This is a genomic window from Mycolicibacterium monacense, from assembly GCF_010731575.1.
GTDB lineage: Bacteria > Actinomycetota > Actinomycetes > Mycobacteriales > Mycobacteriaceae > Mycobacterium > Mycobacterium monacense.
In genome coordinates this window covers 4,573,316-4,688,658 of the sequence record NZ_AP022617.1, presented here as the reverse complement: position 1 = coordinate 4,688,658, position 115,343 = coordinate 4,573,316, and the positions used below count along the sequence as shown (strand labels likewise).

At 69.1% G+C, this 115,343-nt stretch carries 95 protein-coding genes and 1 pseudogene (2 of these 96 running past the window's edge); 42 read left to right on the top strand and 54 right to left on the bottom strand.

What is annotated here, in order from left to right; genetic code table 11:
* Nucleotides 1-211, bottom strand: the 5' portion of a protein-coding gene (locus G6N49_RS22385; protein ID WP_011854267.1) for an alpha/beta hydrolase. 695 nt of this gene lie to the left of the window's left edge; the window shows 211 of its 906 coding nt (coding positions 1-211); it begins with the start codon at nucleotides 209-211; the stop codon falls past the left edge of the window.
* Nucleotides 212-316: 105 nt separating this feature from the next.
* Nucleotides 317-2,485: an acyl-CoA dehydrogenase family protein gene (locus tag G6N49_RS22380; protein ID WP_064915815.1), complete on the bottom strand. Its 2,169-nt coding sequence runs from the start codon at nucleotides 2,483-2,485 to the stop codon at nucleotides 317-319.
* A 160-nt stretch (nucleotides 2,486-2,645) separates the two neighbouring features.
* Here G6N49_RS22380 and G6N49_RS22375 point away from each other — a divergent pair, with 160 nt between their 5' ends.
* Entirely contained in the window at nucleotides 2,646-3,869 is a 1,224-nt protein-coding gene (locus G6N49_RS22375) for an alpha/beta hydrolase (RefSeq protein ID WP_011854269.1), read from the top strand.
* 26 nt (nucleotides 3,870-3,895) lie between these two features.
* A complete protein-coding gene (locus G6N49_RS22370) occupies nucleotides 3,896-5,314 on the top strand; it encodes a WS/DGAT/MGAT family O-acyltransferase (RefSeq protein WP_011854270.1) in 1,419 nt (472 codons plus the stop codon).
* A 4-nt stretch (nucleotides 5,315-5,318) separates the two neighbouring features.
* On the opposite strand, the gene G6N49_RS22365 is transcribed toward G6N49_RS22370, so the two are convergent.
* The gene (locus tag G6N49_RS22365) at nucleotides 5,319-6,563 is read right to left on the bottom strand and encodes an alpha/beta hydrolase (protein WP_011854271.1); all 1,245 of its coding nucleotides are present in this window, start codon (nucleotides 6,561-6,563) and stop codon (nucleotides 5,319-5,321) included.
* Nucleotides 6,564-6,735: 172 nt separating this feature from the next.
* Nucleotides 6,736-7,572: a lysophospholipid acyltransferase family protein gene (locus tag G6N49_RS22360; protein WP_049771729.1), complete on the bottom strand. Its 837-nt coding sequence runs from the start codon at nucleotides 7,570-7,572 to the stop codon at nucleotides 6,736-6,738.
* A gap of 72 nt (nucleotides 7,573-7,644) precedes the next feature.
* On the opposite strand from G6N49_RS22360, the gene G6N49_RS29290 reads away from it, so the two are divergent.
* From G6N49_RS29290 to G6N49_RS22340, 4 genes are all read left to right on the top strand, one after another.
* Entirely contained in the window at nucleotides 7,645-7,980 is a 336-nt protein-coding gene (locus tag G6N49_RS29290) for a DUF8129 domain-containing protein (protein ID WP_011854272.1), read from the top strand.
* A gap of 106 nt (nucleotides 7,981-8,086) precedes the next feature.
* On the top strand, nucleotides 8,087-9,034 hold the full coding sequence (locus G6N49_RS22350) for a pentapeptide repeat-containing protein (protein ID WP_011854273.1): 948 nt from the start codon (nucleotides 8,087-8,089) through the stop codon (nucleotides 9,032-9,034).
* A gap of 30 nt (nucleotides 9,035-9,064) precedes the next feature.
* Nucleotides 9,065-9,667, top strand: a complete 603-nt coding sequence (locus tag G6N49_RS22345; RefSeq protein ID WP_064875561.1) for a hypothetical protein — start codon at nucleotides 9,065-9,067, stop codon at nucleotides 9,665-9,667.
* Between the two features lie 38 nt (nucleotides 9,668-9,705).
* Nucleotides 9,706-9,951 (top strand): hypothetical protein, encoded by a 246-nt coding sequence (locus G6N49_RS22340; RefSeq protein ID WP_011557636.1) that lies wholly within the window; start codon nucleotides 9,706-9,708, stop codon nucleotides 9,949-9,951.
* A gap of 3 nt (nucleotides 9,952-9,954) precedes the next feature.
* Here the strand turns inward: G6N49_RS22340 and G6N49_RS22335 are convergent, their stop codons facing one another.
* Both G6N49_RS22335 and G6N49_RS22330 read right to left on the bottom strand, forming a co-directional pair.
* Entirely contained in the window at nucleotides 9,955-10,785 is an 831-nt protein-coding gene (locus G6N49_RS22335; RefSeq protein ID WP_011854275.1) for a DUF1206 domain-containing protein, read from the bottom strand.
* A gap of 15 nt (nucleotides 10,786-10,800) precedes the next feature.
* Nucleotides 10,801-10,965, bottom strand: coding sequence for a CsbD family protein (locus tag G6N49_RS22330; protein WP_225891798.1), 165 nt, complete (start codon nucleotides 10,963-10,965; stop codon nucleotides 10,801-10,803).
* A 155-nt stretch (nucleotides 10,966-11,120) separates the two neighbouring features.
* Here G6N49_RS22330 and G6N49_RS22325 point away from each other — a divergent pair, with 155 nt between their 5' ends.
* Nucleotides 11,121-11,966, top strand: coding sequence for an arylamine N-acetyltransferase family protein (locus tag G6N49_RS22325; protein WP_011854276.1), 846 nt, complete (start codon nucleotides 11,121-11,123; stop codon nucleotides 11,964-11,966).
* A 17-nt stretch (nucleotides 11,967-11,983) separates the two neighbouring features.
* On the opposite strand, the gene G6N49_RS22320 is transcribed toward G6N49_RS22325, so the two are convergent.
* Both G6N49_RS22320 and G6N49_RS22315 read right to left on the bottom strand, forming a co-directional pair.
* Entirely contained in the window at nucleotides 11,984-12,994 is a 1,011-nt protein-coding gene (locus G6N49_RS22320) for an acyl-CoA dehydrogenase family protein (protein ID WP_011854277.1), read from the bottom strand.
* A 60-nt stretch (nucleotides 12,995-13,054) separates the two neighbouring features.
* Nucleotides 13,055-14,212 (bottom strand): acyl-CoA dehydrogenase family protein, encoded by a 1,158-nt coding sequence (locus G6N49_RS22315; RefSeq protein ID WP_083044528.1) that lies wholly within the window; start codon nucleotides 14,210-14,212, stop codon nucleotides 13,055-13,057.
* Between the two features lie 79 nt (nucleotides 14,213-14,291).
* Between G6N49_RS22315 and G6N49_RS22310 the strand changes: the two genes are divergently transcribed.
* Both G6N49_RS22310 and G6N49_RS22305 read left to right on the top strand, forming a co-directional pair.
* Nucleotides 14,292-15,206, top strand: a complete 915-nt coding sequence (locus tag G6N49_RS22310; protein ID WP_083044529.1) for a helix-turn-helix domain-containing protein — start codon at nucleotides 14,292-14,294, stop codon at nucleotides 15,204-15,206.
* Between the two features lies 1 nt (nucleotide 15,207).
* The gene (locus tag G6N49_RS22305) at nucleotides 15,208-15,741 is read left to right on the top strand and encodes a dihydrofolate reductase family protein (protein WP_083044530.1); all 534 of its coding nucleotides are present in this window, start codon (nucleotides 15,208-15,210) and stop codon (nucleotides 15,739-15,741) included.
* On the opposite strand, the gene G6N49_RS22300 is transcribed toward G6N49_RS22305, so the two are convergent.
* From G6N49_RS22300 to G6N49_RS22290, 3 genes are all read right to left on the bottom strand, one after another.
* On the bottom strand, nucleotides 15,731-16,348 hold the full coding sequence (locus G6N49_RS22300) for a TetR/AcrR family transcriptional regulator (RefSeq protein WP_011854281.1): 618 nt from the start codon (nucleotides 16,346-16,348) through the stop codon (nucleotides 15,731-15,733). The genes G6N49_RS22305 and G6N49_RS22300 overlap by 11 nt on opposite strands.
* A gap of 354 nt (nucleotides 16,349-16,702) precedes the next feature.
* Nucleotides 16,703-18,178, bottom strand: coding sequence for an aldehyde dehydrogenase (locus G6N49_RS22295; RefSeq protein ID WP_011854282.1), 1,476 nt, complete (start codon nucleotides 18,176-18,178; stop codon nucleotides 16,703-16,705).
* 46 nt (nucleotides 18,179-18,224) lie between these two features.
* A complete protein-coding gene (locus G6N49_RS22290; protein WP_083044531.1) occupies nucleotides 18,225-18,983 on the bottom strand; it encodes a class I SAM-dependent methyltransferase in 759 nt (252 codons plus the stop codon).
* Nucleotides 18,984-19,019: 36 nt separating this feature from the next.
* On the opposite strand from G6N49_RS22290, the gene G6N49_RS22285 reads away from it, so the two are divergent.
* Nucleotides 19,020-20,180 carry a glycosyltransferase family 4 protein gene (locus G6N49_RS22285; protein ID WP_083044532.1) on the top strand — a complete coding sequence of 387 codons (1,161 nt, stop codon included), beginning with the start codon at nucleotides 19,020-19,022 and terminating at the stop codon, nucleotides 20,178-20,180.
* Between the two features lie 81 nt (nucleotides 20,181-20,261).
* Here the strand turns inward: G6N49_RS22285 and G6N49_RS22280 are convergent, their stop codons facing one another.
* On the bottom strand, nucleotides 20,262-21,857 hold the full coding sequence (locus G6N49_RS22280) for an MmpA family trehalose lipid delivery protein (protein ID WP_011854285.1): 1,596 nt from the start codon (nucleotides 21,855-21,857) through the stop codon (nucleotides 20,262-20,264).
* Nucleotides 21,858-21,904: 47 nt separating this feature from the next.
* Nucleotides 21,905-23,107: a cell envelope lipid trafficking protein PgfA gene (locus G6N49_RS22275; RefSeq protein WP_011854286.1), complete on the bottom strand. Its 1,203-nt coding sequence runs from the start codon at nucleotides 23,105-23,107 to the stop codon at nucleotides 21,905-21,907.
* A 127-nt stretch (nucleotides 23,108-23,234) separates the two neighbouring features.
* Here G6N49_RS22275 and G6N49_RS22270 point away from each other — a divergent pair, with 127 nt between their 5' ends.
* Nucleotides 23,235-24,413, top strand: coding sequence for an acyltransferase family protein (locus G6N49_RS22270; RefSeq protein ID WP_011854287.1), 1,179 nt, complete (start codon nucleotides 23,235-23,237; stop codon nucleotides 24,411-24,413).
* Here G6N49_RS22270 and G6N49_RS22265 read toward each other — a convergent pair.
* Entirely contained in the window at nucleotides 24,382-25,857 is a 1,476-nt protein-coding gene (locus G6N49_RS22265) for an AMP-binding protein (protein ID WP_011854288.1), read from the bottom strand. The two genes, G6N49_RS22270 and G6N49_RS22265, sit on opposite strands and share 32 nt — an antisense overlap.
* Before the next feature lies 1 nt (nucleotide 25,858).
* A complete protein-coding gene (locus tag G6N49_RS22260; RefSeq protein ID WP_083044533.1) occupies nucleotides 25,859-26,836 on the bottom strand; it encodes a phosphotriesterase family protein in 978 nt (325 codons plus the stop codon).
* A gap of 96 nt (nucleotides 26,837-26,932) precedes the next feature.
* Here G6N49_RS22260 and G6N49_RS22255 point away from each other — a divergent pair, with 96 nt between their 5' ends.
* Entirely contained in the window at nucleotides 26,933-28,534 is a 1,602-nt protein-coding gene (locus G6N49_RS22255) for an MFS transporter (RefSeq protein ID WP_011854290.1), read from the top strand.
* Here the strand turns inward: G6N49_RS22255 and G6N49_RS22250 are convergent.
* The 3 genes from G6N49_RS22250 to G6N49_RS22240 all read right to left on the bottom strand — a co-directional run bounded on the left by G6N49_RS22250 (nucleotide 28,509) and on the right by G6N49_RS22240 (nucleotide 33,469).
* Nucleotides 28,509-32,678, bottom strand: a complete 4,170-nt coding sequence (locus tag G6N49_RS22250) for an alpha-(1->3)-arabinofuranosyltransferase (RefSeq protein ID WP_179967780.1) — start codon at nucleotides 32,676-32,678, stop codon at nucleotides 28,509-28,511. The two genes, G6N49_RS22255 and G6N49_RS22250, sit on opposite strands and share 26 nt — an antisense overlap.
* Nucleotides 32,679-32,754: 76 nt before the next feature.
* Entirely contained in the window at nucleotides 32,755-32,928 is a 174-nt protein-coding gene (locus tag G6N49_RS22245; protein WP_011557654.1) for a DUF2613 domain-containing protein, read from the bottom strand.
* A 25-nt stretch (nucleotides 32,929-32,953) separates the two neighbouring features.
* Entirely contained in the window at nucleotides 32,954-33,469 is a 516-nt protein-coding gene (locus G6N49_RS22240) for a universal stress protein (protein WP_011854292.1), read from the bottom strand.
* A 72-nt stretch (nucleotides 33,470-33,541) separates the two neighbouring features.
* Between G6N49_RS22240 and G6N49_RS22235 the strand changes: the two genes are divergently transcribed.
* On the top strand, nucleotides 33,542-34,735 hold the full coding sequence (locus G6N49_RS22235; protein WP_165607519.1) for a glycoside hydrolase family 3 N-terminal domain-containing protein: 1,194 nt from the start codon (nucleotides 33,542-33,544) through the stop codon (nucleotides 34,733-34,735).
* 7 nt (nucleotides 34,736-34,742) lie between these two features.
* Here the strand turns inward: G6N49_RS22235 and G6N49_RS22230 are convergent, their stop codons facing one another.
* From G6N49_RS22230 to G6N49_RS22215, 4 genes and pseudogenes are all read right to left on the bottom strand, one after another.
* Complete coding sequence (locus tag G6N49_RS22230) at nucleotides 34,743-36,179, bottom strand: aminotransferase class I/II-fold pyridoxal phosphate-dependent enzyme (protein WP_235679567.1); 1,437 nt, start codon at nucleotides 36,177-36,179, stop codon at nucleotides 34,743-34,745.
* A 7-nt stretch (nucleotides 36,180-36,186) separates the two neighbouring features.
* Nucleotides 36,187-37,362, bottom strand: a complete 1,176-nt coding sequence (locus tag G6N49_RS22225; protein ID WP_083044535.1) for an amidohydrolase family protein — start codon at nucleotides 37,360-37,362, stop codon at nucleotides 36,187-36,189.
* 70 nt (nucleotides 37,363-37,432) lie between these two features.
* Complete coding sequence (locus tag G6N49_RS22220) at nucleotides 37,433-38,941, bottom strand: APC family permease (protein WP_011768015.1); 1,509 nt, start codon at nucleotides 38,939-38,941, stop codon at nucleotides 37,433-37,435.
* A gap of 23 nt (nucleotides 38,942-38,964) precedes the next feature.
* A pseudogene (locus tag G6N49_RS22215) lies at nucleotides 38,965-40,279 on the bottom strand (glutamine synthetase family protein).
* Between the two features lie 115 nt (nucleotides 40,280-40,394).
* Between G6N49_RS22215 and G6N49_RS22210 the strand changes: the two are divergent.
* From G6N49_RS22210 to G6N49_RS22200, 3 genes are read left to right on the top strand one after another with little or no spacing between them, the layout of a single operon-like run.
* The gene (locus tag G6N49_RS22210) at nucleotides 40,395-41,189 is read left to right on the top strand and encodes a class II glutamine amidotransferase (protein WP_011557661.1); all 795 of its coding nucleotides are present in this window, start codon (nucleotides 40,395-40,397) and stop codon (nucleotides 41,187-41,189) included.
* Nucleotides 41,190-41,201: 12 nt separating this feature from the next.
* On the top strand, nucleotides 41,202-42,065 hold the full coding sequence (locus G6N49_RS22205) for a MurR/RpiR family transcriptional regulator (protein WP_011557662.1): 864 nt from the start codon (nucleotides 41,202-41,204) through the stop codon (nucleotides 42,063-42,065).
* 43 nt (nucleotides 42,066-42,108) lie between these two features.
* A complete protein-coding gene (locus tag G6N49_RS22200; RefSeq protein ID WP_011557663.1) occupies nucleotides 42,109-42,765 on the top strand; it encodes a TetR/AcrR family transcriptional regulator in 657 nt (218 codons plus the stop codon).
* A gap of 3 nt (nucleotides 42,766-42,768) precedes the next feature.
* On the opposite strand, the gene G6N49_RS22195 is transcribed toward G6N49_RS22200, so the two are convergent.
* The 4 genes from G6N49_RS22195 to G6N49_RS22180 form a co-directional block, all read right to left on the bottom strand.
* Complete coding sequence (locus tag G6N49_RS22195) at nucleotides 42,769-43,857, bottom strand: methyltransferase (protein WP_083044536.1); 1,089 nt, start codon at nucleotides 43,855-43,857, stop codon at nucleotides 42,769-42,771.
* A 5-nt stretch (nucleotides 43,858-43,862) separates the two neighbouring features.
* Nucleotides 43,863-44,261, bottom strand: a complete 399-nt coding sequence (locus G6N49_RS22190) for a hypothetical protein (RefSeq protein WP_011557665.1) — start codon at nucleotides 44,259-44,261, stop codon at nucleotides 43,863-43,865.
* A 114-nt stretch (nucleotides 44,262-44,375) separates the two neighbouring features.
* Complete coding sequence (locus tag G6N49_RS22185) at nucleotides 44,376-45,221, bottom strand: MaoC/PaaZ C-terminal domain-containing protein (protein WP_011557666.1); 846 nt, start codon at nucleotides 45,219-45,221, stop codon at nucleotides 44,376-44,378.
* A gap of 1 nt (nucleotide 45,222) precedes the next feature.
* Nucleotides 45,223-46,584 carry a 3-oxoacyl-ACP reductase gene (locus G6N49_RS22180; RefSeq protein ID WP_011854301.1) on the bottom strand — a complete coding sequence of 454 codons (1,362 nt, stop codon included), beginning with the start codon at nucleotides 46,582-46,584 and terminating at the stop codon, nucleotides 45,223-45,225.
* Between the two features lie 110 nt (nucleotides 46,585-46,694).
* Between G6N49_RS22180 and G6N49_RS22175 the strand changes: the two genes are divergently transcribed.
* Nucleotides 46,695-47,996: an acetyl-CoA C-acetyltransferase gene (locus tag G6N49_RS22175; RefSeq protein ID WP_064872347.1), complete on the top strand. Its 1,302-nt coding sequence runs from the start codon at nucleotides 46,695-46,697 to the stop codon at nucleotides 47,994-47,996.
* Nucleotides 47,997-48,415: 419 nt separating this feature from the next.
* Here the strand turns inward: G6N49_RS22175 and G6N49_RS22170 are convergent, their stop codons facing one another.
* The 3 genes from G6N49_RS22170 to G6N49_RS22160 all read right to left on the bottom strand — a co-directional run bounded on the left by G6N49_RS22170 (nucleotide 48,416) and on the right by G6N49_RS22160 (nucleotide 65,809).
* Nucleotides 48,416-50,251: an acyl-CoA dehydrogenase gene (locus G6N49_RS22170; protein ID WP_011854302.1), complete on the bottom strand. Its 1,836-nt coding sequence runs from the start codon at nucleotides 50,249-50,251 to the stop codon at nucleotides 48,416-48,418.
* A gap of 276 nt (nucleotides 50,252-50,527) precedes the next feature.
* Nucleotides 50,528-54,604: a serine/threonine-protein kinase gene (locus tag G6N49_RS22165; RefSeq protein WP_064872346.1), complete on the bottom strand. Its 4,077-nt coding sequence runs from the start codon at nucleotides 54,602-54,604 to the stop codon at nucleotides 50,528-50,530.
* A gap of 150 nt (nucleotides 54,605-54,754) precedes the next feature.
* Nucleotides 54,755-65,809, bottom strand: a complete 11,055-nt coding sequence (locus G6N49_RS22160) for a type I polyketide synthase (protein WP_083044537.1) — start codon at nucleotides 65,807-65,809, stop codon at nucleotides 54,755-54,757.
* Nucleotides 65,810-66,056: 247 nt separating this feature from the next.
* Here G6N49_RS22160 and G6N49_RS22155 point away from each other — a divergent pair, with 247 nt between their 5' ends.
* Genes G6N49_RS22155 through pe form a run of 4 tightly spaced genes read left to right on the top strand, consistent with a single transcriptional unit; the run spans nucleotide 66,057 to nucleotide 73,456 of the window.
* Nucleotides 66,057-67,478, top strand: coding sequence for a condensation domain-containing protein (locus G6N49_RS22155; RefSeq protein WP_064916453.1), 1,422 nt, complete (start codon nucleotides 66,057-66,059; stop codon nucleotides 67,476-67,478).
* Nucleotides 67,479-67,504: 26 nt separating this feature from the next.
* Nucleotides 67,505-70,501 (top strand): MMPL/RND family transporter, encoded by a 2,997-nt coding sequence (locus G6N49_RS22150; RefSeq protein ID WP_064916452.1) that lies wholly within the window; start codon nucleotides 67,505-67,507, stop codon nucleotides 70,499-70,501.
* Nucleotides 70,501-72,273 carry an AMP-binding protein gene (locus tag G6N49_RS22145; RefSeq protein WP_011854306.1) on the top strand — a complete coding sequence of 591 codons (1,773 nt, stop codon included), beginning with the start codon at nucleotides 70,501-70,503 and terminating at the stop codon, nucleotides 72,271-72,273. The genes G6N49_RS22150 and G6N49_RS22145 overlap by 1 nt, the downstream gene beginning before the upstream one ends.
* A gap of 49 nt (nucleotides 72,274-72,322) precedes the next feature.
* Nucleotides 72,323-73,456 (top strand): acyltransferase PE, encoded by a 1,134-nt coding sequence (gene pe, locus G6N49_RS22140; protein ID WP_064916455.1) that lies wholly within the window; start codon nucleotides 72,323-72,325, stop codon nucleotides 73,454-73,456.
* Between the two features lie 48 nt (nucleotides 73,457-73,504).
* On the opposite strand, the gene G6N49_RS22135 is transcribed toward pe, so the two are convergent.
* Nucleotides 73,505-74,173, bottom strand: coding sequence for a GAP family protein (locus G6N49_RS22135; protein ID WP_011557676.1), 669 nt, complete (start codon nucleotides 74,171-74,173; stop codon nucleotides 73,505-73,507).
* Nucleotides 74,174-74,274: 101 nt separating this feature from the next.
* On the opposite strand from G6N49_RS22135, the gene G6N49_RS22130 reads away from it, so the two are divergent.
* Nucleotides 74,275-74,760 (top strand): flavin reductase family protein, encoded by a 486-nt coding sequence (locus G6N49_RS22130; protein ID WP_011854308.1) that lies wholly within the window; start codon nucleotides 74,275-74,277, stop codon nucleotides 74,758-74,760.
* A gap of 11 nt (nucleotides 74,761-74,771) precedes the next feature.
* On the opposite strand, the gene G6N49_RS29230 is transcribed toward G6N49_RS22130, so the two are convergent.
* The 5 genes from G6N49_RS29230 to G6N49_RS22110 form a co-directional block, all read right to left on the bottom strand.
* The gene (locus tag G6N49_RS29230; protein WP_011854309.1) at nucleotides 74,772-74,933 is read right to left on the bottom strand and encodes a hypothetical protein; all 162 of its coding nucleotides are present in this window, start codon (nucleotides 74,931-74,933) and stop codon (nucleotides 74,772-74,774) included.
* 61 nt (nucleotides 74,934-74,994) lie between these two features.
* Nucleotides 74,995-75,747 (bottom strand): succinate dehydrogenase/fumarate reductase iron-sulfur subunit, encoded by a 753-nt coding sequence (locus G6N49_RS22125; RefSeq protein WP_011557679.1) that lies wholly within the window; start codon nucleotides 75,745-75,747, stop codon nucleotides 74,995-74,997.
* The gene (locus G6N49_RS22120; RefSeq protein WP_011854310.1) at nucleotides 75,744-77,690 is read right to left on the bottom strand and encodes a fumarate reductase/succinate dehydrogenase flavoprotein subunit; all 1,947 of its coding nucleotides are present in this window, start codon (nucleotides 77,688-77,690) and stop codon (nucleotides 75,744-75,746) included. The genes G6N49_RS22125 and G6N49_RS22120 overlap by 4 nt, the downstream gene beginning before the upstream one ends.
* A gap of 41 nt (nucleotides 77,691-77,731) precedes the next feature.
* Nucleotides 77,732-78,550 carry a succinate dehydrogenase subunit SdhC gene (locus tag G6N49_RS22115; RefSeq protein ID WP_011557681.1) on the bottom strand — a complete coding sequence of 273 codons (819 nt, stop codon included), beginning with the start codon at nucleotides 78,548-78,550 and terminating at the stop codon, nucleotides 77,732-77,734.
* A gap of 97 nt (nucleotides 78,551-78,647) precedes the next feature.
* The gene (locus tag G6N49_RS22110) at nucleotides 78,648-78,944 is read right to left on the bottom strand and encodes an Rv0250c family protein (protein ID WP_083044538.1); all 297 of its coding nucleotides are present in this window, start codon (nucleotides 78,942-78,944) and stop codon (nucleotides 78,648-78,650) included.
* 110 nt (nucleotides 78,945-79,054) lie between these two features.
* On the opposite strand from G6N49_RS22110, the gene G6N49_RS22105 reads away from it, so the two are divergent.
* Nucleotides 79,055-79,813 carry an isocitrate lyase/PEP mutase family protein gene (locus G6N49_RS22105; protein WP_011557683.1) on the top strand — a complete coding sequence of 253 codons (759 nt, stop codon included), beginning with the start codon at nucleotides 79,055-79,057 and terminating at the stop codon, nucleotides 79,811-79,813.
* Nucleotides 79,814-79,909: 96 nt separating this feature from the next.
* Here the strand turns inward: G6N49_RS22105 and G6N49_RS22100 are convergent, their stop codons facing one another.
* The gene (locus G6N49_RS22100; RefSeq protein WP_011854311.1) at nucleotides 79,910-80,356 is read right to left on the bottom strand and encodes an Hsp20/alpha crystallin family protein; all 447 of its coding nucleotides are present in this window, start codon (nucleotides 80,354-80,356) and stop codon (nucleotides 79,910-79,912) included.
* A gap of 215 nt (nucleotides 80,357-80,571) precedes the next feature.
* Between G6N49_RS22100 and nirB the strand changes: the two genes are divergently transcribed.
* Complete coding sequence (nirB, locus tag G6N49_RS22095) at nucleotides 80,572-83,157, top strand: nitrite reductase large subunit NirB (RefSeq protein WP_083044539.1); 2,586 nt, start codon at nucleotides 80,572-80,574, stop codon at nucleotides 83,155-83,157.
* Nucleotides 83,154-83,525 carry a nitrite reductase small subunit NirD gene (gene nirD / locus G6N49_RS22090; RefSeq protein WP_011854313.1) on the top strand — a complete coding sequence of 124 codons (372 nt, stop codon included), beginning with the start codon at nucleotides 83,154-83,156 and terminating at the stop codon, nucleotides 83,523-83,525. The genes nirB and nirD overlap by 4 nt, the downstream gene beginning before the upstream one ends.
* A gap of 3 nt (nucleotides 83,526-83,528) precedes the next feature.
* Here the strand turns inward: nirD and G6N49_RS22085 are convergent, their stop codons facing one another.
* On the bottom strand, nucleotides 83,529-84,098 hold the full coding sequence (locus G6N49_RS22085) for a DUF2231 domain-containing protein (protein ID WP_011854314.1): 570 nt from the start codon (nucleotides 84,096-84,098) through the stop codon (nucleotides 83,529-83,531).
* 72 nt (nucleotides 84,099-84,170) lie between these two features.
* On the opposite strand from G6N49_RS22085, the gene G6N49_RS22080 reads away from it, so the two are divergent.
* Nucleotides 84,171-84,872 carry a GAF and ANTAR domain-containing protein gene (locus G6N49_RS22080; protein ID WP_083044540.1) on the top strand — a complete coding sequence of 234 codons (702 nt, stop codon included), beginning with the start codon at nucleotides 84,171-84,173 and terminating at the stop codon, nucleotides 84,870-84,872.
* Nucleotides 84,873-84,875: 3 nt separating this feature from the next.
* Here G6N49_RS22080 and G6N49_RS22075 read toward each other — a convergent pair whose 3' ends face one another.
* From G6N49_RS22075 to lysE, 12 genes are all read right to left on the bottom strand, one after another.
* Nucleotides 84,876-85,571 (bottom strand): sirohydrochlorin chelatase, encoded by a 696-nt coding sequence (locus tag G6N49_RS22075; protein ID WP_011557689.1) that lies wholly within the window; start codon nucleotides 85,569-85,571, stop codon nucleotides 84,876-84,878.
* Nucleotides 85,568-86,716, bottom strand: a complete 1,149-nt coding sequence (locus G6N49_RS22070) for a uroporphyrinogen-III synthase (protein WP_011854317.1) — start codon at nucleotides 86,714-86,716, stop codon at nucleotides 85,568-85,570. Before G6N49_RS22070 ends, G6N49_RS22075 begins: the two co-directional genes overlap by 4 nt.
* Before the next feature lie 132 nt (nucleotides 86,717-86,848).
* Nucleotides 86,849-88,243, bottom strand: a complete 1,395-nt coding sequence (locus G6N49_RS22065; RefSeq protein WP_011557691.1) for a nitrate/nitrite transporter — start codon at nucleotides 88,241-88,243, stop codon at nucleotides 86,849-86,851.
* Between the two features lie 95 nt (nucleotides 88,244-88,338).
* Entirely contained in the window at nucleotides 88,339-88,929 is a 591-nt protein-coding gene (locus G6N49_RS22060) for a GNAT family N-acetyltransferase (RefSeq protein ID WP_049771873.1), read from the bottom strand.
* Nucleotides 88,930-88,976: 47 nt separating this feature from the next.
* Nucleotides 88,977-89,903: an alpha/beta fold hydrolase gene (locus G6N49_RS22055; RefSeq protein ID WP_235679564.1), complete on the bottom strand. Its 927-nt coding sequence runs from the start codon at nucleotides 89,901-89,903 to the stop codon at nucleotides 88,977-88,979.
* Nucleotides 89,904-89,925: 22 nt separating this feature from the next.
* Nucleotides 89,926-90,804: a 5-oxoprolinase/urea amidolyase family protein gene (locus tag G6N49_RS22050; RefSeq protein WP_011557694.1), complete on the bottom strand. Its 879-nt coding sequence runs from the start codon at nucleotides 90,802-90,804 to the stop codon at nucleotides 89,926-89,928.
* A 38-nt stretch (nucleotides 90,805-90,842) separates the two neighbouring features.
* On the bottom strand, nucleotides 90,843-91,508 hold the full coding sequence (locus G6N49_RS22045; RefSeq protein ID WP_011557695.1) for a 5-oxoprolinase subunit B family protein: 666 nt from the start codon (nucleotides 91,506-91,508) through the stop codon (nucleotides 90,843-90,845).
* Nucleotides 91,509-91,582: 74 nt separating this feature from the next.
* The gene (locus G6N49_RS22040) at nucleotides 91,583-92,263 is read right to left on the bottom strand and encodes a queuosine precursor transporter (protein ID WP_011557696.1); all 681 of its coding nucleotides are present in this window, start codon (nucleotides 92,261-92,263) and stop codon (nucleotides 91,583-91,585) included.
* A 12-nt stretch (nucleotides 92,264-92,275) separates the two neighbouring features.
* Complete coding sequence (locus G6N49_RS22035) at nucleotides 92,276-93,241, bottom strand: ABC transporter substrate-binding protein (protein ID WP_011557697.1); 966 nt, start codon at nucleotides 93,239-93,241, stop codon at nucleotides 92,276-92,278.
* 16 nt (nucleotides 93,242-93,257) lie between these two features.
* Complete coding sequence (locus G6N49_RS22030; protein WP_083044542.1) at nucleotides 93,258-94,385, bottom strand: YeiH family protein; 1,128 nt, start codon at nucleotides 94,383-94,385, stop codon at nucleotides 93,258-93,260.
* Nucleotides 94,386-94,534: 149 nt separating this feature from the next.
* Nucleotides 94,535-95,332 (bottom strand): SDR family oxidoreductase, encoded by a 798-nt coding sequence (locus tag G6N49_RS22020; RefSeq protein ID WP_011557698.1) that lies wholly within the window; start codon nucleotides 95,330-95,332, stop codon nucleotides 94,535-94,537.
* Nucleotides 95,333-95,643: 311 nt separating this feature from the next.
* Nucleotides 95,644-96,243 carry an L-lysine exporter gene (lysE, locus tag G6N49_RS22015; protein WP_011557699.1) on the bottom strand — a complete coding sequence of 200 codons (600 nt, stop codon included), beginning with the start codon at nucleotides 96,241-96,243 and terminating at the stop codon, nucleotides 95,644-95,646.
* 318 nt (nucleotides 96,244-96,561) lie between these two features.
* On the opposite strand from lysE, the gene G6N49_RS22010 reads away from it, so the two are divergent.
* From G6N49_RS22010 to G6N49_RS21975, 8 genes are read left to right on the top strand one after another with little or no spacing between them, the layout of a single operon-like run.
* Nucleotides 96,562-97,278 carry an MlaE family ABC transporter permease gene (locus tag G6N49_RS22010; RefSeq protein WP_225891845.1) on the top strand — a complete coding sequence of 239 codons (717 nt, stop codon included), beginning with the start codon at nucleotides 96,562-96,564 and terminating at the stop codon, nucleotides 97,276-97,278.
* 3 nt (nucleotides 97,279-97,281) lie between these two features.
* Nucleotides 97,282-98,139: an MlaE family ABC transporter permease gene (locus tag G6N49_RS22005; RefSeq protein WP_011557701.1), complete on the top strand. Its 858-nt coding sequence runs from the start codon at nucleotides 97,282-97,284 to the stop codon at nucleotides 98,137-98,139.
* Nucleotides 98,140-98,152: 13 nt separating this feature from the next.
* Entirely contained in the window at nucleotides 98,153-99,340 is a 1,188-nt protein-coding gene (locus tag G6N49_RS22000) for an MCE family protein (RefSeq protein WP_064874539.1), read from the top strand.
* Nucleotides 99,337-100,362, top strand: coding sequence for an MCE family protein (locus G6N49_RS21995; protein WP_064874500.1), 1,026 nt, complete (start codon nucleotides 99,337-99,339; stop codon nucleotides 100,360-100,362). The genes G6N49_RS22000 and G6N49_RS21995 overlap by 4 nt, the downstream gene beginning before the upstream one ends.
* Complete coding sequence (locus G6N49_RS21990) at nucleotides 100,362-101,444, top strand: MCE family protein (RefSeq protein ID WP_083044543.1); 1,083 nt, start codon at nucleotides 100,362-100,364, stop codon at nucleotides 101,442-101,444. The genes G6N49_RS21995 and G6N49_RS21990 overlap by 1 nt, the downstream gene beginning before the upstream one ends.
* A complete protein-coding gene (locus G6N49_RS21985) occupies nucleotides 101,441-102,877 on the top strand; it encodes an MCE family protein (RefSeq protein ID WP_083044544.1) in 1,437 nt (478 codons plus the stop codon). Before G6N49_RS21990 ends, G6N49_RS21985 begins: the two co-directional genes overlap by 4 nt.
* Entirely contained in the window at nucleotides 102,874-104,073 is a 1,200-nt protein-coding gene (locus G6N49_RS21980) for an MCE family protein (RefSeq protein ID WP_064916389.1), read from the top strand. The genes G6N49_RS21985 and G6N49_RS21980 overlap by 4 nt, the downstream gene beginning before the upstream one ends.
* The gene (locus G6N49_RS21975) at nucleotides 104,073-105,611 is read left to right on the top strand and encodes an MCE family protein (protein WP_083044545.1); all 1,539 of its coding nucleotides are present in this window, start codon (nucleotides 104,073-104,075) and stop codon (nucleotides 105,609-105,611) included. Before G6N49_RS21980 ends, G6N49_RS21975 begins: the two co-directional genes overlap by 1 nt.
* 4 nt (nucleotides 105,612-105,615) lie before the next feature.
* On the opposite strand, the gene G6N49_RS21970 is transcribed toward G6N49_RS21975, so the two are convergent.
* Nucleotides 105,616-106,110, bottom strand: coding sequence for an Rv2253/PknI dimerization domain-containing protein (locus G6N49_RS21970; RefSeq protein ID WP_011557708.1), 495 nt, complete (start codon nucleotides 106,108-106,110; stop codon nucleotides 105,616-105,618).
* 139 nt (nucleotides 106,111-106,249) lie between these two features.
* Between G6N49_RS21970 and G6N49_RS21965 the strand changes: the two genes are divergently transcribed.
* The 4 genes from G6N49_RS21965 to G6N49_RS21950 all read left to right on the top strand — a co-directional run bounded on the left by G6N49_RS21965 (nucleotide 106,250) and on the right by G6N49_RS21950 (nucleotide 108,225).
* Nucleotides 106,250-106,630, top strand: a complete 381-nt coding sequence (locus G6N49_RS21965; RefSeq protein ID WP_011557709.1) for a hypothetical protein — start codon at nucleotides 106,250-106,252, stop codon at nucleotides 106,628-106,630.
* On the top strand, nucleotides 106,627-107,031 hold the full coding sequence (locus G6N49_RS21960) for an Rv2576c family protein (protein WP_083044546.1): 405 nt from the start codon (nucleotides 106,627-106,629) through the stop codon (nucleotides 107,029-107,031). Before G6N49_RS21965 ends, G6N49_RS21960 begins: the two co-directional genes overlap by 4 nt.
* An 82-nt stretch (nucleotides 107,032-107,113) precedes the next feature.
* Nucleotides 107,114-107,722, top strand: a complete 609-nt coding sequence (locus G6N49_RS21955; protein ID WP_083044547.1) for an Rv1363c family protein — start codon at nucleotides 107,114-107,116, stop codon at nucleotides 107,720-107,722.
* Entirely contained in the window at nucleotides 107,719-108,225 is a 507-nt protein-coding gene (locus G6N49_RS21950; protein WP_234789224.1) for a twin-arginine translocation pathway signal, read from the top strand. Before G6N49_RS21955 ends, G6N49_RS21950 begins: the two co-directional genes overlap by 4 nt.
* On the opposite strand, the gene G6N49_RS21945 is transcribed toward G6N49_RS21950, so the two are convergent.
* Nucleotides 108,222-108,803 (bottom strand): PaaI family thioesterase, encoded by a 582-nt coding sequence (locus G6N49_RS21945; protein ID WP_011557713.1) that lies wholly within the window; start codon nucleotides 108,801-108,803, stop codon nucleotides 108,222-108,224. The genes G6N49_RS21950 and G6N49_RS21945 overlap by 4 nt on opposite strands.
* Entirely contained in the window at nucleotides 108,800-110,344 is a 1,545-nt protein-coding gene (locus G6N49_RS21940; RefSeq protein ID WP_083044580.1) for an FAD-binding protein, read from the bottom strand. Before G6N49_RS21940 ends, G6N49_RS21945 begins: the two co-directional genes overlap by 4 nt.
* 20 nt (nucleotides 110,345-110,364) lie before the next feature.
* On the opposite strand from G6N49_RS21940, the gene G6N49_RS21935 reads away from it, so the two are divergent.
* The 4 genes from G6N49_RS21935 to G6N49_RS21920 all read left to right on the top strand — a co-directional run bounded on the left by G6N49_RS21935 (nucleotide 110,365) and on the right by G6N49_RS21920 (nucleotide 113,700).
* Nucleotides 110,365-111,111, top strand: coding sequence for a PadR family transcriptional regulator (locus tag G6N49_RS21935; protein ID WP_011557715.1), 747 nt, complete (start codon nucleotides 110,365-110,367; stop codon nucleotides 111,109-111,111).
* 69 nt (nucleotides 111,112-111,180) lie between these two features.
* Complete coding sequence (locus tag G6N49_RS21930) at nucleotides 111,181-112,407, top strand: NADH:flavin oxidoreductase (RefSeq protein WP_064916385.1); 1,227 nt, start codon at nucleotides 111,181-111,183, stop codon at nucleotides 112,405-112,407.
* Between the two features lie 8 nt (nucleotides 112,408-112,415).
* Complete coding sequence (locus G6N49_RS21925; RefSeq protein WP_083044548.1) at nucleotides 112,416-112,838, top strand: hypothetical protein; 423 nt, start codon at nucleotides 112,416-112,418, stop codon at nucleotides 112,836-112,838.
* A 10-nt stretch (nucleotides 112,839-112,848) separates the two neighbouring features.
* The gene (locus G6N49_RS21920; protein WP_083044549.1) at nucleotides 112,849-113,700 is read left to right on the top strand and encodes an LLM class F420-dependent oxidoreductase; all 852 of its coding nucleotides are present in this window, start codon (nucleotides 112,849-112,851) and stop codon (nucleotides 113,698-113,700) included.
* Between the two features lie 10 nt (nucleotides 113,701-113,710).
* On the opposite strand, the gene G6N49_RS21915 is transcribed toward G6N49_RS21920, so the two are convergent.
* Complete coding sequence (locus G6N49_RS21915; protein WP_083044550.1) at nucleotides 113,711-114,508, bottom strand: SDR family NAD(P)-dependent oxidoreductase; 798 nt, start codon at nucleotides 114,506-114,508, stop codon at nucleotides 113,711-113,713.
* A 19-nt stretch (nucleotides 114,509-114,527) separates the two neighbouring features.
* On the bottom strand, nucleotides 114,528-115,343 hold the 3' portion of the coding sequence (locus tag G6N49_RS21910; protein ID WP_083044551.1) for a 3-ketosteroid-delta-1-dehydrogenase. The gene runs 891 nt beyond the window's last position; 816 of the gene's 1,707 nt are visible here — the last part of the coding sequence; the start codon falls outside the window, past its right edge; its stop codon occupies nucleotides 114,528-114,530.

The window sequence follows — 115,343 nt, the reverse complement described above, 5'->3', positions numbered from 1 at the left end:
CCGGGACCGGCACCCCGGTCGGGCGGAACAGCCGGACCCGCACGCCCGAGGACAGCGTGAGCTCCTCGATGTCCTTCGGGGTGCGCTTGCCCTGCAGCCTCGTCACCATCCGCACCACCGGCAGCGTCACCGGGGTGATCACCTGTCGCGGGATGTAGCGGGCGACGCTGCGCAGGTCGGGGTGGAACGCGTGGATGTGCGTGTTCGGCATCTGACCAGTAATACCGCACGCAAGCAGACGCGCCGAGACTGCGGGGAGATCGCATCCGGCGCGCGAATCGTGATCTCCCCGCAGTCTCGGCGGAAAGCGGGCGGGTTACTTCAGCAGCGGATCGCGGGGCAGGCCGAGGATGCGTTCGGCGATGGTGTTGCGGGTGATCTCCGAGGTGCCGCCGGCGATCGTCATCGCCCGGTTGCCGAGATACGCGCGGGTCAAGGTCGGAGCACCCCCGACCACGGCGGCCGTACCCGCCAGGTCCATCCCCAGTTCGGTCTGCCGCTGGCACTGTTCGGCGACCAGGAGTTTGGTGACGTTGCCCTCGGGTCCCGGTTCGGCACCGGCGATGGCCCGGCTGGCCCGGCGCAGGTTGAGCAGCCGCAGCGTATGGGCCTCGGCGATCACCGCACCGGCGCGCCGCACGTGCGCGGCGGCGACGTCGGCGGGTGCGCTGTCGAGCAGTGCCACCAGGTCGTCGGCCGAGAACCCGGTCGGCGCACCGGAGCCGCCGCCGATCGAGATTCGCTCGTTGCCCAGCGTCGCGCGGGCCACCAGCCAGCCCTTGTTCACGTCACCGACCACGTCGGCGTCGGGCACGAACACGTCGTCGAAGAACACCTCGTTGAAGTGGGAGTCGCCGGTGAGGCCGCGCAGCGGGTTGACCGTCACACCGTCGGCGGACATGTCGATGGCCATCATCGTCACCCCGGCGTGTTTGGGCGCGTCCGGATCGGTGCGCACCGTGGCCAGACCCCACTGGCACAGGTGGGCCAGGCTCGTCCACACCTTCTGCCCGGTCACCCGCCAGCCGCCGTCGACGCGTTTGGCGGCGGTCCGCACCGCCGCCGCATCCGATCCGGCGCCGGGTTCGGAGAACAGCTGGCACCACATCACCTCACCGCGCAGTACCGGTTCCACCCAGCGCTCACGCTGATCGTCCGTGCCGGCCTGGGCGATCGTCAGCGTCACCCATCCGGTGATTCCCATATCGGGGATGTCGACATCGCGGAACTCCTCCTCGATGACGAGCTGTTCGAGCGTCCCGGCGGCCCGGCCCCACGGTTTCGGCCAGTGCGGCACCAGATATCCCGAGTCGACGAGGAAGTCGCGCCGGCGGTCCGGCGGCAGCGCGGCCCATTCTGCGGCGGCCGCACGCGCGGCCGCCCGGTACTCGTCGGCCTCGGCGGGCAGCGCGAAGGAGGCGCCGCGCGCCCGACCGCTGCGCTGCGCTTCGACGATGTCGACCAGCGGATCGGTGCCGTCGGCCAGCAGCGCGGCCAGTGAGCGTGCCCGCCGCAGATACAGGTGGGCGTCGTGCTCCCAGGTGAAGGCGATGCCGCCGTGCAGCTGAATGTTGTTCTGCGCCAGGAACACCGACGCCCGGATGGCATGCGATGCGGCGACCGCGGCGGGAAACCACGCGCTGTCGAGGTCGTCGGCCCGCGCGGCGTCCCACACCGCCGCGGTGGTCTGCTCGGCGTCGACGAGCATGTTCGCCGCGTGGTGCTTGACGGCCTGGAAGGTGCCGATGGTGCGGCCGAACTGTTCACGCACCTTCGCGTACTCGACGGCCATGTCCAGGCACGCCCACCCGACACCCGCCGCCTCGGCCGCGCCGAGGATGCGGAACACCGTCTGAGCCCGCCGCGCCGCCCCGGTCAGTACCCGTCCGGCAGGCACATGGACGTCACGCACGGCGACGGTGCCGATGCTGCGGGTGGTGTCGATCCCGTCCAGCGCGGTGACGGTGACGCCGGCGTCCTTCGCGTCGAGCACCACCACGTCCTCGCCTGCCACGAGAACCAGCAGGTCGGCGTCGGGTGCGCCGAGCACCGCGGGGCATTTGCCGGTCACCGATCCGTCGGCACCCACCGTCAGCGTGCCGGTCAGGCCAAGCGCCGCGACGGTGGCGCCGCTCGACAGCCCGGGCAGCAGCTCGGCCCGCACGTCGTCGCCCGCGCACCGGTCGAGCACCACCGAAGCCGCCACCGACGGCAGGAACGGTCCCGGTGTGAGGTCGCGGCCCTGCATCTCCAGCACGACCGCCAACTCCGAGAGGCCGAAACCGGCTCCGCCGAACTGTTCGGCGACCGCCAGACCGTGCCATCCCAGGTCGGCGGCGGCCCGCCACAGGTCGGCCGGGTGCGCCGGGCCGTCCTCGAGTGTGGCCCTGGCGGCGGCCCGTGACCCCGATCGGTCCAGCCGGCCTTGCGCGGATTCGGCGAGCGCGATGTGGTCGTCGGTGATCGCCAGAGCGGATTTGCGCACGGTGCGTCCTTCGAGTTTTTTTGGCCTTTCGGCTGACGCTAACCCATAACCGCCGGTCAGCGAAGGTGTGAGCGACGTTACAAAATCGCTGTCGAAATGATGGGTAGACAAGTTCGAGATCTTGTCGTTTGGGGATTCGCCACGGGGGTACAGTCGCGCCATGACGGTACGACCGGACACCCGGTACCCCGGTCCGACATTGTGGTCCCGCGCAAGGTGGTTACTCAACGCCAAACCAGCTGACCACATGCTCGCGATGAGCGTGGCCTCGGCTTCGCTGCCGGTCATCGGCAAACACCTCGAACCCCTCGGCGCGCTCGCCGCGATGGGCGTGTGGGGTTACCGGCAGATGCCGGAGTTGCTCTCGGCGTCGGCGAAGTCGTGGTTCGACCCCGGAAATGCCGAAGTTCGCCAGCGTGAGCGCGATATGACCCACGAGGTCTCGCATCAGGCGCTGCGCGGGGTCGTCCCCGCGTCCGACCTCGCGATCGACTGGCCGGCGCCCGAGAAGGTGCCGCCGCTGTGGAAGACATTCGAACACCGCCGCAACGTGCACAAGTCCTCGGTGCGCTATGGGCCGCTGCCCTCGCAGCTGCTCGATGTGTGGCGCCCGAAGGAGCTGCCGGCCGAACCCGCCCCGGTGCTGGTCTTCGTCCCCGGCGGCGCGTGGGTGCACGGCAGCCGCCTGCTGCAGGGGTACGCGATGATGTCGCACCTGGCCGAGATGGGATGGGTCTGCCTGTCCATCGACTACCGGGTGGCACCGCACAATCCGTGGCCGGCCCACCTGCACGACGTCAAGACCGCGATCGCGTGGGCGCGCGCCAACGTGGACAAGTTCGGCGGTGACCGCAACTTCGTGGCGATCGCCGGCGCATCGGCCGGTGGCCACCTCGCCGCGCTGGCCGGCCTGACGATCAACGACCCGGAGATGCAGTGTGAGCTGCCGGAGGGGTCGGACACCTCGGTGGACGCGGTGGTCGGCATCTACGGCCGCTACGACTGGGAGGACCGGTCCACCGCCGAGCGGGCCCGCTTCGTCGACTTCCTCGAACGGGTCGTGGTGAGGCGCAAGATCTCTCGGCATCCCGAACTGTTCCGCAAGGCATCGCCGATGGCGCAGGTGCACTCCGAGGCGCCGCCGTTCCTGGTGATCCACGGCAGCGGTGACAGCGTGATCCCGGTGTGGCAGGCCCGCAGCTTCGTCGACAAACTCAAGGCCAAGTCGAGGTCGGTGGTCAGCTATATGGAACTGCCGGGTGCCGGGCACGGGTTCGACATGATCGACGGCGCCCGCACGGGGTCGATGGCCACCGCAATCGGGTTGTTCCTCAACCAGATTCACAAGAACCGTACCCTGGTCGGCGCGCGAGAGGTTATATAGACGCCTCGAGCAGGAGGAGGCGATACGTGAAACGGCTCAGTGGGTGGGACGCGTTCTTGCTGTACAGCGAGACACCCACGGTGCACATGCACACCCTCAAGCTGGCGGTGATCCAGCTCGACGATCTGGGCGGCCGCAACTTCGGCGTCGAGGAGTTCCGGCAGGTCATCCACAGCCGGCTCTACAAACTCGACCCGTTCCGGTACGAGCTCGTCGACATCCCGTTCAAGTTCCACCACCCGATGTGGCGGGAGAACTGCGAGGTCGACCTCGAATACCACATCCGCCCGTACCGCGTCGAAAGTCCAGGCGGCCGCAGGCAACTCGACGAAGCGGTGGGCCGCATCGCGAGCACCCCGTTGGACCGCAGCCGACCGCTGTGGGAGATGTACTTCATCGAGGGGCTGGCCGACGGCAGGATCGCCGTGCTCGGCAAGATCCACCACGCGCTCGCCGACGGCATCGCCTCGGCCAACCTCATGGCGCGCGGGATGGATCTGCAATCCGGTCCGCAGCGCGACCGCGACTCCTACGCCACCGATCCGCCTCCGGGCCGTGGTGAGCTGGTCCGCAGCGCGTTCCGCGACCACCTGCGCCAGATCGGCAAGCTGCCGGCCACCTGGCGCTACACCGCCGAGGGTCTGCAACGCGTCCGGCGCAGCAACCGTAAACTCTCACCCGAGTTGACCCGGCCGTTCACCCCACCCCCGTCGTTCATGAACCACAAGGTCGACGGGGTGCGCAAATTCGCCACGGCCACACTGGCTCTCGCCGACATCAAGCAGACCGCCAAACACCTCGGCGTCACGCTCAACGATCTGGTGCTGGCGCTGTCGGCCGGAGCGCTGCGGCAGCTCTCGCTGCGCTACGACGGCCACGCCGACCACCCGCTGCTGGCGTCGGTGCCGGTCAGCTTCGACTTCAACCCAGACCGGATCTCGGGCAACTACTTCACCGGTGTGCTGGTGTGCATCCCGGTTCAGGTCGAGGATCCACTGCAGCGGGTGCAGGAGTGCCACAAGGCCGCGGCGTCGGCCAAGGAGGGACATCACCTGATCGGTCCCGAACTGGTCAGCCGGTGGTCGTCGTACTTCCCGCCGGCGCCGGCCGAGGCGCTGTTCCGTTGGCTGGCCAACAAAGACGGTCAGAACAAGGTGCTCAACCTGCCGATCTCCAATGTGCCCGGCCCACGGGAACGGGGCCGGGTCGGGGGCGCACTGGTGACCGAGATCTATTCGGTCGGCCCGTTGACCACCGGCAGCGGACTGAACATCACCGTCTGGAGCTACGTCGACCAGCTGAACATCTCGGTGCTCTCCGACGGTGCGACGCTGGAGGACCCCCACGAGCTGACCGACGCCATGGTCGAGGCATTCGTCGAGATCCGCACGGCCGCAGGACTTTCCGACGAGTTGACGGTGGTCGAGACGGCGATGGCGCCGTAGCCGGCTAGGCGACCGCCCGGGCGCGGGTGGCGTTCACCCACGACAGGAACTGATCCACCGCGTTGGCGGTGTAGTGCGCCCGGGGAGATCCGAAGAAGTCGAATGCGTGCTGGGCATGCGGGATCTCGGCGTAGGCGACCACCGATCTGGACACCGCGCGCAGGGCATCGACGAACTCGCGTCCCTCGCCCACGGGGATGATCGAGTCGTCCTGGCCGTGAAGCACGAAGAACGGCGGGGCATCCGGACGTACGCGGGTGATGGGGGATGCGTCGAGGTACTCCTGGCGATGCTCCAGAATTCGCTTCTTCACCACGAATTTCTGCAGGAACGCGATGAACTCCCGGCGGCCGGGGCCTTCGACGCTGAACCAGTCGTAGCGGCCGTAGATCGGCACGGCGGCGACCACCGACGTGTCGGCGTCCTCGAAACCGGGTTGGTACTGGGGATCGTTCGGCGTCAGCGCGACCAGGGAGGCCAGATGTCCGCCTGCCGAACCGCCGGTGATCGCGACGAAGTCCGGATCGCCGCCGTACTCGGCGATGTGTTCCTTGATCCAGGCCAACGCCCGCTTGACGTCGACGATGTGATCGGGCCACGTGTGTCGCGGACTCACGCGATAGTCGATCGAGACACCGATCCACCCTTGTTCGGCCATGTGGCTCAACATCGGATAGGCCTGGGGGCGGCGCATGCCGATCGCCCACGCACCGCCGGGCACCTGCAGCAGCACCGGGGCGCGCCCGTCTCTGGGGAGGTCCGCACGCCGCCAGATATCGGCGAAGTTCACCTTCGGGTGCGGGCCGTACTGCACGGTGCCCGCCTTCTCGACGTAGCGCCGCCGGGTCAACTCGTTGGGCGGGACCCCGATCAGGTTGCGCGGGCGGGCCGGCTGCGCCCGCGCGGCGACCATCTCGTAGTCGTCGCCGAGCGTCTCGCGCAGCGGTTCGTCGAAGTAGCGCTTCGAGGTGACATTGCGGCGGATGATCACGCCCAGCAACGCCCACGCGACGGCGGTGACCAGCAACGCGATCCGACCGCGGCCGCCGCGGAAGTCGCCCCGCAGTCCTCGGCGCCCGGCGTCGAGCATCGAACCGGCGAGGTACAGCGGCGCCGCCTCGGTGGTGGGCCAGCCGAACGCGAACACCGGCAGGGTGATGTACCCGTCCCGGCCCAACGGGCGGACGCCGTTCGCGGCGTTGACCAGTTCGGCGACCGCCCGCAGAAGGGGGAAGCGCCGCCTAGCCACCGGACACCTCGGTGCCAACGTCGTTGCGGGGTGTTTCGTCGGGCACTGTGATGTTTCGGAGCACTTGTGTGTCGCCAGATTCTCTCGAACGTGCTGTGTCAGATTCCTGGGGTATCCGATGCGCTACCGATCAAACCCGCGACGCCGCCGGTCGGTCAACTCGATCGCGTCGTCAGCCCAGCACCGGGAAGCGGCGTTCGGCGGCGAGTTCGTCGAGCGCCCGCTGCATGACGTGGCGGACGTGGGCGTCGACCTCGTCGACGTCCGGGTCCTCACCGAACTCCGCCACGATGTCGATGGGCGGGAGCACCCGGGTGACGATCTTCGTGGGCAGCGGCAGGTTGACCGGCAGCACGGCCGACAGCCCGAACGGGAATCCGAACGAGATCGGCAGGATCTTGGCCCGCAGCAGCTTGTCCAGGCGGATGGTCTTGGCCAGCCACTCACCGCGGGTGAGGTAGAACTGGCTCTCCTGACCGCCGATCGACACCGTCGGCACCAGCGGAACGCCCGCGTTCAACGCGGCCCGGACGTATCCGGTGCGCCCGCCGAAGTCGATCTTGGACTCGGCCAGCGTCGGCCGGTACACGTCGTAGTCGCCGCCCGGGAAGACGATCACCACACCACCGGCACGCAGCGCCTCGTCGGCGTTCTCGTGGTTGGCGCGGATGAAGCCGGTCTTGGTGAAGAACTCGGCAGTCGGCCCGGTCATCAACAGGTCGTGCGACAGCGTGAAGACGGGCCGGTCGTAGCCGAACTCCTCGTAGAAGCCGGCGGCGAAGACCGGCACGTCCATCGCGAACAGGCCACCGGAGTGGTTCGACACCACCAGCGCCCCGCCCGCGGAGGGGAAGGATTCGAGGCCGCGCATCTCGGCGCGGTGATAGGTCTTGAGCAGCGGTCGCAGCACGCTCATCACCCGCTCGGTGAAGCCCGGGTCCCATTTCGCGATGTCCGACGACGGCACGGCTCCCCCTGGGATCGAATTGAAACGTGTTCTAATTTTCATGCTACCCAGGGGACGCGGCTTTCCCAACCGCCGACCGGGTTACCGGGCGTCCGTCACGGGCACCCCTACCGCATGGCTACCCGCGACGAGCTTCCGCTGAAGGACTACGACCAACTGGCGCTGCCCGATCTGCGACATCGCATCCGGTCGCTGGACGAACCCCATCTGCGGTTGCTGTTCGACCACGAGACCGAGCACGGCAACCGCATCCCGGTGCTGGAGGTGCTCCACGCCCGGCTCAAGGAACTGCACGGCGGGGCCGAGCCCTCGGGCGGTGACCAGTCCAACGCGCCCGGCGTGAGTGGGACCCCCGGTGGTTCGCGGGTCCAGGAATCCACTGCCGCCGAGGCGAACACCCCGCTGCGACACGGCGTCGCCAACCAGACCCCGTCCCGCGGGAAACCCTGAGACCCACGTAAGACTCTCGTCAGCACTCCTTGCGTTTGTGACTACATCAGGCGGTGAACCTCACGGTCACCATCCGCCTGTTCCAGCACATCACCAGGAGTGACACATGAAGGTCTCAGCTCGTTCGTATCTCATCGCCGGCGTTTCCCTCGCGAGCGCGGGCCTGATCGTCGGCGGGTCCAACACACCCGTCCTCGACACCACCCGGGCCGACATCACCGTCGCTCCGATGGCGGCCACCACCACCGCCCCACAGCTGGACGGGCCCGGGGTGGGCGGCGCCGCGTCGGCATTCGGGTCGGTCGGGGCGGCGTTCGTGGCGCCGGCGCCCGCACCGGACGTGACCGCGCGGATCGCGTTGCCCGAGGTCGACGGACTGGACCCGGAGGCAGGCCGGCCGGGCGTCCAGCTCAGCCTGCTCACCGGCACCCCCAACCTCGGTTACGGCAACGAGGGGCTGTTCAACGCCGGGGTGAACAACGACGGTGACTTCAACATCGGCGGCGACAACGACGGCGACTTCAACATCGGCACCGGCAACGTCGGCGATTTCAACATCGGTTACGACAACGACGGTGACTTCAACATCGGCGGCGACAACGAGGGCAACTTCAACGTCGGATTCGACAACCGCGGCGGTGAGCGCAACTTCGGTGCGGGCAACACCGGTTCCTACAACGTCGGGTTCTTCAACACCGGAGAGTTCAACTTCGGGGTCGGCAACACCGGCGTCGGCAACGTCGGCTTCTTCAACACCGGCGACTACACCGTCGGCGCCTTCAACGTCGGGATCCGGTACGCAGGCAATCCGGGGATCAGCACCGGGCGCACCGTCGCGGACACCGAGGACGAGGATCCGGGCACCAGCGCACTGCGGACCCGTGCCGCCCAGAGCGAGGACGACAACGACGACGACGCGGCGGTCACGCGGTCGGAGAAGAACGACGACGCTTCGACTTCCGACAGCACCTCGACCGACAAGGCGGGTGACACACGCGCTGCCAAGGCGTCCGACGACAAAGGTGACGGCAACGAGGGCGGCGACGACGAATAGCGGGTCCGCACCAGGGCGGGGCGGTGGCCGGTGAGACACGTATTCACCGGCCACATCGCCGGATTCGGAACCGACGCGGGGGTCCGCGTCGTCGTCGGCTGCTGGCAGACGTCGCCCTTCGGGGCGTTCACCGACGTCATGGTGCAGCAACCCGACGAACGGCGCGTGCTGCTGGCCCCCGACCGCGCGGTCGCCGACTTCGTCGCCGCTACCTACCACTTCGACCGCGTCGAGGTCGGGCCGGTGGCCGCGACGCTCGAGCCCGACCGACTGACCGTGCACAGTGCGGTACTCGACGTGGAGGTGTCGATCGGCGGGCCCGCACCGCTGGACCGGCTGTTGCGGCTGGTCCCCGCCCGGCTGGCGACGGCACCGTGGTGGCTGCGGGCCGTCGACCCGGTGGCGTCGCGCCTCGTGCGCGGCGTCCACACCGCGGGCACGGCGGGCCACGGCCGCAGGGAGTTCTACGGGGTTCGGCGCTCCCGCCGCATCACCGCGCTGGCAGGCCGCTACCGGGACGTGGATCTGGTTGGCCTGCAACCACTTCGGCCTCCGGTGAGCTTCGGATTCGCCTCCGCGCCTGCCGCGCCACAGCTGGTCGCGGTCACCACGACCATCATTGACGCCGGCTGACGTGTTTTTGGAAGGCCGGTCGCGGGCACAGTGACGGCATGGACACGGTGACTCGACTACGGCATGCCCAGCAGCGACTCCTCAAGGCGCAGCGCCGGCTGTGGCTGGCGCAACTGGCGATGTGGCCGACCCTCATCGTCACCGGGGTGGCCGTCGCCGCCGGTGCGGTCTGGCTGCTGCGCAGGCGCTCGGCCGGCGGACGCCACGAACTGCCCGAGTCACCCGGTGCGCACCGCGTCGAAACCGTCGCCGAACACGACGGTCAGGGCGTGATACCGAACTGACGCTCACATCCGCGCGTAGCGGGTGAGCGCGAAGCTGTACAGACCGTAGGCGGCGAAACCCGCCGCGGCCACCCCGATCAGCACCGAACCGAACGGCATCTGCCCGAGCGCCTTGACCGCGCCGTCGAGTCCGGTGGCCTTCGACGGATCGGCCCGCACCGATGCGACGACAACCAGCACCCCGGCGACCGCGAGGACCAGGCCCTCCGCGACGTGTCCCGACGCCCCGAGGACCGTGAGCACACGCCCGCCGGAGATGTTGAGGTCGTCGCGGAACCGCCGCGAGGCCCCCTTGAACGCGAAGTAACAGCCCACCGCCGTGACGCCGAGGCCGATGACCGCGAGCACCGCCTTACCCTCCGGAGTGCGCATCAACCAGATGCTCAGCCCCACCGACCGCTCCGCGCTGGAATGGCGGCTGCCGAGGGCGAACTGGACGGCCATCGCCGCCACCGCGGCGTAGACCACCGCAAGCCCGAGCGCCTTGAGCCGGTTGACCATCAGGAAGTCGTCGGGATCCGGATCTGGATCGTGGTGCTCGCTGGGATGCAGGCCGAGGATCGTCTCGGCCAGCCGCCACAGCGTCAACGGCACCAGCGCTATCGCCACTCCCCACAGCGCGAGGAATCCGCCCTTGGTCTGGGCGAGCGCGGCCAGCGCACCCGACTGGTCCGCGTCGTTGTGTCCGGAGCCGATCGCGATACGGAAGATGATGTAGGCGATCAGCAGGTGCAGGATGCCGTTGATCAGATAGCCGACGCGTGCCGCAACCTGTGCCCCCCGGTGGTTCGTGGCGGTGCGAACCGCACCGGCGGCGCCGGTCTCATCTGTCACCGAGGGAGGATCCGCTCAGTAGCCGCGCGGCCGGCGACGGGACCGGAAGGCGTCCTTCAGCTTCTCCCCGGCGCCCTTGAGGTGAGCCATCCGCTCGTCGCCGCGGCCCCGCGCCCGCATGCCGGGGTCGTTGATCGCGCTGCCCGTCGTCGCACGCATCCGGCCCTGGATTTGCTGCATCTTGTTCCTCGCCTTGTCGCCGACGCCCATGATGTTGCCCCTCGTTTCTCGGCGTCCCGGTAGTCGAGACGCTCACGGAGGGATTACCCGTTCCGCCGGGATGACACCGCCGAAAGTGGACCGAGGTTGACCTCAACGGCCCTTGAGGTCACTCCATGGGGCACATGACCGAGACCGCTGTCGACACCCGGGCGTACCTCACCAGGATCGGCTATCGGGGTGCGGGCGATCCCACGCTCGCCACGCTGCGGGCGCTGATCGCCGCGCACAACCGGTCGATCCCGTTCGAGAACCTCGACCCGCTGCTGGGCACGCCGGTCGCCGACCTCAGCGCGACCGCCCTGACCGACAAGCTCGTGTACCGGCGACGCGGCGGCTACTGCTACGAACACAACGGGCTGATGGGATATGTGCTCGAGGATCTGGGCTTCGGCGTCGAGCGGATCGCCGGGCGGGTGGTGTGGATGCGCCGCGATGACACGCTGCCCGCCCAGACCCATCAACTCCTGACGGTGACGGTGCCGGAGGTCTCCGGCCGCTACCTGGTCGACGTCGGCTTCGGCGGGCAGACGCTGTCCTCGCCGCTCCGCTTCGAGACCGGTGTCGAACAGCCCACCAGACACGAGCCGTACCGGATCCGCGACCACGGCGAGGGCTACGTACTGGAATCCCTCATCCGGGGTGAGTGGCGTCCGCTGTACCTGTTCGCCGACCGGCCGCAGCCGCTGATCGACCTCGAGGTCGGCAGCTGGTACGTCTCGACCCATCCCGCGTCGGTGTTCGTGGTCGGCCTGACCGCCGCGCTGGTGACCGACGAGGCCCGGGTCAACATGCGGGGCCGCCACCTCACGGTGCATCGCGCCGAGGGCAGTGAGCAGATCCGATTCGACACCGCGGCACAGGTACTCGACGCACTCGACGAACGGTTCGGCATCGACCTGACAGACCTCGGCGACCGGGCCGCCGTGGAGCAGCGCATCCACGAGGTGCTCGACAGTTAGCGTGCGGCTCGGCGAAGCTACGGTCCGACGAGCACATCCCACGGGTCGGCGGCGGACAACGCCAACCGACCCAGCACCCGGGCGTGCTGCTCGGTGGTGCCGAACTCGTCGACCCAGCTGCGTGCGCGCATGGTCGACAACCACAACGGGTGCTCCACCGTCACCCCGATCGCGCCGTGCAGCTGGTGGGCGATGGTGGTGACCGGCTCGACGGCGCGCCCGACCGTGACCTTGGCGACGGTCACCGCGTAATGCGTTGCGGCGGAGTCGAAGCCGTACTGCGCGGCCGCAGCCACGGCGAGGTCGACGGTGGCGCGTGCCCGTTCGATCTCGCCCGCCATCCCCGCGAGTGCGTGCTGGACGGCCTGGAATCTGCTCAGCGCCCGGCCGAACTGCACCCGCTCCCGGGTGTGGGCGGCGGTCAGTTCGGCGGCCGCGTCGAACGCGCCGATCGTCTGGACGCACCGCGCCCAGGCGCCCCGCCGCAGCAGCTCCTCGGCCAGCTCCGGTTCTGTTCGCGCACAGGCGCTTTCGGGTACGTCGATCGTGACCACACCGCGCGGCTGGCCGGCCAGATCCACCCCGTCGGCGATGTCGGGAGCGTCGAGCACCGTGGCGTGAAGCCCGTCCTCCGTCCGCACCGCGGCCACGATCGTCGCATCACGCGGCCACGGCACCTGCCGTGCGGTCCCGGTGATCCTTCCGCCCCGGCGAGCACCGGTGCAGACCGCCACGGTCAATGGGCCCGAGTCGGGCACCTCGAGACCGGCCCGGCCGGCCAACCACGCTGCCAGAAGGTCGGTTTCGGCCGCCGGGACCGCCGCGCTGCGGCGTGCCAGACCGGCCAGCACGATCGCCGACTCGGCGGGGCCGGCGTCCTCGGCGGTGGTCAGCCGGCTCAGGCCGGTCTCCTCGAGGTGCTGCCACAGCTCGCTGTCGAAGGATTCCGGGCGGGTGTGCCTGCCCATCCGCGCGTCATAGGACCGTCGCGCGAGATCGTCGACCAGTTGCCGTAATTCGTCGCTCATCGCACCCCTCGGCTCTTCGCGCAAGCGCTCATCGCAGTCCTCGGCTCTTCGCGCAAGCGCTCATCGCACCCCCAGCCCGCGGGCGACCACGCCCCGCAACACCTCATTCGTCCCGCCCCGCAACGTGAACAGCGGTGCATGCAGGCGACCCGTCGCCAGCAGCCTGCGCAGCCGTTCGGCCTCCGGCGCGTCCTCGTCGAGGGAGGTGAGAAGGCCGGCGACGATCTCCACCGACTCCTGTTCGAAGCGCGTGCCGAGATCCTTCACCAGCGCCGCCCTGGTGTTCGCGTCGCGCCCGGCGGTGAGTTCGCGTGCCACGGAGATGGACAGCTGACGCAGCGACACCATCCGGGCCATCAGGTCGCCCACCTCGGCGGCGGTGCGGTCGTCGACGCCCGCGCGGCCGAGGGCGGCCACCGCCTCGAACACCAGCGTCGCCGTCGACAGGATCCGTTCCGGGCCGCTGCGTTCGAACCCGAGTTCCGCCGTCACCTGATGCCATCCGTTCCCGATCTCGCCGAGCACGTCGGCGTGCGGGACGAACACGCCGTCGAACAGCACCTCGTTGAAGTGGTGTTCGCCGTTCATCAGCACGATCGGGCTGATCGTCACCCCGGGTGCGTCGGTGGGGACGATGAACTGGCTGAACCCCGCGTGCCGGTGGTCGGGGTCGACGGGGGCGCTGCGCGCCAGCACCACGACCTGGTCGGCGACGTGGGCTCCGCTGGTCCACACTTTCGTACCGTCGAGCCGCCAGCCGCCGTCGACCTCGGTGGCGCGGGTGGCGACCGCCGCGAGGTCCGAACCGGCGCCGTGTTCGCTCATCCCGATCGCCGAGGACAGCCGGCCGGCGGCGATGCGGGGCAGCAGCCGTCGGCGCTGCTCCTCGGTGCCGTACGCGAGCAGGCCGGGCGCGACCTGGCGGTCGGCGATCCAGTGCGCGGCGACGGGTGCGCCGTGGGCGAGCAGCTCCTCGGTCACGACGTAGCGGTGTAGATGTCCGAGCCCGTGCCCGCCGTACTCGGTCGGGATCGTCAGCCCGAGAAATCCGGCCGCGGCCAGCCGCACGCTGAACTCGGGGTCCCACGCCGCCAGCCAGCAGTCGACCGCCGGCTGCCAGCCGTGGGCCGCGCGATCGGCGGCCAGGAACTCCCGGATCGACGTCCGCAGCGCCGCCAGGTCATCGTCGTTGGCGCACAGCGCCTCTAATTCGCCCACTGGCGGTGGAGTGTAGTGAGCGCGGACGCAGCAGGAATTGTCATGTCCCTGTGGGTGGGCGGCGGCCATACTCGGATCCGTGAGTGAGCACGCCACCAACCCGGCGCGGCGGGACCGACTGCGGGAGCTGCTCGACGCCGTCGTCGACGTCTCCAACGCCGAGGTCGGCGACATGGCGCGCAGCAGCTACGCCTCGGCGTTCCACTTCTCCCGCGAGGTGCGCCGGCTCACCGGGGAGCCACCGGCCGCGCTGCGCCGACGGATCATGCTCGAACGCGCGGCCTGGCGGTTACGCCGCGGCGAACCCGTCGCCGCCGTCGCCGCCGACGAGGGCTGGTCGTCACCGGAGGTGTTCTCCCGGGCGTTCCGCCGGACGTTCGGCGTACCTCCGTCGCGCGCCGCCGACGTCGGATTCCGGGTGCCCGCACCCAACGGGCTGCACTTCCACCCGCCGCAGTCGCTGTGGCTCGACGGTGACGGCACGACCAAGGAGCCCGACCCGAGTCGGCTCATGGTCGCCCATGACGTCGCCGACACCGCCTACCTCATCGACCGCGCCCGGGAACTGAGCGAGGACCAGTGGTGGCGGGAGGTCGCACCCGGGCAGGTGGTGCTGCACTGGGACGGTCCCGAACCCAGCGTCGGTGCGGTGCTGGGCGCGCTGGTGTGGACCAAGGAGGTCTGGCTGGCCACCATCGAGGGCCGGGACTTCCCCGACCGCTCTCGGTCGACGGTGGATCAGCTCGCCGTCCGGCACGCGGACATCGGAAAGCGTTGGTCGGCAATGGTTTCGGAGTACTCGGCCGCCGGGCGGATGGGCGACACCGTGATCGACGCGCTGTGCGATCCGCCCGAGTCGTTCCAGCTGTACGGGATCGTGGCGCATGTGTTGACGTTCTCGGCGCACCGGCGCGGCCTGGCTCGAACCATGCTGGCCGCATTGGGTGTGCCGACGGAGCAGGGTGACCCGCTGGACTGGATGAGGAGGCACTGAGATGGCGACCGTGTACTACACCGCGTCGAGCCTGGACGGTTACATCGTCGACGCCGACGACAGCCTGGACTGGCTGATCTCCCGCGACATCGACCCCGACGGACCGTTCCACTACGAAGCGTTCGTCGACCAGGTGGGCGCGCTGGTGATGGGCGCGGCCACCTACGAGTGGATCGTGAAAAACCAACCGGGAGAATGGATGTACTCCCAGCCGACCTGGGTGGTGACACACCGGCCGGACATCGTCGCCGCCGGCCACCCCGTGCACACCTTCGCAGGCGACGTGACCGAACTGCATCCGGAGCTGGTGGCCGCGGCCGGCGGCAAGGATGTGTGGGTGGTCGGCGGAGGGGAGCTGGCCGCGCAGTTCGTGGCCGCGGGTCTGGTCGACGAGATGATCGTGAGCTACGCCCCGTGCACGCTCGGCGCTGGTTCGCCCGTTCTGCCGATCCGCTCGGAGTGGGAGCTGGTCGAGTCGGCCGTCAACCGCGAATTCGTCTGTGCGCGTTGGCGCGTGGCCGCGCTCACTGGGTGACGGTGGGGACTCCGTTGCGGCGGATGAACTCCCGCGACTTCAACAGGAATTCGAGTTGGGTGTGCACCTGCCGCAGCGGGTCGAGGTCCCGGGTGGCCCGGCACAGCACCACGGCGCCCTCCAGTGCGGCGATGGACGTGATCGCCAGCGAGGCGGCCTCGCTCGGCTCGCACCCGTCGACCTCGAAGGCGCGCGTGAGCGCCTCACGCCAGTGCCCGAAGATCGCCCCGGCCACCGAGGTGAGTTGGGGTCCGTCCTCGGCGGAGCCGATCGCCGCGGCGACCACCGGACAGCCCGCGGTGAAGTCGCTCTCTGCCAGCACGCGGTCCCAGAAGTCGACGAAGTGCTCCACCAGGTAGCGACCGCCGTTGGCGGCGGCCTCGTCGATCAGCGAGGTGATCGACTCCCCGGCGTACTCCAGCGCCTCGGCGACGATCTGACTGCGACCCTCGGGGAAGTGGTAGTAGACGCTGCCGCGCGGTGCGCCGCTGCGCTGGAGCACTTCGTCGATGGTGACCCCGGCGGCGCCGCGCTCGCGGAGCACCTCGGCCGCGCCGATGAGCATGTTGGTGCGCGTCGACCCGCGCTTCGTGGAAGTCCTGGTCATCACTGGTTCAGGCGACACGGGATGGGCGCTGCGGCATCGCTCGCCAGACGGGGCCGCGCGGGGAGAACACGAGGCGGCGCCGGTGCGGAAGTCGAGCGACGAACCGCAAACCGACGATGTTGAGCTCGACCACCCACATGACCTGCCTCTTTCTCTATGACGAAAAGCATAGAACAGGGCGGAAAATGGCACAAGCTGCCATTAGAAACCCCGGGATTGGCATCCGAATATGTGCATGTGCATAATGATTCCCGGCGCCCGCCCCGGCGGCCCCGGGGCGAGCGTCACACCAACTTTCACAGCCGCGAAAAGGGCTCCCACCCGCAGGTGGGAGCCCTCTTTCGTTCTCGGGACCTACTCCGGGGTGTAGCCGAACGGCAGCAGCGTGCTCTTGGCCTGGCAGTACTGCTCGATACCCTCGGGACCGTTCTCCCGGCCGATGCCGGAGTTCTTGTACCCGCCGAACGGCGCACCCGGGTCGAAGGCGTACATGTTCACCGCGTAGGTGCCGGTGCGGATCTTGCTCGCCACCTCGAGCGCCTTCTTGTTGTCCGTCGTCCACACACTGCCCGCGAGCCCGTAGACCGAGTCGTTGGCGATGCGGATCGCGTCGTCCTCGGTCTCGTAGGGGATCACCGCCAGCACCGGCCCGAAGATCTCCTCCTGGGCGATGGTCATCGAGTTGTCGACGTCGGCGAACACCGTCGGCTGCACGAACCAGCCGCTGTCGAGCCCTTCTGGACGGCTGCCACCGGTGACGATGCGTGCACCCTCCTCCGTGCCCTTCTTGATGTAGCTCTCCACCCGTTCGCGCTGCTTCTCGCTGATCAGCGGGCCGATCGCGGCGTTCGGATCGTCGGGCAGCCCGACGGGCATCGCGGAGACGAAGTTGGCGAGCTTCTCGACCACCTCGTCGTAGCGGGACCGCGGCGCCAGGATGCGGGTCTGCGCGACACACGCCTGACCGGAGTTCATCACCCCGGAGAACGCCAGCATCGGCAGCGTCGAGTCCAGGTCGGCGTCCTCGAGGACGATCGCCGCCGACTTACCGCCGAGCTCGAGCGTGCAGGGCTTGAGCTTCTCGGCGGCGAGCTTGCCGATCTCCTTGCCGACCGCGGAGCTGCCGGTGAACGTGTACTTGTCGATCTCCGGGTTGGCGGTCAGCGCGCGCCCGGTCTCCGCACCGCCGGGCACCACCGACAGCACGCCCTCGGGCAGGCCGGCCTCGGCGAACATCTGCGCCATCGCGAAAACCGACAGCGGGGTCTCGGCGGCGGGTTTGAGCACCACCGTGCAGCCGGCCAGCAGGGCGGGGCCGAGCTTGTTGGCGGCCAGGAAGAACGGCACGTTCCACGCGGTGATCGCGCCGACCACACCGATCGGTTCCCGGGTCACCAGCGTCTGCCCGTAGATGCCGTCGCGGATCTCGGACCACTGGAACTTGTCGGCGGCGCCGGCGAAGTACGTGAACGACGACATCGCCGCCCCGTACTGCATCATGTCGACGATCGTCTGCGGCTGACCGGTCTCGGCGGCGAGCAGGTACTTCAGCTCGGCACCGCGCTCCTCCATGAGTTTGACGGCGGCGCCGAGCACCGCGGCACGCTCGTCGGGCGACATCCGGGGCCACGGACCCTCGTCGAACGCCTTACGCGCGGCCGCGCACGCGGCGTTCACGTCTGCCTCGGCCGCCAGCGGAACCTGGCCCACCTTCTGGCCGGTCGCCGGGGAGAAGACCTCGATGACGTCGGAGGTCGACGGTGCAACCCACTGGCCGCCGATGAAGAGCTTGTCCCACGTTGTCTTGTGCTCCTGCACGGTCTGTGTCATGGAGGTCACACTACCGATTGGACGCGGAAACGAGAACCTGTTGCAGTCAGGGCTGCAGGACCAGCACCTGGTTGCTCACCACGAACTCGCGGAGGCCGGGTACCGCGTTGGTCCACCACGCCCATCGCGGGTGGTAGCGGGGGAATGCGGCGATCAGGGCGCCGGTGCTGGCCGCCCACTCGAGGCCGTCGTGCGCCGATACCGCGAACAGTGACGAACCGTAGTCGTTCTTCGGCCGGTGCCCGTGTTTGCGGGTGTATCGGTCGGCGGCCCGGGCACCGCCGAGGTAGTGCGTCAGACCCATCTCGTGCCCGCCGAACGGGCCCAGCCAGACCGTGTAGGACAGCACGGCGAGGCCGCCGGGCCGGGTGACGCGCACCATCTCGTTGCCCAGCCGCCAAGGATCGTGGACGTGCTCGGCGACGTTGGAGGACAGGCAGACGTCGACGCTGCCATCGGCGAATGGCAACGACGTACCGGAGGCTCGGACGTACCGGCCGCCTGCCTGTGCCGCGGGGCCGGCGTGCATCTCCCGGGGGTCGGGCTCGACGCCCACATACTCCATGCCGCGACGGGCGAACGCGGCGGCGAAGAATCCAGGCCCGCCGCCGACGTCGAGCACCGTGCGGCCGCCCGGGGTCGTTTCCGTCGCGGCCTGCCACAGGTCGGCCACCATCGCGGCGGTGTCGTCGGCCAGCGCGCCGTAGAAGCGGGCCGGGTCGGACTGCTCGAAGCGGAACTCACTGAGCAACCGGACCGATCGCGCCAGCGTCGCGCGTCGGGCGAACAGCTCGGTAGCGGACACGCGACCGACCCTACGCAGCCATTAGGCTGGCCGACGATGTCCGCGCGCCCGCTTCGTTCCGTCCTGCTCTTGTGCTGGCGGGACACCGGTCACCCCCAGGGTGGCGGAAGCGAGATGTATCTGCAGCGCATCGGTGAACAGCTGGCCGCCTCGGGGGTGCGGGTCACACTGCGCACCGCGTCCTATCCGGGTGCGGCCCGCCGCGAGGTGGTCGACGGGGTGCACGTCAGCCGTGGGGGCGGCCGGTACTCGGTCTATCCGTGGGCGCTGCTGGTGATGGCGCTGGCCCGTATCGGCCTCGGGCCGCTGCGCGGGGTGCGCCCCGACGTCGTGGTCGACACCCAGAACGGGGTGCCGTTTATGGCCCGGCTGGTCTACGGCCGCCGCACCGCCGTGCTCGTCCACCACTGCCACCGCGAACAGTGGCCGGTCGCCGGACCGGTGCTGGGCCGGCTCGGGTGGTTCGTCGAATCGGTCGTGTCGCCGCGGGTGCACCGGCGGGCGCAGTATCTGACGGTGTCGCTGCCGTCGTCCCGTGATCTGACCGACCTCGGGGTCGACGGTTCCCGGATCGCGGTGGTGCGCAACGGGCTCGACGAGGCGCCGGCGTCGACGCTCACCTTGCCGCGGTCGGTGACGCCGCGGATCGCGGTGTTGTCGCGGCTGGTTCCGCACAAGCAGATCGAAGACGCGCTCGACGCCGTCGCCGCGCTGCGGCCGCACATCCCCGATCTGCACCTCGACGTGCTCGGCGGCGGATGGTGGCAGCAGAAGCTGGTCGACCACGCCCGGCTGTCGGGGATCTCCGATGCGGTCACGTTCCACGGGCATGTCGACGACGTCACCAAACACGAAGTGCTGCAACGTAGCTGGGTGCATGTGCTGCCGTCGCGCAAGGAGGGCTGGGGGCTCGCGGTGACCGAGGCGGGTCAGCACGCGGTCCCGACCATCGGTTACCGGTCGTCCGGCGGGCTGACGGATTCGATCGTCGACGGTGTGACCGGCCTGCTGGTCGACGACCGCGACGAACTCGTCGAGGCGCTGAGGCAGTTGCTCGGTGACCATGTGCTGCGCGAGCAGCTGGGCGCGAAGGCCCAGGCGCGCAGTGTCGAGTTCTCCTGGCGGCAAAGCGCTTCGGCGATGCGTGAGGTGTTCGACGCGATGCTGAGCGGCCGGTACGTCAGCGGCGTCGTCTAGGAGGCTGCTTCACGGTCCCGGGGCCGTCGCCTCGTTTGCGTTACGTCACGGCGGAAATCGGCCCGGATTACCGCCACAGCGTTACGCAACCGGCCAGCGTCGCAGGCCGACCACGCCCGCCACCAACGACCCGACGAGCACCGCCAACCACGCGACGTGCGCCCCGATCAACAACCCGCGGTCCGCCGACCTCGGCCGATCCCCTCCGACGCGGTACACCGCCAAGTCGTCGTCGCGGTAGGCGACCGGCAGATCGAGTGCAGCGGAACCGGATTCGACGACCACCCAGCCCACCCCGGCATCCGCCAACTCCGAGACCGGCGCACCCCGCATGACGAGGTCCTGCACCGCGCGCGCCCGCACCCCCTCGCCGGGCACCGTCGTCCCGCCGATCACCAGATCACCCGTACTCAACACCTCCGCACGCACCCAGCGCGGCAGCGGGTCGAGCACCGGCGCCTCACCCGCCCAGGCGAACTGCCGCATACTGTCCGGCGGCAGCACCGCGACCGGCCGGGGATCGGCGTTGATCACCGCCGCGGCAGCCGCCCACCCGGGCGGGTACTGCACCGCGCGCATCTGCCCACCCACCCCGAACGCCAGATCCGGGAGCACCGCGATCAAGGCGGCGCAGCACACCGCGCCCAGTGCCGCCGGGGACACCCGCCGCACCGCCAGCACCGCACCGGCACCGGCGACGGCGTAACCGGGAACTGCCAGCGCCACCCACTTCTGCCCGTCCCGCAACACGCCCAACCCCGGCAGCGCCCGAACGGTGTGCTCCAGCACCGCCAACCCCGGACCCGTGGCCATCACCGCCGGAAAAAGCACCGCCGCAGCGGCGAGGATCAGCAGGGGGCGGGCAGCGGGCCGATGCCGCACCACCCACGCTCCCGCCAGCACCACCGCGAGCAGCACGACCGTCGCGACGACCGCGAACAGCGTTGTGCGCGAACCCGGCACCGCATCGGCGTTCCAGATGCCGCCGAGCCCGGCGAGGCTGCCGAGCGTCCCCAGCCCGGGTTCGGCCCGCGCCGCGAACGCCGGCAGGCCGGCGGCCGGTGACACGGCCAGCGACCCAGACACCGCGGCCGCGACCAGCCACGGCAAGGCGCTCACCACTGCCGCCCCGAGCGCCGCCCCCAGCACGGCAATCCGACGGCGGCCCGCACCCGGCGCGCACACCGAGACCACCGCCACCACGGCCGCCAACAGCAGACCCGTCGGCGTCAAACCGGCCACGGCGATCCAGAACGGCAGCGGCCACCACGGGCCGGACCCGTCGCGCAGCCGCAGCACCGCGGCCGCCACCCAGGGCAGGCAGCCGTACCCGACCAGAAGGCTCCAATGTCCCTGCAGCAGCCGTTCGGCGACGTAGGGATTCCACACCGCGACGGTGACCGCCACACACTGTCCTGCCACGCCCGCGTCGGGCACCACCGTCGACGCCAGGCGCGCGGCACCCCACCCGGCCGCCCACAACCCGGCCACCAACAGCACCTTGACCACCACGCCGCCGTCGAGCACGTGTGATGCCAGCGCGATGGCGAAGTCCTGCGGCAGTGCTCGGGGGGCCGCCTCCGACAGTCCCAGCGCCGCGTCGGTCAGGTAGGACCGCGGCGTCGACACCGCATCGCGCAGCAGCAGGTAACCAGGCGGCAGCAGCGGCGCGGTCACGATCAGCGACAGCGCCAGCGCGTAGACCGGCGGGAGGTGGCGGGAGATCAGACCGGTCTGTCGGGCGGTAGATCGGTCGGCCGCTGGGCCGGCAGCTTCTCGGTCTTGGCCTCGGCGCCCGGCACCGGTTCGCCGGCGTCGTCGCGCTGGAAGAACCCGTGGTCGGCCTCGTCGAGTCCCGGATCGATCAGTGCCGACTCCGCGCGCAGGCTGAACGAGCCGAGCAGCGCACCGCCCACGAGCAACACCAGCCCGACCGCCGTGAAGGTGATCGGCAGGATGCGGCCCCAGAGCGCGACGCGGTCGCGTTCGCTGCGGGCGCTGGCCACCTGCGACTCCACCGACTCCTCGTTCGTCGTGACCTTGTAGTCGGCGAAGGTCACCTCGGGCCGCAAGGCGTCCCGGGCGTAGTAGTGGTAGCCGTGCTCGTCGGATTTGACGATGGTGCCCGACACCGGATCGACCCACAGGGTGCGCTCGGCGGCGTAGAACCGGCTCATCGTGATCGGCTCTTCGGGATCGCCCTCGACTCCCCAGAGCGCGGCGCGGGCGGTGACCTGAGCGTCGGCGTCGTCTTCGTACAGTGAGGCGTACTTCACCGGTTCGACCAGCTTGCCCTCGGCGTCGTAGCCGACGTTCTGGGTGAACTTGTAGGTGGTCAACCCGTTGACGTCTTCTTCGCCGTCGTAGTTGGCGTCGTAGGCCTTCTGGGCGATCGGGTCGAACAGCGGGTAGGTCTTCTTCTCCGTGTCGAACGGGAACCGGTAGGTCAACCCGTCGTGCGGCAGCGCGATGTTGGTCGGCGGCTGATCGTCCTCGATGGCCCGCGGCTTCTGCACCGCGCCACCCGGATTGCTCTCACTGGTCACCGCCATCGCCGAGGACCGGTCCATGGTCACGGTGTCGACCATCGCCAGCAGCAGACCGTTGTCCTGCTGCTTGTCGGTGCGGCGCAGCGTGCTGCCGACCTGCAGGGTCACCACGTCGGCGTTCGACGGTGATTCCACGGTGATCTGCTGCTGGAAGGCCATCGGGATGTCCCGGTCGACGACGAATCGTTCGCCCAGCAGCGACGCCGGATCGAAGGCGGTACCCGTTCCGTCGCTGATCAACGTCGTGTCGATGTCCAGCGGAACCTTCGAGATCTTGCCCTTGGTATAGGTGGACAGCAACAGCGCGGCGATCAGCAGGGCAGCACCGAGCCCCATGAGTCCGCACGCCGCGATCCGCAGCGCCACTGCGCGGTTCAAACCGTGCCTCCTTCGGCTCGGGACGGCAAAACCCGTTTGACCCTAACAGCAGACATTAAGGCGGGAACTTACTACGAGACCTCCACCGCGCCCGGCTCAGCCCTGTCGCGCTGGCACACTGGTCGCCGTGACGAGCAGCGCGGAGATCGGCGGGACGCGGTCGTTCCTGCCCGCCGTCGAGGGCATGCGCGCCTGCGCGGCCATCGGCGTCGTCGTCACCCACGTGGCCTTCCAGACCGGGCACACCAGCGGTGCCGACGGCCGGTTCTTCGGACGGTTCGACCTGGCGGTCGCGGTGTTCTTCGCGCTCTCGGGGTTCCTGCTGTGGCGCGGGCACGCCGCCGCGGCGCGGGGACTGCGAACCGCCCCGCCGACCGCCCACTACCTCCGCTCACGCATCGTCCGCATCATGCCTGGTTATCTGGTCGCGGTCGTGATCATCCTGTCGCTGTTCCCGGACACCAAACCGGACCTCACGGTGTGGCTGGCCAACCTGAGCCTCACCCAGATCTACGTCCCGCTCACCCTGACCGCGGGGCTGACCCAGATGTGGAGCCTGTCGGTCGAGGTCAGTTTCTATCTCGTGTTGCCGCTGCTGGCGCTGTTGGTGCGACGGGTGCCGGTCCGGGCTCGGATCCCGGTCATCGTCGGCGCCGCGGTGGCGAGCCTGTTCTGGGTCTACATCCCGTCGGACCCCGACTCCGGCCACAACCTCTGGAACTGGCCGCCGGCCTTCTTCTCCTGGTTCGCCGCGGGCATGGTGCTGGCAGAACTGACCGTCACGCAGGTCGGGTGGGCCCACCGGCTGGCGCGCCGACGCATCCTGATGGCCGCGATCGTGGTGGCGGCCTTCTCGGTCGCCGCCTCACCGCTGGCCGGCCGTGAGGGCCTGCAGCCGGGCACCATCGGCCAGGTCATCCTCAAGACGGCGATGGGCGCGGTGGTGGCCGGGGCGCTGCTGGCGCCGCTGGTGCTCGACCGGCCGGACACCCCGCACCGGATCCTGGGCAGCCGGGTGATGGTGACGCTGGGGCGCTGGTCCTACGGGCTGTTCATCTGGCACCTCGCGGCGCTGGCGATGGTGTTCCCGATGGTGGGGGAGTTCGCGTTCAACGGGCACATGCCGTCGGTGCTGGCGCTGACCCTGCTGTTCGGCTTCGCGCTCGCTGCGGTGAGCTACGCGCTCGTGGAGAGCCCGGCCCGGGAGGCGCTGCGGCGCTGGGAGTTCCGACGGGCCACGCCGACGCACAGGGCGCCGCCGCTGGACAGTTCGGTCAGCGACGTGCCCGAGCCGATCTCGCGATGACCTCGGCGCGGACGGCGGAGCGACGGGCCTTACCCGCGTCGTCGCGCAGCGGATGCTCGCTGAACTCGACGGTGCGCGGCACCTTGTAGCCGGCCAGGCGCTCGGCCACGAACGCCGTCACCGCCGCCTCGTCGAGCGCCGATCCGGGTGCCCGCTGCACGAGTGCGTGGGGCACTTGACCGAGGTCGTCGTCCGGGACGCCGACGACGAGGCACGACAGGACGTCCGGATGCGCCGAGAGCGCCGACTCGATCTCGGCCGGATAGACGTTGCGGCCGCCGACGGTGAACATGTCGACGCGCCTGTCGTTGAGGTAGAGGAAGCCGTCCTCGTCGAAGTAGCCCAGATCGCCGAGTGAATCCCACCCGTCGCGGCTCTTGGCGGTGCTGCCGATGTAGCGGTAGGTGGGGGCGGCGCCCGGGGAGCGGCGCATGTAGATCTCGCCGACGACGCCGGGCGGGCAGGTGTTGCCGTCGTCGTCGAGCACTGTCATCTCCCCGGCCACCACCGTGCCGACCGACCCGCGATGGGTCAGCCACTGGTCGCCGGAGATGAACGTCAGCGCCTGTAACTCGGTGCCGCCGTACAGTTCCCAGAGCGCCTGCGGTCCCAGCAGCCCGATCCACGCCTCCTTGACCGCGGGCGGGCAGGGCGCGCCGACATGCCAGAACCGCCGGATCGACGACAGGTCGTAGGCATCGGGGTCGGCCCGGTACACGGGCAGCAGTCGCTGCATGATCGTCGGCACGGTGGTCAGGAAGGTCACCCGGTGTTCGCTCACCAGGCGCAGGAACTCGTGTGGTTCGAACCGCGGCATCAGCACCAGGTGATGGCCCATCAGCAGCCCGATCGCGAACGTGGTGAACCCCGTGTTGTGGCTCAGCGGCACCGACACCATGTTGACGTCACCGTCCTCGGCGCCCAGGGGCAGACCGATCGCCGACGGCACCCGGCTGTCACCGCCGGCCTCGATGAGCTTCGGTCTGCCGGTGCTGCCGCCGGAGGCCATCGATTTCCACGCCGGTGAGACGGCCTCCGGAAGCGGGTCGGCCGGCAACGCCGGGTCCGGCGTGAAATCCGCCGGGACAGAGGGAGATACGTCGTTGGGGTCGACACGCCCGACGAGCAGGGCGGGTGGGCGCAGCGCCAGCAGTGCGGACAGTTCGGCATCCGGGAGCCGGGCAGACAGCGGCTGCGGCACCGCGCCCAGTTTCCACGTCGCCAGCACCGCCTCCACCCAGGCGATCGAGTTGGGCAGCAGTATGGTGACGTAATCACCTTGGCGCACACCGAGTTCGGCGTACGCGCGGGCCAGCCGGTTGGTCGTCGCGTCGAGTTCACCGCGGGTGACGGTGCGCCCGGCGCACGTCAGCGCCGGTGCGTCGGGATTTCGGGCGGCCAGGGCCGAGAACTGCGTCCCGATCGGGGGTACGCCGTCGACCATCTCAGTACCCGCCCGAATGCTCGAAGATCCGTCGGGGATTGTCGACGAGCATCGTGGTGAGCTGTTCGTCGGTGACGCCACGGGCGCGCAGCGCGGGCAGCACGTCGTTGTGGATGTGCAGATAGTGCCAGTTCGGCATCGTCTGCGCGACGGTCTCCTCCGGCAGTGCGTCGAAGTAGCACGAGGCGTCGTGGGACAGGACCATCTGACCGGCGTGGCCGCGTTGGCACAGTGCCGCCACGGTCGCCACCCGGTCCGCGAACCCGAGGAACGCATCGACCCCGAAGCGGTCCATGCCGATGTAGGAGCCTGCCGCCATCAGCGCTTCGAGGTAGTCCAGGTCGGTGGTGTCGCCGGAGTGCCCGATCACCACCCGCGACAGGTCGACGCCCTCCTCGGCGAAGATGCGCTGCTGGTCCAGCCCCCGCCGGGTGGCGGCATGGGTGTGGGTCGAGATCGGCACGCCGGTCCGGCGGTGCGCCTGCGCGACCGCGCGCAGCACCCGCTCCACACCGGGGGTGAGCCCGGGTTCGTCGGTGGCGCACTTGAGGATCGCGGCCTTGACCCCGGTGTCGGCGATACCGTGCTCGATGTCGCGCACGAACATGTCGACCATCACCTCCGGCCCGCCCAGCGCGGTGCCGGGGCCGGTGAAGTGGAAGAAGAACGGGACGTCGTTGTAGGTGTACAGCCCGGTGGCCACGACGATGTTGAGGTCGGTGGCCGCGGCGATACGCGCGATGCGCGGGATGTAGCGGCCCAGTCCGACCACGGTCAGGTCGACGATGGTGTCGACCCCGCGTGCCTTCAGCTCGTCGAGCCGGGCGATCGCGTCGGCCTCGCGCTTGGCCTCGTCACCCCACGCGTCCGGGTAGTTGAGCAGGATCTCCGTGGTCATGATGAACACATGCTCATGCATGAGCGTGACGCCGAGGCCGGCGGTGTCGATGGTTCCCGCCGCGGTATTCAACTGTGGCACAGGCCCGATGCTAGGGGGCGGTGTGCTGCGGGGGCGTGGTTTGCGGGGATCGGCGCCGCAGTGGGTACCCGCTAGCGGACCCGAGGAGGAAGCCGCATGGCCACACCGCAAACACGACCCGTGGTGTCCTCGTGGGCGCCGTTCTCCTCTCCTGTCTACCGCGCGCTGTGGATCGCGCAGTTCGTCTCGAACCTCGGCACGTGGATGCAGACGGTGGGTGCACAGTGGATGCTGGTCGGCGACCCCGGTGCCGCGGTACTCGTGCCGCTGGTGCAGACCGCGACGACGCTGCCGATCATGCTGCTGGCGTTGCCGTCGGGTGTGCTCGCCGATCTGATCGACCGGCGCCGGCTGCTGATCGCCACCCAGGCCGCGATGGCGTCGGGGGTGGCGGCGCTGGCGATGTTGACCGGCTTCGGCCTCGCGACACCCACCGTGCTGCTGCTTCTGCTCTTCCTGATCGGGTGTGGGCAGGCCCTGACGACGCCGGCGTGGCAGGCCATTCAACCGGAACTCGTCCCGCGCGAACAGATTCCGGCCGCGGCGGCGTTGGCCAGCATGAGCGTGAACGGCGCCCGGGCGATCGGCCCGGCGGTCGCCGGCGTCCTGGTGTCGCTGTCGGGGCCCACCACGGTGTTCGCGCTCAATGCGTTCTCGTTCATCGGCATCGTCATGGTGCTGCTCTGGTGGCGGCGGCCCGTGGAGGAGGCGACGATGCCTCTCGAGCGGCCGATATCCGCGCTGAGTGCGGGCCGGCGGTACATCCGCAGCTCACCGGTGATCCGGCGGATCCTGTTGCGGACCGTGCTGTTCACCGCACCCGCCAGCGCGCTGTGGGGTCTGCTCGCGGTGATCGCCGCCAACCAGCTGAACCTGTCGTCGTCGGGGTACGGGCTGCTGCTCGGCGCGCTGGGTGTCGGGGCGGTGCTGGGTGCGGTGGTGTTGTCGCGGCTGCATGCCCGCTTCGGCCAGAACCAGCTGATGGTGATGGGTGCGGTCGGTTTCGCCGGTGCCACCGTGGTACTCGCGACGGTGCACGTGCTGGCCGCGGTGCTCGCCGCGCTGGTGGTGGGCGGGGTGGCGTGGCTGCTCACGATGTCGACCCTCAACGCCTCGATGCAGCTGAGCCTGCCCGCCTGGGTGCGGGCGCGCGGACTGTCGGTCTACCAGTTGGTCTTCACCGGAAGTCAGGCGATCGGCTCGTTGGTCTGGGGTGTGGTCGCGGGCGCGACGAGCGGGGTGACGGCGTTGCTGATCAGCGCTGCCCTGCTGATCGTGTGCGGGGTGTCGGTCGCATGGTGGCCGCTGCACCCGGCCACCGGCACGCTCGACGTGACGCCGTCGGCGCACTGGGGTGAGCCGGCGCTGGTGTTCGAGCCCGATCCGCAGGACGGACCGGTGGTGGTGCTGCAGTCCTACGTCGTGGCGCCGGAGGACGAGGCGGGTTTCCTGGCGCTCATGCAGCGGGTCCGGCGGTCTCGGCAGCGGACCGGCGCGATGGAGTGGGGGATCTTCCGCAGCGGCGAGTCCGCCGACACCTTCGTGGAACTCTTCCTCGTCCGGTCATGGGACGAACATCTGCGCCAGCATCTGGTGCGCCAGACCGCCCTCGATCTGGCCCTCGAGCGTGAGATCGAGGGCTACGTCCACGGCGAGTCGACGCTGCGGCATTTCATCGCGGTGCGGAACGGGCGTTGACCGGCACCGCCGAGGCGGCCAGCGCCGCCACCGACACCAGCGCCAGCAACTGCACTCCCGGTTCGAAACCGACGTAGCCGTCCACTGAGCGCCAGGGATGCTGCGAGAGCACGGCGCCGGCGAGGGTCAGCCCGCCCGCCGTCACGCCGAGCGTGAACCGGTCGAGCAGCCGTTCCCGGTTGCGCAGCAGGTAGCGCACCCCGAGGACACCGCCGACGACGACCACCCCGGCCCACCCGGAGATCACTGCCCCGACCGCCAAAACGCCTCCCGCGGCCGCCACCGCGGGCACCCGCCATGGGTGCGCGGGTTCGTCGTCCCGGCGGCGCCGCGCGGGCAGCCAGACCAGCAGCGCGAGCAGCGGAAGCAACGCCAGACCGCCGATCAGCCCGGCGCGGTAGAGCGTGTTCGAGCGGAAGGACAGCGTGACGGCGCCCTCGGTGTCCGCGGGCACCACCCAGCCCTGTTGCCAGCCGTTGACGACGACGGGGGTCAGCAGGTCGCCGCCGGGGCCGCGCGCCTGCCAGCCCGGGTTCACGCTCTCCGGGACCACCAGCACGCGGTCGCGTTGGCCGGGAACGACCCGCACCTCGCGGCGGTCCGGACCCCACGCGCCGGTGTCGGCGGGCGTCGTGGGCGCGGGCGTGATGTCGCGAGCCGCCGGCGCAGCCAACTGGACGCCGTCGATCACGAACGTGGCGCCCGGGCTGACGAGGAGTTCCTGCTGTCCGGCGGGTAGCGCGATCGGCTCGGTGCGGCAGGGTCGCGCGAGCACCGGTTCCCCGTCCAGCAGCGCACCGACGGTGGCGGTGACCCTGGTCGGCACGAACTGTCCGGCGACACCGATGATCGGACCCGCACCGCACGGCACGTCGACGGTCCGGCCGCGGTTCTCGCCGGCGTCGGCGGCGCCGATCGGGTCGCCGCGCCGGTCCAGCGCGGTCACCTCGGCCAGGCCGGGCGGTTTGAGCTGGTCGAACCCGAGCGAGGTGCGGTCGATGATGTCGTTCCAGTCGAGCAGCGAGACCGCGATCGTGTCGGTGCGGTGGGGTGTCAGTCGGATCGTCTCCGTGTCGCCGTCGCCGGAGAGCCGACGCGCCTGCGGTCCGTTGCCGAGGTCGACGGCCACCATTCGCGGATGGGCGGGCGGCTCGGTCTTGCTGGGCGTGATGCGCAGTGCGGCGACCTCCGTCGGGGCAGGCAGCCTCAACGTCAGGGTCGGCGGGGTGCGGTGCTGGACGACGCGCTGGGGTGCGGTCCACGCGGTCCGCGGATCGCCGTCGCCCGCGGCGTAGGACGATCCGAGCACGTCGAGGGCGTCGGCGTCCCCGGCGACCACGGTGGTGTCGGGCTGGCGGATCAACTCGGCCAGCCGCGGGCCCTGCCGCGCGCGCACCCACACCGTCGGCTGCACCGACGTCGGCGCGGGTACGGCCAGGGTCCGGCTCAGGTTCACCGGCTCCTCGGGCGACAGGGCCATGGCCGCCGCGCATTTGACGCCGTCCGGACTGTCGACGCAACCCTGCCGGCCCAGCAGTTCGGAGCCCAGATCCCACAGTCCGACGGCCGAGCCGGCGGGTGGGCCGGGCACCTCCACGGTGTGCCGCAGTTGGATCGGGGTGGCGAAACCGTTGGCGTCGTACTGGGTGACGGACAGGTCGGTGATGCCGAACTGCACACCGGCCGAACCGTCGTCGGTGCCGGTCGCGGTGATCCGCACCCACGGGGTCTCGCCGTAGGGCAGCGCGACGGTCAGCGGTTTGCCGGCCTCCTCGAAGCGCAGGGTGCTGGTGCCGTTGACGGTCGCCACCTCCATCCGGCGGACCTGCGCGCCGACGGCGGTGGCGCTGGGGGTGACGGTGATGGTGGCGTTGGTGACGGGCTTGTCGAAGTCGACCTGCAGCCACTGACCGAGGGCGGCCTGCAGCGCGTTGGACACCCAGCTGGTCGAGGTGTCGGCGTCGATGGCCGCCGTCGGGCCGGTCGCGGGTGCGACGTGGGGCAGCGCGGTCGAATCGGCCGCCGAACTGGACACCGACAACCGTCCGCCGGTCCACCGGCCGTAGACGACGTCGGCGCCCGCCGACGGGTAGTCGGGCACCCGGTTGAAGGTGTTGCGCGGGTCGTCGGGGGTGCGGATCGCCGACGAATGGTCGTCGACGCGGCCGTAGTCGGTCTCGCGTGCCGTCGGGGTGTCGGTGACGGTCACCAACGGCGCGGGCAGGCCCGCACGTTCGGCATCCGCGGTGAGCAGCATCGGGCCCAGCGGCGGCCGGTCGAGCAGGCGGCGGCGTTCGTCGAGGCGCAGCAACGCCTCCGGTGCGCCGTCGACCCGTGCCATCGCCTCGGCGTCGACCAGATACGGAGTCGACGGATTGTGTTGTGCGTCAACGCGATAGATCTCCACCGCCGGGTAGCGGGGCCGCAGTCCGCTGTCGGAGACGAAACCCTCGAGGGTGCCCGGACCGACCGGATCGCCGAACTGAGCGACGCGGGTCAGGCCGGGCGAGCCGTCGATGGCGCGGTGCACCAGCACCGGCCGCGCCGATCGGGACGATTCGGGATCCAGGTCGTTGCGCACCACGACGTACGAAATTCCTTGGCGGGCAAGGGTGTCCGCGAGCCCGGCGGAGGGCCGGCCCGCGGCGAAGAGGCGTTGCACCGAGTCGAGGGCGCGGATCGTCTCCGGCGGGGTCAGCGGAATCGAATCGCGCACACCCCAGGGGCTCTCACCGAGCACCTGAAGCGGCTCGTCATGGCTGCTGCCCCACACTTGGGTGGCGAACGGCGCACCGGGCGCCACCAGCACCCGCCCGGCGGTGGGGTCACCGGTGTTGTGGGCGTCGAGCCACGCCGCCGTCTCGTGCCAGTAGCCGGGGATGGCGGTGAACGCGCCCGGTGGTGTGAGCCGGCCCGTCCAGGCCAGTGAGGTGGCCGCGGTGAGCGCGGCGAGGACGACGATGCCGACCGCCACGCGCCGGTCCTTCTCGGGATGGGCGAACGCGTGCAGCCACACGGGTCGCGGCGCGCTGCCCGGCAGCGGGATGCGGGCCAACAGGTGGATGACGCCCAACGCCAGCGGGAGCCGCAGCACCGGGTCGAGTTTCTGCAGGTTTCGCAGCGGGGTGCCGTCGCCGTCGAGGAAGGCCTGTACCGCGTCCGCGAAGGGTGAGCCGAGCCCGCCGGCGTACCCCGCCGCGAGCAACGCGACCCCGACCAGCAGCATCGTGATCAGCCGACCCCGGGCCGGCATCGAACGCAGCGCCAGACCGGCCATCCCCGCCGCGGCCACCAGCGTGGTCGCCAGCACCGCGAGGCTTCCGGTGACCAACGTCGAACCGGCCGTCGCGGTGGGCGCCACGAACGGTGTCCAGCTGCCGGTGCCGCGCAGCATCTCCGTCAGCGACATCCACTGCGTGGTGACGCCGGAGGATTCGATGAAGTCGAGGAACGGCGGGCTGATCCGGCCGAGCAGCAACAGCGGGACCACCCACCACAGCACCGCCAGCGCCGCACAGCCGAACCACCACGCGGTGAACCGCCACCACAGGCGGTTGGGCCGGTGACACGCCCACCACAGCACCGCGGCCAGGCAGCCGGTGAGCGTGGCCACCGCGTTCACCGCGCCCATCAGCGCGATCGCCCCGGCCGAGCGGGCGGCCAGACGCCGCACCGAACCCTCACCCCGCAGCGCGAGGATGACCGGCAGCAGCACCCACGGCGCCAGCATCATCGGCAGCGTCTCCGACGACAGCGCGCCCAGTGTGGTCAGCACCCGAGGTGACAGCGCATAGGCGACGGCGCCGATCACCCGCGACGTCGGACTGCCGAGCCCGAGGGCCTCGGCGACCCGCACCACACCCCAGAATCCGACCGTCAGCAGCAGCGCCCACCACAGGCGTTGCGTCACCCACCCGGGCAGCCCCAGGAGGTCACCGGCGAGGAAGAAGGTGCCGTGCGGGAACAGGTAGCCGTACGCCTGGTTCTGGGCCTGGCCGAACGGCAGCTCGCTGTTCCACAGGTTCGCGGCGCGCGCGAGGAACCGCAGCGGATTCGCGGTGAGGTCGAGTTTGGTGTCGGGGGAGATCTGTCCGGGCGACTGGGCGAAAGTCAGGACGAGCGCCGCCACGGCGGCCACCCACATCCAACGCCGCGACAGCGGCTGAGTGGCGTGGGCGGCAGTGTGCGCGGGTTCGGGTGCGTCGGCCGCGACCCGGGAACTAACTTCTGTCGCCGTACTCGACCCTGTTGAGCACCGATGACGCCGGATCGCCCGCCTGCAGGGGAGGCTTGCTGTCCTCCTGCACCATCAACGTCACCCCGAACACGGCCGCCGCCCCGAGCAGCAGGCCCACGACGATGCTGGCCGCGGCGGGGACGATGAACCGATCCATGGCGCCAAAACTAGCATGCGGCCGGTCAGCGGCCCGGCGGCACGATGAGCACCGGCCGGTGCCCGTGACGCAGCACCCGGTCGGCGACGCTGGACTGCAGCAAAGAGCGCAGCCCGGTGGTGCCGCGGGTTCCGGTGACGATCAGATCCGCGTCCAACGTGTCCGCGGTCTCGATGATGGTGTTCCACACGGTGCTGGTCGCGGCCACGCACATCGCCTCGGCGGACAGGCCGGCGGCCCGGGCCAACTCGATTCCCTCGGCGTTGGTGCGCTGGGCGTCGGCGTAGGCGATGTCCTCGTCGTCGGGCGCCGGATCCGGCGGACCGTCGAGATCCACCGCGGGTGGCTCCGATCCGCGCAGCGTGGGCGACCACACCGTGAGCACCACCGCGCGGTTCGCGGACAGGAACCGTCCCGCATAGTGCACCGCACGACGGGCGTTGGCGGTGCCGTCGTAGGCGATCACCATGATCTCCTGGCCGACCTGCCGGTGGACCTCTGAGACTGACTCCCGGGCCGAGACGTCGGCGTGGGCGGTCATCGCACCTCCTCGTGGTCCCCTTCGACCCTATGGCATCGACCCGCGTCGCCGGAGCCGTTAGTGTCAGAGCCCATGGCTTGGACCCGAGGACTGTGTGCACTGGTCGCGACGTCGGGAATGCTGCTCGCGTGCTCGTCGCCGAAGCAGGAACCCGCGGCCGCACCGGCCGATCCGGCGATCACCGCCGCCCCCGTCTCCGCCGCCCCCGCCGTTCCGCTGAAGGCCCCGGTGCCGCTGGCGCCCGGCGCCGCGGCATGCGGTCAGGGCGCCGCGCTGCTCTCGGAGATGACGACCCGCGACAAGCTGGCCCAGCTGCTGATGGTCGGCGTCACCGGCGCCGCCGACGCCCGCGCGGTGGTCGACAACCACCGCATCGGCGGCATCATGATCGGCAGTTGGACCGACCTGTCGATGATGGGCGCCCCGCTGGCCGAGATCGCCGCCTCCGCGGGCCCGCTGCCGCTGGCGGTCAGCGTCGACGAGGAGGGCGGCCGGGTCTCCCGGCTGGCTTCACTGATCGGCAGCCAACCGTCGGCGCGGGCGCTGGCCCAGAGTTCGACCCCCGACCAGGTCTACGGCATCGCGCTCGAACGGGGCCGGGCGATGCGCGGTCTCGGCGTCACGATCGACTTCGCGCCGGTCGTCGACGTCACCGGGGCCAGTGCCGCCATCGGTGACCGGTCCTTCGGCGACGACCCGGCGACGGTCACCGAATACGCCGGGGCGTACGCCCGCGGGCTGCGCGACGCCGGGGTGCTGCCGGTGCTCAAACACTTCCCGGGCCACGGCAACGCCTCCGGCGACTCGCACACCGAGGGCGTTGTCACCCCGCCGCTGTCCGAGCTGCAGAACTCCGACCTCGTGCCGTACCGCACGCTGACCGCGCAGGCGCCGGTCGGGGTGATGGTCGGCCACATGCAGGTGCCGGGACTGACCGGAAGCGATCCGGCGAGCCTGAGCCCGGCGGCCTACCAGCTGCTGCGGTCGGGCGGCTACGGCGGGCCGGGGTTCAACGGTCCGGTCTTCACCGACGACATCTCGAGCATGCGGGCGATCACCGATCGGTACGGGGTGGCCGATGCGGCGCTGCGCGCCCTGCAGGCCGGCGCCGACACCGCGTTGTGGGTGACGACGGCCGAGGTGCCCGCGGTGCTCGACCGGCTCGAACAGGCGGTGGGCTCCGGTGAGCTGACGATGCCGCGCGTCGACCAGTCGGTGCTGCGGGTGGCGGCGATGAAGGGCCCGAACCCGCGCTGCGGCGGCTGACCGAACCTCACCGGACGACGGTCACCCGCTCGAGGGTGGGGTCCGCCGCGCTGATCGGGTTGCCCGCACCGCGCAGGCCGTCGAGTACGTCGACGACCTCGGCGCTTAGGCGTTCGCCGGGCATCACCAGCGGAATGCCCGGCGGGTAGGGCGTGATCGGTTCGGCGGCGATGCGGCCGACCGCCGCGCGCAGGGAAACCGTGTCCACGTCGGCGAAGAAGGCCTCGCGCGGGGTCAGCACGATCTCCGGGGCCAGGTCGAGCGCACCGCCCACATCGGGCGGGCACCCGCCGTCGCGCCGGCCCACCGCCAGGGCGACATCGGTCAGGCCGTCGACCAGCCGGTCCATGTCGGCGTCGGTGTTGCCGATCGTGGTGATGCACAGGATGTGGCCGGCGCCGGCGAGTTCGGGCTGCACGCCGTGTTCCCGGGTCAGCCGCGCCAGGATGTCGGATGCGTCGGCGGCCAGTCCGTGCGTCCCGATCAGCAGTTTGGTCTCGTCGCGCTGGTGGAGTCCGGACCCCGGACCGGTGAGGTCGTGGTCGCTCAGCACGCGTAGTCCCGGGATCTGGGCCAGCCGCGCAGCGGTGTCGCGGGCGCGCCGCAGCGTCTCGTCGAGGAGGCGGCGGCCGTCCTCCACCATCTGGCGGCGGGCCAGGTCGATCGACGCCATGATCGCGAAGTGCGGGCTGGTGGTCTGGACCAGCTGCAGCGCGCGGCGCACCGTCGGCACGTCCAGCTGATCGGTGTCGACGTGCAGCACCGCGGCCTGGCTGAGCCCGGAGAGGATCTTGTGCACCGACTGCACGGTCGCCGCCGCCCCTGCGGTCTCGGCGGCGGCCGGCAGGTCGGGGTGGAAGGCGAAGTGCGGGGAGTGGGCGCCGTCGGCGAGCAGCGGGATGCCGTGGCGGCGGCACACCGCGGTGAGCGCGGCGATGTCGGCGGTCGTCCCGAAGTAGGTGGGGTGCAGTATCCACAGCGCGGCCGCGGCCTCGGCGGTCAGAGCCGCCTCGACGCGGTCGGCCGGAAGGCCGTGCGCGACACCGAAATCCGCATCCCACTGCGGCGTCAGCCAGATCGGCCGGGCACCGGACTGGACCAGCCCGGCCAGCACCGACTTGTGGGCGTTGCGCTGCACCAGCACCGGATCGCCGGGTCGCAGCGCCGACAACGCGACCGCGATGTTGCCGCCGGTCGACCCCTGCACGAGGATGAAGCTCGCCTTGGCGCCCCACGCATCGGCGATCAGTTCTTCGGCTTCGAGGATCGGCCCGCTGGGGCAGTGCAGCGTGTCGAGGTCCGCGAGATTGTTGAGGTCGACGGCGGCGATGTGTTCGCGGAACCACGGGTCCAGCGTGCGGCCGCCCTTGTGGCCGGGACTGTAGAACGGCGCCTGATCGCGTTCGACGAACCGGCGCAGCGCCTCGAACAGCGGTGCGCGCATGTGCCGGTCAGAGTCCATAGACGCGTTCGGCGTTGTGCACACCGATCATGTCGACGATGCGGATCGCGTCGGCCTCGGTGCAGTCGCCGGCGCGGACCCAGTCGCCGAGCACCAGGCCCATGGCGCGCCGCCACAGGATCGAGCCGAGCAGGTGCAGTTCCGGCGGGCCGAACGCATCCGAGGAGTAGAGCTGTTTGGCGAACGGGGCGGTGTCCAGGGCCTCGGCGACCACTGACGTCGACCGCGGGCCCAGGTAGTTGATCGCCAGTCCCACATCGAAGTTCACGTGGTCGAAGGCCTGGGCGAGGTAGCCGGCCTGCCGCTGGAAGGGATAACAGTGCAGCAGCAGCACCGGTACGGGGGTCATCGCGCGCAGCAGCGGCAGCAGCAAGAGCGGATCGGTGCGGTGCAGGTCCAGGTCGCGGTCGCCGAAGCCGACGTGCACCTGGATGGGCAGTCCGCGCTCGGCGGCCTCGTGCACGCCGAAGGCGATCAGCGCGGGGTCGTCGACGCGCAGCGGTGCACCCCGTGCGACGAGCCGCTCCGCGGAGTCGACGGCGGTCGCCTCGGAGGGCCGCGACCAGTCGACGTCGAAGCCGACACGGTATGCCGCAATGGTTTTCACGCCGACGGTGCCCTGGTCCGCCACGGCCTCGTCGAGTGCACTGCGGAACGCCTCCGGATAGTCGCGCGGCGAGGTGCCTGCCTCGAGGAGATCCTCGGTCAACCGTTCCAGCCGCAGGATCTCCGAGGAGGGGACGCCGCTGAGCGCGGTCATCTGGCCGGGCGTGGTGATCAGATCGCCCTTGAAGCCGGTGTCGACCACCCAGCGCGACACCCCGGCCGCGCGCAGGAAGCGCTCGGACAGCTCGTCGGGTCCGAATTCGGCGCGGCGCGACCAGTATTCGTCCGCGCCGGCGAGCGGCTCCAGGTCGAGTACCGGTGCGCACCACCGCCGGATGGCCAGACCGAGCGGTGAGTCGAACTGGGTCATGAACGACGGCACCGGGTCGGTGGAACCCTCGTTGATCGCGGCCTCGAACCCCGCCCGGTCGACGGCCTCGTTGAAGGTGCCGTGGACGTGGTGGTCGACGAGGTCGACGGCGCGCAGGTGCTCGGCCAGCGCGTCCGGGACGTCCGCGGCCACCCCCGCGAACACATCGGTGCGATCACCAACCGGCATACTTCGCGACCTCCTCGTCGTCGACCTTCCCTGCGGCCCCGTCGCCGCCAACGTAGCCCACCGGCGGCCCTCAGCTGACCGGTCGGCCGTCCGGCGGGCTGAGCTCGAGCTCACGGCTCAGCGACTCACCGACCCGTTTGGCGATTCCGGACGCTGCCAGCGCGATGATCAAACCGATTGCGCACCAGTACAATCCGAGAAGCGGTGCGGCCGACCACGTCTCGGCGTCCTTGACGTTGAACCACAACACCACCGCGATCACCACCGCGCCGAGCAGTGGCAGCAGCAGACCGAGCACCTTGCCCGTCCCGCCGTGCACACCGACGAACTTCGGTGCGCCGACGAACCAGGCCGCGGCGATCTCGACCAGCAGGTAGCACACCATCAGGCACACCGAACCCGCGACGGCGAACAGGAAGTAGGTGTCGATCGCGTCGTTGCCGGTGCCCATGTCGGGCCAGTCGAGCGCACCGCAGATCAGGTCGACGACCAGTGCCACGCCGACGACCAGCCAGGTGGCCCGCCGCGGGCCACCGGTCTCGGCGTGGATGTGCGCCAACGCTTTCGGACCGAACCCGTCGCGGCCGAACGCGTAGAGCATGCGACCGGAGGTGGCCGAGGTGGCCAGGTGGCAGCCGAACGCCGCGACCGTCGCGGTGAAGATGATCAACAGCGAGAACCACTGTCCGACATAGGTGCTGCCCAAGTCGCCCAGCGTGTTCCCGGAGCCCTGGAAGGCGGCCAGGCCGGCCTCGTCGGTGCCGAACCCGATGACCTGGGCGAACATCACGACGACGAACAGCACACCGGTGAGCAGCAGGGTGCCGCCGAGGGCGCGGGGGATGTTGCGGCGGGGATCGTCGGTCTCCTCGCCCATCGAGGCGCAGGCCTCGAAACCGGCCCAGGACAGGAAGGCGGCCACCACGCCGCTGAGCACCGCGGACGCGGAGACCCCGTCGAAGGTGAACACGCTGAAGTCGACGCCCGTCGTCGGCGCCCCGCCCTTGGCGAAGATGACGGCGACCAGTATCACCATGGCGAGGATGCCGATGCCTTCGATGCCGAGCAGGATCTTCGCCAGCAGCCGGATGTCGCGGCCCGCCAACAGGAACGAGATCCCCGCACCCACCAGCACCACCAGCAGCCACGGCACCTGGTAGGGGTCTTCGGCGTCGGGTTGCAGTTGCGCGATGAACGCGTTGGTGAACGCGGCGGTCAGCGCCAGTGTGCCGATCGAGAAGCCGACGTAGGCACCGAGCATCGCGAAGCCGGAGAAGAAGCCCGCGCGCGGTCCGATGGTGCCGCCAACCAGACCGTATGCCGACCCGGCGTGGTTGAGGTGGCGGGTCAGCCGCACGAAGCTGTACCCGACCAGGGAGACGCCGATCAGACCGATCAGGAAGACCAGCGGGATGGCCTTGCCCACGGTGCCGATGAGGCCCTGTCCGTTACCGGACATGGCCAGCGTCGGACCGACGAGCGCCACCGACATGGCCAGTGCCACCCAGAACGGCAGGCGGCGGTGCGGCAGCTGGTCGGTTTCGGGTGCCAAGTTGGTCTCGGGCGGCGTCTGGGTCATCGGGGGTTTCCTCTCGGCGGTGGTCAACAGCTCCAGGCGAGGCGCAGCGCCTGGGTGGTCTCGGCGGGCGGACGGTCGCCGTAGGTGGTCAGCTCGTGGCGCCGGACGGCGATCAGCGCCTCGATGATCGGGGTGGTGAGCAGTTCGGCGGCGGTGGCGGAGTTCTCGAGCGCCTCGAGCGCCGCCTGCTGTCCGATCGGCAGCGCGGGCGGGGTGGCGCCCGACCGTCGCGGATCCTCGGGCACCTCCGGTGGCAGCGGGAGCCGGCGGTCGATTCCGCGCAGCGCGCTGCCGAGGAACGCGGCGGCGGCCAGGTACGGGTTGGCGCTCGGGTCGACGAGTTTCAGTTCGGCGTTGGCGCCGTGCGGGTTTCCGGGCGTGGCGGCGATGAAACGGACCGCGGCCTCCCGGTTCTCCAGGCCCCAGCACGCCGATGCGCCCGCCCAGTTTCCCGGTTTGAGCCGCAGCGCCGACAGTGCGGAACCGGCGTAGACGCCGAGGAGGTCCGGCAGGGTGTCGAGGACACCGGCGATGGCCGCACCGCCTTCGGGCCGGATCCCGTAGGGGCCGTCGCCGCCGGACAGCAGCGGACCGGCGCTGTCGGTGAGCGAGAGGTGGAGGTGGGCGCCGTTGCCTGCGGCGTCGGCGAAGGGCACCGGCGAGAACGAGATCTTCATCCCGTGGCGGGCGGCGGCGCGGCCGATCACGATGCGCGCCAGGACGATCGCATCGGCGGTCTCGACCGGGCCGGCGGGTGCCAGGGACATCTCGAGCTGGTCGTGCCCGTATTCGGTGTGCAGCTGTTCGACGGCGAGACCGGCGCGTTCGGCCGCGCCGATGAGGTCGACGAGGAACGCCGAACGGTCGAGCGAGGTGCGGATTCCGTACGGTGACCACGGCTCGGCCGACGCAGGCCCACTGTCGGCGGCCAGCATCGTGCACTCGAGCTCACCGCCGACGCGGACCTCCAGACCGCGTTCGGCGGCCCGCTGCTCGACGCGGGCCAGCAGCGAGCGCGGGCACAACGGGGCGGGACGGCCGTACTGGTCGTGCAGATCGCCCGGGGCCCAGGCGATCCCGTCCTCGATGATGCGCAGGTGCTCGCCGTCGATACGGATCCGCAGGTCTCCGGCGACCCCGATGTCGGGGGTGAACGCGATGCCGCTGTCAACGCAGAACACGCTCCACGAGGGGGATACGCCCATCCCCGACTGTTTCGAAGGCGCGGAGCCGCCGGACGGGGACGTACTTCGCGCGCGTGACGCCGGCCAGATCGGTCACCGACCCGGCGATCAGCGCCACGCCCTGCGCCCGTAGCTCCTCGTCCTGCTGCGGCATCGAATCCTCCTCGGCGGTCGAGTCTTCGGGAACCCTATGTCATGAATGTTTCAAGTTCTTTAAAATCAGTCCACCGCGATTGATTCGTTAAATCCGCTGTTGGGAGGATGCCGGTATGTGTCGGCTGCTGGGTGTGGTGTCTGCCGTTCCGGTGTCGGTTTCGGACGCGGTCGGTGCGCCGACGCTGAAGGATTTCGTCGCGCTGACCAAGATCCACGGCGACGGATGGGGCGTCGCCGCCGTCGAAGAGGCCGGTCGGTCCCCGCGCGTCGAGGTCTCGGCAGGCAGCGCACTCGACGACCCGGCATTCGACGCGGCCACCGCCGAGCGCCGCGCGGTGGCGAGCATGGTCCACCTGCGCTGGGCCACCAACGGCCTCGCGGTGCGCCCCGAGAACTCCCACCCGTTCCTCGCGGACGGAATCGCGATGGCGCACAACGGGTCCATCAAACCGATGGCGCCGCTGGACGCCCTGCTCGAACCCGGCATCGCCGCGACGCTGCGGGGCACCACCGACAGTGAGCGCTACTTCGCCCTGATCCGTCAGCACCGCCGGACCGCACCGACGCTCGCGGAGGCGGTGCGCCGCGCCGTGTCCGAGCTACGCGACCGCTATCCGGAGGCCAGCCTCAACGCGCTGCTGCTCGGTGAGGGCCAACTGGTCGCTGTGCACGCGCACGCCCGCAGCCGCCTGCCCGCCGAGGACATCGAGGAGATCACCGCGGCCGACCTGCCGACCGAACATCTCGAGGACTACTTCGCGTTGCGCTGGGCGAGGCCCGACGACGGCACCCTGGTCATCGGGTCGACGGGCTTCGGCGACCTCGACTGGCAGCCACTGCCCCCCGAGTGCGTCACGGCGGTGTCGATCGACGATCGGTCGATGACCCTGCACCCGCTCGGTCCGTGACAGATTGACACCATGCCATCTCCCACCGGTGAGACCGTGGCCGCGTTGGCCGCCGCCGCGCTGCCGGCGTTGTCGCGCGCCGAACGGCGGGTGGGTCGGGCGTTGCTGGCCGACTATCCGAGCGCCGGGCTGGCCAGTGCCGCGCGGCTCGCCGAACGGGCCGATGTCAGCCCTCCGACCGTACTGAGGTTCGCGCATTCGCTGGGCTTCGAAGGGTTCGCCGACCTGCAGGTCTCGCTGCGGGCCGAGATCTCGGCGATGTCGAGCGGACCGATCACCCGGCTGCCGGACGCGCCCGCCGCGGGCAGCCCGCTCGACCGGCTGCTCAATCAGGCCCGCGCGCAGAACGACCGCGCGTTGGAAACGCTCGCCCACCTGCCGGGTTCGTCACTGGAGGCGGCGGTGGCCCTGCTGGCCGACCAGACGCGGCCGCTCTTCCTGCACGGCGGCCGGTTCTCGGTGCTGCTGGCCCACCACCTGGGTGCGCACCTCGAACAGCTGCGCCCGGGGGTGCGACTGCTCGCCGACCCGTCGGGCCGCGACCTCGGGGCGATGATGGAACTCACCCGGCGCGACGTGCTGGTCCTGTTCGACTACCACCGCTACCAGGCCAGCGCCGTGGACGTGGCGGCGCGTTTCCACCGGGCCGGGGCCGCGGTCGTGCTGATCACCGACGACCTCGCCTGTCCGGTGGCCCCCGACGCCGAAGTCGTGCTGGCCGCGTCGAGCACCGTGGGGACGGTGTATCAGAGCATGGCGGCGGGGTTTCTGCTCACCGAACTGCTCCTCCCGCTGGTGATGGAGGCGATCGGCGAACCCGCGCGCACCCGCATGGCGCTGTGGGAGGAGCAGCGCCGCGGCGAACTGCTGCCATGAGCGCCGTCCTGAGCCCTTCGGCGCGACCGTTTACCCTTGTCTGATGGCCGGAGGAACCAAGCGTTTGCCACGCGCGGTGCGTGAGCAGCAGATGCTCGACGCGGCCGTGCAGATGTTCTCGGTGAACGGCTATCACGAGACCTCGATGGACGCGATCGCCGCCGAGGCGCAGATCTCCAAGCCGATGCTCTACCTGTACTACGGCTCCAAAGAGGACCTGTTCGGTGCGTGTCTGGACCGTGAGCTCGGCCGGTTCGTCGACGAGGTGCGCAGCAAGATCGACTTCAGCCAGGGTGCGCGTGACCTGCTGCGCAACGCGGTGCTGTCGTTCCTGACCTACATCGACACAAACCGCGCCTCGTGGATGGTGCTCTACACCCAGGCGACCAGTTCGCAGGCCTTCGCCCACACCGTGCGCGAAGGTCGTGAGCGGATCATCGAACTGGTCAGCCGGCTTTTGCGCGAGGGCACCCGGCACCCCGAACCGGACACCGACTTCGAGATGATGGCCGTGGCGCTCGTCGGCGCGGGTGAGGCGATCGCCACCCGCGTCAGCACCGGCGACGCCGATGTCGACGAGGCCGCCGAGCTGATGATCAACCTGTTCTGGCGCGGTCTGAAGGGCACCCCGTCCGACGCCGCCGGCCAGGAGCGCAGCGACTCGGGGATGTCCAAGGGCGCCGCCGTCGCGTCGAACTAGGCGTCAGACCGCCTTACCTTCGATCAGGCTGATCGGGGCGACCGTGGGCACCACCCGGGTCAGCCGGAAACCGGCCTGCTGATACAGCTTTCGGTACTCCGCCTCGGTGCGTTCCCGGGCGGCGGTGGCCATCAGCATCTCCATGTCCGTCCAGTTGCCGATGAACGCGCGGTGGTGGTCGGGGATCACGAACTCCGCCAGCAGCAGGGTGGCGCCGGTGCCCGCGGCGGACCGGATGTTGCGCAGGATGGTGAGGGCGTCGGCGTCGGGCCAGTCGTGGATCACGTTCTTGGCGACGTAGGCGTCGGCGCCGGCGGGAATGCTGTCGAAGAACGAGCCGCCGACGATCTCGACCCGATTGGCCACGCCGTGGCTGCCGAGCAGTTCGGTGGCGCCCTCGACGACCTGGGGCAGGTCGTAGAGCACGCCGCGCGCGGACGGGGTCGCCGCCAGGATCGCCGAGAGGAACCGGCCGTGGCCGCCGCCGACGTCGACGATCGTGCCGAATCCGCGGAAGTCGTAGGCGGCGGTCAACGGCACCACCGCGGTCTCGGACAGGTTCGTCATCGCATCGTTGAAGATCTCGCCGAGCTCCCGGTTCTCGCTGAGGTACTCGAACCCCGGCATGCCGCGCAGCTTCGGCACGGTCGCCTCGCCCGTGCGGATCGCGTCGAGCAACTGGCTCCAGTGCTCTCGATGCGCGGGGTGTCCGATCATGCGGGCCATCCCCGCGACCGACATCGTCGCGTCGGTGCACAGTGTGCGGCCGAGCGCGTTCAACGCGTAGCGGCCGTCGCGGCGCTGGGTGAAGACGCCCTCGCCGATCAAGGCCCGCATCAGCCGGCCCAGCGCGTCCGGATTCGCGCCGACGCGCCGGGCCAGCTCGCCGATGGGTAGCGGTCCGTCGGCGAGCGCATCGGCCACCCGCAGGTCGGCGGCCACGGTGATGCCCTGGGAGATCCACGCGCCGAGGATCTTCTCCAACATCACAGCGGATGGGGGTGCGCTGCGCTGGTGCGCGCGGTCGAGGACGTGTCGTAACCGTTCGACGGCGCGGGCGAGGCGCACCGGCGGCACCTTGGGGGTGGCCACGGCGGTCAGAGGGTCGCGTTCTGTGGACCGAGATGTTGACACAGGTGCGCAGGCGGTTGCCCGACCCACCTCCCGCAACCTCTCCCGGTCGCGGTGTAGCCGGCGCCGGGGATGTGGGGCGCGTAGAGGATCCGGGCCGCGTCCCGGCCGCGCGACTGCGTGCATGTGGTCGGTCCGGAATTGCCGCTGAGCTGTAGGCACGCCACGCTGTAGTTGGGTTCGGCGCCCCACCCGCACTCGAGCGGTGTCACCGTGGCGGCGACAACGGCGCCATCGGCGTTCTGCACCACCGACGGAGCCGACAGGGTGAAGGTGCACGGCGGCACAGGTTGAGCGTGCGCGGCGGCGGTGCCTGCGACGGTCAGCGCCGCGGCCATCGAGAGAACCAGGCAGGCCCGGATCATGTCTGTGATGGTAGACCCCACCGGCGGGGGACGGGCGGGAATCGCCCGGCGCCGAGCCTGCCGGGAGATCACGGATTCTCGGCGGACCGTGATCTCCCAGCAGTTTCGAGGGGGCTACAGCCCGCGGACGGTGCCCGTCAGGTGTGGTTCACCCTTGCTGTTCCGCAGGGTGAGATCCCAGCCGCCGTCGGCGGTGCGCTCGACGTACAGTCCCGCCTTGGCGGGCAGGACGACCGGTTTGGCGAAGCGCACCGAGTACTCGACCGCGCCGGGCAGCTGCCCCTCGATGTTGGCCAGGACCGCCGCCGCCGAGAACATCCCGTGGGCGATCACCGTCGGGAAGCCGAACAGTTTGGCCGCAATGGGGTTGGTGTGGATCGGGTTGTGGTCGCCGCCGACCGAGGCGTACTGGCGGATCTGCCCGGCGGTGATGTTCAACAACGCGTTCGGCGGGCCGAGTTTCGGCGGCTTCTGCGGCGGCGGCTTGGGCTGATCGGACAGGCTCGTCCGCTGTTGGTGCAGAAACGTCGTCACCTGATGCCATGCCAGTTCGTTCCCGACCTTGACGTCGGTCACCACGTCGACCAGCAGACCGCGGCGGTGCTCACGCAGGTTCTCGGCGTGCACCGCGGCGGATACCGTATCGCTGACCGCGATGGGCCGATGCTGGGTGATGTGGTTCTCGATGTGCACCGAACCCATTGCGGCGAACGGGAAGTCGAATCCGGTCACCAACGCCATCACGGTCGGGAAGGTCAACGCGAACGGGTACGTCAGCGGTACGGTGTCGCCGAACTGCAACCCCGTCACATCGGCGTATGCGGCGACGTTGGCGGGATCGATCGCCAACTCGTCGACGGTGAGCGTGCGCTCGGGCAGCGACTCGCCGCGGGGGACGAACGGCAGCGCACCGGCCGCCGCACGCAACAGGTTTCGGGTTCCGCTGGGTTGTCCGCCCATGTCAGGCTCCCAACATGGCTTGGCCGCAGACCCGAATCGTGTTGCCGGTCACCGCATTCGACGCCGGGTTGGCGAAGTAGGCGATGGTCTCGGCGACGTCGACGGGCTGGCCGCCCTGGTAGAGCGAGTTGAGCCGGCGGCCCACCTCGCGGGTGGCGAACGGGATCGCCTCGGTCATCTTCGTCTCGATGAACCCGGGTGCGACGGCGTTGATCGTGATGCCCTTGTCGTGCAGCTTCTCCGCCAGCGCGTCGGTGAGTCCGATCATCCCGGCCTTGGTGGTCGCGTAGTTGGTCTGCCCGCGGTTGCCGGCGATCCCGGCCATCGAGGACAGGCCGATCACCCGGCCGCCCTCACCGAGCACGCCGCTGTCCACCAGACCCTCGGTGAGCCGCAGCGGTGCCAGCAGGTTGACGGCGATCACCGAGTCCCAGCGGCCCTCGTCCATGTTGGCGAGCAGCTTGTCGCGCGTGATCCCGGCGTTGTTGACCAGGATGTCGAGCTTGCCGCCGTGATGGTCGCGGACGTGCGCGGCGATCTTGTCGACGGCGTCGGGAGCGGTCACGTCGAGGGTCAGCGCGGTGCCACCGACCTTCTCGGCGACCTTGGCCAACTCATCGGCCGCGCCCTCTGGAGCTTTCATGTCCACCGCAACGACTGCCGCGCCGTCACGGGCGAACACCTCGGCGATGGTGGCGCCGATACCGCGCGCCGCACCGGTCACCACGGCCACCTTGCCTTGCAACGGTTTGTCCCAGTCGGCGGGCGGCGTGGCGTCATCCGCACCGACCCGGTACACCTGACCGTCGACGTAGGCGGACTTGCCGGAGAGGATGAAGCGCATCGTCGACTCGAGACCGGTCGCCGCGGTCTTGGCCTCCGGCGACAGGTACACCAGCGATGCGGTCGCCCCACGCCGCAACTCCTTGGCCAGCGAGCGGGTGAAGCCCTCGAGCGCCCGCTGCACGATCTGCTCGTGCGGGGTGCCGGCCTCGTCGGGGTCGCTGCCGATGACGACCAGGCGCGCGTTCGGCGTCACATTGCGCAGCAGCGGGGTGAAGAATTCGAAGAGCCCCTTGAGACCCTCGGGTTCGGTGATGCCGGTCGCGTCGTAGACCAGGCCGCCGAACTTGTCCGCCCACCGGCCGCCGATGTTGTTGGCGACGACGTCGTAGTCGTCGGCCAGCGCGGTGCGCAGGGGCTCGACCACCCGGCCTTCGCCGGCGATCAGCAGCGCGCCGGGCAGCGGCGGTTCACCCGGTTTGTAGCGGCGCAGCGTCTCGGGCTGGGGGATTCCCAGTTGTTTGGCCAGAAATGAACCCGGGCCCGAGTGAACAATTTGGGTATAGATGTCGGAGGCCACTTCAGCTGCCTTTCGTCTGCGGAGTGGAGGTCCCGCCTTGAACTTACTCCTGAGTAAGAACGGTGGGTAATATCGGGGATTAGATAACCGGAACGACAGTGGAGGCAAACGTGGCTGACAGCAGAAGCATGCGGCGGGTCGCCGTGCTCGGCGGCAACCGGATACCGTTCGCCCGTTCCGACGGCGCCTACGCGAACGCGTCCAACCAGGACATGTTCACCGCGGCCCTGGGTGGGCTCGTCGACCGGTACCACCTGCAGGGCGAGAAGCTCGGCGCCGTCATCGGCGGTGCGGTGCTCAAGCACAGCCGCGACTTCAACCTCATGCGGGAATGCGTACTCGGCAGCGCGCTGTCGTCGTACACCCCCGCCTTCGACATCCAGCAGGCCTGCGGCACCGGTCTGCAGGCCGCCATCGCCGCGGCCGACGGTATCGCTGCCGGACGCTACGAATCGGCGGCGGCAGGCGGGGTGGACACCGCATCGGACGCGCCCATCGCGCTGGGTGACGACCTGCGCAAAACCCTGCTGGGGCTGCGTCGCGCCAAGTCGAACGTCGACCGCCTCAAACTCGTCGGCAAGCTGCCCGCCGCCGTGGGCATCCAGATCCCGGTCAACAGCGAACCGCGCACCGGCATGTCGATGGGTGAACACGCCGCCGTCACCGCCAAGGAGATGGGCATCAAACGTGTCGACCAGGACGAGTTGGCCGCGGCCAGCCACCGCAACATGGCCGCCGCCTACGACCGTGGCTTCTTCGACGATCTGGTGACGCCGTTCCTCGGCGTGTACCGCGACAACAACCTGCGCGCGGATTCGTCGGCCGAGAAACTGGCCAAGCTCAAGCCGGTGTTCGGCGTCCGCCACGGCGACGCCACCATGACCGCGGGCAACTCGACCCCGCTGACCGACGGCGCCTCGGTGGCGCTGCTGGCCTCTGAGGAGTGGGCCCAGCAGCACTCGATCGAACCGCTCGCCTACTACGTCGACGGCGAGACCGCGGCGGTCGACTACATCAACGGTCGCGACGGTCTGCTGATGGCGCCCACGTACGCGGTGCCGCGGCTGCTCGCCCGCAACGGTCTGACGCTGCAGGACTTCGACTTCTACGAGATCCACGAGGCGTTCGCGTCGGTGGTGTTGGCGCACCTGCAGGCGTGGGAGTCCGAGGAGTACTGCAAGGAACGCCTCGGCCTGGACAGCGCGCTGGGGTCCATCGACCGCTCGAAGCTCAACGTCAACGGGTCGTCGCTGGCGGCCGGGCATCCCTTCGCCGCCACCGGCGGCCGCATCGTCGCGCAGTTGGCCAAACAGCTCGCCGAGAAGAAGAAGCAGACCGGTCAGCCGGTGCGCGGGCTCATCTCCATCTGCGCCGCGGGCGGGCAGGGCGTGGCGGCCATCCTCGAGGCCTGAGCGGGCCGACGGGAAAAGTTCCGCGGAGCCGTGTAACGCCCGCCGATGCCGCGTCGATACACCTGATAGCTCCGTGTTGCCGTCTGACCCCCCGACCCGACGGCAACACGGGGCCACTTTCTTGCGGTCGATCGCTTGCACCTCTGGTCTGAGGGGATCCCGAGGCGTACGATCGGACGCACGACGGGTTCGGGAGTGACTGATCCAAATAGCCGGTGCAGGGGTGAACAACCGGCGGCGCGAGACACAGTGAAAGACGCCCCCATTGTCCTCCCGAACCCGCCCTATTTTTCTGACCGCGAGCAGACGCAAAATCGCGTTGCACGCGCGTGTTTCACGCGATTCTGTGTCTGCTCACCGCCCACACACGCCCACACAAAAGGCCCTCGCCGTAGCGAGGGCCTTCTGCGTGGAAGGGATCAGAACGCGGCTTCGTCGAGCTCCATGATCTCGTTGTCGAGGTGCTCGACGACCTGGCGGGTGCTGGTCAGCAGCGGCAGGAAGTTCTTCGCGAAGAACGACGCAACCGCGACCTTGCCCTCGTAGAAGGCCTTGTCCTCACCGGTCGCACCGCCGTCGAGCGCGCCGATGGCCACGGCGGCCTGCTGCTGCAGCAGCCAACCGATGACCAGGTCGCCAACGCTCATCAGGAAGCGCACCGACCCGAGGCCGACCTTGTACAGCTCGGCCGGGTTCTCCTGCGCCGCCATCAGGTAGCCGGTGAGCGACGCAGCCATCGCCTGCACGTCCTCCAGCGCGGTCGCCAGCAGTGCACGCTCGGCCTTGAGGCGGCCGTTGCCCGACTCGCTCTTGACGAACTGCTCGATCTGCCCCGCGACGTACGCCAGCGCCTGGCCCTTGTCCCGCACGATCTTGCGGAAGAAGAAGTCCTGCGCCTGGATCGCGGTGGTGCCCTCGTACAGCGAGTCGATCTTGGCGTCGCGGATGTACTGCTCGATCGGGTAGTCCTGCAGGAAGCCCGAGCCGCCGAAGGTCTGCAGGCTCTCGGTGAGCTTGGCGTACGCCTGCTCGGAGCCCACACCCTTGACGATCGGCAGCATCAGGTCGTTGACGCGGACCGCCAGCTCGGAGTCCACGTCGTGCACGGCCTTGGCGACCGCCGTGTCCTGGAAGGTGGCGGTGTAGAGGTACAGCGCGCGCAGACCCTCGGCGTAGGACTTCTGGGTCATCAGCGAGCGACGCACGTCGGGGTGGTGCGTGATGGTCACGCGCGGCGCGGTCTTGTCCGTCATCTGGGTCATGTCGGCACCCTGCACGCGGCTCTTGGCGTACTCGAGCGCGTTGAGGTAACCGGTCGACAGGGTGGCGATGGCCTTGGTGCCGACCATCATTCGAGCCTGCTCGATGACGTCGAACATCTGCGCGATGCCGTTGTGCACCTCGCCGACCAGCCAGCCCTTGGCCGGCACGCCGTGCTGTCCGAGGGACAGCTCACAGGTGGCCGAGACCTTCAGGCCCATCTTGTGCTCGACGTTGGTGACGAAGGCGCCGTTGCGCTCGCCGAGCTCACCGGTCTCGAAGTCCACGAGGAACTTCGGCACGAAGAACAGCGACAGACCCTTGGTGCCCGGGCCCGCGCCCTCGGGGCGGGCCAGCACCAGGTGGAAGATGTTCTCGAACAGGTCGTCGGAATCGGCCGAGGTGATGAACCGCTTGACGCCGTCGATGTGCCAGGAGCCGTCGTCCTGCTTGACGGCCTTGGTGCGGCCGGCGCCGACGTCGGAGCCGGCATCGGGCTCGGTCAGCACCATGGTGGCGCCCCAGCCGCGCTCAGCGGCGAGCACCGCCCACTTCTTCTGCTCCTCGGTGCCGAGGTTGTGCAGGATGTGGGCCATACCGCCACCCATGGCGTACATGTACGCGGCGGGGTTGGCGCCGAGGACGTGCTCGATCAGGGCCCACTGCAGCGCGCGGGGCATCGGCATGCCGCCGAGTTCCTCGGGCATGCCGGCCTTGTCCCAGCCCGCGTCGAACAGGGCGCGCATGGACTTCTTGAACGGCTCCGGCAGCTTCACCGAGTGGGTCTTCGGATCGAACACCGGCGGATTGCGGTCGCCCTCGAAGAAGGACTCGGCGATCGGGCCCTCCGCCAGGCGGGCCATCTCGTCGAGCATCTCGCGGGCGGTGTCGGCGTCCAGCTCGCTGAAGTCGCCCTGACCCATGGCCTTGTCGACGCCGAGTACCTCGAACAGGTTGAACACCTGGTCGCGTACGTTGCTCTTGTAGTGGCTCACGTTGCCTCCTCGATGAGAAATGCCACCTGCGGTTGGGTACTTGGGGCTAAGTTACCCACCAGTAACTGCGCCCGACTATACCGCTCGGTAACTTCAACGCAAAGCGGTGGCGAGCAATTTCCACCGACTAATCAACCGGGTGGTTGGGCGAGGGAGGCCACTCACCCAGATTTCCCCTCTGAGCTGCGGATTCTCCGGAATGTGATGCTGATCACGTCCCGGTCACAAGGTGAATTGCTGCGCTGGCGCACCCGTGTGGGGAACCGCGGCGCCACGTCACCCGAGGAGATCTCGGGCCCGGGCGATCTCCGGCAGCGCGCCGTCCGCGGGCAGCCGTCGCGCCGCCGCATCCAAAACGTCCCGCGCCCCTGCACCGCGCCACTCGAATTCGTCCAGGGCCGCGCGCAGTTCGAACAGCGGCGCGTCCTGCTCACGGGCCAGCCTCCGCGCAGACGCCAGATCCGCTGCGCGCGAGACCTCCTCGGAGTGTGTGCGTGCCCGGGCCCGCAGGAGCTCCGCGTCGTGGAAGTGCATCCCGGTCTCGACGGCGATGGCCAGTGCCGTCGAGATCCGCTCCCGCGCCTCGTCACGGCGGCCGGCGGCGGTCAACAGCTTGGCCAACACACAGTCGTAATGCGTCTGGTACACGTACAGCCCCACTGCGCGCCAGAACGAGACGAACTCCGTCAAGGCCGCGATCAGCGTCTCGAGGGTGGCCCTGTCCGGAGCAGAGGCCGACAGCGCGATCTCCGCATCGACCATGCATTGTTCCGTCGCGCCGAACAGCTGCCAGAAGTCGAACCCGTAGTTCTCGGCCTTCTCGATCATCTCGGCGACGAGTGCTCGGGCACGGTCGAACTGACCGGCGTCCACGCGCAGCCAGATCTCCATGTCGATCGCGTTGACCACGTTGTACGGACCGAGCGGCACCCCCAGCTCCTCCGCGCGTTCCCGCGCGGCGCTCATGGCGGCTTCCGCACCGGCGAGGTCGCCGTGCCAGAGCCGGTCCATCGCCAGGTGTTCGTGGGCCATCGAGACCGGGTCGTGGGGGACGTACCACAACTCACCCATCCGCTGCCGGTCTTCGATCGCCACGCTCACCAGCGCCTTGCCGAAATAGTCACGCGCGACTGCCATTTCGCCGCGCACGAAGGCGATCGTCCCCAGGGCGCCGTTGACGGCCGGCCGCAGCCACTCGCGTCCGGTGTCGGGCGCCGACTCTACGAGCCCCAGAATCTGAGCGGCCCGATCCAGGTCGGCTCGTGAGAGGTAATAGCTGCTCACCGACACCAAGGTGGACCAGACCTCGTCGTCCCGCAGATCGGTTCCGACCAGCTCGAGGCAACGTTCGAAATCGTCGGCGACCGAGACGCTCTGGTAGCCCTCCATCGCGGCCGCGAGGAATCCACGCTCGAGCCGCGGCCGGATCTCGAGTCGGTCGCGGGCTGCACCGGGCGGGCTCTTCTCGAGCTCCGACAGTGCGTGGGTGAGGTAGTTGCGCGCCTCGGTGAGTGCGCCACGAAGCCGCGCGGCCGCGGATGCCTCGCGATACGCCGATGCGGCGTCGGTGTATCGCCCGGCGTTCTCGTAGTGCGAGGCGACGAGGCGCCAGTCGGGGTCACCGACAGCGCCACGCAACAACGCGTCGGCGACTCTGCCGTGCAGTTCCCGTCGCACGCTGGGCGGTGCGAGTTCGGCGGCGACCTCGCGGAGCAACTCGTGCCGGAAACGCCAGCCGCCTGCGCCCCGGGGTTCGAGCACCTGGGCGTCCTCGAGTTCGTCGATGACATCGTCGACGTCGTCTTCGGACAGGCCGGACACCGCGATCAACAGTCCGCGGTCGACCTGCCGCCCGATGACGGCGGCCGCCTCGACCACCGGAACGACGTTCGGCCGGGTGAGGAGGCGTGCGAACAGCGGCTCGTACAGCGGGTCCGGCACCGATGGTCGGTTCTCCTCGGGATCGGTCTGGCCCAGCCCGCTGACGACCTGCTCGATGTAGAACGGGACACCGTCGCACCGTTCGCGGACCGCGGCGCACTCCTCGGCGGTGACTGTCGGGTCGAGCGCGAGTACCAGTGCGTCCACCTGCTCGTCGGTCAGCGGCTGGAGGTCCAGCACCTTTGCGGGCCAATCGCCGGGCAGCCAGCCGCCGTGCCGTCCGGTGATCACCACGAGCAGCCCGCCGTCGGCGGTGCGCAGGAGATCTCCCACCAGCTCGAGTGTCGACGGGTCGAGCCAGTGGCCATCCTCGACGACCACCAGTCCGGAGCGGCCGCCGTGGCAGGCCGACAGGTACTGCAGCACCGCGGCGGCGATCGACTCCTGCAGTTTGCGGCCCTCGAACGGCACGGGCTCGTAACCGTGTTCGGGCGCAATGCCCAGCACGGGCGCCAACAACCCGATGAGCGGGTCGGGGTCGAGAGTGCGCAGCATGATCTCTTCGCGAAGCAGTTCGACTCGGCGACTCGGTTCGGTCAGCCTGGTGATGCCGCAGCGGCGTTCGAGGAGCGCGCGCACGGGCTGCAGTCCGACGTCGGCGTGGAACGGTGACCCGGCGAGGTCGAGCACCACCCCGCCGTCGGCCTCGACCAGTTCGACCACGCCGGTGACCAGGCGGCTCTTGCCGATCCCGGCTTCACCCCGGATGACCACGCCGGGTGTGGTGAGCGTGCGGGCCTGGGCCCGCACCCACCCTCTGCGCAGCCGCGCCATCTCCCGTTCCCGGCCGACGAGCGGTCCCGTCGGCCCGCGTGACGATTCGGCGCGTTCGCTGATCACACGCGAGTGGCTGATGAGCCCTTTGACGCCCTTCACCGGCGCCGGGGGCAGCGTCTCCAGTTCGAAGGCGTCCTTGATGAGCGGTTCGACCGAGTCCGACACCACCACCGAACCGGGAGGGGCGAGGCCGGAGACACGCGCGGCCATGTTGGCCGCCAGCCCGAACACATCGTCCTGGGCGGTGTCGAGGTAGACGAGACCGCGGTGCACGCCCACCCGGACGTTGATCCGGAGACCGAAGCGTCGCTGGGCCTGATCGCTCAGCCGTGCGACATCGCGAGTGATCTCCAGGCCGGCCTGCACCGCGCGACGCACGTCGTTCTCGTGGGCGATGGGGTAGCCGAAGACGACGAGTAGGCCGTCGCCTTTTGTGGACCCGACGTGGCCCTCGTATTCCCCGACGATCCGCAGCACCTGGTCCCGATACCGCCCGACGAGGAGGCGGTAGGTCTCGGGCTCGACCTCCGTCGAGAGGACTGTGGAGTCGACGAGATCGGCGAACATGATGGTCAGGCGACGGATCTCGCCGGGCTCGCCCGGGGCGACGAGGAGGTCCTCGCCGTCGGCGTACGCGGGTTCGGCCTCGAACGCCGGAGCATGCCGGTCGACGACATCGCCACCGCGGTTGATGGCCGAGACCGCGTGGTCGAGCAACTCGTCTATCGAAGAACCGGTCCTGATGTGCGCGCCGGTGTCCGGGAGTGCGGGGAACCCAAGCGGCGAAGCCGGTTTCGATGCGGATTCCGTGGGTGGAGCGAGCGTGGTGGTGATCACCGTCCGAGCGGCGTGCGCGAGATCGATCGCAGACCGGTAGCGCTCGGCGGCGTTCTTGGCCATCCCTCTGGCGATGACGGCGTCGAACTTCGCGGGCACACCGGGCTGGACGGTCGACGGCCGGGGCGGGGGAGTCATCAGGTGGCCGGCGATCTGCTGTTCGAGGCTGTCGCCGTGAAAGGGCCGGGATCCGGTCAGACATTGATAGAGCACACAGGCCAATGCGTAGGTGTCCGATCGTGGGTCGCCGCGTCCGTCGCGGAACCGCTCGGGCGCCATGTAGTGGAACGTGCCCACGGCTCTGTTGACCGATGTGAGGCCCGTGTCGTCGATCGGCCGGGCGATACCGAAGTCGATGAGGTAGGTGAAATCGAACTTTCCCACCAGGATGTTCGAGGGTTTGACGTCACGATGGACCAACCCGACCTCATGGGCGGCCTCCAGAGCGGCGGCGACCTGGTCGATGATCATGACGGCGCGAGCCGGGTCGAGTGGACCCTCACGGAGCAGGTGTTCGAGATCGCGGCCTTCGATCAGGCGCATGTCGACGTACAGACGCCCGTCGATCTCGCCGAATCCGTGGATCGGGACGATATGCGGATCGCTGAGCCGGGCTGCCGCGCGGGCTTCGCGTTGGAACCGCACCCGGTACTCGGTGTCGTGCACGAGGTGGGCCGGCAGCACCTTCAGCGCCACTGTGCGGTTGGTAGCGGTGTCGTGCGCGCGCCACACCTCGCCCATCCCGCCACGGCCCACGAGTTCGACCAGGAGGTAGCGGCCGAAAGGTGTGCCGTCCACAGTCTGCCCCCAAGAACCCGTCAGCCATCGCGCAGCTAATTCACGATAGGGCGGGGGAGGAGCCGACGCAGCTACTTCACCAGCTCGACATCAGATCCCTTTGACGACGCAATGTCGACCGAACACGACGCGGCCGTGGAGTTTTGGCAACTAACCACCTTCCACCTCCGGCGCGCCGCCGCTGTCGTCTCCGGCGGCCACCGGATCGGCGGTTGCCGCCGGCGGTGATTCGGCGTCGGGCAGCTGACCCACCAGATACTCGGCGAGCCCCCCGATGGTCGGGTAGTCGAACACCGCGGTCGCGTTGATCGTGAACGCGCCGCCGAACTGACTGTGCAACCGGTTGCGGAGTTCGATCGCCATCAGGGAATCCGTACCGAGATCCAGGAACCGGCTCGACGCGGCGGGCGGCTGCGCGAGTCGCAGGAAGTTCTGCACCTCGCGCTGGAGGAACTCGGTGACGAACCCGGCCCGCTGCGCGACCGGGATCTCCTGCAGCTGCCGGAGCAGTTCGCTGTCACCGGTCACCTCCCCGGCCGCACTCGGCAGGACCAGATCGAGGATCGGCGGCCGCGATGCGCCCAGCACCTTGGCCGCACGCTGCCAGTTGGCCTTGATCACGGTGGCCTGCGCGGTGCCGTTCGCGACGACCTCGGCGAGTGCGCTCAGCGCCGCCGACGGCTCCAGCGGAACCAGGCCCTGGGCACTGATGTTGGCGGTGGCGGCCTCCGAGGATGCCATGCCGCCCTGTGCCCACGGACCGAAGTTGACACCGGTGGCCGGCAGGCCGTGCGCCCTTCTACGCGCGACCAGTCCGTCGAGCAGTGCGTTGGCCGTGGCGTAGTTGGCCTGGCCGGGGGATCCGAACAGGCTCGACACCGACGAGGACACGATGAAGAAGTCCAGATCGTCGTCTCTGGTCAGGTGGTCCAGGTGGTAGGCGCCGAACGCCTTGGGCGCCAGCGTGGTTCGGAACCGCTCCACGCTCTGTTGGGACAGCAGCGCGTCGTCGAGCACACCGGCCAGATGTGCGACACCGGCGAGCGGCGGCAGCTCCGCGCGGATCCGCTCGAGCAGTTCCTCGACCTGGGACTCGTCGCCGACGTCGGCGGCGAAGGTGTGGATGCGGCAGCGGTGGCGCTCGGTGATCTCGTCGATCACCTGCTGAGTGTCCGCATCGGGTTCCCGACGGCTGGTCAACACGATGTCGCCTGCGCCGAGTTGGGCCAGGTACGACGCGGTGTGCAGGCCGATCGCACCCAGGCCACCGGTGATCAGGTAGCTGCGGTCGGGACGCGGCTGCAGCGGGCTTGGCATCTGCACCACGATCTTGCCGATGTGGCGAGCCTGCTGCATGCGCCGGAACGCGGCCCTGGCCTCGGTCAGCGGATAGATCTCGGCAGGCAACGGCGCCCACTCACCCTTGCCCAGCCCGTCCGACACCTCGCCGAGCAGCCCGCGGATGCGCTCGGGCTCCTGAATGGTCACCGTATCGAGAGCCACGATCTCGTAGGAGATGTCGGGACGGGCCGCCGCCATCTGCTCGTGCGTCCAGATGTCGCGCTTGGCGATCTCGGCGAACCGGCCGTTCTGCGCGGTGGCGCGCACGGTCGCCTCGACGAACCCCTCGTTGGTCAGGCTGTTGAGCACCACGTCGACGCCTGCGCCGTCGGTGTCGGCCAGGATCTGGTCGGCGAAATCCGTACTGCGCGAGTCGTAGACGTACTCCACACCCATCTTGCGCAGCGTCGCGCGCTTGTAGGTGCTCGCGGTGGCGAACACGACGGCGCCGTGCTGCTGGGCCAGCTGGATGGCGGCCAGTCCGACGCCACCGCTGGCAGCGTGGATGAGCACCCGATCGCCGGGCTCGAGTTGCGCCCAGTCGAACGCGAGGCGGGCCGTGAGCGCCGCAGCGGGAATCGTGGCAGCCTCGACCGCGCCCACCCCGTCGGGGATCGGCGCGAGCAACTGGGCCGGCACGTTGAACCGGCTCGAGAACGCGCCCTGCATGAAGCCGTAGACGCGCTGACCCACCTCGAGCTTGATTCCATCCCGTCGCTCCGCTCGCCCCGAACCGACCCCGTCACCCAATTGCGTGACGACACCGGCGAAGTCGCCGCCGATCGGTCCCGGGTCACCGGGGTAGAGCCCGAGGACGTTGAGCACGTCGCGGAAGTTCAGGCCTGCGGCCTCCACCTTCACCTGCACGTAGCCCTCGGCCGGCGGCGGCACCTCCGTCTCGGTGAGCCGCAGGTTGTCGATCGCGCCGCGTTCGGTGGGCGCCAGGACGTAGTCGGTCGATCGCGGCACCGTGAGATGACCGCTGCGCGCCCAGTGCAACAACCTCGACGCGAGCAACTTCCCTTGGCGCAGTGCGAGTTCCGGCTCGTCGACCGGCGTGGTGAGCAGGGCACTCAGCGCCTCGACCGCTTCCGGGGATCCGTCGCAGTCGACGAGTTTGCAGCGCAGCGCCGGCTCCTCGTTGATCGTGGTACGCCCGAAGCCCCACAGCGCCGCCTGCACCGGGTCGACCGGTTCACCGGATTCGCAGGCCACCGCCCGCTCGGTGACGATCCACAGACCCCCCGGCAGCTTCACCTCACCGCGTTGCACGGCGTGCACCGCGCTGAGCAGGTTGGCGATCTCGGTCTCGATCCGCGCGGCGACATCGGCGCTCGACTCGTCCGGCTTCGGTGCGGAGGCACGCCATACGACACCGGAGAACGCCATACCGCGCTCGTGTGCCTGGGTGAGCAGCTGGCCGAGCGGCTCCGGATCCGTCGTCCGGTCGAAGGGGATGCATCCGGGGACCGCGTCGGCCAGTTCGTCGAACCCGGCGATCAGCCAGTTGCCGTTGGGGTCAGCCGGATCCACCGCAGGCAACGGCACCTCGTGCCAGCCCAGGGTGTAGAGCAGCCGGGTGGCGTCGCCGCCCAGGCCGCGTAGGAGCGCCTCGCGAGGTGCGCGTTTGACCGTGAACTCGCGGATACCGCCGAGGGGGCGGCCGTCCCGACTGATGAAGTCGAGGTCGAAGACCTGGGTCTCACTGTCCAGTTCGCTGTGGTGCCACTTGGCGCGGCAGTAGAACCGCCGAGGCATCTTCTCCTGCAACGTCACCTGCCCGTACCTCAGCGGCAGGAACAGATCGCTCACCCCCTGCTCGGCGGCGAGAAGCGCCGGGAACGCCGGGAACGCGACGCCGGTGCACAGGTCCATCAGCACCGGGTGGATCGGCTCGCTGCCGAGTTGTTCGGCGAGTTCCGCGCCGACGAGGACGTCACCGATCGCCTCACCGTCACCGAGCCACAGCGACTTCAGGGATCCGGACCAGGTCGGACCCCACGCCAGTTCCATGTCGGCGAAGGTCTCGAACAGTTCCTGCGGACGCATGCGGTTGCACCGCTCGATCGCCTCGTCGACCGGATCATCCTGCGACACCGGCGCGTCGTCGACACCCCGCACCACAGTGCCTTCGGCGTTCAACGACCACTCGGCGTCCCGCACACCGTACGAACGGCTGTGCACCTGGAACTTCTGCTCACCGTCGCCGAGCATGTGCAGGGTCAGCTGCACTTCGCGAGAACTCTTCTCGGGCAGGATGATCGGTTCGTAGAAGAACACGTCCTTCACCCGCGCCGGGGTACCGACCGCGGCCAACGCCATTGCCGCATAGGTGGCTCCGGGGACGACGACCGTGCCGTAGATGACGTGGTCGGACAGCCACGGCTGCGACTTGACGGACAGCCTGCTGGTGTAGACGGTGTCGCCGGACGCGAGATCCTTGGCACTGCCCAGGATTCCGGACGTCGCCGGACCGTCCACCGTGATGCTCGACGTCTTCGGCCAGAACCGTCGACGTTGGAAAGGATACGTGGGCAGTTCGAGCCGGTGATGCGGCTGACCTTGCAGCGCAGCGAAATCGGGCCGGAGGCCGCCGACATAGGCTGCGGCCAGCGCATCGGCGATCTGACGCCGATCGCCGACGCCCTTGCGCAGCGAGGCGATCGCCCGCGGAGCGGCCAGGTGCTCCGGCCAGATCTGCACCGCGGCCCCGGTCAGCACGGGTTGCGGACCGATCTCCATCAGCACCGAACAGCCGAGCGCCGCGACGGTGCGCACACTCTCGGCGAACTGCACCGGCTGGCGCGAATGCCGCCGCCAGTACTGCGCATCGAGCGGGGTCTGCCCGGTCAGTACCGCGCCGGTCCGGTTGCACACCAACGGCATCGTCGGGGCGGCGAACTCGAACTGCGCCGCGTAGGACTCGAACTCGTCGAGCACCGGATCGAGCAGTTCGGAGTGGAAGGCGTGACTGGTCTCCAACCAGGTGCAGCGGATCCCCTCGTCGGCGAACCGGGCGACGATCTGTTCCAGATCCTCACCGGGACCGGAGAGCACGGTGTTGGGTCCGTTGTAGGCGCCGACGGACACGCGCGCGAACTCACCGGCGATCTGCTCGACCTGTTTGGCGTCGGCGAAGATCGCCACCATCCGCCCGCCCTCGGGCAGGCTGCCGAACATCCGGCCGCGTTCGGCCATCAGCCGGGCGCCGTCCTCGAGGCTGAACACCCCGGCCACGCACGCCGCGGCGTACTGGCCCACGCTGTGCCCCAGCACCACGTCGGGTGTGACACCCCACGACTGCCACAGCCGGGCCAGGCCCATCTCGACCGCGAACAGCGCGGGCTGCGCGTACGAGGTGTGCCGCAACCGTTCGGCGGTCTCGCGGTCAGCGGCGAACAGCACCTCGAGCAGCGGAAGCGGCAGCATACCGTCGACCGCGTCCGCACATCGCGTCACGGTTTCCGCGAAAACCGGTTCGGCGTCGAACAACTCGCGCGCCATCCGGGGGTACTGGCTGCCCTGTCCGGTGAACAACCACGCGGTCGTCGGGCGGTTCGTGTGCTCACCCCGCACGACACCGGGGCGGGTGCGGTTGTCGGCCAGGTCGGCCAGACCCTGGCGGGCGCTGGCGACCGAATCCACGACCATCGCCGCGCGATGTTCGAAATGCGAACGACCCGTACCGGCCGTGAAGCACACGCCGGCGAGGTCGGCGTCCGGGTGCGCGCCCAGCCACGAGTCGTAACGCCGGGCCAACGCCACCAGTGCCTCCGGTGACCGGGCAGACAGCGGGAGGACGTGGACGGGCTGATCGTCGGTGTCGGACTCCTGGTCCTCGGACACCGGTGCCTGCGGCGCCTCTTCTACCAACACGTGCGCGTTCGTGCCGGTGAACCCGAAGGAACTCACCCCGGCGCGCCGCGGCCTGCCGTTGGGCTGCCACGGCACCGCCTCGTCGACGACCCGCACCGGCAGCGAATCCCACGGGATGTGCGGCGACGGGTTGTCGAAGTGCAGGCTCTGCGGCAGCACGCCGTGCTGCAGCGACAACACGACCTTGATCAGACCTGCTGCGCCCGAGGCGGATTCGAGGTGACCGATGTTGCTTTTGACCGATCCCATCAGCAGTGGCCGGTCCGCGTCACGGGAGGCGCCGTAGGCGGCGGCGGCCGCCTGCACCTCGATCGGATCACCCAGCGGGGTGCCCGTCCCGTGTGCCTCGAGGTAGTCGACGTCACCGCCCGTCAGGCCGGCGCGGGTCAGTGCGGTCTTGATGAGGCGTTGCTGCGCACCACCGTTGGGCACGGTCAGACCGCTGGAGGCGCCGTCCTGGTTCACGGCGGTGCCGGGGATGACCGCGCAGACCCGGTCTCCGTCGCGCACCGCGTCGCTGAGTCGCTTGAGCACCAGGATGCCGCAGCCTTCGCTGCGCACGTAGCCGTCGGCGGAGGCGTCGAAGGTCTTGCACCGACCGACGGGGGAGAGCATCCGCGCGCGCGAGGCGGCGACCACCGTCACCGGGCTGAGCAGGACGTTCACCCCGCCGGCCACTGCCAGGTCGCAGTCCCCGGAGTGCAGTGCCTGAACGGCCTGGTGGACGGCCACCAACGCCGAACTGCACGCGGTGTCCACCGCGACCGCCGGACCCTCGAGGCCCAGCGCGAAGGCGACCCTGCCGGAGATGGCGTTGAGCGCGTTACCGGTGATGAAGTGGGGCTCGATCTTCTCGATCGACTCCGACGACAGCAGGTGGGCGTACTCGTTGGCGGCCACGCCCACGAAGACCCCGGTCCGGCTGCCCCGCAGATCCGCCGGGGACAGGCCGGCTCTTTCGATGCCCTCCCAGACCGTTTCGAGCATCAGCCGCTGCTGCGGTTCGATCCAGACGGCCTCACGGGGGGAGATGCCGAAGAACTCGGGGTCGAATCCGTCGATCCCGTCGAGGAATCCGCCGAAGCGCGTGTAGGTCTTGCCTGCGGCGTCCGGATCCGGGTCGTAGAACTCGTCGATGTCGAACCGATCCTCCGGGACCTCCCGGATCGCGTCGACACCACCGGAGAGCAGATCCCAGAAGGCTTCCGGGTCGGGAGCGCCGGGGAACCGGCACGAGACCGCGACGATCGCGATCGGGTCGTCCGTGCGCTCGGAGGCCAGAGACGCCAGCGCGGGCCGGGATTCGGCGGGCGCCTGTTCGGACAGGCCGAGCACCTCGCCGAGCAGGTAGTCGGCCGCGTCGGACAGGCGGGGATGGTCCATCACCAGGGTGACCGGGATCTCCTTGCCGACACCCTGTTCGAGGCGGCGCCGCAGTTCGACGGCCATCAGCGAATCCATCCCGAGGTCGAAGAACCCTGCGTCCTCGCGGATCTCGGCGGAATCGACGCGTGTCACCTCGGCGACCGCGTCCCGCAGATAGTCGGTGAGCAACTTCTTGCGCTGCTGCACCGGGGCACCCGAGAGCCGCTCGACCAGTGGGGTCTTCCCGGATGCCGTCACCGCCGGCGCCGCATCCGTCGACGCGACCGGCACCTCGCGCTCCAACTCGGTCAGGAACGCGCGCCTGCCCGCCTGCTGGTACAGCGGCAGGAAACGGGCCCAGTCGATCCGCGCGATCACGCCCTGAGGCGCAGGACCAGCCACGACGTCGGCCAGGCCGGCCAGTGCATCGGCCGGGTCGAGGGTCCGGACTCCGCGCTGCTCGAGGCGCGCGCGGGACTCCGCGTCGGCCATCCCCGCCGACCACGGACCGAAGTTGACGCTGGTCGCGGCGATACCCTGTTCGCGCAGGCGCCAGGCCAGTCCGTCGAGGAAGGCGTTCGCCGCCCCGTAGGCGGTCTGACCGAACCCACCCCAGACCGAGGCGATCGACGAGGTGCTGATGAAGAAGTCGAGCTGCAGGTCGACCGCCGCCTCGCTGAGATGCCAGGCGCCCCAGACCTTTCCGGCGAAGACGCGATCGACCTCGGCTTGCTGGGATTCGTCGTCCATCGCGCTCAGTGCGGTGGTGCCGATCTCACCGGCGGCGTGGACGATGCCGGCCAACGGCGGTAGCTCGGCCTGCACACCCGCCAACAGGCGTGCCACGTCGTGCGCGTCGGCGACGTCGGCGGTGGCCACCCGGATCGCGCAGCCGAACTTGTCGCGCAGCGCGTCGATGCGCTGTTGCGCGGCATCGCCGGGTGCGCGCCTGCTGGTCAGCACGACGTTCCCGGCACCGTGCGCGGCCAGGTATCCCGCGATCTCCAGGCCGATCGCACCCAGCCCGCCGGTCACGAGATACGTTGCGTCGCTCCGCAGCCGCAGCGGAGCACCGCTGGGCTGCCCGGTCCGCCGGACCAGCCGGGGCACGTGGACGGCGCCGTCGCGCAGCGCGACCTGGTCTTCGGTGACATCCGACTGTCGCGGCGCGCCGATCCGGTCGAGGAGCCGGGACCATTCGTCTTCGCTCGCACCGGGACCGGTCGGCAGGTCGGCCAACCCGCCCCACAGGTGCGGAAGCTCCAGCGACGCGGCCCGTCCGAATCCCCACAACGCGCTCTGATCGGGCGCGACGGTGTCGGTGGCCGTGACTCGTTGTGCGCCACGGGTGATCAGCCAGATCGGGGTGCGCAGTCCGGTGGTGGTCACGGCATGGAAGAGCCGTCGGGTTCTGTTGAGGATCCGGTGCTGCATCCTCAGCAGGGTCCGCATCGACGGTGCGGTGGTGGCGTCGAGGGCCGCGATGTGCAGGATGCGGACAGCGCCCCCTGGCGCCGATACGTCGTCCACTGAGGCGCGCAACGCATCCGCGAGGGACGCCTCGTCGGCGTCGGACACCGGCGACCCGACGAGCCGGTGGCGGTCGCCGCGGGCGGTCACCGCGTCGATCAGCGGACGGGCGGCGTCGGTGTCGTCGCCGACGATGATCCACGTGGACGGCTCGCCGGTCGCCGCCGGCGATGCGGTGGTGAGCTCCTCCCAGCGGATCTCGTAGCGGTCATCGGTGATCGACTGACTCGTACGCTGTTGGTTGTGTTGTGCCGCAAGCTTGCTCAGCACGTCGAAGGTCTGCCGATCACCGTCGGTGTCGCCGAGCAGGGCCGCGAGTTCCTCGATCCGGCCGTCCTCGAGGAGGCCGACCGCCTCGGTGCGCGCGGCCTGATGGATCGGCGGGCCTGCCTGTTCGGGACGTTCCGCCTGGTTGTCCCGGAACGAGTACTGGCGGTGCTCGAACGGATACGTCGGCAGGTCGAGCTTGTGCGCGTCCGGCCGCTGAATCGCCGCGAAATCGGGCCGGTGGCCCAGGACGTAGGCGTCGGCGAGGGCTTCGGTGATCTGCCGGTGGTCGGCGGTGTTGCGCCGCAGCGAGGCGATCGCCCGCGGCGCGGTGGCGGGGTCGGGCCAGGCCGAAAGGGCTGCGGCGGTGAGCACCGGTCGCGGACCGATCTCGAGCAGGACCTTGCAGTTCAGTTCGGCAAGGGTGCGCACGCTCTTGGCGAACTCCACGGGTTGGCGCGCGTGCCTGCGCCAATAGGTGCCGTCGAGTTTCGCGCTCCAGCCGAGTGCGGCGCCGGTGCGGTTGTCGATCAGAACCCGTTGCGGGGCGGCGTATTCGATCTGCTGCGCGTACGACTCGAACTCGTCGAGGATGGGGTCGAGCAGCGCCGAGTGGAAAGCGTGGCTGGTGTCCAACCAGTCGCACCGGACACCGTCGGCCGCCAGCGTGGCGACGGCCTTTTCCAGATCGCCTGCCGGGCCGGACAATACGGTGTTGGCGCCGTTGTAGGCCGCGACCGACAGGCGCGGGTACTCGTCGGTGATGTTCTCGACCCGTTCGGCGGCGGTGAACACCGCGACCATGCGGCCACCCGCGGGCAGGCTGCCGAACAGGCGGCCGCGTTCTGCCATCAGCCGCGCACCGTCCTCGAGGCCGAGCACACCCGCGACGCAGGCCGCCGCGTACTGGCCGACGCTGTGGCCCAGCACCACATCGGGTTCGAAGCCCCACGACTGCCAGAGCCGGGCCAGGCCCATCTCGACGGCGAACAGGGCGGGCTGCGCGTACGAGGTCTGCCGCAACGTCTCGGCAGCCTCTGGACCGTGGGCATCGAATATCACGTCGAGCAACGGCTTTTCGAGCACATCGGCGACCGCGGCCGCACACTGCTTCATCGTCTCGGCGAACACCGGTTCGGTGTCGAACAGCTCCCGCGCCATGCCCGGGTACTGGCTGCCCTGCCCGGTGAACAGCCACGCCGTCTTCGGTGTGTCATGGGATTCGCCCCGCACCAGGCCGGGTGCCGGTCGGTCCTCGGCCAGCGCACCGAGCAGTTCGACCGCCGACTCCCGCGAATCGACCACCAGTGCGGCTCGCTGCTCCAGGTGTGCGCGCGCCGTGCTCGCGGTGAAGCAGACGTCGGCCAGCGTGGCCTCCGGATGGGTGGTCATCCAGCTGCGGTACCGATCGGCGATCCGCACCAGGGCGGACGGTGTCCGCGCCGAGAGGGGAAGGAGGCTGAACCGCTCGCCGGGTTCGGGGGTCGCCGCGGGCGTGACGGTCGACTCGGGTGCCTCTTCGAGGATGACGTGGGCGTTGGTGCCGGCGAACCCGAACGAGCTCACCCCGACGATGCGCGGCCGGCCGTTGCGCTCCCAGGGCGTGGACTCCGTCACGACCTTCACCGCGAGCCGGTCCCACGGGATGTGCGGCGACGGGGTGGTGAAGTTGAGGTGCTTCGGCAGGGTCTCGTGTTCGAGCGACAGGATCACCTTGATGACGCCGGCGATCCCCGCCGCCGCTTCCAGGTGCCCGATGTTCGTCTTCGCCGAGCCGATCAGCAGCGGCCGGCTCGGTTCGCGTCCGGCGCCGAGCACCTCACCTGCGGCCTGCGCCTCGATCGGGTCGCCCAGCGAGGTTCCGGTGCCGTGCGCCTCCAGATATCCGACATCGCCGGCCCGAACACCCGCTCGTTTGAGCGCATCGGTGATAACCCTTTGCTGGGCAACACCGTTCGGCACGGTCAGACCGCCGGAAGCACCGTCCTGGTTGATTGCGCTGCCGCGGATCACCGCCCGGATCCGGTCGCCGTCGCGCAGCGCGTCCTCGAGGCGTTTGATGACGATGACGCCGCATCCCTCACCGCGTACGTAACCGTCCGCGGCGGCGTCGAAGGTCTTGCACCGGCCGTCGGGTGCGAGCATGTGCGCGTTGGAGAACGTGATCATGGTGGCGGGGGTGAGCAGGACGTTCGCACCGCCGGCCAGCGCGAGGTCGCATTCGCCCAGTTGCAGCGCCTGGCACGCCTGGTGGATGGCCACCAGCGACGAGCTGCACGCGGTGTCGACGGCGACCGCGGGCCCCTGCAGGCCCAGCCGATAGCTGATCCGGCCTGCCGCCGCCGCATTCGACGTACCGATGGCCATGTAGGCCTCGATCTCGGGGTAGCTGAGCTCGTCCGAAGCCATGCCCAGGTAGTCGTGGGTGGCCAGACCGACGAAGACTCCGGTGTTGCTGTTGGCCAGATCCGTTGGCGCGGTGCCCGAATGTTCGACCGCACGCCACGCCGTCTCGAGCAGCAGCCGGTGCTGCGGGTCCATCAACCTGACCTCGCGCGTCGACATGCCGAAGAACGGCGCGTCGAACCCGGTCACGTCGTCGACGAACCCCGCACGGCGGGTCACGACCTTACCGGGCGCCCCCGGTTCCGGGTCGAAGAATTCGTCGACATTCCAGCGGTCTTGGGGGACTTCCGAAATCGCCTCGCGACCGTCCCGCAAAAGGTCCCAGAACTCGTCTGCGTCCTGTGCCCCTGGAAACCGAGCCGCGTAGCCGACGATGGCAAATCGGTTGGCCGGCACGTGCGGATATGCGGCAGACTCCATGCCGTTCGTGTCCTCCCTTGCGTCTGCGGTCAGTGCACGACCCCTGTGGGACATCCACTGTCGCGACGCAAAATAAACTCCCGGGTCGCACACTAGGGCATGTTCCCGTGAGATGCGCGAGTGCTGCTGATCGTTTCTGCGGTCGGCGCGGGGCCGCGGCGTCGGATGCGAGAGTATGTTGACCGGCGACGGCTCGAGCCGGATCCGGATACCGGCACGAACCGGCCGAAGCGGGGAGGAAAACGCTTTGCGCATAGGGAAGATCACCATCGGCGGTCTCGACGAATGGGCGCTGAAACCGGGCACTGTCACGTCCTGGCATCCGACTCCGGCGGCTGCCGAAAAGGCGCGTCGAGCGCCGGTCAGCTCGGTGCCCATCAGTTACATGCAGCGCCAACATCTTCGGAATTACCGCGAACGGACGGGCGCGGGATTGAACTTCTCCCGGCAGATCATCGCGAGCTGTGAAGTGTCGGGCGAGTGTGAGATCGCGGCGATGGACCACGCCGTGAACAACTATCTGCGTCGGCACGACACTTTCCGCAGTTGGTTCGAAGACATCGGTGACGGGGAGTTCGTCAGGCATGCCCTCGAGGATCCGGCGGACATCGAATTCGTCCCCGTCCATCACGGCAGCATGACCGTCGACGAGATACAGGCGCACGTCGTCGGGATACCGAGTCCGCTGGAGTGGGCCTGCTTCACTTTCGGCATCATCCAGAACGACGGCGATTTCACATTCTTCGCGGCCATGGACCACGTTCACGGCGACGCGACATTGATCGGTACGACAATGTTGGAAGCCAACGGAATGTATTCCGCGCTGAGCGGCGGCGGTGAGGCGCTCACGCTTCCCGAGGCCGGTAGCTTCGACGAGTTCTGTGTTCGCGAGCGCGAGCGCACGGCGGATCTGACCGTGGACAGCAAGGATGTGCAGGCGTGGATCGACTTCGCCGACAGCAACGGTGGCGGCTTCCCGGAATTCCCGCTTCCGCTGGGCAATCCGCAGGAAGCGACCAGAAGTAGCATGACCACCGAGGTCCTGATGGACGTCGCCCAGACGGAGCGCTTCGACGCCGCGTGTGCGGCCGCCGGTGCCCGCTTCGTCGGGGGCCTGTTCGCCTGTCTGGCTCAGGTGGAGCACGAGTTGACGGGTGCGCTCACGTATTACGGTCTCACTCCGAGGGATTCGCGCAACGCCACCGACAATTTCATGACCCAGGGTTGGTTCACCGGGTTGATCCCGATCACCGTGCCGATCGGCGCGGGGTCATTCGCCGATGCCGCGTGGGCGGCGCAGGCTTCATTCGACTCGAATTTGAATATGGCAAAAGTGCCGTACTACCGGGTGCTGGAATTGGCGCCCTGGTTGAACTGGCCGCAACCGAATTTCCCCGTGTCGAACTTCTTCCATGCCGGCGCCGCCCCGCTCAACGCCGTTCTGGCCGCGGCTGACATGGGCCTCGCGGACAACATCGGGATCTATCCGGACGGCCGGTTCTCCTATCAGCTCACCATTTACATATTCCGATACGGCGAGGGCACGGTGATGGCGATCATGCATCCCGACAATCCGGTCGCCGAGAAATCGGTGACCCGTTATATGCAGGCGATGAGAACCGTTTCGGCGCTGGTCGCCGACAGCGGGCACTGGGGACGCGTCGCATAGCGTGAAGCGGCGAGGGTGAGGGCGATATGCGGCGGTTAGCCGATCTGGTGGTGCGGTGGCCCTGGGTGGTGATCGGGGTCTGGGTGGCGATGGCCGTCGCCCTGCCGCTGTCGTTTCCCTCCCTCGGCGAGATGGCCCAGAAGCATCCGCTCGCGATCCTGCCCAGCGATGCGCCGTCGAGCGTGGCCGCGCAGAAGATGGCGGAGGCGTTCCAGCAGTCCGAATCGGACAACCTGCTCGTCGTCGCGTTCATCAACGAGACGGGGCTCGAGCCCGCCGACGAGGTGACCTACCGCGAGGTCGTCGACGCGCTGCGCGACGACCCCGCCGACGTCGTGTCGGTGCAGGACTTCGTCAGCACGCCGCAGCTGCGCCAGTTCCTGACGAGCGAGGACAAGACGACCTGGGTCCTGCCGGTCAGCCTCCAGGGTGAGCTGGGCACACCGCGGGCCTTCGACTCGTTCAACCGGGTGTCCGACGTCGTCGAACACAAGCTCCCCGACGGCGACACGCTCGACGTGTACCTGACCGGCCCCGCGGCCACCGTCGCCGACCTCACCGTCGCCGGTGAGCAGGACCGGCTGCCCATCGAGATCGCGATCGCCGTCCTGGTCCTCGGGGTGCTGCTGCTCGTCTACCGCAGCGTGGTGACGATGCTGCTGCCGTTGGTGACGATCGGATCGTCGCTGATGATCGCGCAGGGCGTGGTGGCCGCCTACTCGCACCTGACCGGCTCGGGGGTGTCGAACCAGTCGATGGTGTTCCTCAGCGCGATCATGGCCGGCGCCGGAACGGACTACGCGGTCTTCCTGATCAGCCGCTATCACGACTATCTGCGGTCAGGTTCCGGCTTCGATGAGGCGGTCAGGTCGGCGATGATCTCGATCGGCAAGGTGATCACCGCGTCCGCGGTCACCGTCGGCCTCACCTTCCTCGTCATGAACTTCGCCCAGATGGGGGTGTTCAAGACGATCGGGGTGTCCGCGGCGATCGGCATCGGTGTCGCCTACCTGGCCGGGATGACGCTGCTGCCGGCGATCCTGGTGCTCGCCGGGCCGCGCGGTTGGGTGAAACCGCGGCGGGAACTGACCTCCCGGTTCTGGCGACGCTCGGGAATCCGCATCGTCCGCAGGCCGGTGCCGCATCTGATCGCCAGCGTGCTGGTGTTGCTGCTGCTGGGCGGCGCCGCGGGCTTCGCGCGATTCAACTACGACGATCGTGAGGTCGTCGCCGACTCGGCGCCGAGTTCGATCGGGTACGCCGCACTGGAACGTCATTTCCCGATCAGTCAGTCCATCCCGCAGTACATCCTCGTGCAGTCGCCACGCGACCTGCGCACCCCACAGGCGCTGGCGGACCTGGAGCAGATGGCCTCGCGGATCGCACAGTTGCCCGACGTATCCCTGGTCAGCGGCGTCACCAGACCGCTGGGAGAGGTGCCGCCGGAGTTCCGCGCCACGTTCCAGGCGGGCATCGTCGGTGACCGGCTGGCCGCCGGTTCCGCCCAGATCGACCGGCGCACCGGTGACCTCGACGAACTGGCGGCCGGGGCGACGACACTGGCCGACACCCTCGGCGACGTGCGCGCACAGGTGAACGAGGTCGCCCCGAGCCTGCAGACGCTGCTGGACGCGGTCACGCAGGTGCGTGTCGAGTACGGCGGCGACCGGTTGGTGCGCGACGTCGACACCGCCGCAAAGCTGGTCAAGAGCGTCAACGAACTGGGCCTGTCCATGGGCGTCAACTTCGCCGCCGTCAGGGACATGTTCGGCTGGATCGGCCCGGTCCTGATGGCGTTGAACGGCAACGCGGTCTGCGACGCGAATCCGTCCTGCGTCAACACCCGCATGCAGTTCGAGAAGCTGATGGACGCGCGTGAGGACGGCCGGCTGGAGCGGATCAACACCCTCGCCGGAGAACTGGAGGGTCTCGACGACAGGCAGTCGCTGAACTCGACGGTCAAGACGCTGAACGCGGCGATGACGAACATCGTCAAGGCCGTCGACGACCTCGGCCTGGATTCGCCGGCCGAGGCGCAGAAGGGTCTGCGAGACGTCCGGCAGGGCGCCGACCGACTGGCCAGCGGAAGCCGGCAGGTGGCCGGCGGCGTCGATGAACTCGTCGAGCAGATCAAGGTGATGGCCGACGGTCTCGACCAGGCGTCGACGTTCCTGTTGACGATGCGCAAGGACGCGGCGGGCTCGTCGATGGCCGGGTTCAACATCCCCGCCGAGGTGCTCAGGGCGGTCGAATTCCAGAAGGCTGCCGAAACCTTCATCTCGCCGGACGGCCATTCGGCGCGGTATCTCGTGCAGACCAGCCTCAACCCGTTCAGCCCCGAGGCCATGGATCAGGTCAACACGATCAACGACGTCGCCCGGGGTGCCCAACCGAACACCACACTGGCCGACGCCTCGATCTCGATGGGCGGCTTCCCCGCCTCGCTGCGCGACACCCGCGACTACTACGAGCGCGACATCCGCTTCATCATCATCGTGACCCTCATCGTGGTCCTGTTGACGTTGGCGGTGCTGCTGCGTTCGCTCATCGCCCCGCTCTATCTCGTCGGTTCGGTGGTGCTGTCGTATTTCGCGGCGATCGGCATCGGGGTCCTGACATTCCAGGTGCTGCTCGGCCAGGAGTTGCACTGGAGCGTGCCGCCGTTGGCGTTCGTGGTGCTCGTGGCGGTCGGCGCCGACTACAACATGCTGTTCGTCTCGCGATTGCGGGACGAATCGCCGCACAGTGTGCGCTACGGCGTCATCCGCACGCTGGGCTCGACCGGCGGGGTGATCACCGCGGCCGGTCTGATCTTCGCGGCCTCGATGGCCGGTCTGTTGTTCGCCAGCATCGGCATCGTCGTACAGGGCGGTTTCGTGATCGGGGTGGGAATCCTGTTGGACACCTTCGTCGTACGCACCATCACGGTGCCCGCCATCGCCGCACTCGTCGGGCGCGCGAACTGGTGGCCGTCGCGAGTCACCGCATCGCCTGGCGCCGAGCGGATCGGTGCGCACCCGTGATGACACCGACGTCCGAGTCGTCGATGCTGTCGATGCTGCACGGGCGGGCCAGCCTGCGCCCCGACGACATCGCCTTCACCTTCACCCACTACGACCGCGACCCGGCGGGCGTCCCGGAGACGCTGACGTGGGCACAGCTGGCCCGCCGGACGATGAGCGTGGCACGCGAGATCCGCCAGTACGGGTCGTTCGGCGATCGGGCGGTGATCCTCGCGCCCCAGGGGTTGGAATACGTCCTGGCGTTCCTGGGCGCCATGCAGGCCGGGCTCGTGGCGGTCCCGCTCCCGCTGCCGCACCGGGGCTCGGGTCATGACCGGGTGAGCGCGGTGCTCACCGACACGAAACCGGCCGTCGTCTTCACGACGTCGTCGACCGCGGGCGACGTCGGCGATTTCGTCGATGCGTCACCGTTGGACACCGTGCCGAAGATCGTCGAGATCGATGCGCTGAACCTGGACGCCGAGGGCGAGATCCGCCTCGATCCGGCCGGCCTCCCCGCCACGGCGTATCTGCAGTACAGCTCCGGTTCCACCCGGCTGCCGACCGGGGCCATGATCTCGCACCGCAACCTGCAGGCGAACTACGAGCAGGTGATGCGCACCTTCTTCGCCGGCGATGGACCCTCGAGCACCACCACGTTCGTATCGTGGTTGCCCTTCTATCACGACATGGGTCTGGTGCTGGGCATCTGCGTACCGATCCTCAGCGGCCATCCCGCCGCGTTGACCAGTCCGGTCGCCTTCCTGGAAAGGCCGGCCAGGTGGATACGAGCGCTGGCCGAGAACCCGCACGCCTTCTCGGCGGCGCCCAACTTCGCCTTCGACCTGGCCGCCCGCAAGACCAGCGACAGTGACCTCGCCGGTCTCGACCTCGGCGGGGTGCGGGGAATCATCAACGGCGCCGAGCGGGTCGAGCCGGCCACCCTGGAACGCTTCGCGGATCGGTTCGCCCACTTCGACTTCCACGACCACATGCTGCGTCCGTCATACGGCCTGGCCGAGGCGACGGTCTTCGTGGCATCGGGCACGTGGAGCGAGACGTCACCGGCCGCACACTTCGATGCCGACGAGCTGGGCGCCGGCCGCGTGGTGCCGTGCGCACCCGGGAAGGGCACGGCGCTCGTCAAGTACGACGTGCCGCAGTCACCGGTGGTGCGGATCGTCGACACCGACACCCACCGGCAGTGCCCCGATGACGTGGTGGGGGAGATCTGGGTGCACGGAGACAACGTCGCGGCCGGCTACTGGAGCAGGCCGCCGGAGGATCAGCGGTGCTTCGGCGCCACACTCGTCGACCCGTCGCCCGGCACACCGGGCGGGACGTGGCTTCGAACCGGCGACCTCGGGTTCATCCACGAGGGCGAGCTGTTCATCGTCGGCCGCATCAAGGACCTGCTCATCATCCGCGGCCGCAACCACCATCCCGAGGACATCGAGGCGACGGTGCAGGAGATCACCCGCGGTCGGGTCGCGGCGGTATCGGTCCCGGTGAACAGCACCGAAAGCCTCGTCACCGTCATCGAACTCAAGGAGCCGCCCGTCCTCGACGAGGATGCGGTAAGCCGCTTCGGTGAGCTCAAGAGTGACGTCACCGCCGCGATCTCCAACGCGCACGGCATCAGCGTCGGTGACGTCGTGCTGGTGGCATCCGGGTCGATTCCCACCACGACGAGCGGCAAGATCCGGCGCACCGCCTCCGCGGAGTTGTATCGGAAGGACGGGTTCGCCCGGCTCGACGGCGGGAAGGGGCAGCATGGGCACCTGGCGGGGTAATGTCGGGCCCGGTGCGGCCGAGCAGGGCGGGAAGGTGCGCGAAACGATTATGAGACGGCTTCTCGCATTCGGTTCTGCGCTGACGATCATCGGCGCCGCAGGCGGTTTCGGCTTCGGCAGCGCGTCGGCCGACGAGCCACCGGTCCCGCCGCCGCCCGCCCCGGCCGACGGTCCGCCGCCGCTGGGCACACCGGGTAGGGCCTACGCCCTCGGCGGTGCGCACGTGCTGGGCATCCCCTACGACGAATACATCATGCGCACCGGCTCGGACTGGTTCCCGGGTCTGGACCGGCAGATCGTCGACTACCCGGCCGGGCAGGTCCAGGGGCACACTCTCGAGCGGCTGTTCCCCGGTATCGGCCGGTTGGACGACTCCTTCCCCGGACTGGGCATCGACGGTCCCAGCGTCGGTGAGTCGGTCGACGTCGGCACACCGAACGTCATCAACGCCGTCCGGGAGGGTGGTCGCGGTACCGCGATCGGCCTGTCCGAGGGTGCGATGGTGCTCAACGACGTGCAGGCGAAGCTGGCCTACGACCCGGCCGCCCCGCCCCCGGACGAGTTGAGCTTCGCGATGTACGGCGACCCGGTGGCCCGGCACGCCTTCGGCGAGAGCTTCCTGACCCAGAACTTCCCCGTCGGCAGCGTCGTGCCGTCGCTCGACTACCGGATCCCGGCGCCGGTGGAGAGCCAGTACGACACCTACCACTTCGTCTCCGCGTACGACAGCATCGCCGACTGGCCGGACCGGCCGGACAACTGGATCTCCGTCGCCAATGCGATCGTGGGCCTGGCGACCGGTCACACCGCGGTCGCCTTCACCGAACCGAGCATGGTGCCGGAGCGCAACATCCGGACCACCGTCAACTCCCGCGGCGCGAAGACCACCACGTTCATGATCCCCGAGGAGCACCTCCCGCTGGTGCTGCCGTTCAAGTACCTCGGGGTGCCCAAGGACACGCTGATGGAACTCGACTCGGTGCTCAAGCCGTACGTGGACGCGGGCTACTCCCGCAACGACGATCCGCTGACCGCCCCGATCACCGTGGACCCGGTGAACGGCTACGACCCCGCGGAGGTCACCGCGCCGGCGACGCAGGCCGCCTTCGGCGGCGCCGCCGATCCGGTGTCGCAGCTGTTGTCGGGACTCCAGTACGTCCTGAACAACCAGCCGACCCGGTGATTTCGGCGTGCTTGGTCGCGGTGAGCGCGACTGCGCACGCCGAAATCGCTACAGACCCGCGAAGCCGACGCCGAGCAGCACGCAGCCGATCACGGCCAGCAGGGCGCCGACCCCGCGCCGGCCCTGCGCGCGTAACCACTCGTACAGCGCCGACAGCGCCGCGCGGGTGCGCTCCGGGGCCACCAGGTAGCACAGCAACGGGATCTCGACCAGCGCGAACGCCACCACGTTGAACACCATCAGCGCGCCGAGTTGGACGGTGGTCGCGGCACCGGACGCGACGATGAGCGCCAGCGCGGCGAGGTAGTCGACCGACGGCAGCGCGATGCCGAGGCCGGCGATCCCCGCCGTCCACAGCGAGCGCCCGTCGAGCAGCCGCCGCGTGCGCGTCGCGAGCGGTCCGAACCTCGTGTCCGCCAGGCTCACGGCGTCACGGCCGCGGCCCCACACGCCGGTGGCCACCAGCGCGGCGTTGACGAGCACCACGGCGCCGACCGCGATCTGCACCACCGGCAGGGTGAAGTGAGCGGAGTCCAGCGCCGGCCGCAGCACGAACAGCACGATCACGCCCACGGTCAGGCCCATCGCGAAACCACCGGCGAGCAGAGCGAGCAACTGCCGCCGCGGCTGCGGGCGGTTGATCATCAGAACCGTCATCCCGACCCGGAACGGCTCCAGGCTGACCGCGACGGCCATCACCAGGAGCGGGATCCACATGATGAGCGTCAGGCTACCGCCCCGGGGGCGCCGCGCCGGTTTCCGCTCACCGGGACTCAGACCATGGCTCCTCGCCGACGCCCGTGTGAAGATGGACGGCGATGAGCGCAATCGATCTGAACCCGGCCACGCTGCGCGAGGCCTTCGGTCACTTCCCGACCGGTGTCATCGCGATCGCGGCGGAGGTCGACGGCATTCGCGTCGGCCTGGCCGCGAGCACCTTCGTCCCGGTGTCCCTCGACCCACCGCTGGTGTCGTTCTGCGTCCAGAACACCTCGACGACGTGGCCGAAACTCAAGGATCTGCCCCGCCTGGGCATCAGCGTGCTGGGCGAATCGCACGACGCGGCCGCGCGCACGCTGGCGGCCAAGGCCGGTGACCGGTTCGCCGGGCTGGAGACGACGTCGACCGACGAAGGTGCGGTGTTCATCCACGGCACCAGCGTGTGGTTGGACAGTTCGGTGCACGACCTCGTCGAGGCGGGCGATCACACCATCGTCATCCTGCGCGTCGAGGACATCACCGTCCACCCCGACGTCGCACCGATCGTGTTCCACCGCAGCACCTTCCGCCGTCTCGGCGGGTGACGCGACGGGGTCTAGGGGCGCTGGGCGAGTTCCTCGCGATAACCCTGGATCCGCCGCTCGATCTCGGCGGCATCGCTGGGCCGGCCCTCCTTGCGGGCCAGGTCGGCGCGCGTGGACAACTCCCGGATCGCCGTTCGGATGTCGTTGAGGCTGTGCGTGTGACTGAGGGTCATCAGGCTGCCTTTCGTCGTTGATTGGCTGCTTGGTACCGAGGCTACCCGAGCGTGACGTGGATCACTTCCGCCTGAACAGCTTGTTGCCCAGCCAGACGACCGGGTCGTACTTGCGGTCGGCAACGCGCTCCTTCATCGGGATCAGCGCGTTGTCGGTGATCTTGATGTGTTCGGGGCAGACCTCGGTGCAGCACTTGGTGATGTTGCAGTAGCCGAGGCCGTGCACCTCCTGGGAGTCCTCGGCGCGACGGGCGTGCACGTCGAGCGGATGCATGTCCAGTTCGGCCATCCGCATCAGGTAGCGGGGCCCGGCGAACTCCTTCTTGTTCTCCTCGTGGTCGCGCACCACGTGGCAGGTGTTCTGGCACAGGAAGCACTCGATGCACTTGCGGAACTCCTGCGAGCGGTTCACGTCCTCCTGCGCCATCCGGTACTCACCGGGTTGCAGATCCTTGGGCGGGGTGAACGACGGGATCTCGCGGGCCTTCTCGTAGTTGAACGACACGTCGGTGACGAGGTCGCGGATCACCGGGAACGCCCGCAGCGGCGTCACCGTGACCGTCTCGCTCTCGCCGAACGTCGACATCCGGGTCATGCACAGAAGACGCGGCCGCCCGTTGATCTCCGCCGAACACGATCCGCACTTCCCGGCCTTGCAGTTCCAGCGCACCGCGAGGTCACCGGTCTGCGTCTGCTGCAGGCGGTGGATGATGTCGAGGACAACCTCACCCTCGTTGACCTCGACGGTGTAGTCCTGCAGTGCGCCGCCCTCGTCGTCGCCGCGCCACACCCGCATCTTCGCCTGGTAGCTCATGAGCCCCTCCTTGCCGGGTGGTTGGCGAGTTCCTCGTCGGTGTAGTACTTCTGGAGTTCTTCGATGTCCAGTAGCTCGAGCAGGTCGTCGCGCATCGGCACCTGGTCCTCGCGGGTGACGGTGACGCTCGGGACGACGACGTCGTCCCCCTGGGCCCGGCACACCAGCAGCGTTCTGCGCCACTCCGCTTCCATCGACGGGTAGTCGTCGCGGGTGTGGCCGCCGCGGCTCTCGGTGCGTTCCAGCGCCGCCTTGGCCACGCACTCGCTGACCAGCAGCATGTTGCGCAGGTCGATCGCGAGGTGCCAGCCGGGGTTGAAGTGCCGGTTACCCTCGACCTTCATGCGCTTGAACCGATCGCGCAGTTCGTCGAGTTTGCCCTGGGCCTCGATGATCTCGTCGGCCTTGCGGATGATCCCGACCAGCTCGTTCATCGTGTCCTGCAGGTCGAGCTGCATGGTGTAGGGGTTCTCCGGTTGACCGTCGCTCGGCCCGTCGAATGGGGCGAGCGCCAGTTTGCGCGCCGCCTCGACGGCCTCCTCCGACACCGTCGGCCGGTTGCCGAGAGCGCGTACGTAGTCCGAGGCGCCCAGTCCGGCGCGGCGGCCGAAGACCAGCAGGTCCGACAGCGAGTTGCCGCCCAACCGGTTCGACCCGTGCATACCGCCGGCGCACTCGCCGGCGGCGAACAGGCCCGGCGTCTTGGCGGCGCCGGTGTCCGGGTCGACCTCGATGCCACCCATCACGTAGTGGCAGGTGGGCCCGACCTCCATCTCGTCGGTGGTGATGTCGACCTCGGCGAGCTCCATGAACTGGTGGTACATCGACGGCAGCCGCCGCTTGATCTCCTCGGAGCTCATGCGCGACGCGATGTCGAGGTAGACGCCGCCGTGCGGGGTGCCGCGACCTTCCTTCACCTCGGTGTTGATCGCGCGGGCCACCTCGTCGCGGGGCAGCAGGTCGGGGGTTCGGCGCGCGGAGTCGTTGTCCTTGAGCCACTGGTCGGCCTCGTCCTCGGACTCGGCGTACTGGCCCTTGAACACGTCGGGGATGTAGTCGAACATGAACCGCTTGCCGTCGGAGTTCTTCAGCACACCGCCGTCACCGCGCACACCCTCGGTGACGAGGATGCCCTTCACGCTGGGCGGCCACACCATGCCGGTGGGATGGAACTGGATGAACTCCATGTTGATCAGGGTCGCGCCGGCCCGCAGCGCCAGCGCGTGTCCGTCGCCGGTGTACTCCCACGAGTTCGAGGTGACCTTGTAGGACTTGCCGATTCCGCCCGTGGCGAGCACGACCGCGGGTGCGTCGAAGAGGATGAAGCTGCCGCTCTCCCGCCAGTAGCCGAAGGCTCCCGCGATCCGATCCCCGTCTTTGATCAGATCGGTGACGGTGCACTCGGCGAACACCCGGATGCGGGCCTCGTAGTCGCCGAGTTCCTCCTTGTCCTCCTGCTGCAGCGAGACGATCTTCTGCTGCATGGTGCGGATGATCTCCAGGCCGGTGCGGTCACCGACGTGGGCCAGCCGCGGATAGGTGTGACCGCCGAAGTTGCGCTGGCTGATCCGGCCGTCCTTGGTGCGGTCGAACAGCGCGCCGTAGGTCTCCAGTTCCCACACCCGGTCGGGCGCCTCCTTGGCGTGCAACTCGGCCATCCGCCAGTTGTTGAGGAATTTGCCGCCACGCATGGTGTCGCCGAAGTGGACCTGCCAGTTGTCCTTCGGGTTCGTATTGCCCATCGATGCGGCGCAGCCGCCCTCGGCCATCACCGTGTGCGCCTTGCCGAACAGCGATTTGCACACCACGGCGACCTTCAGGCCGCGTTCGCGTGCTTCGATCACTGCTCGCAGACCCGCGCCGCCGGCACCGATGACCACCACGTCGTACTGGTGTCTCTCGATACCGCTGGAGTCGCCGGGTCGGGGGTCGCTCGCCGCCATCAAACCTCACTCGTCGTTTCGTGCGTGTGTGAAATCACTACTCAGCCAATGAATCTCAGGTCGGAGATGGTGCCGCTGGCGACCAGCATGACGTAGAAGTCGGTCAGCACCAGGGTGCCCAGCGTGATCCACGCGAACTGCATGTGCCTGGTGTTGAGCTTGCTGATCTGAGTCCACATCCAGTACCGGACCGGGTGTTTGGAGAAGTGCTTGAGGCGGCCGCCGGTGACGTGCCGGCAGGAGTGGCAGGAGATCGTGTAGGTCCACAACAGCACCACGTTGACGACGAGGATGACGTTGCCGAGTCCGAAGCCGAATCCGCTGGGGGAGTGGAACGCCAGGATCGCGTCCCAGGTGTTGATCAGCGAGATGAGCACGGCGACGTAGAAGAAGTAGCGGTGCAGGTTCTGCATGATGAGCGGCAGCTTGGTCTCACCGGTGTAGGTCGAATGCGGTTCGGCCACAGCGCATCCCGGGGGCGACTGCCACACCGAGCGGTAGTAGGCCTTGCGGTAGTAGTAACAGGTCAGCCGGAACAGCAGCAGGAACGGCAGCGAGAACGCCGCGTACGGAAGCCACCAGACGTCGGGCAGAATCTGGCCGAAGTGGCTGGCCTCCGGGATGCAGCCCTTGCTGACACACGGTGAGTAGAACGGCGTCAGGTAGTGGTAGTCGGCCACCCAGTAGGCGCTGCCCCAGAACGCCCGGATCGTCGCGTAGACGACGAACGCGGCCAGGCCGAGGTTGGTCAACAGCGACGGCACCCACCAACGGTCGGTGCGCAACGTCCGCTGCGGGATCTTGGCGCGGCCGGCGGAGTAGACGCCGGTGCCCTCGCGGTCTGCGGTCGGTGCGCTCACGGTTGCCTTTCGGGTATCGGTGGGGCGGGCATGCGGTAACCCGCGGTCGGCGCTGTCACGCCGGTGGTGGTGCGGGCGGCGGGCCGCCCGCGACCGCTCAGTGGGTGCCGCCGAGGCCCTCGTCGTCGACACCGCGCCAGAATTCGGTGTCGTACTGGGTGTCGGGGATCGGGATCTTCTCGCCGACGTGGCGATGTCTGCTCAACCCGCGGCCGAGTTCGAGTTCCTCGGCATCGATGTCGAGACGGTCGATGTCGTTGAGGATGCGTTCGGCATCGTTGACGATGCGGCGCATCGCCGGGGAGTCGCCGTACTGGGACGCCAGCGCGGTGACGCAGCGTCGCAGGCCGCCGATGAGTTCGTGCAGTTCGGCGAAACCGGTCGTGGTGGACAAGTGACCTCCTTGGGCTGAAGGGTGTCGTGAATCACAGTACGCAACCGATGCTAGCCACATCACTCACTTAAGAGTGAGACAGATCACGTCTGAGGCGGCAGGATGGGCCCGTGCCCAACCACGATCTGAAGCAGCTCGCCGACGCCCTGCTCGCCCTGCACCAGCCCGGAAATCCCGTGGTCCTGCCCACCGTCTGGGATGCCTGGTCGGCCAACCTCGCCGTCGGCGCGGGGTTTGCCGCGCTCACGGTCGGCAGCCACCCGGTCGCCGATTCGGTCGGGCGCGCCGACAACGAGGGGATGACGTTCGACGAATTGCTCACCCGCGTCGCGCAGATCACCGATGCCGTCGACGTACCGGTGTCGGTAGACATCGAATCGGGGTACGGCGAGGCGCCGACCCGGCTGATCGAGGGGCTGCTGGGCGTCGGCGCCGTCGGGCTCAACATCGAGGACACCGTGCACGGTGAGGGTGGCCGGCTGCGGTCGGCCGGTGAACACGCCGAACTGGTCGGGGCGCTGCGGGCGGCCGCCGACGACGCCGGGGTTCACGTGGTGGTCAACGCCCGCACCGACCTGTTCCTGCGCAAGGACGGTGACGACGCCGACCGGGTGGACCGGGCGGTGGCGCGGCTGAAGGAGGCCGCCGAGGCGGGCGCCGACGTGCTCTACCCGGTCGGGCGCCACGATCCGGACACGCAACGCCGCCTGACCTCCGAGCTGCCGTTGCCGGTCAACGCGATCGGCATACCCGATCAGGACGATCCGGCGTCGTTCGGACCCCTCGGCGTCGCGCGCATCAGCTTCGGCCCGTTCCTCCAGGCGGCGCTGGCCACCCGGGCGAACGAACTACTCGCCCGCTGGAAGTAGCGGCGCCGCCGTCGCCAGACAGCAGTCAGGGTCGTGAACCACGAGGATTCACGACCCTGACCTCATTCTCGGCGCCCAGAGGGTCGCGCCGAGGGGCTACTTGTTCTCGATCGCGATGCGCTGCGGCTGGGCCCCGGCATAGGCGCCGGCCACCCGGACGGTCAGCACACCGGCGTCATAGGACGCCGAGATGGCATCGCCGGTGACGTGCTGCGGAAGCCGGAACGAGCGCCGGAACGAGCCGTACCGCATCTCGCGCAGCGTCCGGCCGTCCTTTTCCTCGCTGCGCTCGTCGCGCCGCTCGCCGTGGATGACGAGCTGACCGTTGTCGACCTCCACGGTGACGTCCTTGTCGACGTCCACGCCGGGCAGTTCCACCCGTACGGTCGCGTCGTCACCGTCTCGGGCGATCTCGGCGGCCGGGCTGAAACCCGGGGCCGCGGTACCGCTGAACCCGTCGTTGGCTGCGGCCGGACCGAAGAAATCACGGACCCACCGATCCAGATCCCACGCGGGTCGCACCCGCAAGGCCACGTTGCTCATGTGCTGCTCTCCTCGTCTGGTGGAGACCGACCCTGCGCCGGTCCTCTGCCCAATAGAACTTGAGTCGACCGCGCTCATGTTCCGCTGTGGTGTTCGCCTGGGGCGAAACAGCGGCGGCGGTCTCACAACCGCTCGCGAAGCGACGTGAGCACACCGTGATGGGGCCTTCACACGAGGCGACATCGCGGCAATATCCGATTCCTAGCCTTGCGCCCATGTCGACCAGCATTTCCAACGGACCAGCGAGAAACGTCGTGGTCGTCGGCCACGGCATGGTCGGGCACCGGTTCGTCGAAGCGCTGCGCGCGCGCGACGACGCGGGCGCCTGGCGGATCACCGTGCTCGCCGAGGAGACCGACGCCGCCTATGACCGAGTCGGTCTGACCGGCTACACCGAGCACTGGGACCGTGCCCTGCTGGCGCTGGCCGGCAACGACTACGCCGGCGACGACCTGGTCGACCTGCGACTGGGACAGCGGGTCACGTCGATCGACCGCGCCGCGCGCACGGTGAAGACCGCCGACGGGACCGCGTTCGCCTACGATGCGCTGGTGCTGGCCACCGGGTCGTACGCCTTCGTGCCGCCGGTGCCGGGACGTGACCTGCCCGCCTGTCACGTCTACCGCACGTTCGACGACCTCGACGCGATCCGCGCCGACGCGGCACGGGCCCGCGAGACGAGCCGCGCACCGGTGGGTGTCGTCATCGGTGGCGGTCTGCTGGGTCTGGAAGCCGCGAACGCGCTGCGCTGGTTCGGGCTGACCGCCCACGTCGTGGAGCGGTCGCCGCGGCTGATGTCACAGCAGCTCGACGACGCCGGGGGTGCGTTGTTGAGCCGGATGATCGCCGACCTGGGCATCGAGGTCCACCTCGACGTCAGCACCGACGCGATCACACCGGCGCAGCGCAACCGGCCCCTGCGGCGTTCCGAGGAGGACGACTCGCTTCGCGTGATCCTGGGCGACGGGTCGTTCATCGACGCGGGCGTCGTGGTCTTCGCGGCCGGGGTCCGCCCGCGCGACGAACTCGCCCGCGACGCCGGGCTCGCGATCGCCGAACGTGGTGGTGTGCTCACCGACCTCGGTTGCGCGACAAGCGATCCCAGCATCTACGCGGTCGGTGAGGTGGCCGCCATCGAGGGCCGCTGCTACGGGCTGGTGGGTCCGGGCTACACCAGCGCGGAGGTGGTGGCCGACCGGCTGCTCGGCGGTGCCGCGGAGTTCCCCGAGGCCGACATGTCGACCAAGCTCAAACTGCTCGGCGTCGACGTGGCCAGTTTCGGGGATGCGATGGGACGCACCCCGGACTGCCTCGAGGTGGTCGTCAACGACGCGGTCAACCAGACCTACGCCAAGCTGGTGCTCTCCGACGACGCCAAGACGCTGCTCGGCGGGGTGCTGGTGGGGGACGCCTCGGCGTACGGCGTGCTGCGGCCGATGGTCGGCGAACAACTGCCGGGCGACCCGATGGCGCTGATCGCGCCCGCCGGTTCCGGTGGAGCCGAAGGTGGGCTCGGTGTCGGCGCACTGCCCGCGGCAGCGCAGATCTGCTCGTGCAACAACGTCACCAAGGGTGATGTCACCGACGCGATCGCCGGCGGATGCTGCGACGTGCCGGGCCTCAAGGCGTGCACCAAGGCGGGCACGTCGTGTGGATCGTGTGTCCCGCTGCTCAAACAACTGCTCGAAGCGGAGGGGGTCGAGCAGTCGAAGGCGTTGTGCGAGCACTTCTCTCACTCACGCGCCGAACTCTTCGAGATCGTGTCGGCGACGGAGATCCGCACGTTCTCCGGACTGCTCGAGCGCTTCGGCACCGGAAAGGGTTGCGACATCTGCAAACCCACCGTCGCCTCGATCCTTGCCTCGACCAGTTCCGAGCACATCCTCGACGGCGAGCAGGCCGCGCTGCAGGACTCCAACGACCACTTCCTGGCCAACATCCAACGCAACGGCAGCTATTCGGTGGTGCCACGCGTGCCGGGTGGTGACATCACTCCCGAGCAGTTGATCCTGATCGGCGAGATCGCCCGCGACTTCGACCTCTACACCAAGATCACCGGCGGCCAGCGCATCGACCTGTTCGGCGCCCGCGTCGAGCAGCTCCCGGAGATCTGGCGCCGGCTCGTCGAGGGCGGGATGGAATCGGGCCACGCCTACGGCAAGGCGCTGCGCACCGTGAAGAGCTGCGTCGGCAGCGACTGGTGCCGCTACGGCCAACAGGATTCGGTGCAGATGGCGATCAACCTGGAACTGCGCTACCGAGGGCTGCGGGCACCGCACAAGATCAAGATGGGCGTGTCCGGCTGCGCCCGCGAATGCGCCGAGGCGCGCGGTAAGGACGTCGGCGTCATCGCCACCGAGCACGGCTGGAACCTGTACGTCGGCGGCAACGGCGGGATGACCCCCAAACACGCCCAGCTGCTCGCCGGTGACCTCGACGACGAGACGCTGATCCGCTACATCGACCGGTTCCTGATGTTCTACATCCGCACCGCGGACCGCCTTCAGCGCACCGCGCCGTGGGTCGAACAGCTCGGACTGGACCACCTGCGCGAGGTCGTCTGCGACGACTCCCTGGGCCTGGCAAGCGAATTCGAGGCGGCCATGGCCCGCCACGTCGAGGGCTACTCCTGCGAGTGGAAGGGCGTGCTCGAAGACCCGGACAAGCTCTCCCGGTTCGTGTCCTTCGTCAACGCGCCCGATGTGCCCGACCCGACCGTCACCTTCACCGAGAACGCCGGCCGCAAGGTGCCGGTGCCCATCGGGATGCCATCCATCCGACCGCTTCAGGAGACACCGTGACCCTGCTCGACGACCGCAACGAGCTCAACGGGCCGCCGGATACGCGTTGGACGGTGGCCTGCCGCTACGACTACCTCATCCCGTGCCGCGGCGTCGGGGTGCTCTTGCCCGACGGTGCCCAGGCGGCGCTGTTCCGTCTCGACGACGGGAGCCTGCACGCGATCGGCAACATCGACCCCTTCTCCGGGGCGGCGGTGATGTCGCGCGGTATCACCGGCGACCGGGGCGGGCGGGCCATCGTGCAGTCCCCGATCAAGAAGCAGGCCTTCGCCTTCGACGACGGCAGCTGCCTCGACGACCCGTCGGTGTCGCTGCCGGTGTACCGGACGCGGCGGACCGCCGACGGGATCGTCGAGATCGAGGGCTAGCGCTCAGGCGGCGCGCCGGTACTCCACCGGGCCGCGGTGGGTGAGGGCCCGCACCGGTTGCCAGCGGAACACGCCCGCACCCTGCGCATAGGACAGGTGGCCGCCGAGCGCACCGCCGACACTGATGGCGCCCAGGCCGAGCAGGCTGTACACCCGCGCTGTGCGCACCTTCTCCTTGCGGTAGGCCCGGTAGGCCAGACCGAAGAGCGTCACCCCGACGGCGTTGGACACCGCGTGCACCAGGCCGACCCGCTGCTGACGTTTGTTGAGCAGCACGTAGTCCGCCCACCCGGCCAGCACCGTGGGCGGTGTCGCGACCAGTCCCACGCCGACGAGTCGGCGCGCGGTCGCGACATCTTTGAACACGACGTCGAAGACGACCGACGTCATCCACGTGCCGATCGGCAACGTGACCAACAGCGGGTGGACGGGGTGGCCGAGCCAGGAGCCCCGCAGGACGTGGCCCAGCCGGGCACCGTCGACCACTTGACTCGCGATGCGGGCGCTGGCGTGGGCCGGTGCGTCCAGCGACTTCACCTCTTCGACTCCGGCGAGGATGCGATGGATGTTCATGCTCGTCGAGATACCCCGTCAGGACGCGCCGAACCGGCGTTTGACGTGGCGCTATCCGGGTACCATCGGACGATGACGGCGGGTGTCGAGCGCCTGGACGAGGTGCTCGAGCACTGCCTGCGCCACTCGACGCGACGGGCACAGGCAGACCTGACCGGTGTGTTGGCGGGGCTCACGGCGCTGGCGGTGTCCCACCTCCCCGGGGTCGACCACGCGAGTGTGACGCTGATGGCCGATGATGACGACATCCGGTGTCTGGCGGCCACGGACGGCCACCCTCTGGTTCTCGACAACGTCCAGCGTGGTTGCGGGCAGGGTCCCTGTCTCGACGCCGCGACCGAGCATCGCGTGGTCCGCGCCGACGATCTGACCGATGAATCCCGATGGCCGGCCTTCACCGCCAAGTCGGTGGACGCCACGCCGGTGCGCGCGATCCTGGCGTTGCCGGTGTTCCGGGACGGTCGCTCGTCGGCGACCCTCAACCTGTACGCCGACCGTCCGCGGGGGCTGGACGCCCGCACCGAGTCCGCCGGCGCGATCGTCGCCTCGCACGTCGCCGAGGCGATGACGGCGGCGTACCGTACCCGCAGCCACGGCCGGTCACCGCGGTCGACCGTCATCAACCAGGCCAAGACGCTGCTGATGCGGGACTTCGATGTGGACGTGGCCCAGGCCTACGCGCTGCTGGTGAAACTGGCCAAACAGCAGAACGATTCGATCGAGGCGGTCGCCCGGCAGGTGGTGGCCGCCGACGGTCCGTCCGGCCGCAACTGACCGTTACGCCGCGATCGGGATCCGCGCCCGCCGGAACCGGCTCGCGATCAGCCGCACCAGTCCCGGGTGGGTGCCCAGCGGGGCGGTGACGATGTCGGCGCCGCTGGCCCGCAGCCGGTCCTGGAACAGGCCGTCGGCCAACAGGTACGACGCCACCACGACCCGCCGGGCGCCGCTGCGGCGCGCCGCGGCGACCGCCTCGTCGACGCGGGGTCGGCCCGTGGCGGCGAACGCCAGGTCGACCCGGGCACCGGTGACCGCCGACAGCGACGCTGCGGTGGTGTGCAGATCGCGCAGCGCCAGCGGGTCCGAGGTGCCCGCCGCGGCGAGGATGACGGAATCGCCAGGCGCCCAGCCGGATTCGATGAGCCGGTCGCCCACCACCCGTACCAGCTGCGCGTCAGGGCCCAGTGCGTCGGCGACCGTCACATCCGGGTGGCCGCTGGCCGCCACATGCGCCGGGATATCGCTGCGCACGTGGTAGCCCCTGGACAGGAACGCGGGTACCAGGACGGCCGGGCGATCGGGTAGCGCGGACAGTACGTCGGACGGGGTCGGGCCCAGCACGTCGACGAAGGCGACGCCGACCGGCGATCCGAGGGTGGCGGCGACCCGGTCGGCGATGTCACCGATCAGCGCCACACCGCTGGACTTGCGGGTGCCGTGCGCGACCAGGATCCGGTTGGCCGGGGCGCTCACAGGGCCTCCGCCAGATCGTCGTCGACGGTGAGCCGGTATCCGCGTTTGACGACCGTGGACACGATCTGCTTGTCGCCCAACGCGGTTCGCAGCCGCAGCACCGCGGTCTCGACAGCGTGGGTGTCGGTGCCGCTGCCGGGCAATGCGCCAAGCAGGTCGGTGCGCGACACCACCGCGCCGGGCCGGTGCGCGAGTGCGCGGATGGTGGCCATCCCGGCCGGGGACAGCGATTTGACCACACCGTCCACGAGTACGCAGGTACCGCGGATCTCGAGCAGGTGTCCGGCCACCCGAACGGTGCGGGCCTGCAACAGTGGAAGTTCGTCGGTGATGTGGCGGGCCAGCGCACCCAACCGCATGCGCTCCGGCGCCGACGTCGGAACCCCGAGCCGGACCAGGGGACGCGCGGTGACCGGGCCGACGCACATCGCGTGCACGTTGGTCCGCAGGGCCGTCAGCACCCGGTCGGCGACACCCATCTCGGTGGCCCGCATGAGCACCGACGCCACAGCCGGTGCGGAGGTGAAGCTGACGGCATCGAACTTCTCCTCGGCGATACCCGCCACCAACTGGTCGAAGTCGCCGTCGCGGGGTGCCGGACGCCAGCGGTACACCCGGATCGGCACCACGTCGGCGCCTGCGGCCCGCAGTTCGTCGAGGAATTCGGGGAAGGGATCCCAGTCGTCGGTGGCGCCGTGCAACTGGACGGCGATGCGCTTGCCGGCGATGCCGCCGTCGAGCAGATAGCGCAGCACCTCCCGGGACGACTCCGAATCCGGTGACCACTCCTCGGGCAGGCCGGCGGCCCGGAGCGCGCCGGTCGCCTTGGGTCCGCGGGAGACGATGCGGGCCCCCGCCAGGGCCGCGGTGAGTTCGGCGGCGACGCCCCAGCCGTCGGCGGCGGCGATCCAGCCGCGCAGCCCGATCCCGGTGGTCGCGATCACGATGTCAGGCGGTGCGTCGATCAGTGCCTGGGTATGGGCCCGCAGTTCGTCGTCGTCGGGTAGCGGCACCATCGCGATCGCGGCCGCGCTGGTGACGGTGGCGCCGCGGCGGCGCAGCAGTGCGCTCAGCTCCTCGGCGCGTCGGGCGGAGGTCACCGCCACCCGGAATCCGGTGAGCGGTGCCCAGTCAGGCTCACTCATGTGTTCTGTGTATGCAGGTCGTGTTTCGCATCTGTTTCCGGCCTATTGCCGGGCGATTGCCATAGCCGTCGGTGTGGACAGGTCGGTGTGGACAGGACGACGCCGTTGTCGTCCTGTCCACGGATCCGGTGGTCACGTACGCGCCAGGTCCGGCCGCGACGCGCGGTCGACCGATGCGTCGCCGCTCGGGCGGCGCACGTACATGACCCAGGTGACCGCGGAGGCCACCACGTAGAACACTGCGAAGATCCAGAACGCGGTGGTGGCCGACCCGCTCGAGAGGTAGGACTGCCGCAGCGCGAGGTTGATGCCCACCCCGCCGAGCGCACCGATGGCGCCGGCGAACCCGATCAGCGCCCCGGACATCGCGCGCGACCAGGCCACCCGCTGCTCCTCGCCGGCGTCCAGCGAGCGGCTGCGCGCCTCGAAGATCGACGGGATCATCTTGTACACCGACCCGTTGCCGATGCCGGACAGCAGGAACAGGGCGATGAAGCCGACGACGTAGCCGATCATCGTGGCGGCGGTCGCCGCACCCGGGCTGCCGTCGTCGAGGGTGCTGACGGTGACCAGCACTCCGGCCGCGAGGATCATGCCGGCGAACACGGCGAGGGTGACACGGCCACCGCCGATGCGGTCGGCCAGTCTGCCGCCGTACACCCGTGACAACGAGCCGAGCAGCGGGCCGACGAACGCGATCTGCGCGGCGTGCAGCGACGCCTCGGCGGGACTCTGCCCGCGGGCGGCGAAGTTGATCTGCAGCACCTGACCGAATGCGAACGCGAACCCGATGAACGAGCCGAACGTGCCGATGTAGAGCAGCGAGATCACCCACGTATCCCGTTCCCGCAGAATGTCTTTCATCGCGGTGAAGTCGATCTTGTGCTGTTCGAGGTTGTCCATGTACAGCGCCGCGCCGATACCGGCGACGGCCAGTGCCACCAGGTAGACCGCGCACACCCAGTACGGCTGCCGGTTACCCGCGGTGGCGATGACGAGCAGCCCGACCAGCTGGATCATCGGCACCCCGATGTTGCCGCCGCCGGCGTTGAGGCCCAGTGCCCACCCCTTGAGTCGCTGCGGGTAGAAGGCATTGATGTTGGTCATCGAGGAGGCGAAGTTGCCGCCACCGAAGCCGGCCAGCGCCGCACACAGCAGGTACGGCCACAGCGGCAGACCGGGATTGGCGAGCAACACCATGGTGCCGAGGGTCGGGATCAGCAGCACGAATGCCGAGAACACCGTCCAGTTGCGCCCGCCGAACCTCGCGGTGGCCAGCGTGTAGGGGATTCGCAGGCAGGCCCCGACGAGGGTCGCGGTGGCACCGAGCAGGAACTTGTCGCCCGCGGAGAATCCGTAGACGGCCTCGGGCATGAACAACACCATGACCGACCAGATGGACCACACGGAGAAGCCGATGTGCTCGGCGGCTACCGACCAGATCAGGTTGCGGCGGGCGATGTACTTGTTACCGGCTTCCCAGGCGATCGTGTCCTCGGGATCCCAGTCGGTGATGCGGTGCGACATGGCGGCAACGGTAGGAAGTGTTCGTTACCCCAAAGCTGCAGGCGATGACCCCGCCGTGAAATTCCGCTCACCACTGCGGGCGAAGCGGTGTGAGATCACCAGACGTCGCCGTGGCGCCAGTCGCAGGTCAATTCGGCGGTGGTGTCGAGGTCGGTGCTCCCGAGTGCCGAGCCGACCGGGTAGACGAACACCGACCCGTCGTCTTCGGGGGTGCTGATGCGCCCGCCGGGGGACAGCACCGACGTCGGCCCCCGCCACGGTACCCAGCCGCGGGCCCGGTACATCGGCCGGGCCATCGTCGAGGTCGCGAGTGCGCCGAGTTGGTAGGCGCCGCGCAGCACCTGTTCGCACGCGTCCATCACGGCGCTGCCCAGTCCCTGCCCGCGACAGTCTTCACGCACCGCCACGGCTTCGATGTAGCCGCAGCGCAGCGCCGCGTCACGGTAGAGAAGTCGGCGCTGCACCACCGCGGCGTGGGCGATCAGCACGCCGTGGCTGCAGATCAGCGCATGCATACCGCCGAGGGCGTGTTCCCAGTCGTCGTCGGTGAAGTCACCGCGAAAAGCCTCGCTGACCATCCGACGGGCGCCTTCGCGGGTCTCGTTGTCGAGGTCGGCGGTGTGTACCAGCCGCGCGGTGTGGATCACCCCGTGACCGCGAACCTCACTGGAAAGTTGCGGCAGCACACCATCGTTGTACCAGCGCGGCGTTCCCGCCACAACGCCGGCACCGATCAGGTGATCGACCAGAATTCGAGTAGCGTCCGGATCGTCGCCACCAGCGGAAGCGGTTGGTCCAGCATCGGATGGTGCCCCGCCTCCGCGAGTTCCACGAACGGTCCGCGCAACTGCAGGATGGAGCGGATCTGTTCGGCCATCGCCGGCGGGACGATCCCGTTCTCGCACCGCAGATATCCCACCCGGCACGGGAGTCGGGTGAAGGTCTCCTCGACGATCTCGTGTTCGGCCGCGGTCTGCTCGAGCAGGTCACCACCGAAGATCTCGGGGTCGAACTTCCACACCCACCCGTTGTCGGTGTGGCGTACCGACTGCCTGGCGATGGGGTCGGCGATGTAGGACAGTGTCACCTCTTGGGCGGGAACCGCCTTGAAGCGCGCGAGGATCTCCGCCTCGGTGCGATATCCCGGACTGTCGCGCCTCCGGTTGCGCAGCCGGTTCTCCTCGGGAGCGCGATCCCGCAGGGGCGAATCGATGATCAGCACGCTGTCGATCTGTGCCCCGTACCGGGTGGCCGCGGCGGCGGTCACCCAGCCACCCATGCTGTGGCCGACGATGGTCGGCCGCGCCGACGATCCCGAGACGCTCGCGGATGCGAGTACCTCGCGCGCCCAGGCGGCCACCGCGTAGCTCTGGCGTGTTCCGCTGTCACCGTGGCCGCTCAGGTCGGGGGCGACGACGGTGTGGGTGCGGGTGAAGAACGGCGCGATGTGATCCCACCATCCGGAGTGGGCGCCACCACCGTGCACGAACACCAGCGGCGGGTTGCCGGGCTCACCCCACGCGCGCACCCGGATCGGGCAGCCTTCGACCTCGATCGTGTGGTGTCGCGGCCGCTGCCCCACGGCCGCGGCGAACCAGGCCGGCGCAGCCGCCGGCGGAGGTGTGGCCGAGGACCCTCCGCGGCGGAACAGCCGATTCACCTGGCTATTCTGCAACAGCTCCTCATGCGAACGGTTTGCGCGGCCGCGACCAGTGCAGCCGCACGGTCTGTCCGGGGCGGGCCTGCGAGGCCTTGTCGATGTCCTCGTCGACCACCACAGCGATCACCGGGTACCCGCCGGTGACGGGATGGTCCGGGCCGAGGATGACCGGTAAACCGTTGGGCGGCACCTGAATCGCTCCGCGGGTGGCTCCCTCGCTGGGCAGTTGCCGGTCGGGCCACCGGTAGTCCAGGGGCATGCCGACCAGCCGCATACCGACGCGGTCGCTGCGGTTGGTGACCTGCCAGTTGGTGCGTACCAGGAATTCGGGGTCGACAAACCAGTCGTCGTGCGGTCCGGGCACCACCATGAGTTCGAGCACGTCGTCGTCGATCGCCGCCACCGGCGCCTGATCGAGTTCGGGGAAGTCCTCGGTGTGCTCGCCGACGGGCAGCACGTCACCGGGTTTGAGCGGTTGCGGTCCGATGGCGGACATGACGTCGTAGCTGCGGGAGCCGAGCACCGGCGCCACGTCGATACCGCCGCGCACTGCGAGGTAGCTGCGCAGCCCGGCCTGCGCCATCCCCAGCGAGATCACGTCGCCGTCGTGCGCGTAGTGGATGCTGTTGGTGCCGAACGGTTTTCCGTTGACGGCGGGGTCGGTGTCGGCGCCGGTGACGGCGACGGTGACGTCGCCTCCGCGGACCCGGGCGGTGAGCCCGCCGAACATCACCTCGACGGTCGCGCGATCACCGGGGTTGGCGACCAGGCGGTTGGCCAGGGCGTGCGCGCGGCGGTCCGCGGCACCCGATCGGGTGACGCCCATGTGTGCCAGCCCGGGGCGGCCGAGGTCTTCGACCAGTGCCAGCGGCCCGGTGTTCAGAATCTCCAGAGTCGTCATCGTCTGCTCCTCATCCGACCGTGCTCATTTCGCGTTGCCTATTCCGCGACGCGGAACTCGACCCACATACCCGGGGTGAGCAGCGCCGGGTTCTCCCGGTCCACGTCCCACAGCACGGCGTCGGTGTGGCCGATCAACTGCCACCCGCCGGGCGACTCGCGCGGGTACACCCCGCTGAACTCACCGGCCAACCCGACGGAACCGGCAGGCACCTTGGTGCGGGGTTCCGCGCGACGCGGGACGTGCAACCGCTCGTCGCCGCCGACGAGGTAGGCGAAACCCGGTGCGAAGCCCCCGAATCCGACCCGCCACAGCGTGCCGGTGTGGGCGGCCACGACCTGGTCGGTGTCCATCCCGGTCAGCCGCGCGACGTCGGCGAGGTCCGCGCCGTCGTAGACGACGTCGATGACGGCGTCGGCGCGGTCCGGCGGGCTCGCGGATTCCGCGACGGCGCCCCGATCGATGCGCAGGGCGGCCAGCCGCTGCCGGGTCGGCGCCTGATATCGCGGGCCGTCGAGTTTGACGAGCACGGTGCGCGAACCCGGCACGATGTCGACGACGCCGGGTAGGCCCGCGGCGCGGACCGCATCGGTCCACGCCAGTACCTGAGCGGTGTCGTCGAACTGGAGAAGCAGCGCGCGGTCGCCGTAGTCGAGCACTGTGCCCAGGACCATCGGCTCCATCACATCCGGTACTGCGGTCATACCCAAAGCTACCGCTGGGTAACGTCCGGCGTCCGCTCCCTGAGAAGGGTTGCCAGAGGTGTTTTAAAGAAGGCTCAGACCGCGGGCTCGTAGGTCGGTTCGCGACGCTTGATCGTGGCGATCACCCGGTAGGTCACCGGTAGCATCGCCGCTTCGATCACGGTCTTGTACACCCACCCGAGCGCCGCGTAGACGGCGAACGAGCCCATGTTCCCGAAGCCGATGATCGGCGCCGCGATCGCGCAGAAGACCAGGGTGTCGGCGAACTGGCCCACCACGGTCGATCCGAGCAGCCGCGCCCACAGGTACTGCTCCTTGGTGCGCTGTTTGACCTGCACCACGACCCAGGCGTTGACGAGCTGACCGACGAGGAAGCCGGACAACCCGGCGACCGCCAGACCGGTGATCGCGGCGACGGTGGTGGCCAGCGCGTCCTGGTTGGCGTAGTCGGGGGCGCCGGGCAACCGCACGGTCGTCCACAGCACCAGCACCGCGAGCGCCTGCATGGCGAAGCCGATGAACACCGCCCGGCGGGCGGCGCGGAATCCGTACACCTCGCTGAGCACGTCACCGATGACGTAGGTGAGGGGGAAGACGAGGAAGCCGCCGTCGGTGAGCAGCGGCCCGAACGCCACCCCCTTGGTGGCCGCGACGTTGGAGATCAGCACCAGGCCGGTGAACACGGCGACCAGCGTGGGGTAGTAGGCCGAGCCGATGGTCGCGGAACCGCGGTGATCTGTCGGCGCGACGGTCATCGGCACATTGTGTCAGGCCAGGATCTGCGCGAGCAGCGGCGGCAGCCGGTCGGCGACCAGCGGATAGGACAGCGGGGAGGCGAACGCGATCGCCCCGGCGAGTTCCTTGTCGGTGAAGATGGTGCGCCCACCCGCGACGGCTTTCAGACCCGCGATGGTCGGATCGGCGAGCAGCGCGCCCTGTTCCTGTTCGCTCTCGGTCGTCCAGATGAGGACGTCGGCGGCGTCGAGCACCGACGCCATCCGGTCGCGGGGGATCAGCGGATCGCCGGGGTCGGCGACGGTGAAGCCCATCTGGGTGAGGAAGTCGGTGCGCCAACCCGGGCGTACGGCCTGGACGCTGTCGCGGTAGAGCGGGCCGCGCAGCAGCAGCGCCTTCTTTCCGCCGAACTGTGGATTGGCCGAGGCCGCGTTGGTGAATTTCTCGTCGACGCGGGCGATCAGCGCCGCCATCTCGTCGGCCTTGAACACCGCCTGGCCGATGATCGTGGCCTGGTCCTTCCACGGCTCGAAGAATGCGGCGGACCCGCTCTGCGCCACCGTCGGCGCGATCTCCGACAGCGTCGTGTAGGTGTCGGCGTCCAGGCCGGCGTTGGTGGCGACGATCAGGTCGGGGTTCAGCGCGCGGATCGCCTCGATCTGGATACCGTCGCCGAGGCTGAGCACCGTCGGCTGAGCGGGCCCGAGTTGGCCTCGCGCCCATGGCCATACGCCGAACGGCTCACCGCCGAACCAGTCGGTGACGGCGATCGGCACGACCTCGACGGCCAGCAGGTCGTCCTGTTCGGTGAGTCCGGCGCTGACGACGCGGGTGGGCGGCCCGGGGATGCGGGTCTCGCCGAAGGCGTGCGTGACGGTGACGGAGCCGTCCTTCGCGACGGTGCCGGGCGCGTCGCCCCCGCAGCCGGCGAGCACCGTCGAACCGGCGAGCGTGGCGGTCATGGCCAGGAAGTTGCGCCGCGACCAGGCAGTTGACACGCGGCGAGCGTAACCGCTAACCCACCTCGAAGCTGCCGAACAACACGAGCGCGAGACCGAGTGCGACCACGATGTTGACGACGGTGGCCGAGGCGAACACGGCGACCGGACGCCAACCCGCCTCGCGCAGACCACGTAGCGAGAACTCGAGGCCGATCGCGACGAACGCGAAGATCAAGAACCACGTCCGCAGGTCGTTGACCGTGGTGATGGTGGCCTTGTCCCCGCCCCCTTGCAGATAGAGGGTGCCGACGATCGATGCGGCGATGAACCCGAGCACGAACTTCGGGAAGCGCTCCCAGAACTGGCCGACCGTGGGACGAGCGTCTTGCGCGCTGCGCCGTTCGACTTTGAGCGCGAAGTAGGCGGTCAGGGCGATGGCGACGATGCCGATCAGCGCGTTCTGCGTGGTCTTGACGATGGTGGCGATCTGCAGGGCGTCCTCACCGGCGATGGCTCCGGAGGCGGCGACCGCGGCGGTGGTGTCGATGTTGCCGCCGATCCACGCGCCGGCCACGGCATCGGGCAGGCCGAACACCCGGGCGAGCCAGGGCAGCAGAAAGATCGACGGCAGCGCGAACGCGATGACGAGCGAGGCGGCGTAGGCGAGTTGCTCGCGCTTGGCCTGGACCGCACCGGCCGCGGCGATGGCCGCGCTCACCCCGCAGATGGACACGGCCGAGGCGAGCAGGGCACGCAGTTTGTCCTCGAGTCCGAGGCGACCGCCGAGCCACCAGGTGAACCCGAAGACGATGGAGATCAGCAGCAGCGCCTGGATGATGGCCGGTCCCGCCGCGGTGACGAGCACCTTCAGGTTGATCGACGCCCCGAGCAGCACCAGGCCGGTCTTGATGAAGAACTCGGTGCGGAAGCCGCCGGACAGCGCGTCGCGTAACGCGAGGCGGCTCAGCACCACGTTGCCGAGGAGGCCCAAAGCGATGGCGTAGACCGGGAATTCGACGGATTTGGCCACACCCTCGAACGCGGTGCCGTCTGCCCACCGTGGCACCTGGGCTTCGAGGAACCGGGTCGCCGCGCCGAGCGCCAGCACGACGGACACCCCCGCGACCGCGTAGCCGATGCCCGATGAGCGGCGATCCTCGGCGCGTTCCTCGGGGCTGGTCCGGGAGGCCTGTTCCGTCATGGGATGACGCTGCCGGGGATCGCGCCGATCAGGACGAGCGCGAGCAGAGTCAGGCCGACGATGACGGCCAACCAATCCTCGTTCATGGATGCGGAACGTACCGGCGCCCGAGGGGGCGGGCACCGGTTGCGCTCAGCGTGAGGCCAAAGTCAGGAGTGGGCCAGCTTCTTGTTGACCAGCCTGGTGAGCCATGCGGGTGAGAAGCGGGCGCCGGTGGCGAGCACCTTCGACTGTGCGCCGACGGGGAAGTGCACCTGGTGCAGTGCGCGGCGGAGTGCCGTCGGTTCGACGGCGGCGACGATGGCGTCGGCGATGTCCTGGGCGGTCAACCGGATGCCGAGCGAGTCGGTGGTGCCGGTCTTGATGTTGTCGGTCATCGCCGTCTGGACGTAGAGCGGCCACATGGCGATCACCCGGATGCCGTACCGGTTCCATTCGAGGTCGAGGGCTTCGGTGATGCCGCGCACGAAGAATTTGGTGGCGCTGTAGTTCGCGAGTTCGGCCTGTCCGTAGATCGCGCTGGCCGAGGCGAGGTTGACGACGACCGATCCGGGCGTGTTGCGCAGGTGCGGGAACGCGGCGTAGAGACCGTTGACCACGCCCTTGGCGTTGATGTCGATCTCCTTGAAGTGGCCGGCGAGGTCGAGTTCCTCGAACCGTCCGGCCCGAAGGATTCCCGCGTTGTTGATCAGGACGTCGAGGCGGCCCCCGGTGACCTGGGTGAACTCCTCGATGCGCTGGGACATCTCGTCGCTGTCGGTCACGTCGAGGTGACCGGTGACGACGGGGGTCTGCACCCGGTCGAGTTCCTCGGTGAGCGTCTTCAGTCCGACCTCGTCGATGTCGAACGCTCCGACGGTGTAGCCCTTCCGGGCGAACGCGATCGCGGTTTTGCGGCCGATGCCGGCGGCGGCGCCGGTGATGAATACCGATTTGGGGGTGCGCATAAGACATAGTCACCCATCTGCGGGTTTCGCAAACGTGATCGGGCTGCAGCGAACGAGAACGTCATAGGTGTTGGAATATCCAACTACGTCATTATTTGCGGGTATTCCATGCGACGGACGCGTCGCATGTGTCTCATGTGACGGGCGTGACGGAGTCGACCTGGCCAATGAGCCACGAATGGCCTGGAACTCCCCCTCGCGGCGCTAGGGAGAACAACCGCTCGGGAGAGCCCCAGGCCTGCGCCCAGGCTACGCTCCGAATTCGCTGGAGAACAGATTTCCTGGGATTTGTCGTCAGGAAATCAAGAAACTCATCCGAGCGCGACGGCGACGCCGAGAGCGATCATGATCATTGCGATCAGCGCGTCGAGAACCCGCCACGTCGACGGTGCCGAGAACAGGCCGCCGAGGCGGCGCGCGCCGAAGCCCAGAGCGGTGAACCAGACGGCGCTCGCCGTGACGGCGCCGACACCGAAGAGCCAGCGGTCCTCGCGGTGCTCGTTGGCCAGGGCGCCGAGCAGCACGACCGTGTCGAGATAGACGTGGGGGTTGAGCCACGTCAGTGCCGCGCATGTGACGAGCACCCCGACGAGGCGGGCCGGGCCCTGCTCCGATGGCGTGAGTGCGGCCGGTCGCGCGGCGCGCCGGGCGGCCAACAGTCCATAGCCGATCAGGAACGCGGCGCCACCGAACCGTGCGATGTCCAGCGCTGCGGGGTGGGCGGTGACGAGCGCGCCGAAGCCGGCGATGCCGGCGCCGATCAACAGGACGTCGGACACCGTGCACAACGCGACGACGGCGGCGACGTGTTCACCACGGATGCCCTGGCGCAGGACGAACGCGTTCTGCGCGCCGATGGCGGCGATCAGCGTGAGCGCCGACAGAAAGCCGAGGACGACGGGGTAGGTCACGACGTCGACGGTAAGAGGCCGTCATGAACCAGTACAGCTAAAGATTTTCACGCATCATCAGAAAAACTGATGATCTCTCGGGTCCGTCGACCCGAATGAACTCCCACCACGGACGGATCGCGCGCGTCGAACACGACCGCGGCGACCGGGCCGGTGCCGCCGCGTTATCCCGATGGGCGGGACGGGAGATGTGCCCCCGCTCACCCGGATGCCACTGTTGCCCCTCGAGCCACCGCCTGCGGTGGTAGGTAAGGAGGAGCGTTGGTGAACCGGGCAGATCTGGATCGGCCGCTGGGCGCGGTCGGCGGGCTGTTCGGGATGGCCCTCGATGCGGTTCGGTTCACCTTCCGGCGGCCCTTTCAGGCCCGGGAGTTCCTCGAGCAGTCGTGGTTCGTGGCACGGGTCTCCCTGGCGCCCACCCTTCTGGTCGCGATCCCGTTCACCGTGCTGGTGAGCTTCACGCTGAACATCCTCCTGCGCGAACTCGGCGCCGCCGATCTGTCGGGTGCGGGCGCGGCCTTCGGTGCGGTCACCCAGGTCGGCCCGCTGGTGACGGTGTTGATCGTGGCCGGCGCGGGCGCCACCGCGATGTGTGCCGACCTCGGTTCGCGCACCATCCGCGAGGAGATCGAGGCGATGGAGGTGCTGGGCATCAATCCCGTTGCGCGCCTGGTGACTCCGCGGATGCTGGCGTCCGGCTTGGTGGCGTTGCTGCTCAACAGCCTGGTCGTCATCATCGGCATCGTCGGCGGCTACGCGTTCTCGGTGTTCGTGCAGGACGTCAACCCCGGTGCGTTCGCCGCGGGTATCACCCTGCTGACCGGGATCGGTGAGGTGATCATCTCGTGCGTCAAGGCCGCACTGTTCGGGCTGATCGCCGGACTGGTCGCCTGCTACCGCGGACTGTCGATCAACAGGGGCGGCGCCAAGGCCGTGGGCAACGCGGTCAACGAGACCGTGGTGTACGCCTTCATGGCACTGTTCGTCATCAACGTGGTCGTGACCGCGATCGGCATCCGGATGACGGCGGGCTAGCGGATGGGCACACTCACCACGCTGGGCACGGCCTATCCGCGCGTGGTCAGCCAGTTCCGAAAGCCGGCCTCGCTGGTGGGCCGCCTCGGCGACCACATCCTGTTCTACGGCCGCGCACTGGCCGGCACCCCGCATGCGGCGATGCACTACCGCAAGGAGATCGTCCGGCTGATCGCCGAGATCAGCATGGGCGCAGGGACACTCGCGATGATCGGCGGGACTGTCGTCATCGTCGGGTTCCTCACTCTCGCCGCGGGTGGCACCCTGGCGGTGCAGGGCTACAGCTCGCTGGGCGACATCGGCATTGAGGCCCTCACCGGATTCCTGGCCGCCTTCATCAACGTCCGCATCTCCGCACCCGTGGTCGCCGGAATCGGTCTGGCCGCCACCTTCGGCGCCGGCGTCACCGCACAGTTGGGCGCGATGCGCATCAACGAAGAGGTCGACGCACTCGAGACCATGGGCATCCGCCCGATCGAATACCTGGTGAGCACCCGCATCATTGCCGGGATGATCGCGATCACCCCGCTGTACTCGGTGGCGGTGATCCTGTCCTTCCTGGCATCACAACTCACCACCGTGGTGCTGTTCGGCCAGTCCGGCGGGCTCTACGACCACTACTTCAACACCTTCCTCAACCCGGTCGATCTGCTGTGGTCGTTCCTGCAGGCGATCCTGATGGCGCTCACGGTGTTGTTCATCCACACCTACTTCGGCTACTTCGCGACCGGCGGACCGGCCGGTGTCGGGGTGGCCGTCGGCAACGCGGTCCGCACCTCGCTGATCGTCGTCGTGGCGGTCACGCTGCTGGTCTCGCTGTCCGTGTACGGCTCCAACGGCAACTTCAACCTGTCCGGATAGGCGTGGTGTGACGATGAAGTCGATCTCCGCGCGCAACGTGGCGGGCACGCTGGCCGTGGTGTGCATCGCCGCGATCGTCGCGTTGGCGGTCGGACTGTTCAACGGGTCGTTCACGAGAAGTGCGACGGTGACCGTCGTCTCCGACCGCGTCGGGTTGGTGATGAACCCCGATGCCAAGGTGAAACTGCACGGGGCGCAGGTCGGCAAGGTCGCCGCGATCGAGGCGCTGCCGGACGGCCGGGCCGCCATCCGGCTCGCGATGGATCCTTCCCAACTGGCGATCATCCCGTCCAATGTCCTGGTCAATGTCGGGTCGACGACGGTATTCGGTTCCAAGGCAGTGGAATTGGTGCCGCCGGCCAACCCTTCACCGGACCCGTTGCGCGCCGGTCAGGTGCTCGACGCCGGACACGTGACCGTGGAGATCAACACGGTGTTCGAGCAACTCGTGTCCGTCCTGGCGAAGGTGGAACCCGCCAAGCTCAACGAGACGCTGGGCGCGTTGTCTCAGGGCCTCGCCGGACGGGGCGAGAAGTTCGGCCGAACGCTGGTCGACCTCGACACCCTGCTCGCCGACCTCGACCCCAGCATGGACAACCTCAGCCGCGACATCGCCGTCGCCCCAGGGGTTCTCAACGCCTATGCCGACGCTGCTCCCGATCTGCTCGCCACGGCCGACAATGCGTCGCGGATCAGTGACACGCTGGTGGAACGGCAGAGCGACCTCGATGCTCTGCTGGTCAGCGCCATCGGGCTCGCCGAGGTCGGCAACGACGTCGTGGCGACGAACCGCGGCGCGTTCACCGACGTCATGCGGCTGCTGGTGCCCACGACGGATCTGACCAACCAGTACCACACCGCACTGAACTGCGGTCTGGCCGGGATGCTGCCGTTGGCCATGGCGCCGCCACCACCGGTTCCCGGTGTGCTGCTGCTGGATTCGTTCGTCCTGGGTACCGAGCGCTACCGGTACCCCCAGAACCTGCCGAAGGTGGCGGCGCGCGGCGGACCGCAGTGTGTGGGCCTGCCCGACGTGGGCTACGAGACCCGCGCGCCGTACGTCGTCTCCGACATCGACGCCAACCCGGCGCAGTACGGCAACCAGGGCATCCTGCTCAACTCCGAGGGGCTCAAGCAGATGCTGTTCGGACCCCTCGACGGACCGCCGCGCAACACCTCGCAGATCGGCCAGCCGGGATGAGGCGGCTGGGCCCCACGGTGGTCAAGTTCGGGGTGTTCGCCGTGGTGATGGTGCTGTTCACCGCCGCGCTGGTCGCGATCTTCGGCCAGTACCGTGCCGGATCGGCCAACGAGTACTCCGCGGTGTTCGGCGATGCATCGAGCGTGAAATCCGGTGACTCCGTGCGTATTGCGGGTATCCGGGTCGGCACGGTCAACGGTGTCTCCCTGCAACCGGACAATACGGTGGTGGTCGACTTCGACGCCCGCACCGACGTCGTGCTGACCACCGGGACGAGGGTGGCCGTGCGCTACCTGAACCTCGTCGGTGACCGCTACCTCGAACTCGTCGACGGCCCCGGCTCGACGCAGATCCAACCCGCCGGGTCGCGGATTCCCAAGGACCGCACCGAACCCGCGCTCGACCTCGACCTGCTCCTCGGCGGCCTCAAACCGGTGATCAGGGGACTGAATCCCGAGGACGTCAACGCGCTGACCCACTCGCTGATCCAGATCCTGCAGGGTCAGAGCGGGGACATCGAGTCCCTCTTCGCCAGGACCTCGTCGTTCACCAACTCCATCGCCGCCAACGGTGAGACTGTCCGGCAGATGATCGACCACCTCAACACCGTGGTCGAGACCATGTCGCGCGACGGCGACAAGTTCTCCGGCGCCGTCGCGCGACTCGAGGAACTCGTCACCGGCCTGGCGCAGGACCGCGATCCCATCGGTGCGGCCATCGAATCCCTCGACAAGGGCACCGCATCGCTGGCCGACCTCATGACCGAGGCGCGCCCCCCGCTGGCCGGATCCATCGACCAGCTCAACCGGGTTGCGCCGCTGCTGGAGAAGGACAAGGAGCTGCTCGACATCTCCCTGCAGAAGGCCCCGGGCAACTACCGCAAGCTGGTGCGCCTCGGCGCCTACGGCAGCTGGCTCAACCAGTACCTCTGCGGGCTGTCCGTACGAGTCACCGATCTGCAGGGGCGCACCGCCTACTTCCCCTGGATCAAGCAAGACACCGGAAGGTGTGCTGAGCCCTGATGCTGAAATATGGTGGATCATCCTCGGTCCGTGCCGGTTTCATCGGCCTAATGCTCATCGTGCTGGTCATCGTCGTCGGCCTTCAGCCGCAGCAGCTGTGGTCGATGGCGACCTCGGTGAAGTACCGGGCGGTGTTCGCCGAGGCCGGCGGGCTCGCTGCCGGTAACGATGTCAAGGTCTCCGGCGTCACCGTCGGAACGGTGTCCGACGTGGTGCTGGACAAGGGCAAGGCGCTGGTGACCTTCTCCCTCGACGGGAAGGTGCGGCTGGGTTCGGATTCGACCGCTCACATCCGCACCGGCACCCTGCTCGGCGAGCGGATGCTGACGGTGGAACCCAAGGGCTCGCGGCGGCTGGGCCCCATGGAGGCGATCCCGGTTTCGCGGACGTCGTCGCCCTACTCGCTGACCGAGGCGGTCAGCGATTTCACCGCCAACACCGCCGACACCGACACGGCCACGTTGAACCAGTCGCTGGACATCCTGTCCGAGACGATCGACCGGCTGGCACCCCAGCTCGGCCCGACCTTCGATGGCCTGACCGAACTCTCCCGGTCCCTCAACGACCGCGACGAGACGCTGGGTGACCTGCTCGCCGGTGCCGCCGACGTCACCGCAATCCTGTCCGAGCGGAGCCAGCAGGTGAACTCGCTGCTGCTGAGCGCCAACGACCTGCTGGCGGTTCTCGAACAGCGCCGCTACGCGATCGTCAACCTGCTCGCCAACACCTCCGCGATGTCGCAGCAGCTGACCGGTCTGGTGCGGGACAACGAACAGGAACTGGCGCCGACGCTGGAGAAGCTCAACTCCGTATCGGAGATGTTGGAGCGCAACCGGGACAACATCGGCAAAGCCCTCAACGGCCTCGCCAAGTATCAGGTGACTCAGGGCGAAGCGGTCAACAACGGGTTCTACTACAACGCCTTCATCGGCAACCTGATACCGGGTGGGGCGCTGCAGCCGTTCCTCGACTACGCGCTCGGCTACCGGCGCGGAGTCAATGCCGGCCAGCCTCCGGACAACGCCGGTCCGCGCGCCGAATTCCCGCTCCCCTACAACGGCATCCCGGGTGGTTCACGATGATCGGCCGCACCAAGTCCGCCAAGGTCCTGACCGTCGCGTTGGTGGCGTTGCTCGTCGCCGGCGCCGCGGTGATCGTGCGGCAGGAGTTCTTCGCGCCGCGGACCATCACCGCGTACTTCACCTCGGCCACGTCGATCTACCCCGGTGACGAGGTGCGGGTCGTCGGAGTCCGGGTCGGCACCATCGAATCGATCGAGCCGGTCGGCGAACAGGCCAGGTTCACGCTCGCCGTCGACCGCGGTGTGTCGATCCCCGCGGACGCCAAGGCGATCATCGTGGCGCCGAATCTGATCGCCGCCCGCTACGTCCAACTCACCCCGGCCTACGAGTCGAGCGGTCCGGTGCTGCCCGATGACGCCGTCATCGGTGTGGAGCGCACCGCAATACCGGTCGAGTGGGACGAGGTCAAGGAGCAGTTGGCCAGGCTGGCAAGCGAACTCGGCCCGTCCGGTAGAGTGTCCGACACGTCGGTCAGTCGGTTCATCGACAGCGCGGCCAATGCGATGGCCGGCAACGGCGACAAGCTGCGGGAGACCATCTCCCAACTGTCGGGGGTGGGGCGCATCCTCGCCGACGGCAGCGGCAACATCGTCGACGTCATCAAGAACCTGCAGGTCTTCGTGACAGCCCTGCGGGACAGCAACGTTCAGATCGTCCAGTTCCAGGACCGTCTCGCCACCGTGAGCAGCGTGGTCGACGGCAGTCGGGTGGAGATGGACTCGGCGCTGACCAACCTCGCCGAGGCCGTCGGAGAGGTGCAGCGCTTCATCGCGGGCAGCCGCGATCAGACCGCCGAACAGATCCAGCGCCTGGCCAACGTGACGCAGAACGTCGCCGACAACCGCGTCGCCCTCGAGAACGTCCTGCACGTCGCGCCGAACGCAATCGGCAACGGGTACAACATCTATCACCCGGACACGGGCACGATGCTCGGCGGGTTCGCGATGGGCAACTTCGCCAACCCGGTACAGCTCATCTGTTCGGCGATCGGCGCGGTCCGCAACGCGACGGCGCCCGAGGCATCGAGGATCTGCGCGGAGTACCTGGGACCCGCCCTTCGCCTGTTGAACTTCAACTACCTGCCCATGCCGATCAACGCGTACCTCAAGAAGTCGCCGAGCCCCGAGAACCTCGTCTATTCGGACCCCGCGCTGGCGCCCGGCGGCGCCGGGGGCAGCCCGACGCCCCCCGAGACGCCCCCGGCGGTGTCCGCCTTCACCGGCGGCGGGGACGTCCCACCCCCCGCGGGGTGGGGGACACCGCCCGGTCCGCCGGGCACATACGCACCCCACGGTCTACCGGCGAACCCGACACCGGCGTTACTCCCGGGCGCACCCATCCCAGCCGGCGCCTCCGCCCCGGCCACGCTGGACGACATGCTGCTTCCCGCGGAGGCACCGCCGTCACCAGCGCAGGAAGGCCCACCCGCATGATCGGCCGCCGTTCGACCCTCCGCGTGGCAGCGGTCGCCGCCTGCGTGACCGTCATCGCCTCCGGGTGCACCTTCGACGGGCTCAACTCGATACCGCTTCCCGGCACCGTGGGCACCGGTTCCGGTGCGACGACGTATCGTGTCCAGCTCGCCAATGTCGGTACGCTGGAATCCAATTCGCCGGTGATGGTGAGCGACGTGGTGGTCGGCACCGTCGGCAAGATGACCCTGCGTGGCTGGCACGCCGACGTCGAGGTGACGGTGCGGCCCGAGACGGTGATCCCGGCCAACGCCGTCGCCACCGTGGGCCAGACCAGCCTGCTCGGGTCCATGCATCTGGCGCTCGATCCGCCGGTGGGCAAGCTGCCGAGCGGTCGTCTGCAGCCGGGAACCACCCTCGGGCTCGACAGATCGTCGACCTATCCGTCGACGGAGCAGACCCTGTCGTCGCTGTCCGTCGTCGTCAACGGCGGCGGGCTGGGTCAGGCGGGGGACATCATCCGGGAGTTCAACGCCACCCTGAACGGTCGCGAAGACAAGTTGCGCGACCTGTTGGTGCGACTCCGTGACTTCGTCGGAATGCTCGACACGCAGCGCGACGACATCAACGCCTCCCTCGCCGCGCTCAACCGGCTCGGCGGCACTCTGGCCGGCCAGCGCGAGGTCATCACCTCTGCGCTGCAACGCATCCCACCTGCACTCGACGTCCTGATCGCCGAACGCCCCCGGCTCACGACCGCGCTGGACAAACTGCGGATCTTCAGCGATTCGGCCACCGGCCTCGTCGAGGACACCCAGGCCGACCTCGTGCGCAACCTGAAGAACCTGGAGCCGACACTCAAGGCGCTCGCCGACGTCGGTCCGAACCTCGGCACGGCGCTGGCGTACGCCCCGACGTTCCCCTACACGCAGGGCTTCATCGACCGGGCCATCCGGGGCGACTACATGAACCAGTTCATCATCTTCGACTTCACGATCCCGCGGCTCAAGCGCGGCCTGTTCCTCGGCACCCGCTGGGGGGAGGAGGGCACCCCGATGGTGCCGGCGCCCGGCGACCCGTGGTACCTCAACTACACGCTGGATCCGCTCAACGCCCCGGTCGCCCCGCCGGCGGCGGTGGCGCCTGTTCCCGAGCTGACCGAGACGTCCGACGGGGTCGACACCGTCGATCCGTCCCCGAGCGTCGGGGGTAACTGATGCTCACCCGTTTCGTGCGTACCCAGCTGATCATCTTCACGGTCACCGCTGTGGTGGCGATGGGTGTGATGATCTTCGGGTACCTGCAGGCTCCCACCCTGCTCGGGATCGGCCGGATGACGGTGACCGTCGAACTGCCGGGCACCGGTGGCCTCTACCGGTTTTCGAACGTGACCTACCGCGGTGTCGAGGTCGGGAAGGTCACCGACGTGCGCGCCACCCGGCAGGGCGCGGTGGCCACGCTGTCGCTCGGCACGAACCAGGACATCCCCGCCGACCTGCACGCCGCTGTGCGCAGTGTGTCGGCGGTCGGTGAGCAGTACGTCGATCTGCAGCCGCGCACCGGATCCGCTCCGTATCTGCACGACGGTTCGGTCATCGGTGTGGAGAACACGTCGATCCCGCAGGCGGTCGGGCCGATGCTCGACGAGGTGAGCGCGATGATCGACAGCATTCCCAAGGACAAGATCAGCGGCCTGCTCCACGAATCGGCGAAGGCCCTCAACGGCTCCGCATACGATCTCGGATCGATGCTCGACTCGTCGGCGACGGTGGTCGGGGACGCCAAGGGCGTCAGCGGCGAGATGCGTTCACTCATCGACGACAGCGGGCCACTGCTCGAGGGTCAGGCGCAGACCGCCGATCAGCTCCGCACCTGGGCCCGCAGCCTGGCCGGTGTCACCGGTCAGGTGGCCGCGAACGACCCACAGGTCCGCACGCTGCTGGGCACCGGTCCCGGTGCTGCCGACGAGGCGTCGCGGCTGCTCAACGCCGTCAAACCGACGCTGCCGGTGCTGCTGGCCAACCTCACCACCATCGGTCAGGTCGCGGTCACCTACCACGCATCGATCGAACAGCTCCTCGTACTGCTTCCGCCGTATGTGGCCGCGACGCAGACGGTGGGCGTCTCGCGGAACAACCCGACGGGAATGTCCTTGGGCGACTTCACCCTCAACCTCAACGATCCGCCCGCGTGCACCGTGGGGTTCCTGCCCCCGTCGTCGTGGCGCTCACCCGACGACGAGAGCGACATCGACACCCCCGACGGTCTGTACTGCAAACTGCCGCAGGACTCCCCGATCGGGGTGCGCGGGGCCCGCAACTACCCGTGCATGGGTCAGCCGGGCAAGCGGGCGGCCACCGCCGAACAGTGCGCCAGCGACAAACCGTTCGAGCCCCTGGCCATGCGTCAGCACGTGCTGGGTCCCTACCCGTTCGATCCCTCCCTTGTCGCGCAGGGGATCCCGCCGGACGATCGCGTCGACTCCGACGAGCAGCTCTACGGTCCGGTCGGCGGCACGCCCATGCCGCCGCCGAGTCCCGAACCGGCACCGGCGCCCGGTGGCCCGGCCGTCGCGCCGAGCGCATTCACCCCCGGTGAGTCCGGTGGTCCTTCGGTGGCGATCGCCACCTACGATCCGCAGACCGGGAAATACGCCACACCCGACGGCAAGGTGTTCACGCAGCCTGCGCTCGGCTCGAAAGATGCCGGCGGGCAGAACAAGACATGGCAGGACCTGCTGCCGACAGGGGCCTGAGAGGTCAGCTCAGCTTGACCAGTTTGAACGGCATCGTGATGAACAGCGGCCGGCTGACGCCGCAGGCGCCGCTCGGGCCGGTTGTCTGGTCTTCGCCGGTCAGCGTCGTGGAGGCCGGGTCGGTCATGCTGCCGTCGGGCACCGTCGGCACGAACCGGAACACCTGGAGTCCGTCGGCCGCGGTGCCGTCCGGGCAGGGCTCCCAGCGTGGCACGGTGTGCTTGACGTACCAGATGCCGCCCTTCTTGTAGATGGGAGCCTCCCAGCCCTGGTCGCTGCGGACTGTGCCGGTGCATTCGGTGGGGTAGCTGCAGACGGTGTCGATGGTCCAGACGGCCCGGACGGTGGCTTCGTCGCGGAAGACTTCGTTCTTCTTCGCCCACTCACCGTTCGACGTGGCGGAGTACGTACCGTTGAGACCCCACTCCGGGTCCGCCGATGCGGTCGCCGGATGTGCCAGGCTCGCGACAGCTGCCAGCGCTCCGACCGTGGTGACCATGCCCAACACCCGCAACGCCGTCTCCTCAGCATTCGTCGATGGGCGAGGCTAACAGCGGCGCGACCCACCTCGGCGCCGCATCGGCCGCTGAGCGGGACGATTCGCGCGCGGTCGCTGTCCCGGATGCCACAGTGGCGCCGTGCGCACGCCCGTCTTCGTCGTTTCCGCGGTGGTCACCGCGGCCGTCTTCGCCTCCGCCCCGGCCGGTGCGGACCCGTTGGGATGCGAAGAGCCCGCCTGCGTCCCGGGCATCGCCGGCAACGTCACGCTGGGCGCTCCGTGCGCCAACACCTCTCACTTCGTGTTCGGCACCACGGACTGGGGCAGGCTCGTGTTCTGCGGTTCGCCGCGCCGGTACGCGCCGCGGTACTTCCGGTCACCGCCGATGGAGGGCATCCGGGTGGAGAACACCAACTGCACGGGCTTCGAGAACTCGGTGGCCCAAGCGCCCGACGGACTGTTCCTCAGCTGCGTGGCCTCCAGCGGCGAAAGCCTCTGGGTACGTGGAGACAACGCGTGAACCGGTTCGGGGCACCGGCAGCGATCGCCGGTCTGATTCTCGGCATGGCACCGCAGGCATCGGCGCAGGGTCCCGTGCCGCATCACGTCCGGTACACCGTCACCGCGGACCAGCCGACCAAGGCCGATATCTATTACCGCGCTGTCGATCCGCCCAATTGGGCCGACTACAGCCACAACCCCTACCGGTCAAGTCCGAAGGCGGAGGTCGTCCTGTACCCCGCCCGGCCGTGGGTCTTCGACACCACACTCGTCGATCCGGACCGCTGGGCGATGGTCACCGCCAGCAGTGGCGTCGGTCCCGACCGGCCGAATTTCCGCTGCGAACTGACCGTCGACGGGGTCGTGGTCGCCACCCAGGAGGGCCCGAAGGGCGCCCTGTGCTCCGTGCGGATGTGGTGACCGGTCAGCGAGACAGCGGACGAGGACCCCGCAACCGGGTGACTAGGGTCCCGCTGAAGTAGTAGATCGGAAGGAGGCCGTAGTGCCTCACGGCAAGACCTCTGTGCTGAACGACGAAGCGCTGAACGACGAAGCGCTGAACGAAGAAGCGCTGGCCGACGAAGCGGAAGCCGAAGCGGCCGAGCCGAAACGCCGCCGCTTCCGCCGCCCGGGCTGGAGCACCGTCGTCGCTGTCCTCGCCGTGTTCGTCACCGCCGCATCGCTTGCGGCGAGTGGATACGTGACGTGGCACCACCGCGAAGCGATGCACCGACAACAGCAGTCGGCCGAGTTCGAGGCCGCGGCGAGGCAGATCGCGATCACACTGATGTCCATCGACGCCGCCAAGGCGGAGGAGAGCGTCAAGCAGATCCTCGACAGCTCGACCGGACAGTTCCACGAGGAGTTCAAGTCGGCCTCAGAGGACTTCGTCAAGCTCACCCAGGACGGCAAGGTGGTCACCGACGTCAAGGTCAAGGCGGCCGCCGTCGAATCCATGACGGAGGATTCGGCAACCGTTCTCGTCACCACGACGTCGACGGTCACCAACGCCGCAGGCGCCGACAAACAACCCCGGGCGTGGCGTCTCAGCGTCGACATCGTCAGGGACGCAGGCCGACTCAAGATGTCGAAGATGGAGTTCGTCCCGTGAACGTTCGGAGCACGATGCGGCAGGCACGCTGGCGGCTCATCCTGACCGTACTGATCGCCGCGGCGTCCGTCGGGCTGGCGGTCGTCCTCTACGTCACCCAGTACCGCACCGATGTGCAGACCGACGGGGCGGCCGCCTCGGCGGCGGTCCGGGCGGCCTCGGAGGGCACGGTCGCCCTGCTGTCCTATCAACCCGACAGCGTCGACACCGACCTGACAGCCGCGAAAACCCACCTGACGGGCGAATTCCTCACCTACTACGGCAAATTCAGCGACGAGATCCTGCTGCCGGCGGCCAGAGAGAGAGCGGTACGGAGCGAGGCGGCGGTCGTCCGTGCCGCGGAGGCCGAGATCCACCCGGACACCGCGAAAGTACTGGTCTACGTCAACCAGACGACGACGAGCCGGGAGCGTCCGGACGCCTCACAGACCGCGAGCAGCGTCATGGTCAGCCTCACCAAAGTCGGTGAACGGTGGCTGATCTCGGCGTTCGACCCGATCTAGTCGGCCGATCGGTCCGCCCTGGGCCGGATGAAGACACCCTGGGCCTCCACCGTGGTCTGGCCGGCGGACAGAATCCGGCCCCGGGCATAGGTCTTCCGTCCGTCCTCGTGCTCTACCCAGGCCTCGGCACGCAACGGGCCCAGCGGTGTGGGACGCACGTACCGCAACTGAAGCGTGCCGGTGAACGCCGGGCGGTCCGGACGGTGTGCGGTGGCCCCGAGTAGATGGTCCAGGATCAGCGAACACACGCCGCCGTGGACGTGACCGACCGGCCCCTCGTACGCCGCGCCGAGGTCCACCTCGGTGCTGACCAGGCCGGCCTCGTCACGATCCACGATCAGCGGTGGAGCGATCGCGTTGCGCTCCCCGATGAGGACGTTGCCCCGGGGCGCGCGACGGCCGTCGGGTGCGGCTCGGACTCCGTAGGCACCCGGCATCATCTGTTCACCGAGGATGTCGAGGGCCGCCGCGACGTGGGCGTGTGCGGCGGCGATCTTCTCGGGGTCGACCTCGGTGCGGATGACGGCGTCGATCAGGGACCGGACCGACTCCGTCAACGGTTCGTGCCCGTCGTTCACCGCGGTCCCGCGCCCGCCATGTCCATCGCGGCGAGATGGCTGAACAGCAGGGAGGCGCCGATCGGGTTGCCGCCACCCGGATACGTCGTGCCACTGACCGCGGCCATGGTGTTGCCCGCAGCGTAGAGGCCGGGGATCGGCCTGCCGTCGGCGTCGAGCACACGTGCGCTGGTATCGGTACGCAGTCCGCCCTTGGTGCCCAGGTCCGACACCCCGAAAGCCGCGGCGTGGAAGGGCGGTTGCTCGATCGCCACCATCGGCGACCTACCGCCGGAGAACGCGCGGTCATACGGTTCGTCACCGCGGCCGAAGTCGGTGTCGCGCCCGCCGGCGACCATCGCGTTGAACCGGGCGACCGTGGCGGTCAACGCAACCGCCGGGACCCCGATCAAGTCCGCCAGTGTGTCGAGCGTGTCCGCCGTACGCCACAGACCGGCGTCCCGGTACTGTGCTGCCTCGACCATCGCCACGTTGGTGGCCTTGACCGGAGGCACCTCGCCCTCGCGGTCGTCGTAGACCATCCAGAACGGCAAAGTCATACCCCGAGAATCCATCTCGGCGATAACGGCCCGGCCCAGCCGGTCGTAGGGCGCCGATTCGTTGACGAACCGTTCACCGCGCTGATCGACGAAGATGCCGCCGGTGAACCAGAGCGCGAACGCCGACCGCCCGTCCGGGTGGGTCAGGCCGGGCGACCACCACGCCTGATCCATGAGGTCGGTGGCGGCGCCGACCCGGATCGCCGCCCGATGTGCCGCGCCGGTGTTGCCGGGACATCCCATCGTGTCCTCGGCTCGTCCCGGCACACCGAACGATTCGCGCATCCGGGAGTTCTGCTCGAATCCACCCGCGGCGAGCAGCACGCCGCGGCGTGCGCGAACCCTGACGTTCTCACCGTCGCGGTTGATCACCGCCCCGACGACCGCGCCGTCGACGTCGACGAGATCGACCAGCGGCGCACCCAGATGGGTTCGTGCGTGCGGGAACCGAGCGAGCGCGGCGAGGAAGCGCCCGATCAGCGCCCGCCCTCCGGTCAACAGTGCGGGGACTGGATGCCCGAGGCGTTCGGCGTCGAGCGGTCCGCGGATCTGCGCGGCCTGCGGTCCGACGTCGGCGGCGGGCAGCGGTACCGGGACGATGTGGCGGCGGCCGTCGGCGCGGGCGTGTTCGACCGCACCGAAGTAGTCCGGCCAGGGGAGTTCGGCGAACTGGAAATGCTCGTCTCGTTCGAGGTATTCGATGAGGCGGGGGCCGCCCAGGACGTAGGCCCGCTGCAGGTCCAACGGCGTCCGGTCACCGACTACGCGATGGAAGTACGCGAGCGCGTCCTCGGGGCTGTCGTCGATGCCCGCCCGCTGCGCCACCGGGTTGCACGGGAACCACATGCCGCCGCCACCGGAGTACGCGGTGGTTCCGCCGAAGCGTTCGGTCGCCTCGACGAGGGCGACGGACAGTCCTTCGCGCGCCGCGGTGTAGGCGCCGGCGACACCGCCGCCGGATCCGACGACGACGACGTCGACCTCCTCGTCGAAAGCTGACATGGAGTGCACCTTTCCCGGTGATGGCAACGGCAGGCAAGTGTCGGTCCCGATCAGTGGATCACACGAAGGCGCAGGTCACGGCGCGTTGCTACCCTGGATGGGTGAAATCCGGCGACGGCCCGAACGTGACCGCTACAGGGTGGGCCCTGCTCGGCGTGCTGTCGTACCAGGATGAGCTGACCGGCTACGACATCAAGAAATGGACCGAGTGGAGCCTGCGGTTCTTCTACGGCAGCCCGGCCTACAGCCAGATCTACACCGAACTGAAGAAGCTCGAGAACATCGGCCTGTTGACCTCGAGGGTCGAGACCGACGGTGGCGCGCGCAGTAAACGGCTCTACAAGATCACCAAGGCGGGCCTCGACGCGTTGAGGGACTGGGCGGACGAGGGACCGGTGGACCCGCCTCAGCTCAAGCACAACCCGCTGCTGAGGGTGACGTTCGGGCATCTGACGAACCCCCGACGGCTCAAGGAGATCATGCAGGACCACGTCGCCTACGCCGACCGGATGCAGCGCGAAGCCGCCACCGAGGCGCGTTGGGCCGAGGCCGAACCCGCATGGGCCTACGGCCGGGTGGCGCTGCAGTGGGCCGAACGCTACTACGCCGCAGAACGTGAACTGGCCCAGAGCGTCATCAAGGATCTCGACGCGGCCGAGGAGGCCTTCGCCAAGTCGGCCGAGTCCAACCAGGACGGGAAGCCGTCGCTGGCCAAGGACTACTGGTACGAGATCGAGCGCAGGGTCAGGGCCGAAGAAGGCGATTGACGTCGCGCGCTGTTCCGGTGAGCGGAAAGGTGATCCGCCACCGCCGCGCCCCGCTGTTAGAACCGACTGATGGGACGTGAACGGCCGACGGCCGCGGACGACATCGACCCGCTGCAGCCGGCCGTGCTCGGTCCCGTCACCCTGCGGAACCGCGTCATCAAGGCCGCCACCTCCGAGGGACGGTCACCGGACGGCCTGGTCACCGACGACCTGATCGCCTTCCACAAGCGCTTCGCGGACGGTGGTGTCGGCATGACCACCGTCGCGTACTGCACCGTGGCCGAAGACGCCGCCAGTGCGCCCGGCCAGATCCTGATGAGCCGGCGGGCCGTCCCGGGCCTGCGCAGACTCGCCGACACCGTGCACCAGGCGGGTGCGGCGGTCTCGGCGCAGCTCGGCCACGGCGGTGTCGTCGCGACCCGCAAGGTCAACAAGGTCACCCCGAAGGCCCCGAGCAGATTCGTCAACCCCCAGTCCTTCGACTACTGCCGTCCGATCAGCCGCGACGAAATCCTCACGGTGGTCGACCAATTCGGGACCGCGGCACAGGTGGCCGTCGACGCCGGGTTCGACGCCGTGGAACTCCACCTCGGACATCTGTATCTGCCCAGTTCTTTCCTGAGTCCGCTGATGAACCGGCGCAAGGACGAATACGGCGGCAGCATCGACAACCGGGCCCGGTTCGCCCGCCAGATCGCCCAGCGGGTTCGCGAGGTCGTCGGCAACCGCGCCGCCGTCATCGCCAAGCTCAGCATGGAGGACGGTAAGCGGGGCGGGATCGCGCTGAGCGAATCGCTGCGCGTGGTGCAGTTGCTCGACGCCGACCGCAACCTCGACGCGATCGAACTCACGCAGGGCTCTTCGGTGTTCAAACCGATGTACCTGTTCCGCGGCGACACCCCGGTCGACGAGTTCGCGGCCGTGATGCCGCCGCCGATGAACCTCGGGGTGAGGATGGTGGGCAAGCGGGTGCTCGGAACCTTCCCCTACCGGGATCTGTACATGCTCGATGCGGCGCGCCAGTTCGTCCCCGTCGCCGCGCACACACCGCTGATCCTGCTCGGCGGCATCACCACTGGCGAACACATGCAGGACGCGATGCGTGAGGGTTTCGCATTCGTGGCCATGGGGCGCGCGCTGCTACGAGAACCCGATCTGGTCAACCAGATTCGCGAGCAACCGGGCAAACGCAGCCTGTGTAACCACAACAACAAGTGCATGGTGACGGTGTTCGGCAAGACGCACTGCGTGCTGGACCCGGGCCAGCGCTACGGACCGGTGGTGAGCCAGTCGTGAGGAGCGCAGTGGTGGGTGCGGTGTTGGCGTTGGCGGCGGTGCTGTCGCCGCCGGCGGCGCACGCCGAGACGCCGTACGGCAACTTCGAGATGCAGATCCAGGGCAGGTACGACTTCCACACCTGGCTGTGGGCGGTGTCGCGGTGCCCGGGTGAGTGTCTACGGGTGCAGGCGATCGCGCAGCCCGTCGCCAAGGCGTTCGCGTTCCGGGCGGATGCCCACCTGGTCGACGGGCGCTACACCATGACCGTCGACGTGCCCGACGGATTGCGTTGCGGCAACGTCTACTACGGTCCGGTGATCCCCACCCGTGACGTGTACACCTGGGACGACGCCACCCGGTCGGGAACGCTGTCCTCGTCTTTCGCCACCGGATGTGACGGCGCGCCCGGTGGGACCCTGACCTACCCGTTCCGGCTGGTTCGCCTGTAGAAAGCACTGCATGCGAATCGGTGTGTCCACGCCAGTGGTCGTCCAGGTGCCCGGGGTGGCCGCGGAGTGGGAGCGGGACGCCGGGATCGAGGACCTGCGGACGGTCGCCGAGGCGGCGGATTCCCTCGGCTTCGAGTACCTGACCTGCTCCGAGCATGTCGCCGTGCCGGCCGCCGACGCGCAGGCCCGCGGCGCCGTGTACTGGGATCCGCTCGCCACGCTGGGCTTCCTGGCCGCGTGTACGTCACGCATCCGGCTGGCGACGTCGGTGATCGTGCTCGGCTACCACCACCCGCTGGAGATCGCCAAGCGGTACGGCACCCTCGACCGGGTCAGCGGCGGCCGGTTGACACTGGGCGTCGGCGTGGGATCCCTGGCCGCGGAGTTCGAGCTCCTCGGCGCGCAGTTCGGTGACCGCGGCCGCCGCGCCGACGACGCGCTGCGCGCGCTCCGCGCCTCCCTGTCGACGACTCGACCGGCCTACGACGGCGAGTTCTACCAATACGATTCCGTGGTGGTCGAACCGTGCGCGGCGCAGCCGCGGGTGCCCATCTGGGTCGGTGGACGCACCCGGCGATCACTGCGCCGGGCAGTGGAATTGGCCGACGGCTGGATGCCCTTCGGGCTGTCGGCCGGTCAGCTCTCGGAGCTGTTGTCGACGGTGGACGTCCCGGCCGGCTTCGACATCGTCCTGCCGGTCGGGCCGCTCGACCCCTCCGGGGACCGGGAGCGGGCCGCGCGGCGGCTGCGCGCACTCGACGAGCTCGGGGCGACGGCGGTCACGTGCACACTCGCGGCGACCTCCGCCGGTCACTATTGCGATCAGCTCGAGGCGCTGCGCGCCGTCGCCGACGACCTCTGACCGTCTCCGGTCACATGTGGGTGCCGCCGTCGACCCGCACCTCGGTGCCGGTGACGAAGAACGCGTCGGCCGACCCGAGCATCGCCACCACCGATGCGACGGCCGACGGGTCGGCGAACATCGCGCCGCCGTCGATGGCCAGCATCGGCTGCAGCCGCGAGAACAGCGAGTAGTCGGTGTCGTCGGGCAGGCCCGGACCCACGCTCTGTCTGGCCTGACCGGTGCCATCGGTCATACCAGACGAGATCGACCCCGGCTGAACGCAATTGAAGCGGATGCCGTCTTTTGCGAACTCGAGCGCCAAGGTGTGGGTCATCGACAGGATGCCGCCCTTGGAGGCGGCGTAGGCCGACATGTACGGATGGCCGAAATGCGCCGACGTCGAGCTGAAGTTGACCACGGCGGGGCCGTTCCCGTTGCGCAGCGCGGAAATCGCCTCCCGGGTGACCAGGAACGTGCCGACCAGATTGATCCGCAACACCCGCTCGAAGTCGGTGAGCGTGGTCTGTTCGAGCCGCGCCGAGCGCAGTATCCCCGCGACGTTGACGAGGGTGTCCAGCCCGCCGAGGATGCCGATCGCCTCGGCCACCCCGGCCCTCACCGACTCCTCGTCACCGACGTCCATGACGAGCGTCGACAGCCGGTCGGCGGCGGACTGCGCCTTGCTCACGGTGTCTTTCAGTCCGGCTTCGCTGACGTCGGCGGCGACGACATGCCCGCCCTCGTCGAGGATCCGCAGCACGCACGCCTGTCCGATGCCCGATCCGCCACCGGTGATGAGGACGCGCCGATCGGTGTAACGGGACATTCCGGTGAGCTCCTCTCCGTCAGGCCTGTGCCGCATCCTGTGCGGCGATGTAGCCGTACACCAGGCCCTGGGCGATCGTCGCCCCGGCGCCAGGATAGGTGGCGCCGAAGGCGTTGGCGGCCGTGTTCCCGATCGCGTACAGACCGTCGATCGTGGTGCCGTCCTCCCGCAGGACGCGGGCTCGGTCGTCGGCGCGCAGGCCACCGCAGGTGCCGAGGTCGCTGAGCACCATCTTCACGGCGTAGAAGGGGCCGCGGTCGAGCGCACGCAGATTCGGGTTCGGGGTCACCGTGAGGTCGCCGTAGTACCGGTCATAGGCGCTGCGACCGCGCCCGAGGTCGGAATCCTGCCCCGCATGGGCCATCTCGTTGAACCGCCGCACCGTGGCCACGAACTGCGCGTCCGGCACCCCCATCTTGCGGCCAAGGTCGTCGAGGCTCTCCGAACGGTGCGCGATGCCGGCGTCGTACCAGGCTTTCGGGACCGCCATCCGCGGGAACAGCTCCGCGGCGAACACGTAGCTGTTGCGGTACTGCTGGTCGAACACGATCCACATCGCCTCGACCGGGTCGCCTGCGCGTTCCCGGTCGAGCACTGCCTGCCCGAAGGTCATGTAGTCGCAGGACTCGTTGACGAACCGGCTGCCCGTCTGGTCGACGATGAGTGATCCCGGAAGCGACCGTTCGGCAAGCATCACCTTCGGATCGCCGTCCGGAAGCGCCGCCACCGCGGGGAACCACCACGACTGATCCATGAGATCGATTGCCGCGCCGAGATCCTGGGCGACGCGGATGGCGTCACCGGTGTTGGTCTCCGCGCCGAGGCTCGCATGCTC

What these genes read in the sequence shown, in the direction of transcription:
- G6N49_RS22375 (WP_011854269.1), top strand. Translation starts at nt 2,646, where the DNA reads ATGACGGTACGACCGGACACCCGGTACCCCGGTCCGACATTGTGGTCC.
- G6N49_RS22360 (WP_049771729.1), bottom strand. Translation starts at nt 7,572, where the DNA reads ATGAAAATTAGAACACGTTTCAATTCGATCCCAGGGGGAGCCGTGCCG.
- G6N49_RS29290 (WP_011854272.1), top strand. Translation starts at nt 7,645, where the DNA reads ATGGCTACCCGCGACGAGCTTCCGCTGAAGGACTACGACCAACTGGCG.
- G6N49_RS22350 (WP_011854273.1), top strand. Translation starts at nt 8,087, where the DNA reads ATGAAGGTCTCAGCTCGTTCGTATCTCATCGCCGGCGTTTCCCTCGCG.
- G6N49_RS22340 (WP_011557636.1), top strand. Translation starts at nt 9,706, where the DNA reads ATGGACACGGTGACTCGACTACGGCATGCCCAGCAGCGACTCCTCAAG.
- G6N49_RS22330 (WP_225891798.1), bottom strand. Translation starts at nt 10,965, where the DNA reads ATGCAGCAAATCCAGGGCCGGATGCGTGCGACGACGGGCAGCGCGATC.
- G6N49_RS22325 (WP_011854276.1), top strand. Translation starts at nt 11,121, where the DNA reads ATGGGGCACATGACCGAGACCGCTGTCGACACCCGGGCGTACCTCACC.
- G6N49_RS22320 (WP_011854277.1), bottom strand. Translation starts at nt 12,994, where the DNA reads ATGAGCGACGAATTACGGCAACTGGTCGACGATCTCGCGCGACGGTCC.
- G6N49_RS22305 (WP_083044530.1), top strand. Translation starts at nt 15,208, where the DNA reads ATGGCGACCGTGTACTACACCGCGTCGAGCCTGGACGGTTACATCGTC.
- G6N49_RS22300 (WP_011854281.1), bottom strand. Translation starts at nt 16,348, where the DNA reads ATGACCAGGACTTCCACGAAGCGCGGGTCGACGCGCACCAACATGCTC.
- G6N49_RS22295 (WP_011854282.1), bottom strand. Translation starts at nt 18,178, where the DNA reads ATGACACAGACCGTGCAGGAGCACAAGACAACGTGGGACAAGCTCTTC.
- G6N49_RS22285 (WP_083044532.1), top strand. Translation starts at nt 19,020, where the DNA reads ATGTCCGCGCGCCCGCTTCGTTCCGTCCTGCTCTTGTGCTGGCGGGAC.
- G6N49_RS22265 (WP_011854288.1), bottom strand. Translation starts at nt 25,857, where the DNA reads ATGGTCGACGGCGTACCCCCGATCGGGACGCAGTTCTCGGCCCTGGCC.
- G6N49_RS22255 (WP_011854290.1), top strand. Translation starts at nt 26,933, where the DNA reads ATGGCCACACCGCAAACACGACCCGTGGTGTCCTCGTGGGCGCCGTTC.
- G6N49_RS22250 (WP_179967780.1), bottom strand. Translation starts at nt 32,678, where the DNA reads ATGTGGGTGGCCGCCGTGGCGGCGCTCGTCCTGACTTTCGCCCAGTCG.
- G6N49_RS22245 (WP_011557654.1), bottom strand. Translation starts at nt 32,928, where the DNA reads ATGGATCGGTTCATCGTCCCCGCCGCGGCCAGCATCGTCGTGGGCCTG.
- G6N49_RS22240 (WP_011854292.1), bottom strand. Translation starts at nt 33,469, where the DNA reads ATGACCGCCCACGCCGACGTCTCGGCCCGGGAGTCAGTCTCAGAGGTC.
- G6N49_RS22235 (WP_165607519.1), top strand. Translation starts at nt 33,542, where the DNA reads ATGGCTTGGACCCGAGGACTGTGTGCACTGGTCGCGACGTCGGGAATG.
- G6N49_RS22230 (WP_235679567.1), bottom strand. Translation starts at nt 36,179, where the DNA reads ATGCGCGCACCGCTGTTCGAGGCGCTGCGCCGGTTCGTCGAACGCGAT.
- G6N49_RS22225 (WP_083044535.1), bottom strand. Translation starts at nt 37,362, where the DNA reads ATGCCGGTTGGTGATCGCACCGATGTGTTCGCGGGGGTGGCCGCGGAC.
- G6N49_RS22220 (WP_011768015.1), bottom strand. Translation starts at nt 38,941, where the DNA reads ATGACCCAGACGCCGCCCGAGACCAACTTGGCACCCGAAACCGACCAG.
- G6N49_RS22210 (WP_011557661.1), top strand. Translation starts at nt 40,395, where the DNA reads ATGTGTCGGCTGCTGGGTGTGGTGTCTGCCGTTCCGGTGTCGGTTTCG.
- G6N49_RS22205 (WP_011557662.1), top strand. Translation starts at nt 41,202, where the DNA reads ATGCCATCTCCCACCGGTGAGACCGTGGCCGCGTTGGCCGCCGCCGCG.
- G6N49_RS22200 (WP_011557663.1), top strand. Translation starts at nt 42,109, where the DNA reads ATGGCCGGAGGAACCAAGCGTTTGCCACGCGCGGTGCGTGAGCAGCAG.
- G6N49_RS22190 (WP_011557665.1), bottom strand. Translation starts at nt 44,261, where the DNA reads ATGATCCGGGCCTGCCTGGTTCTCTCGATGGCCGCGGCGCTGACCGTC.
- G6N49_RS22185 (WP_011557666.1), bottom strand. Translation starts at nt 45,221, where the DNA reads ATGGGCGGACAACCCAGCGGAACCCGAAACCTGTTGCGTGCGGCGGCC.
- G6N49_RS22160 (WP_083044537.1), bottom strand. Translation starts at nt 65,809, where the DNA reads ATGGAGTCTGCCGCATATCCGCACGTGCCGGCCAACCGATTTGCCATC.
- G6N49_RS22150 (WP_064916452.1), top strand. Translation starts at nt 67,505, where the DNA reads ATGCGGCGGTTAGCCGATCTGGTGGTGCGGTGGCCCTGGGTGGTGATC.
- G6N49_RS22145 (WP_011854306.1), top strand. Translation starts at nt 70,501, where the DNA reads ATGACACCGACGTCCGAGTCGTCGATGCTGTCGATGCTGCACGGGCGG.
- pe (WP_064916455.1), top strand. Translation starts at nt 72,323, where the DNA reads ATGAGACGGCTTCTCGCATTCGGTTCTGCGCTGACGATCATCGGCGCC.
- G6N49_RS22135 (WP_011557676.1), bottom strand. Translation starts at nt 74,173, where the DNA reads ATGTGGATCCCGCTCCTGGTGATGGCCGTCGCGGTCAGCCTGGAGCCG.
- G6N49_RS22130 (WP_011854308.1), top strand. Translation starts at nt 74,275, where the DNA reads ATGAGCGCAATCGATCTGAACCCGGCCACGCTGCGCGAGGCCTTCGGT.
- G6N49_RS29230 (WP_011854309.1), bottom strand. Translation starts at nt 74,933, where the DNA reads ATGACCCTCAGTCACACGCACAGCCTCAACGACATCCGAACGGCGATC.
- G6N49_RS22125 (WP_011557679.1), bottom strand. Translation starts at nt 75,747, where the DNA reads ATGAGCTACCAGGCGAAGATGCGGGTGTGGCGCGGCGACGACGAGGGC.
- G6N49_RS22120 (WP_011854310.1), bottom strand. Translation starts at nt 77,690, where the DNA reads ATGGCGGCGAGCGACCCCCGACCCGGCGACTCCAGCGGTATCGAGAGA.
- G6N49_RS22100 (WP_011854311.1), bottom strand. Translation starts at nt 80,356, where the DNA reads ATGAGCAACGTGGCCTTGCGGGTGCGACCCGCGTGGGATCTGGATCGG.
- nirB (WP_083044539.1), top strand. Translation starts at nt 80,572, where the DNA reads ATGTCGACCAGCATTTCCAACGGACCAGCGAGAAACGTCGTGGTCGTC.
- G6N49_RS22085 (WP_011854314.1), bottom strand. Translation starts at nt 84,098, where the DNA reads ATGAACATCCATCGCATCCTCGCCGGAGTCGAAGAGGTGAAGTCGCTG.
- G6N49_RS22080 (WP_083044540.1), top strand. Translation starts at nt 84,171, where the DNA reads ATGACGGCGGGTGTCGAGCGCCTGGACGAGGTGCTCGAGCACTGCCTG.
- G6N49_RS22070 (WP_011854317.1), bottom strand. Translation starts at nt 86,716, where the DNA reads ATGAGTGAGCCTGACTGGGCACCGCTCACCGGATTCCGGGTGGCGGTG.
- G6N49_RS22065 (WP_011557691.1), bottom strand. Translation starts at nt 88,243, where the DNA reads ATGTCGCACCGCATCACCGACTGGGATCCCGAGGACACGATCGCCTGG.
- G6N49_RS22050 (WP_011557694.1), bottom strand. Translation starts at nt 90,804, where the DNA reads ATGACGACTCTGGAGATTCTGAACACCGGGCCGCTGGCACTGGTCGAA.
- G6N49_RS22045 (WP_011557695.1), bottom strand. Translation starts at nt 91,508, where the DNA reads ATGACCGCAGTACCGGATGTGATGGAGCCGATGGTCCTGGGCACAGTG.
- G6N49_RS22040 (WP_011557696.1), bottom strand. Translation starts at nt 92,263, where the DNA reads ATGACCGTCGCGCCGACAGATCACCGCGGTTCCGCGACCATCGGCTCG.
- G6N49_RS22030 (WP_083044542.1), bottom strand. Translation starts at nt 94,385, where the DNA reads ATGACGGAACAGGCCTCCCGGACCAGCCCCGAGGAACGCGCCGAGGAT.
- G6N49_RS22020 (WP_011557698.1), bottom strand. Translation starts at nt 95,332, where the DNA reads ATGCGCACCCCCAAATCGGTATTCATCACCGGCGCCGCCGCCGGCATC.
- G6N49_RS22010 (WP_225891845.1), top strand. Translation starts at nt 96,562, where the DNA reads ATGGCCCTCGATGCGGTTCGGTTCACCTTCCGGCGGCCCTTTCAGGCC.
- G6N49_RS22005 (WP_011557701.1), top strand. Translation starts at nt 97,282, where the DNA reads ATGGGCACACTCACCACGCTGGGCACGGCCTATCCGCGCGTGGTCAGC.
- G6N49_RS22000 (WP_064874539.1), top strand. Translation starts at nt 98,153, where the DNA reads ATGAAGTCGATCTCCGCGCGCAACGTGGCGGGCACGCTGGCCGTGGTG.
- G6N49_RS21995 (WP_064874500.1), top strand. Translation starts at nt 99,337, where the DNA reads ATGAGGCGGCTGGGCCCCACGGTGGTCAAGTTCGGGGTGTTCGCCGTG.
- G6N49_RS21990 (WP_083044543.1), top strand. Translation starts at nt 100,362, where the DNA reads ATGCTGAAATATGGTGGATCATCCTCGGTCCGTGCCGGTTTCATCGGC.
- G6N49_RS21985 (WP_083044544.1), top strand. Translation starts at nt 101,441, where the DNA reads ATGATCGGCCGCACCAAGTCCGCCAAGGTCCTGACCGTCGCGTTGGTG.
- G6N49_RS21980 (WP_064916389.1), top strand. Translation starts at nt 102,874, where the DNA reads ATGATCGGCCGCCGTTCGACCCTCCGCGTGGCAGCGGTCGCCGCCTGC.
- G6N49_RS21975 (WP_083044545.1), top strand. Translation starts at nt 104,073, where the DNA reads ATGCTCACCCGTTTCGTGCGTACCCAGCTGATCATCTTCACGGTCACC.
- G6N49_RS21970 (WP_011557708.1), bottom strand. Translation starts at nt 106,110, where the DNA reads ATGGTCACCACGGTCGGAGCGCTGGCAGCTGTCGCGAGCCTGGCACAT.
- G6N49_RS21940 (WP_083044580.1), bottom strand. Translation starts at nt 110,344, where the DNA reads ATGTCAGCTTTCGACGAGGAGGTCGACGTCGTCGTCGTCGGATCCGGC.
- G6N49_RS21935 (WP_011557715.1), top strand. Translation starts at nt 110,365, where the DNA reads ATGGCAACGGCAGGCAAGTGTCGGTCCCGATCAGTGGATCACACGAAG.
- G6N49_RS21930 (WP_064916385.1), top strand. Translation starts at nt 111,181, where the DNA reads ATGGGACGTGAACGGCCGACGGCCGCGGACGACATCGACCCGCTGCAG.
- G6N49_RS21920 (WP_083044549.1), top strand. Translation starts at nt 112,849, where the DNA reads ATGCGAATCGGTGTGTCCACGCCAGTGGTCGTCCAGGTGCCCGGGGTG.
- G6N49_RS21915 (WP_083044550.1), bottom strand. Translation starts at nt 114,508, where the DNA reads ATGTCCCGTTACACCGATCGGCGCGTCCTCATCACCGGTGGCGGATCG.